103 protein-coding genes (1 of these 103 cut by a window edge) are annotated in these 111,417 nt (G+C 71.1%); 49 read left to right on the plus strand and 54 right to left on the minus strand.

The features are described 5' to 3' along the window. Nucleotides 1–110 precede the first annotated feature (110 nt). The 4 genes from ACIA73_RS30570 to ACIA73_RS30585 form a co-directional block, all read right to left on the minus strand. Complete coding sequence (locus tag ACIA73_RS30570; RefSeq protein ID WP_399442074.1) at nucleotides 111–1,235, minus strand: LLM class flavin-dependent oxidoreductase; 1,125 nt, start codon at nucleotides 1,233–1,235, stop codon at nucleotides 111–113. 126 nt (nucleotides 1,236–1,361) lie between these two features. Next, nucleotides 1,362–2,147 carry an SDR family NAD(P)-dependent oxidoreductase gene (locus ACIA73_RS30575; RefSeq protein ID WP_399442075.1) on the minus strand — a complete coding sequence of 262 codons (786 nt, stop codon included), beginning with the start codon at nucleotides 2,145–2,147 and terminating at the stop codon, nucleotides 1,362–1,364. A gap of 54 nt (nucleotides 2,148–2,201) precedes the next feature. Beyond that, nucleotides 2,202–3,149 carry a TIGR03619 family F420-dependent LLM class oxidoreductase gene (locus ACIA73_RS30580; RefSeq protein ID WP_399442076.1) on the minus strand — a complete coding sequence of 316 codons (948 nt, stop codon included), beginning with the start codon at nucleotides 3,147–3,149 and terminating at the stop codon, nucleotides 2,202–2,204. 95 nt (nucleotides 3,150–3,244) lie between these two features. Further along, nucleotides 3,245–3,559, minus strand: coding sequence for a YkvA family protein (locus ACIA73_RS30585; RefSeq protein ID WP_399442077.1), 315 nt, complete (start codon nucleotides 3,557–3,559; stop codon nucleotides 3,245–3,247). A 251-nt stretch (nucleotides 3,560–3,810) separates the two neighbouring features. On the opposite strand from ACIA73_RS30585, the gene ACIA73_RS30590 reads away from it, so the two are divergent. Continuing rightward, the gene (locus ACIA73_RS30590) at nucleotides 3,811–4,713 is read left to right on the plus strand and encodes an NAD(P)-dependent oxidoreductase (RefSeq protein ID WP_399442078.1); all 903 of its coding nucleotides are present in this window, start codon (nucleotides 3,811–3,813) and stop codon (nucleotides 4,711–4,713) included. A 41-nt stretch (nucleotides 4,714–4,754) separates the two neighbouring features. Here the strand turns inward: ACIA73_RS30590 and ACIA73_RS30595 are convergent, their stop codons facing one another. Both ACIA73_RS30595 and ACIA73_RS30600 read right to left on the minus strand, forming a co-directional pair. Next, nucleotides 4,755–5,312 carry a GNAT family N-acetyltransferase gene (locus tag ACIA73_RS30595; protein WP_399442079.1) on the minus strand — a complete coding sequence of 186 codons (558 nt, stop codon included), beginning with the start codon at nucleotides 5,310–5,312 and terminating at the stop codon, nucleotides 4,755–4,757. 51 nt (nucleotides 5,313–5,363) lie between these two features. Continuing rightward, nucleotides 5,364–6,203: a hypothetical protein gene (locus tag ACIA73_RS30600; RefSeq protein WP_399442080.1), complete on the minus strand. Its 840-nt coding sequence runs from the start codon at nucleotides 6,201–6,203 to the stop codon at nucleotides 5,364–5,366. A gap of 30 nt (nucleotides 6,204–6,233) precedes the next feature. On the opposite strand from ACIA73_RS30600, the gene ACIA73_RS30605 reads away from it, so the two are divergent. Next, nucleotides 6,234–6,407 carry a hypothetical protein gene (locus tag ACIA73_RS30605; RefSeq protein ID WP_399442081.1) on the plus strand — a complete coding sequence of 58 codons (174 nt, stop codon included), beginning with the start codon at nucleotides 6,234–6,236 and terminating at the stop codon, nucleotides 6,405–6,407. On the opposite strand, the gene ACIA73_RS30610 is transcribed toward ACIA73_RS30605, so the two are convergent. Further along, entirely contained in the window at nucleotides 6,395–6,904 is a 510-nt protein-coding gene (locus ACIA73_RS30610; RefSeq protein WP_399442082.1) for a DUF5959 family protein, read from the minus strand. The two genes, ACIA73_RS30605 and ACIA73_RS30610, sit on opposite strands and share 13 nt — an antisense overlap. 43 nt (nucleotides 6,905–6,947) lie before the next feature. Then, nucleotides 6,948–7,412 carry an ATP-binding protein gene (locus tag ACIA73_RS30615; RefSeq protein WP_399442083.1) on the minus strand — a complete coding sequence of 155 codons (465 nt, stop codon included), beginning with the start codon at nucleotides 7,410–7,412 and terminating at the stop codon, nucleotides 6,948–6,950. A 585-nt stretch (nucleotides 7,413–7,997) separates the two neighbouring features. Here ACIA73_RS30615 and ACIA73_RS30620 point away from each other — a divergent pair. The 5 genes from ACIA73_RS30620 (at nucleotide 7,998) to ACIA73_RS30640 (ending at nucleotide 12,673) form a co-directional block, all read left to right on the plus strand. Beyond that, a complete protein-coding gene (locus tag ACIA73_RS30620) occupies nucleotides 7,998–9,059 on the plus strand; it encodes a Tat pathway signal protein (protein ID WP_399442084.1) in 1,062 nt (353 codons plus the stop codon). Nucleotides 9,060–9,096: 37 nt separating this feature from the next. Next, nucleotides 9,097–9,573, plus strand: a complete 477-nt coding sequence (locus tag ACIA73_RS30625; protein WP_399442085.1) for an SAM-dependent methyltransferase — start codon at nucleotides 9,097–9,099, stop codon at nucleotides 9,571–9,573. A 263-nt stretch (nucleotides 9,574–9,836) separates the two neighbouring features. Next, nucleotides 9,837–10,589, plus strand: a complete 753-nt coding sequence (locus ACIA73_RS30630) for a DUF6879 family protein (protein ID WP_399442086.1) — start codon at nucleotides 9,837–9,839, stop codon at nucleotides 10,587–10,589. Between the two features lie 22 nt (nucleotides 10,590–10,611). After that, the gene (locus tag ACIA73_RS30635) at nucleotides 10,612–11,472 is read left to right on the plus strand and encodes a helix-turn-helix domain-containing protein (protein ID WP_399442087.1); all 861 of its coding nucleotides are present in this window, start codon (nucleotides 10,612–10,614) and stop codon (nucleotides 11,470–11,472) included. A gap of 217 nt (nucleotides 11,473–11,689) precedes the next feature. After that, entirely contained in the window at nucleotides 11,690–12,673 is a 984-nt protein-coding gene (locus ACIA73_RS30640; protein ID WP_399442088.1) for a hypothetical protein, read from the plus strand. 74 nt (nucleotides 12,674–12,747) lie between these two features. On the opposite strand, the gene ACIA73_RS30645 is transcribed toward ACIA73_RS30640, so the two are convergent. Next, nucleotides 12,748–13,980: an amidohydrolase family protein gene (locus ACIA73_RS30645; RefSeq protein ID WP_399442210.1), complete on the minus strand. Its 1,233-nt coding sequence runs from the start codon at nucleotides 13,978–13,980 to the stop codon at nucleotides 12,748–12,750. Between the two features lie 495 nt (nucleotides 13,981–14,475). On the opposite strand from ACIA73_RS30645, the gene ACIA73_RS30650 reads away from it, so the two are divergent. The 4 genes from ACIA73_RS30650 (at nucleotide 14,476) to ACIA73_RS30665 (ending at nucleotide 18,774) form a co-directional block, all read left to right on the plus strand. Then, nucleotides 14,476–17,403, plus strand: a complete 2,928-nt coding sequence (locus ACIA73_RS30650; protein WP_399442089.1) for a BTAD domain-containing putative transcriptional regulator — start codon at nucleotides 14,476–14,478, stop codon at nucleotides 17,401–17,403. Between the two features lie 330 nt (nucleotides 17,404–17,733). Then, nucleotides 17,734–17,904: a hypothetical protein gene (locus ACIA73_RS30655; RefSeq protein ID WP_399442090.1), complete on the plus strand. Its 171-nt coding sequence runs from the start codon at nucleotides 17,734–17,736 to the stop codon at nucleotides 17,902–17,904. A 179-nt stretch (nucleotides 17,905–18,083) separates the two neighbouring features. After that, nucleotides 18,084–18,449, plus strand: a complete 366-nt coding sequence (locus ACIA73_RS30660; protein WP_399442092.1) for a hypothetical protein — start codon at nucleotides 18,084–18,086, stop codon at nucleotides 18,447–18,449. Nucleotides 18,450–18,621: 172 nt separating this feature from the next. Then, the gene (locus tag ACIA73_RS30665) at nucleotides 18,622–18,774 is read left to right on the plus strand and encodes a hypothetical protein (protein WP_399442094.1); all 153 of its coding nucleotides are present in this window, start codon (nucleotides 18,622–18,624) and stop codon (nucleotides 18,772–18,774) included. A gap of 129 nt (nucleotides 18,775–18,903) precedes the next feature. Here the strand turns inward: ACIA73_RS30665 and ACIA73_RS30670 are convergent, their stop codons facing one another. Next, nucleotides 18,904–20,526, minus strand: coding sequence for a FadD3 family acyl-CoA ligase (locus tag ACIA73_RS30670; protein WP_399442095.1), 1,623 nt, complete (start codon nucleotides 20,524–20,526; stop codon nucleotides 18,904–18,906). A 186-nt stretch (nucleotides 20,527–20,712) separates the two neighbouring features. On the opposite strand from ACIA73_RS30670, the gene ACIA73_RS30675 reads away from it, so the two are divergent. The 5 genes from ACIA73_RS30675 (at nucleotide 20,713) to ACIA73_RS30695 (ending at nucleotide 24,763) form a co-directional block, all read left to right on the plus strand. Beyond that, on the plus strand, nucleotides 20,713–21,861 hold the full coding sequence (locus ACIA73_RS30675) for a lipid-transfer protein (RefSeq protein ID WP_399442096.1): 1,149 nt from the start codon (nucleotides 20,713–20,715) through the stop codon (nucleotides 21,859–21,861). Between the two features lie 6 nt (nucleotides 21,862–21,867). Beyond that, the gene (locus ACIA73_RS30680) at nucleotides 21,868–22,401 is read left to right on the plus strand and encodes a Zn-ribbon domain-containing OB-fold protein (RefSeq protein ID WP_399442097.1); all 534 of its coding nucleotides are present in this window, start codon (nucleotides 21,868–21,870) and stop codon (nucleotides 22,399–22,401) included. Next, on the plus strand, nucleotides 22,398–23,258 hold the full coding sequence (locus tag ACIA73_RS30685; RefSeq protein ID WP_399442098.1) for an enoyl-CoA hydratase/isomerase family protein: 861 nt from the start codon (nucleotides 22,398–22,400) through the stop codon (nucleotides 23,256–23,258). The genes ACIA73_RS30680 and ACIA73_RS30685 overlap by 4 nt, the downstream gene beginning before the upstream one ends. Nucleotides 23,259–23,391: 133 nt before the next feature. Then, nucleotides 23,392–24,387 (plus strand): DUF1648 domain-containing protein, encoded by a 996-nt coding sequence (locus ACIA73_RS30690; protein ID WP_399442100.1) that lies wholly within the window; start codon nucleotides 23,392–23,394, stop codon nucleotides 24,385–24,387. 4 nt (nucleotides 24,388–24,391) lie between these two features. Next, entirely contained in the window at nucleotides 24,392–24,763 is a 372-nt protein-coding gene (locus ACIA73_RS30695; protein WP_399442101.1) for a GntR family transcriptional regulator, read from the plus strand. A gap of 131 nt (nucleotides 24,764–24,894) precedes the next feature. On the opposite strand, the gene ACIA73_RS30700 is transcribed toward ACIA73_RS30695, so the two are convergent. The 3 genes from ACIA73_RS30700 to ACIA73_RS30710 form a co-directional block, all read right to left on the minus strand. Beyond that, nucleotides 24,895–25,488 (minus strand): hypothetical protein, encoded by a 594-nt coding sequence (locus tag ACIA73_RS30700; protein WP_399442102.1) that lies wholly within the window; start codon nucleotides 25,486–25,488, stop codon nucleotides 24,895–24,897. 869 nt (nucleotides 25,489–26,357) lie between these two features. Next, nucleotides 26,358–28,763, minus strand: coding sequence for a serine/threonine-protein kinase (locus ACIA73_RS30705; protein WP_399442103.1), 2,406 nt, complete (start codon nucleotides 28,761–28,763; stop codon nucleotides 26,358–26,360). Between the two features lie 194 nt (nucleotides 28,764–28,957). Then, nucleotides 28,958–29,761, minus strand: a complete 804-nt coding sequence (locus ACIA73_RS30710) for a VOC family protein (protein ID WP_399442104.1) — start codon at nucleotides 29,759–29,761, stop codon at nucleotides 28,958–28,960. 275 nt (nucleotides 29,762–30,036) lie between these two features. Between ACIA73_RS30710 and ACIA73_RS30715 the strand changes: the two genes are divergently transcribed. After that, complete coding sequence (locus ACIA73_RS30715) at nucleotides 30,037–30,684, plus strand: TetR family transcriptional regulator (protein ID WP_399442106.1); 648 nt, start codon at nucleotides 30,037–30,039, stop codon at nucleotides 30,682–30,684. 161 nt (nucleotides 30,685–30,845) lie between these two features. Here ACIA73_RS30715 and ACIA73_RS30720 read toward each other — a convergent pair whose 3' ends face one another. Continuing rightward, entirely contained in the window at nucleotides 30,846–31,337 is a 492-nt protein-coding gene (locus ACIA73_RS30720; RefSeq protein WP_399442108.1) for a nitroreductase/quinone reductase family protein, read from the minus strand. Further along, on the minus strand, nucleotides 31,334–32,497 hold the full coding sequence (locus ACIA73_RS30725; protein ID WP_399442109.1) for an acyl-CoA dehydrogenase: 1,164 nt from the start codon (nucleotides 32,495–32,497) through the stop codon (nucleotides 31,334–31,336). The genes ACIA73_RS30720 and ACIA73_RS30725 overlap by 4 nt, the downstream gene beginning before the upstream one ends. Nucleotides 32,498–32,617: 120 nt before the next feature. Here ACIA73_RS30725 and ACIA73_RS30730 point away from each other — a divergent pair, with 120 nt between their 5' ends. The 3 genes from ACIA73_RS30730 to ACIA73_RS30740 all read left to right on the plus strand — a co-directional run bounded on the left by ACIA73_RS30730 (nucleotide 32,618) and on the right by ACIA73_RS30740 (nucleotide 36,087). Next, complete coding sequence (locus ACIA73_RS30730; RefSeq protein ID WP_399442110.1) at nucleotides 32,618–33,817, plus strand: thiolase C-terminal domain-containing protein; 1,200 nt, start codon at nucleotides 32,618–32,620, stop codon at nucleotides 33,815–33,817. Between the two features lie 131 nt (nucleotides 33,818–33,948). Continuing rightward, a complete protein-coding gene (locus tag ACIA73_RS30735) occupies nucleotides 33,949–35,271 on the plus strand; it encodes an FAD-dependent monooxygenase (protein WP_399442112.1) in 1,323 nt (440 codons plus the stop codon). Between the two features lie 15 nt (nucleotides 35,272–35,286). Next, nucleotides 35,287–36,087 carry a pyridoxal 5'-phosphate synthase gene (locus tag ACIA73_RS30740; protein ID WP_399442113.1) on the plus strand — a complete coding sequence of 267 codons (801 nt, stop codon included), beginning with the start codon at nucleotides 35,287–35,289 and terminating at the stop codon, nucleotides 36,085–36,087. Here the strand turns inward: ACIA73_RS30740 and ACIA73_RS30745 are convergent. Together ACIA73_RS30745 and ACIA73_RS30750 are read right to left on the minus strand one after the other, a co-directional pair. Next, the gene (locus ACIA73_RS30745; protein WP_399442114.1) at nucleotides 36,049–37,329 is read right to left on the minus strand and encodes a sensor histidine kinase; all 1,281 of its coding nucleotides are present in this window, start codon (nucleotides 37,327–37,329) and stop codon (nucleotides 36,049–36,051) included. The two genes, ACIA73_RS30740 and ACIA73_RS30745, sit on opposite strands and share 39 nt — an antisense overlap. Next, nucleotides 37,326–38,072 (minus strand): response regulator transcription factor, encoded by a 747-nt coding sequence (locus ACIA73_RS30750; RefSeq protein WP_399442115.1) that lies wholly within the window; start codon nucleotides 38,070–38,072, stop codon nucleotides 37,326–37,328. The genes ACIA73_RS30745 and ACIA73_RS30750 overlap by 4 nt, the downstream gene beginning before the upstream one ends. 125 nt (nucleotides 38,073–38,197) lie before the next feature. Here ACIA73_RS30750 and ACIA73_RS30755 point away from each other — a divergent pair, with 125 nt between their 5' ends. From ACIA73_RS30755 to ACIA73_RS30770, 4 genes are read left to right on the plus strand one after another with little or no spacing between them, the layout of a single operon-like run. After that, a complete protein-coding gene (locus ACIA73_RS30755) occupies nucleotides 38,198–38,752 on the plus strand; it encodes a hypothetical protein (protein WP_399442116.1) in 555 nt (184 codons plus the stop codon). Further along, nucleotides 38,749–39,837, plus strand: a complete 1,089-nt coding sequence (locus tag ACIA73_RS30760) for a peptidoglycan-binding protein (protein WP_399442117.1) — start codon at nucleotides 38,749–38,751, stop codon at nucleotides 39,835–39,837. The genes ACIA73_RS30755 and ACIA73_RS30760 overlap by 4 nt, the downstream gene beginning before the upstream one ends. Beyond that, nucleotides 39,834–40,580 carry an ABC transporter ATP-binding protein gene (locus ACIA73_RS30765; RefSeq protein ID WP_399442118.1) on the plus strand — a complete coding sequence of 249 codons (747 nt, stop codon included), beginning with the start codon at nucleotides 39,834–39,836 and terminating at the stop codon, nucleotides 40,578–40,580. Before ACIA73_RS30760 ends, ACIA73_RS30765 begins: the two co-directional genes overlap by 4 nt. Beyond that, complete coding sequence (locus ACIA73_RS30770; protein ID WP_399442119.1) at nucleotides 40,577–41,788, plus strand: ABC transporter permease; 1,212 nt, start codon at nucleotides 40,577–40,579, stop codon at nucleotides 41,786–41,788. Before ACIA73_RS30765 ends, ACIA73_RS30770 begins: the two co-directional genes overlap by 4 nt. Before the next feature lie 157 nt (nucleotides 41,789–41,945). Here the strand turns inward: ACIA73_RS30770 and ACIA73_RS30775 are convergent, their stop codons facing one another. Continuing rightward, nucleotides 41,946–42,380: a Zn-ribbon domain-containing OB-fold protein gene (locus ACIA73_RS30775; protein ID WP_399442121.1), complete on the minus strand. Its 435-nt coding sequence runs from the start codon at nucleotides 42,378–42,380 to the stop codon at nucleotides 41,946–41,948. Nucleotides 42,381–42,405: 25 nt separating this feature from the next. Beyond that, nucleotides 42,406–42,855 carry a DoxX family membrane protein gene (locus ACIA73_RS30780; RefSeq protein WP_399442122.1) on the minus strand — a complete coding sequence of 150 codons (450 nt, stop codon included), beginning with the start codon at nucleotides 42,853–42,855 and terminating at the stop codon, nucleotides 42,406–42,408. Nucleotides 42,856–43,057: 202 nt separating this feature from the next. Here ACIA73_RS30780 and ACIA73_RS30785 point away from each other — a divergent pair, with 202 nt between their 5' ends. The 4 genes from ACIA73_RS30785 (at nucleotide 43,058) to ACIA73_RS30800 (ending at nucleotide 48,411) form a co-directional block, all read left to right on the plus strand. Continuing rightward, the gene (locus tag ACIA73_RS30785) at nucleotides 43,058–44,260 is read left to right on the plus strand and encodes a flavin-containing monooxygenase (RefSeq protein ID WP_399442123.1); all 1,203 of its coding nucleotides are present in this window, start codon (nucleotides 43,058–43,060) and stop codon (nucleotides 44,258–44,260) included. 243 nt (nucleotides 44,261–44,503) lie between these two features. Next, a complete protein-coding gene (locus ACIA73_RS30790; protein WP_399442124.1) occupies nucleotides 44,504–46,747 on the plus strand; it encodes an acetate--CoA ligase family protein in 2,244 nt (747 codons plus the stop codon). A gap of 64 nt (nucleotides 46,748–46,811) precedes the next feature. Further along, nucleotides 46,812–47,651, plus strand: a complete 840-nt coding sequence (locus tag ACIA73_RS30795; protein WP_399442125.1) for an enoyl-CoA hydratase/isomerase family protein — start codon at nucleotides 46,812–46,814, stop codon at nucleotides 47,649–47,651. A 127-nt stretch (nucleotides 47,652–47,778) separates the two neighbouring features. Beyond that, nucleotides 47,779–48,411, plus strand: a complete 633-nt coding sequence (locus tag ACIA73_RS30800) for a flavin reductase family protein (RefSeq protein ID WP_399442126.1) — start codon at nucleotides 47,779–47,781, stop codon at nucleotides 48,409–48,411. Between the two features lie 127 nt (nucleotides 48,412–48,538). Here ACIA73_RS30800 and ACIA73_RS30805 read toward each other — a convergent pair whose 3' ends face one another. Continuing rightward, a complete protein-coding gene (locus ACIA73_RS30805; RefSeq protein ID WP_399442127.1) occupies nucleotides 48,539–49,423 on the minus strand; it encodes a hypothetical protein in 885 nt (294 codons plus the stop codon). 42 nt (nucleotides 49,424–49,465) lie between these two features. Further along, entirely contained in the window at nucleotides 49,466–50,851 is a 1,386-nt protein-coding gene (locus ACIA73_RS30810; RefSeq protein WP_399442128.1) for an MFS transporter, read from the minus strand. A 71-nt stretch (nucleotides 50,852–50,922) separates the two neighbouring features. On the opposite strand from ACIA73_RS30810, the gene ACIA73_RS30815 reads away from it, so the two are divergent. Next, complete coding sequence (locus ACIA73_RS30815; RefSeq protein ID WP_399442129.1) at nucleotides 50,923–52,017, plus strand: GlxA family transcriptional regulator; 1,095 nt, start codon at nucleotides 50,923–50,925, stop codon at nucleotides 52,015–52,017. Here the strand turns inward: ACIA73_RS30815 and ACIA73_RS30820 are convergent. The 4 genes from ACIA73_RS30820 to ACIA73_RS30835 all read right to left on the minus strand — a co-directional run bounded on the left by ACIA73_RS30820 (nucleotide 51,904) and on the right by ACIA73_RS30835 (nucleotide 56,285). Next, nucleotides 51,904–53,193 (minus strand): MFS transporter, encoded by a 1,290-nt coding sequence (locus ACIA73_RS30820; protein WP_399442130.1) that lies wholly within the window; start codon nucleotides 53,191–53,193, stop codon nucleotides 51,904–51,906. The genes ACIA73_RS30815 and ACIA73_RS30820 overlap by 114 nt on opposite strands. Nucleotides 53,194–53,399: 206 nt before the next feature. After that, nucleotides 53,400–54,062, minus strand: coding sequence for a SnoaL-like polyketide cyclase (locus ACIA73_RS30825; RefSeq protein WP_399442132.1), 663 nt, complete (start codon nucleotides 54,060–54,062; stop codon nucleotides 53,400–53,402). Nucleotides 54,063–54,192: 130 nt separating this feature from the next. After that, nucleotides 54,193–55,242: a Zn-dependent alcohol dehydrogenase gene (locus ACIA73_RS30830; protein ID WP_399442133.1), complete on the minus strand. Its 1,050-nt coding sequence runs from the start codon at nucleotides 55,240–55,242 to the stop codon at nucleotides 54,193–54,195. Beyond that, nucleotides 55,239–56,285 carry an SDR family oxidoreductase gene (locus tag ACIA73_RS30835; protein WP_399442134.1) on the minus strand — a complete coding sequence of 349 codons (1,047 nt, stop codon included), beginning with the start codon at nucleotides 56,283–56,285 and terminating at the stop codon, nucleotides 55,239–55,241. Before ACIA73_RS30835 ends, ACIA73_RS30830 begins: the two co-directional genes overlap by 4 nt. A 101-nt stretch (nucleotides 56,286–56,386) precedes the next feature. Here ACIA73_RS30835 and ACIA73_RS30840 point away from each other — a divergent pair, with 101 nt between their 5' ends. Then, nucleotides 56,387–57,313, plus strand: a complete 927-nt coding sequence (locus ACIA73_RS30840; protein ID WP_399442135.1) for a cyclase family protein — start codon at nucleotides 56,387–56,389, stop codon at nucleotides 57,311–57,313. A gap of 209 nt (nucleotides 57,314–57,522) precedes the next feature. Here ACIA73_RS30840 and ACIA73_RS30845 read toward each other — a convergent pair whose 3' ends face one another. The 4 genes from ACIA73_RS30845 to ACIA73_RS30860 form a co-directional block, all read right to left on the minus strand. Beyond that, a complete protein-coding gene (locus ACIA73_RS30845) occupies nucleotides 57,523–58,068 on the minus strand; it encodes an ATP-binding protein (protein WP_399442136.1) in 546 nt (181 codons plus the stop codon). A gap of 475 nt (nucleotides 58,069–58,543) precedes the next feature. Continuing rightward, nucleotides 58,544–59,461: an acyl-CoA dehydrogenase family protein gene (locus ACIA73_RS30850; protein WP_399442137.1), complete on the minus strand. Its 918-nt coding sequence runs from the start codon at nucleotides 59,459–59,461 to the stop codon at nucleotides 58,544–58,546. A 10-nt stretch (nucleotides 59,462–59,471) separates the two neighbouring features. After that, complete coding sequence (locus ACIA73_RS30855; RefSeq protein WP_399442138.1) at nucleotides 59,472–60,620, minus strand: acyl-CoA dehydrogenase family protein; 1,149 nt, start codon at nucleotides 60,618–60,620, stop codon at nucleotides 59,472–59,474. Beyond that, nucleotides 60,620–61,858, minus strand: a complete 1,239-nt coding sequence (locus ACIA73_RS30860; protein ID WP_399442139.1) for an amidohydrolase family protein — start codon at nucleotides 61,856–61,858, stop codon at nucleotides 60,620–60,622. The genes ACIA73_RS30855 and ACIA73_RS30860 overlap by 1 nt, the downstream gene beginning before the upstream one ends. A 233-nt stretch (nucleotides 61,859–62,091) precedes the next feature. Between ACIA73_RS30860 and ACIA73_RS30865 the strand changes: the two genes are divergently transcribed. After that, the gene (locus ACIA73_RS30865) at nucleotides 62,092–63,618 is read left to right on the plus strand and encodes a class I adenylate-forming enzyme family protein (protein ID WP_399442211.1); all 1,527 of its coding nucleotides are present in this window, start codon (nucleotides 62,092–62,094) and stop codon (nucleotides 63,616–63,618) included. Nucleotides 63,619–63,683: 65 nt separating this feature from the next. Here ACIA73_RS30865 and ACIA73_RS30870 read toward each other — a convergent pair whose 3' ends face one another. Together ACIA73_RS30870 and ACIA73_RS30875 are read right to left on the minus strand one after the other, a co-directional pair. Beyond that, on the minus strand, nucleotides 63,684–64,214 hold the full coding sequence (locus tag ACIA73_RS30870; protein WP_399442140.1) for an EF-hand domain-containing protein: 531 nt from the start codon (nucleotides 64,212–64,214) through the stop codon (nucleotides 63,684–63,686). A 149-nt stretch (nucleotides 64,215–64,363) separates the two neighbouring features. Then, the gene (locus ACIA73_RS30875; protein ID WP_399442141.1) at nucleotides 64,364–64,738 is read right to left on the minus strand and encodes an STAS domain-containing protein; all 375 of its coding nucleotides are present in this window, start codon (nucleotides 64,736–64,738) and stop codon (nucleotides 64,364–64,366) included. Between the two features lie 309 nt (nucleotides 64,739–65,047). On the opposite strand from ACIA73_RS30875, the gene ACIA73_RS30880 reads away from it, so the two are divergent. Both ACIA73_RS30880 and ACIA73_RS30885 read left to right on the plus strand, forming a co-directional pair. After that, nucleotides 65,048–65,644: a sigma-70 family RNA polymerase sigma factor gene (locus tag ACIA73_RS30880; RefSeq protein ID WP_399442142.1), complete on the plus strand. Its 597-nt coding sequence runs from the start codon at nucleotides 65,048–65,050 to the stop codon at nucleotides 65,642–65,644. Continuing rightward, nucleotides 65,641–66,792, plus strand: coding sequence for a maleylpyruvate isomerase N-terminal domain-containing protein (locus tag ACIA73_RS30885; RefSeq protein ID WP_399442143.1), 1,152 nt, complete (start codon nucleotides 65,641–65,643; stop codon nucleotides 66,790–66,792). Before ACIA73_RS30880 ends, ACIA73_RS30885 begins: the two co-directional genes overlap by 4 nt. 16 nt (nucleotides 66,793–66,808) lie before the next feature. On the opposite strand, the gene purU is transcribed toward ACIA73_RS30885, so the two are convergent. From purU to ACIA73_RS30905, 4 genes are all read right to left on the minus strand, one after another. Then, nucleotides 66,809–67,720, minus strand: coding sequence for a formyltetrahydrofolate deformylase (gene purU / locus ACIA73_RS30890; RefSeq protein ID WP_399442144.1), 912 nt, complete (start codon nucleotides 67,718–67,720; stop codon nucleotides 66,809–66,811). A 29-nt stretch (nucleotides 67,721–67,749) separates the two neighbouring features. Continuing rightward, entirely contained in the window at nucleotides 67,750–68,196 is a 447-nt protein-coding gene (locus ACIA73_RS30895) for a hypothetical protein (protein ID WP_399442212.1), read from the minus strand. 163 nt (nucleotides 68,197–68,359) lie between these two features. Next, entirely contained in the window at nucleotides 68,360–70,051 is a 1,692-nt protein-coding gene (locus ACIA73_RS30900) for a hypothetical protein (RefSeq protein ID WP_399442145.1), read from the minus strand. Nucleotides 70,052–70,310: 259 nt separating this feature from the next. Next, nucleotides 70,311–71,699, minus strand: a complete 1,389-nt coding sequence (locus ACIA73_RS30905) for a transcriptional regulator (protein ID WP_399442146.1) — start codon at nucleotides 71,697–71,699, stop codon at nucleotides 70,311–70,313. A gap of 315 nt (nucleotides 71,700–72,014) precedes the next feature. Here ACIA73_RS30905 and ACIA73_RS30910 point away from each other — a divergent pair, with 315 nt between their 5' ends. From ACIA73_RS30910 to ACIA73_RS30920, 3 genes are all read left to right on the plus strand, one after another. After that, nucleotides 72,015–72,713: a bifunctional DNA primase/polymerase gene (locus tag ACIA73_RS30910; protein WP_399442213.1), complete on the plus strand. Its 699-nt coding sequence runs from the start codon at nucleotides 72,015–72,017 to the stop codon at nucleotides 72,711–72,713. 42 nt (nucleotides 72,714–72,755) lie between these two features. Then, the gene (locus tag ACIA73_RS30915; protein WP_399442147.1) at nucleotides 72,756–73,610 is read left to right on the plus strand and encodes an ABC transporter ATP-binding protein; all 855 of its coding nucleotides are present in this window, start codon (nucleotides 72,756–72,758) and stop codon (nucleotides 73,608–73,610) included. Between the two features lie 62 nt (nucleotides 73,611–73,672). Continuing rightward, entirely contained in the window at nucleotides 73,673–75,250 is a 1,578-nt protein-coding gene (locus ACIA73_RS30920) for a transporter (RefSeq protein WP_399442214.1), read from the plus strand. A 111-nt stretch (nucleotides 75,251–75,361) separates the two neighbouring features. Here ACIA73_RS30920 and ACIA73_RS30925 read toward each other — a convergent pair whose 3' ends face one another. Both ACIA73_RS30925 and ACIA73_RS30930 read right to left on the minus strand, forming a co-directional pair. After that, the gene (locus ACIA73_RS30925; RefSeq protein ID WP_399442149.1) at nucleotides 75,362–76,243 is read right to left on the minus strand and encodes an alpha/beta fold hydrolase; all 882 of its coding nucleotides are present in this window, start codon (nucleotides 76,241–76,243) and stop codon (nucleotides 75,362–75,364) included. A gap of 704 nt (nucleotides 76,244–76,947) precedes the next feature. After that, on the minus strand, nucleotides 76,948–77,640 hold the full coding sequence (locus ACIA73_RS30930) for a metal-dependent transcriptional regulator (protein ID WP_399442150.1): 693 nt from the start codon (nucleotides 77,638–77,640) through the stop codon (nucleotides 76,948–76,950). A 246-nt stretch (nucleotides 77,641–77,886) separates the two neighbouring features. Here ACIA73_RS30930 and ACIA73_RS30935 point away from each other — a divergent pair, with 246 nt between their 5' ends. Next, nucleotides 77,887–78,642 (plus strand): SIS domain-containing protein, encoded by a 756-nt coding sequence (locus tag ACIA73_RS30935; RefSeq protein WP_399442151.1) that lies wholly within the window; start codon nucleotides 77,887–77,889, stop codon nucleotides 78,640–78,642. Between the two features lie 36 nt (nucleotides 78,643–78,678). Here the strand turns inward: ACIA73_RS30935 and ACIA73_RS30940 are convergent, their stop codons facing one another. Both ACIA73_RS30940 and pdxH read right to left on the minus strand, forming a co-directional pair. Further along, a complete protein-coding gene (locus tag ACIA73_RS30940) occupies nucleotides 78,679–80,004 on the minus strand; it encodes a PAS domain-containing protein (RefSeq protein ID WP_399442152.1) in 1,326 nt (441 codons plus the stop codon). 442 nt (nucleotides 80,005–80,446) lie between these two features. Beyond that, nucleotides 80,447–81,082, minus strand: coding sequence for a pyridoxamine 5'-phosphate oxidase (gene pdxH / locus ACIA73_RS30945; RefSeq protein WP_399442215.1), 636 nt, complete (start codon nucleotides 81,080–81,082; stop codon nucleotides 80,447–80,449). Between the two features lie 305 nt (nucleotides 81,083–81,387). Between pdxH and ACIA73_RS30950 the strand changes: the two genes are divergently transcribed. Then, nucleotides 81,388–82,488 carry a citrate synthase 2 gene (locus ACIA73_RS30950; protein WP_399442153.1) on the plus strand — a complete coding sequence of 367 codons (1,101 nt, stop codon included), beginning with the start codon at nucleotides 81,388–81,390 and terminating at the stop codon, nucleotides 82,486–82,488. A gap of 56 nt (nucleotides 82,489–82,544) precedes the next feature. Here ACIA73_RS30950 and ACIA73_RS30955 read toward each other — a convergent pair whose 3' ends face one another. From ACIA73_RS30955 to ACIA73_RS31000, 10 genes are all read right to left on the minus strand, one after another. Continuing rightward, entirely contained in the window at nucleotides 82,545–83,144 is a 600-nt protein-coding gene (locus ACIA73_RS30955) for a hypothetical protein (RefSeq protein ID WP_399442154.1), read from the minus strand. Between the two features lie 50 nt (nucleotides 83,145–83,194). After that, nucleotides 83,195–83,779, minus strand: a complete 585-nt coding sequence (locus tag ACIA73_RS30960; RefSeq protein WP_399442155.1) for a TetR/AcrR family transcriptional regulator — start codon at nucleotides 83,777–83,779, stop codon at nucleotides 83,195–83,197. After that, nucleotides 83,767–84,510, minus strand: coding sequence for an enoyl-CoA hydratase family protein (locus ACIA73_RS30965; protein WP_399442156.1), 744 nt, complete (start codon nucleotides 84,508–84,510; stop codon nucleotides 83,767–83,769). The genes ACIA73_RS30960 and ACIA73_RS30965 overlap by 13 nt, the downstream gene beginning before the upstream one ends. Further along, a complete protein-coding gene (locus ACIA73_RS30970) occupies nucleotides 84,507–86,081 on the minus strand; it encodes a 4-coumarate--CoA ligase family protein (RefSeq protein ID WP_399442157.1) in 1,575 nt (524 codons plus the stop codon). The genes ACIA73_RS30965 and ACIA73_RS30970 overlap by 4 nt, the downstream gene beginning before the upstream one ends. Before the next feature lie 75 nt (nucleotides 86,082–86,156). Beyond that, nucleotides 86,157–87,320: an acyl-CoA dehydrogenase family protein gene (locus ACIA73_RS30975; RefSeq protein WP_399442158.1), complete on the minus strand. Its 1,164-nt coding sequence runs from the start codon at nucleotides 87,318–87,320 to the stop codon at nucleotides 86,157–86,159. After that, nucleotides 87,317–89,233 carry an acetyl/propionyl/methylcrotonyl-CoA carboxylase subunit alpha gene (locus ACIA73_RS30980; protein WP_399442216.1) on the minus strand — a complete coding sequence of 639 codons (1,917 nt, stop codon included), beginning with the start codon at nucleotides 89,231–89,233 and terminating at the stop codon, nucleotides 87,317–87,319. The genes ACIA73_RS30975 and ACIA73_RS30980 overlap by 4 nt, the downstream gene beginning before the upstream one ends. An 8-nt stretch (nucleotides 89,234–89,241) precedes the next feature. Further along, nucleotides 89,242–90,840, minus strand: a complete 1,599-nt coding sequence (locus tag ACIA73_RS30985) for an acyl-CoA carboxylase subunit beta (protein WP_399442159.1) — start codon at nucleotides 90,838–90,840, stop codon at nucleotides 89,242–89,244. Beyond that, nucleotides 90,837–92,567, minus strand: a complete 1,731-nt coding sequence (locus tag ACIA73_RS30990; RefSeq protein ID WP_399442160.1) for an acyclic terpene utilization AtuA family protein — start codon at nucleotides 92,565–92,567, stop codon at nucleotides 90,837–90,839. The genes ACIA73_RS30985 and ACIA73_RS30990 overlap by 4 nt, the downstream gene beginning before the upstream one ends. Beyond that, a complete protein-coding gene (locus tag ACIA73_RS30995; RefSeq protein ID WP_399442161.1) occupies nucleotides 92,564–93,412 on the minus strand; it encodes a TIGR03084 family metal-binding protein in 849 nt (282 codons plus the stop codon). The genes ACIA73_RS30990 and ACIA73_RS30995 overlap by 4 nt, the downstream gene beginning before the upstream one ends. A 111-nt stretch (nucleotides 93,413–93,523) precedes the next feature. Then, nucleotides 93,524–94,513: an EamA family transporter gene (locus ACIA73_RS31000; RefSeq protein WP_399442162.1), complete on the minus strand. Its 990-nt coding sequence runs from the start codon at nucleotides 94,511–94,513 to the stop codon at nucleotides 93,524–93,526. 83 nt (nucleotides 94,514–94,596) lie between these two features. On the opposite strand from ACIA73_RS31000, the gene ACIA73_RS31005 reads away from it, so the two are divergent. After that, nucleotides 94,597–95,064 (plus strand): DUF6247 family protein, encoded by a 468-nt coding sequence (locus ACIA73_RS31005; protein ID WP_399442164.1) that lies wholly within the window; start codon nucleotides 94,597–94,599, stop codon nucleotides 95,062–95,064. Between the two features lie 56 nt (nucleotides 95,065–95,120). Here the strand turns inward: ACIA73_RS31005 and ACIA73_RS31010 are convergent, their stop codons facing one another. Further along, nucleotides 95,121–95,828, minus strand: coding sequence for a M15 family metallopeptidase (locus tag ACIA73_RS31010; RefSeq protein WP_399442165.1), 708 nt, complete (start codon nucleotides 95,826–95,828; stop codon nucleotides 95,121–95,123). 116 nt (nucleotides 95,829–95,944) lie between these two features. Between ACIA73_RS31010 and ACIA73_RS31015 the strand changes: the two genes are divergently transcribed. Continuing rightward, nucleotides 95,945–96,379 (plus strand): VOC family protein, encoded by a 435-nt coding sequence (locus tag ACIA73_RS31015; protein ID WP_399442166.1) that lies wholly within the window; start codon nucleotides 95,945–95,947, stop codon nucleotides 96,377–96,379. A gap of 42 nt (nucleotides 96,380–96,421) precedes the next feature. On the opposite strand, the gene ACIA73_RS31020 is transcribed toward ACIA73_RS31015, so the two are convergent. Next, nucleotides 96,422–99,262: an FAD-binding and (Fe-S)-binding domain-containing protein gene (locus ACIA73_RS31020; RefSeq protein ID WP_399442167.1), complete on the minus strand. Its 2,841-nt coding sequence runs from the start codon at nucleotides 99,260–99,262 to the stop codon at nucleotides 96,422–96,424. A gap of 214 nt (nucleotides 99,263–99,476) precedes the next feature. Between ACIA73_RS31020 and ACIA73_RS31025 the strand changes: the two genes are divergently transcribed. The 7 genes from ACIA73_RS31025 (at nucleotide 99,477) to serC (ending at nucleotide 106,590) form a co-directional block, all read left to right on the plus strand. Next, complete coding sequence (locus ACIA73_RS31025; RefSeq protein WP_399442168.1) at nucleotides 99,477–101,228, plus strand: ATP-binding protein; 1,752 nt, start codon at nucleotides 99,477–99,479, stop codon at nucleotides 101,226–101,228. After that, entirely contained in the window at nucleotides 101,225–101,692 is a 468-nt protein-coding gene (locus ACIA73_RS31030) for a roadblock/LC7 domain-containing protein (RefSeq protein ID WP_399442169.1), read from the plus strand. Before ACIA73_RS31025 ends, ACIA73_RS31030 begins: the two co-directional genes overlap by 4 nt. After that, nucleotides 101,689–102,072, plus strand: coding sequence for a DUF742 domain-containing protein (locus ACIA73_RS31035; protein WP_399442170.1), 384 nt, complete (start codon nucleotides 101,689–101,691; stop codon nucleotides 102,070–102,072). The genes ACIA73_RS31030 and ACIA73_RS31035 overlap by 4 nt, the downstream gene beginning before the upstream one ends. A 31-nt stretch (nucleotides 102,073–102,103) precedes the next feature. After that, nucleotides 102,104–102,805 (plus strand): GTP-binding protein, encoded by a 702-nt coding sequence (locus ACIA73_RS31040; RefSeq protein WP_399442217.1) that lies wholly within the window; start codon nucleotides 102,104–102,106, stop codon nucleotides 102,803–102,805. Then, nucleotides 102,802–104,070 (plus strand): cytochrome P450, encoded by a 1,269-nt coding sequence (locus ACIA73_RS31045; protein WP_399442171.1) that lies wholly within the window; start codon nucleotides 102,802–102,804, stop codon nucleotides 104,068–104,070. The genes ACIA73_RS31040 and ACIA73_RS31045 overlap by 4 nt, the downstream gene beginning before the upstream one ends. Before the next feature lie 26 nt (nucleotides 104,071–104,096). Then, nucleotides 104,097–105,353, plus strand: a complete 1,257-nt coding sequence (locus ACIA73_RS31050; RefSeq protein ID WP_399442218.1) for a cytochrome P450 — start codon at nucleotides 104,097–104,099, stop codon at nucleotides 105,351–105,353. Between the two features lie 118 nt (nucleotides 105,354–105,471). After that, complete coding sequence (serC, locus tag ACIA73_RS31055) at nucleotides 105,472–106,590, plus strand: phosphoserine transaminase (protein ID WP_399442172.1); 1,119 nt, start codon at nucleotides 105,472–105,474, stop codon at nucleotides 106,588–106,590. Between the two features lie 148 nt (nucleotides 106,591–106,738). On the opposite strand, the gene ACIA73_RS31060 is transcribed toward serC, so the two are convergent. Together ACIA73_RS31060 and ACIA73_RS31065 are read right to left on the minus strand one after the other, a co-directional pair. After that, nucleotides 106,739–107,572: an ABC transporter permease gene (locus tag ACIA73_RS31060; protein ID WP_399442219.1), complete on the minus strand. Its 834-nt coding sequence runs from the start codon at nucleotides 107,570–107,572 to the stop codon at nucleotides 106,739–106,741. A gap of 89 nt (nucleotides 107,573–107,661) precedes the next feature. Beyond that, entirely contained in the window at nucleotides 107,662–108,654 is a 993-nt protein-coding gene (locus ACIA73_RS31065; RefSeq protein ID WP_399442173.1) for an ATP-binding cassette domain-containing protein, read from the minus strand. A 114-nt stretch (nucleotides 108,655–108,768) separates the two neighbouring features. Between ACIA73_RS31065 and ACIA73_RS31070 the strand changes: the two genes are divergently transcribed. Beyond that, complete coding sequence (locus tag ACIA73_RS31070; protein WP_399442174.1) at nucleotides 108,769–109,536, plus strand: TetR/AcrR family transcriptional regulator; 768 nt, start codon at nucleotides 108,769–108,771, stop codon at nucleotides 109,534–109,536. A gap of 203 nt (nucleotides 109,537–109,739) precedes the next feature. On the opposite strand, the gene ACIA73_RS31075 is transcribed toward ACIA73_RS31070, so the two are convergent. Continuing rightward, on the minus strand, nucleotides 109,740–110,741 hold the full coding sequence (locus ACIA73_RS31075) for a WD40 repeat domain-containing protein (RefSeq protein WP_399442176.1): 1,002 nt from the start codon (nucleotides 110,739–110,741) through the stop codon (nucleotides 109,740–109,742). A gap of 59 nt (nucleotides 110,742–110,800) precedes the next feature. On the opposite strand from ACIA73_RS31075, the gene ACIA73_RS31080 reads away from it, so the two are divergent. Further along, nucleotides 110,801–111,417: the 5' portion of a GDSL-type esterase/lipase family protein gene (locus ACIA73_RS31080; protein WP_399442177.1), read on the plus strand. 130 nt of this gene lie beyond the right edge of the window; the window shows 617 of its 747 coding nt (coding positions 1–617); it begins with the start codon at nucleotides 110,801–110,803; its stop codon lies beyond the right edge, outside the window.

Genomic DNA, 111,417 nt, shown 5'->3' on the forward strand with positions numbered 1-111,417 from the left:
GCGCGGCGGGTTGGCGGGCGGGGGGGGGGGGGGCCGGGCGCGCCCCGCGCCCCCCCCCCCCCCCCCCCCGCGCCCCCCCCCCCCCCCCCCCCCGCCCGGCCGCATCCGCCCTATTGGGCCTGCTGCCGCATCCTGGACGTCCGGTGGACCGGGTCCGTGTCGATCTTCGGGATCACGTGCTCGCCGATCAGCTTGATCGTGTTCATGGTGTCTTCCGGAGACACCCCGATCGGCAGCCCGAACGACAGCTGGTCCGCCCCCGCCTGCTCCCACCTCTTGCACTGGGTCAGTACCTCGTCGGGGTCACCGCAGATCATCAGCTCCTCAGCGATGAGCAGCTCGATGATCTCCTCGGTGTACTCGGGCAGCAGTTCCGGCCACTCCGGAATCCCCTCGGGACGCGGGAACGTGTCGTGGTAGCGGAACAGCAGCGACTGGAGGTAGTTGAGCCCTCCGCTCACCGCCACCTGCACCGCCTTCTCGTGCGTCTCCGCGCAGATCGCCGTCGACGTCACCATCACGTTGTCGTTGACGAACGCCCCCACCGGCTCCGCGTCCTTGACCGCCGTCTTGTACGACTCGACGACCCACTCCATGTCGGAGACCTTCTGGACGCTGAAGCCGAGCACCCCCAGCCCCTTCTTCCCGGCCATCGCGTACGAGGACGGCGACCCGGCCGCGTACCACATCGCCGGGTGCGCCTTGCCGTACGGCTTGGGCAGGATCTTCCTCGGCGGCAGCGACCAGTGCTTGCCCTGGAAGCCCTGGTACTCGTCCTGGAGCCACATCTTGGGGAACTCGGAGATCGTCTCCTCCCAGATCTCCTTGGTGTGGTTCATGTCGGTGATGCCCGGCATGAAGCCGAGGATCTCGTGCGAGCCGGCCCCGCGCCCGGACCCGAACTCGAAGCGTCCACGGCTGAGGTGGTCGAGCATCGCGACCTTCTCGGCGACCTTCACCGGGTGGTTCACCGGAGCCAGCGGGTTGAAGATGCCGGAGCCCAGGTGGATGCGGTCCGTGGCATGGGCGAGGTAGCCGAGGAAGACGTCGTTGGCGGAGAGGTGCGAGTACTCCTCCAGGAAGTGGTGCTCACTCGCCCAGGCGTACTTGAACCCGGACTTGTCCGCCTGGATCACGTACTCGGTCTCCTCGATCAGAGCCTTGTGCTCTGCCTCGGGGTCGACCTTGGCGCGCGCGGCGGGCACGTAACCCTGTACGAAGAGACCGAACTCCACGGAAGTTCACCGTCCTTGGGGTGTCGAGCGGGTGTCCCGCTCTGGAACTGACGCATCGTCAGATTCGGATAGGGCCGACTGTTCCACCGGCGGGGTACGCCGTCAATGCCTGGTGCTGATACACCGTCAGATGATGCTGACCCCGGCCAGCCAGCCGCCGTCGATCACGAACGGCTGCCCGGTGATGTAGGAGGAGTCGTCGCCGGTCAGGAAGAGGGCGAGCTTGGCGATCTCCTCGGGGGTGCCGATCCGCCCGAGCGGCACCAGCTTCTTGTAGAGCTCGGCGACGGCGGCCCGCGACTCCTCCGGGTCGGACGCCGGGTCGAGCGCCGCCGGGTTGGTCATCGGAGTGTCGACCGCCCCCGGGCACACGGCGTTCACCCGGATCCCCTTGGCCGCCAGCTCCATCGCGGCGACACGTGTCAGACCGAGGATGGCGTGCTTGGTGGCGGCGTAGGCGCCCACGTACGCCATCCCGGTCAGCGCGGTGTACGAGGCGGTGTTGACGATCGTGCCGCCACCCGCCGCCTCGATCTCGGGTGCGAGGGTACGGATTCCCAGGAACGCGCCCACCTGGTTGACCTGGATGATCTGCTGGAACTCCTCCAGCGGGGTGTTCACCAGCTCGTTGAACCGCAGGATCCCCGCGTTGTTGACCAGCCCGTCGATCTTCCCGAAGGCCTCCTTGGCGAGGGTCACGGCCGCCTGCCAGTCCGCCTCCTGGCTGACGTCGAGGTGGACGTAGCGCGCCACGTCCTCGCCCAGCTCCTTGGCCAGCGCCTCCCCCTGGCCGTCCAGCACATCCGCGATCACCACCTTCGCGCCCTCCGCCGCGAACAGCCGGGCCTCCTGCTCGCCCTGCCCGCGCGAGGCCCCGGTGATGACGACCACGCGTCCGTCCAGCTTGCCCATGTGGGTGCACTCCTCTACTGGTTGAGGTGCGGAACTACCGGTTGCGATGCCGCACTACTGGTTCAGGTGCGGGGCCACCTCGGCCGCGAACGCCGCCATCTGGTCGGTCAGTTCGCTGCGGCTGCGGCTGCGGAAGCGGACCTGGATCTGGTGGACGCCCATCTCGCCGTACGCGCGCAGCGACTCGGCCAGGACCTCCGGCTTCCCGGCGAGGGTGCGGTCCCCGACGTCCCAGGCCGCGTCGCCGACGTACAGGGACTCGACGATGGCACCGATCTCGATGGGCGCCTCTACGCCGGCCTCCTCCCGGAGCCGCTTCAGCTTCGCGATCTGTGCGGGCAGCCGGTCGCGCGGGTCTCCCTGCGGCAGCCAGCCGTCACCGCGCAGGGCCGCCCGTCGTACGGCGGCGTGGGACGACCCGCCGACCCAGATCGGCACCTGCTGCCGGGCCGGCCGGGGCCGCTGCCCGAGCTCGCCGAACGCGTACCGCTCCCCCGCGTGCGCCGGATACTCCTCGGGCCCCAGCGCCGCTCGCATCGCGTCGATCGACTCGTCGAGTACCGCGCCCCGCCCCGCGAAGTCCGCCCCCACCGCGTCGAACTCCGCCTCCACGTGCCCGGCCCCGACCCCGAGGATCAGCCGCCCGCCACTGAGGTGGTCCAGGGTCGCGTACTGCTTGGCCAGCGCGAGCGGGTGACGCAGCCCCAGCACGGCCACGTGGGTGAGGAGCTGGACCTTCTCCGTGGCGGCCGCGAGGTAGGCGAGGGTGGCCACCGGGTCGTACCAGACCGTGCCCATCGCCTTCGCGTACGCCCGCGGAATCGCCACGTGGTCGCAGCAGGCCACATACGCGAACCCCGCACGGTCGGCGGCCCTCGCCACCTCCACCAGGTCCTCGGCCCCGGCGTCCGCCTCCCACTCCTCGGCGTAGATCCTGCTCTGTGACTGGATCGGGAGCTGCATCCCGTACGACAGCCGCCCCTCGGGCAGTACTCGGACCATGACGACCCCTCGGCCGGACCAATCTGGGTAACCTGACGATTCGTCATACTCGTAGCTGACGGTCCGTCAGGCAAGGGGGTGCGCATGGCCGTTCGCTACTTCTCCAGTGTCGGAACCCTCTCCCGTCCGGGCCGCAGTCCGGCCTTCTGGGCCGCCGCCTGCAAGGAGTGCAGCGCGAGCAGCATGACGCCGATGTCGTCGAGGTAGACCGGGTCGGGGATCAGATCGATCGGGCTGACGGTGTAGATCAGCGCACCCCAGAAGAGGAACTTGTTCTCCATCGGGATCCCGGCGTCCGTCAGCAGCCGGCGCATCTTCACCATCCGCACCAGCACCACCACGGCCCCCACCAGGGTCGCCAGGGCCAGCAGCCCCACCACGACCAGCACGATCGTCGTTGTGTCACTCATGTGCGTCGCTCCCAGCGTCGGCGGTCATCACCACTCCCCCTCCGTGTACCCGAACGGAGCCGACGCTCCCGGTTCACACGCCGGGCAGCGGTGTGCGACCACTCACGCGAAGAATGACCGCGAGCACCCGCCCGACCACTCACTTCGAGGTAATCACCCACTATTTAGTGCGTACTTGAGGCCGCGCGGCTCGGATACGAAGGTGGAGTCAGCCCACTCGGGCACACCCCTCCTCCTCCTAAGGAACCTCCGTGAACACCCCCGTGAACACCTCCGTCAACACCAAGGCACCCGTCACCGTTCTCGGCCTCGGTCTGATGGGCTCCGCCCTCGCCGACGCACTCCTCACCGCCGGCCACCGGGTCACCGTCTGGAACCGCACCCCCACCAAGGCCGACGCGCTGGTGGCTCGCGGTGCGGTCCGCGCCGGCTCGGTCCGCGAGGCCCTGGAGGCAAGCCCCCTGACCCTCTCCTGCCTCCTCGACTACGACACCCAGCGCGCCGTCCTCGACCCCGCCGCCGGCGCCCTCCACGGACGTACTCTCGTCAGCCTCACCAACGGCTCCCCCGCCCAGGCCCGCGAGACCGAGACCTGGGCCCACGCGCTCGGCGCGTCCTATCTCGACGGCGGCATCATGGCGATTCCGTCGATGATCGCCGGGCCGGGGGCGTTCATCCTCTACAGCGGCGCGCGGGACCCGTTCGACGCGCACCGCGCCACCCTGGAGGTGCTGGCCGAGGCCAAGTACCTGGGGACGGACGTGGGCACGGCCGCCCTGTACGACCTGGCCCTGCTCAGCTCCATGGACATGATGTTCGCGGGGTTCTTCCACGCGGTGGCCATGGCCACCTCCCACAAGGGGACGACCGCCTCAGGCTTCACCGAGCTCCTGGTGGACTGGCTGACCAGCATGGTCCACTCGCTGCCCGCGATGGCCGCCGACATCGACTCCGACGACCCGCCCTCGTACGAGCAGACCCTCGAACTCGTCCTGGCCGCCGCCCGCAACATGGGCGACGCGTCGCGCGAGGCCGGGGTGCGGTCGGACTGGTTCGACCGCGAGGTGACCGAGCTGGAGGCCCGGATCGCGGCGGGCCACACGATGCACTCAGCACCGGAGTCGGTACGGCTGCTCAAAGTGGCGGGGAGCTGATCCGGGCGGCCACGCCACCTCACCCCACGCGCCGCCCCACCTCACCCCACGCGCCGTCCCACGTCACCCACGCGCCGGGCCAGCACCATCCCCGGCCAGCTCCCCTTCTGGAACGGCCCGGTGGCCGTGAACCCGCACCTCTCGTAGTACCTGACCAGCTCACCCCCACCTCCCGCCCAGCAGTCCACCCTCAGCAGATCCACTCCCGCCCGCCGGGTCTCTTCCACGGCGTGCGCCAACAGCACCGCACCGATTCCCAGCCCGGCCTGCTTCCGGTCGGTGATCAGCAGCCGGACGTAACGCTCGGGCTCGTCCACAGCAGGGATGCCGGTCATCGTGGGACTCGGACCACCGCTCAACACCATCGCGCCCACGGGAAGCCCGTCGACCTCCGCGATATGCGGCTCGCACTCCTCCATGTAGTGCCGGACCCGCTCGGCCCCACCCGCCTTACGCGAGTACGGCGTGGTCCCCCACTGCTCGGTGTTCCCCCGCGCGTTCATCCACTCCACCGCCCCGTCAAGCATGTCGAGTACGGCGGGGACGTCGCCCGGACGCCCGGGACGGATACGTACGCCGGAGGCTGTGCTGTCGCTCATGGCAGCAGCTTAGGCAGCCCCACCTGCACACGTACGACCCAGCCGGCCGACTCAGCGCCCTGCCTGCCCCGCCACCGACTCCGCCGCGTGACGCGCCTCGACCGCTGCGATCACCCGCTGAGCGGCCATCTTCCGGGCCTGCTTCACCCGCGCGTCCGCCACGAGCACCAGCAGGAACCAGAACCAGCCCCACACGCTGAAGGAGACCGCCCCGCTCATCGCCAGCGCCTTGTTGGTCGCGATCGCCAGCACGAGAGCCACCCCGTACGCCACGGGCCGGTACCGAGCGAGCAGCCGCAGCGGTGCGTTCCGGGCCCCGGACAGTTCCTCCAGCACGGCGGCCACCTCGGCGGCCCGCAGGTCCTCGGGGCGGGCGGTCTGCGCGGGGCCATCCGCCGAAGCGTCCCGCTTCACCGCCGACGCGATCTCCACTCTCAACGAGTCCCGGTCCGCCCTGTCGGCTCGGGCCTGCACTGCTCTGGCCTGGGTGTCTGCCCAGTACCCCCGGCCGGCCCACCCCATCGCCGCCTCCACCTGTGCCGCCTCGGGCGAGCCCGGCGGGGCGAGTTCCGCGATGCGTTCCTTGAGCGCCCCGGCCCGCTTGGCTCGCGCCGGGAACTCCCAGCCGTCCGACCGCAAGCACAGTTCCAGGTACGAGACGAGCAGCCCGAGCTCATCCGGCCACTGCCGCAGCCCCGCCTCGTAGACGGCCTCCGCCTCGACGTCGTGGTCGTCGTCCTCCTCGGCCGCATGCGCGAGCCCCAGCCAGCGAGTCAGCACCGGGTCGGGGCCCAGCTCCGCCATGCCCTCCTCGGCGACCGCCCTGACCTGGGCGTATCCACTCAGCCCGAAGAGTTCCTCGCAGCGCGCCGCGTATGTGTACACGTCCATGTTCCCCACCCCTTGATCAGTAGGAGAACAGTGGACGCACCCCTTCCGCCAGTCAACTGGTTCGTGGAGCGCGCATTCGCCTATCTGCACTGGTTCCGCCGCCTGCGGATCCGCTGGGAGATCCGCGACGACATCCACGAGGCCTTCCTCTCCCTGGGATGCGCACTCATCTGCTGGCGCCGACTGTCCGTTCAATCCCAGTAGCTACGAGAACGTGGCTTGGCCACTACCTCGTTCGGCCAGGTCAGACGGACTTGCCGGAACTGTTCGCGCAGCGCATCGATCCAGTCGTGTCCGGCATCCAGCCAGAGGCGAATTGAGATGGACTCGTTGCCATCCGTCACAGTGACGATGGGTACGGGTACGGAGAAACTCCGGTCCAGCTCGATCTGAATCCCGCAGCTGCTGGATGTCTTCCACTCGATGTCGCGGTAGGCAGCAAGTTCGTTTAGAGCCGTGGACCAGTTGTCCATGTCCTCCGGCGACAAGTGCAGCTCAATACACCCGTTGGCGAAGCTGCTGGTGACAGTGAGCTCGGCATCGAGGTAGTCGTTGTACGGCGTCGCCCCGGGACGCTGACGCCCCAACACTCGCAGCCTGACGCTACTTCCCAGCTCGGGGCTACCACTCGCCGTCAGACGCAACAGATCCACTGCGCCGTCGCCAACCATGAGTCCTCCCCCGTCGGTCACCGCCATCATGCACGAGCCACCAAAGCCCCCACATGACATTTCGCTAGGGGTTCTAAGTCTCGGAGGTGGTGAAGGTAGGCAGCCGGACGCGGACGGTCTTGCCGCAGTGCTCCCGCAGGAACCAGGTGACCTCGCCGCCGAGTGCGCGGATGACGTACAGCCCGCGCCCGCTTTCGGAGTCCTCGGCCGTGGGGGGCTCTGCGGCATGGGCCGGGAAGCGACGTACCGGGTCCGATACGTCGATCAGGAGCTCGCCACTGTCCAACACAGCCAGCCGCAGCCAGAGTTCATGCCCGTGCACTTTCGCGTGCCGCACCGCGTTGGCTGCCAACTCGGACGCGATCAGGGTGGCGTCCTGGGCGTCGCCGGGCCACTGCCAGAGAGTCAGGTTGCGCCGGACATGGATCCGCACCAGGCGGACCGCCCCTTCCACCATCGTGTAACCCATCCTCCATTCCAGGGCCACGGCCGACCCGTCCCGTTCGGTGTTCAGCGCATCACTGGTGACCTGGTTCATCGACCCTCCATGGGTGGCGCTTCAGCTACCTCAGAGGGTGAACGGACAAGGAGCCGGACGGGAATGCGGACAGGTCCGCCAGCCTGGTCAAAGTGGTCAAAGGCCAGCGGCGCACTCTTGTACTCACATCGGGTTGCGGGCTGCAATGAGCCCTCGCGGCATGGCAGTTCGTGGCTATCTTGAGTTGCCTCGGAGGGGGGTGGTACGCGGATCGCGAGACGTGCCCTTCACCGCCTTGAGCTACGGAGGCAGAGCACCATGCGTGAACGGAACGACAAGCTCGTGGCACTCCTCAATGAGGCGGGTTGGTCGCGTGCGCAGGCTGCGAGCGCGTTCAACCGGGTGTCACAGGAGACCAAGAGCTCCGGGCGGGGACGGATCGGCCGCTCGCACGTGAGCATGTGGGTCAGCGGGACGCAACCGTCCGGCTCGGCACCCGTCGTTCTGTGCCAGGCGCTCTCTCGTCGGCTGGGGCGTCACGTAACACTGGAGGAAGCCGGGTTCATCGTTTCGGCGGCACCGTGGGATTGTTCCTCCTGGGATGTTGACCCGCTGACCTCACTGGCCGAGCTGGGGAGTCGAGACTTGGACACTGATCGACGCTGTCTCCTCGCCGGAGGCGTCTACTCCCTTGCCGCGCTCGTCCTGCCCGGCGAGGGCTGGTGGCGTGAGATGACACTGCCCCCGGCGCTCGCGGGCGCACAGGCCCTGAGGGCGAAGCGAGTGGGGCGGCACGACGTCGATACGGTGCGCAGTCTGACGGCCGCGTTCTCCCGCATGGACCAGAGCAGAGGTGGCGGGCACGGACGCAGGGCGCTGGCCCAGTACCTGCACTCAGAGGTCAGTGTCTTCCTCCGGGGTCACCATCCCGACGAAAATGTACGGCGGGACATGTTCAGCGCAGCGGCCGAACTTGCCTATCTGTCCGGTTGGATGGCGTTCGACAACGCTGAACACGCGGTGGCACAAAAGTACTTCACGGTGGCGCTGAAGTTGGCTGCGCAGGCCGACAATCCCCCGCTGGCCGGCCACATTCTGCGGGCCATGGCGCATCAAGCGATCGACCTCGGCTTCTTCCCGCAAGGGCTGGAGCTGTCCAGTGCATCGGTCCGGGGGCAGCGGTACGCAGCGGCGACACCTCGCGAGAAGGCGCTGCTCGGCGTCGTACACGCACGAGGCCTGGCGGCGAACGGCCACAAGCGGGACGCGGCCAAGGCCTTGCTCCGGGCAGAGGGCGATCTGGCGGCGGCGAGCCCCGGCATCCAGGAGCCGCACCGCACCTTCTTCTTCTCCGAGGCCTCCCTGGCCCATGAGACAGCCTGCACTCTGCGTGACTTGGGCGACGGCTCGGGAGCGATCCAGCAGTTCCGCCGGAGTGTGCGCACCCGGGGCACAGAGTTCCGCCGCACCCACGCGGTCACCCTCGGGTACATGGGTGCGGTCCAGATCGCCGACGGCAGCGTCGAGGAGGCTTGTGCCACCTGGGGGCTGGTGCTCGACGCGATGGAGGACGGCATCTACTCGGGCCGAGCACGGCATGCGGTCGTAGACATGAAACGGCTCCTCTCGCCCTACCGCCACCGGGACATCCCCGTCGCCCGTCGTCTCAGGGCCAGGGCAACGGCCTATCTGGCGCACGTAGATTGACGAAGTCGCACGTTGGGTGAGCCCGAGAGGAACGAAGATGGTTGAGCCCCTGGAGATCGGTCGGATCGGCTACGTCGTCGGAGGTCGCGCCGCTCCCGGCGATGACTACTGGGGCGGTGCCACCGCACTCATCCGCCTCGACCCCGCCTATCCGGTGGAAGTCGTCCAGGGGCTCGAAGAGTTCTCGCACCTCGTCGTCACGTGGCACTTTCACCGGGCCTCGCCCGACGATGTCGCCCTGCACGCCCGCAGCCCCCGCAACAACCCCGCCTGGCCGCCCACCGGCACCTTCGTGCACCGCAACCACCGCCGCCCCAACCAGCTCGCCACCTCTTTCCCCCGCCTCCTCAAGGTCGACGGGCTCGACCTTCATGTCACCGACCTCGACGCGATCGACGGGACCCCGGTGCTCGACCTCGCGCCGTACTTCCCCGAGATGGGACCGAGGGGCGAGGTCCGGGTGCCGGCCTGGCCGGGCGAGATGCTCGCGAACTACTGGGCGCTGCCCGAGTAGAACGGCCGCCGGTGCCCGTCGCACCCGGAGTCCTCGCCCGTGGCGGTCTCTCCGGGGCCAGACGGCGAGGTCCATGTCACCGGCCCAGCCCAGCAGGGTGAGACCTTCGCGTAGCCGCTCTCGGGAGCAATATGCGCGCCCATGCTGCGTGATGGGCAAGTTATGCCGGGAGATCCTCATACGGGATCGGGAGTTGTCTGGCGGGAGGAACTCCTGCGCCGCGATCCTGGCATCCGCATCCCACCGTGGAGAGGAATACCGGCATGACGCGACGTCTGCGATTCAACGGCACCGGCAGCGGAGAGGGCGGCTGCCCGTCCGTCCATGAAGACCTCGACACCGGCGAGATCATCGTGCACGGCCCTCCGCTCAGCGAACCCGACGACGTCGCACAACTCCGGCACCTCGGCGAGGGTGAGGTCGCCGTCGTCGTACCGCGCGAAGTCCTGGTGGACTTCGGACCGAAGGAAGTGGTGCGTACGCCACGCATCATCGACCTCACCGCGTTCGGACGCCTCTTCGAGAACTTCGAGCACAGCGCCTGGCGGCTGGAGACCCGACGGCGGTATGCCTCCGACGAGGCGACCGAGGAGTACGAGGTGGTCAGCCGGGGCGAAACGCCTCGATGGGACCTCCAGTCCCCGTGGGCGCTCACGATGCGGGCGAAGGCCGACACCGGGGCCGCACTCGGCCGGGTACGGATCGTGGACACCCCGCCCACGCCGGGTCAGCGCTACCTGCTCGCCCATGCCGTGAAGAACGAGGCAATCGGAGAGGACGTCCACATCCTCTCCAGGGGCGAGGCGGAGCGCCAGCGGCTCCCTGCGGAAGACTTCTGGATCTTCGACTCCCGGCTGGTCGCCCTGCTGCGGTTCGACGAGGACGACAACCTCCTCGACGTGGAGCTCATCACCGAGCCCGCCGAGGTCAACCGATACGCCCAAGTCCGCGACGCGGCACAGCACTACGCTGTTCCGTTCAGGCAGTACACGGAGAGCGTTCTCGCGGCGGAGTAGGCAGGGTAGGCGGCGTGCACTGGTGAGTACCGACTTTCAGGACGCCCGCGCGGCGCTCGGAGCGCGGCTGCGGGAACTGCGTGACACCTGTCCCGGAGGCCGGCTCACCGGTGTCGGCCTCGCCGAGCGTCTGGGGTGGGCGCAGTCCAAGGTCAGCCGACTGGAAAACGGTCGGCAGACCGCCACGGCCGACGACCTGAGCCAGTGGGCCGCCGCGACCCGGCACCCGGAGGCCACGGCCGAACTGCATGCCCGGCTGCACGGGCTGGAGTCCCACATCCGCTCCTGGCGTCGCCAGCTCGCGGGCGGACACGCCGCCGTACAGGCAGCGCACAATGACGCACAGTCGCAGTCTTCCTTGCTGCACGCATGGGAATCGGCCTGGGTCGTAGGCATCCTGCAAACCCCCGACTACGCGCGGGCGATCCTCAGCGGCTTCGCCGAACTGCACCAGTCGCGTCGCGACATCGAGGACGCGGTACGGGCCCGGATGAAACGGCAGGAGCTCCTGTACGACGCACGAAGGCGGTACCGCATCCTGCTGGGGGAATCCGCCCTCCGTGCCCGTATTTGCCCACCGGCCACTCTCGGCGCCCAACTCGACCGCCTGACAGGGGTGGTGGGGCTGCCCAACGTAGAGCTTGGCATCGTGCCGCACGCCGCCCAGCTGAAGCTTCCCGCCGCCGGTGGCTTCTGGATGTACGACGACCGTCATGTCGTCGTGGAGACCTGGCACGCGGAACTGTGGATCGACGACGCCGTCGGCATCCGCACCTACCAGAAGGTGTGGGACACGCTCCGCGAGTCGGCGGTGTTCGGGAACGAGGCACATGCGGTGATCACTCGCGTGCGACACAGCCTGGACAACCTGGGCCAAGGCTGATCGGCGGCCCACCCACGAGCACCGATGCGTGGTTCACACATCTTCACCGTCGGGTGAATCTGGCCAAAGGGTGGCAGGTGGTGGGGAGTTGGGCCTATACGGTGACCGAGTCATCACTCTCCGCGTGCGGTATGCCGCGCAGAGCGGCCCCCGTCGGTGCAGCAAACACCGGGCGAGGGCCTCACCACCGAGGCCGAAACCCCAAGGAGCCCCAGCGATGTTTCTGCATGTTATCTCGCCCACTCGGGCGTTCACCAAGATGTCCAACGCGCTTATTCTGCGTACGGAGTTGGGCACGGCCGCGCGCCTCCTCATTGGGTATGTGGGTGGGCTGATGCCCGCCGAGGAGCAGGCTCCCCTGCATGTGCACGCCGAGAAGCTGGGGCTGAAGCCCGGGGAGTACAAGAAGGCGAAGAAGGAGCTCGTCCAGTACGGGTACGTCCGTGACTACCGCCAGCAGGGCGCCGGGGGGCTGTGGTTCACCGAGCAGCATGTGTCCAACGTGCAGCGCACCGAGGACGAGTTCACCGCCCTGCGCTGCGGCGATGGACTCTCTCCGGGTGTTCCGAATCCGACGGCCGGTGAACCGGGGGGCCGGTCCGTCGGCCGCTCTACCGGTACATACAAGACGGACAGCAAAACTACTCCCACCCGCCCACCCCAAGAGGCTGCGGCGAACACCCCTCAGAAGACCCCGAGTTCAGATCGTCACTTCGCGGTGGCCGAGCGGATCCTGCGGGACCTGCGGGTCGTGCGCAGCGACCTGTACATGAGCTTCCGCAACGTGCGCTACCTGGCGGGGGCGGTGGCCGAGCAGCTCAGGGAGGGTGTGCCCGCCTGGGAGGTCCACGCGGCGCTCACCCACGGGCTGCCGGACACGCCGATCCGGAACGCGGCCGGGTTCGTCACCCACCGGCTCGGAAAAAACCTCCCCGGCGCGGAAGCCCTGGCCGCGTCCGACGCAGCACGGGACAAGGAACAGGAGCAGGAGGCCCCAGCTACCGCGCCCCCACGCGGCATCGTCAAGTGCCGGGGCCTCGGCCGCCCCGGCGAGCACCACTTCCGGCCCGTCGGCGACGAGACGCACTGTGACCCGTGCCGCCGCGAGCATCCGGGCCTCGCCGCCCTCGCGGAAGAGGAACACGGCGGCGCCTGGGCGCCCCTGCCCACCGTGACGTACACCGGCGAACCACCGTACTGAGGTGGGGGCATGGACCGGGTGCCATGGGGTCGCTCCCGGGCCCGCCCACCGCGACGTAACGGCTGTCTACCCGGCTACTTGCCCGAGCCGGGCCCCGCCCACAGCCCCTCCGGGGTCAGGCCGAGGAGGTCGATGGCGTTGCCTCGCACGATCCGATCGACGACGTCCGGTGCCAGGTGTCCCATCTGGGACTCGCCGACCTCCTTGGACTTGGGCCAGGTGGAGTCGGAGTGGGGGTAGTCGGTCTCGTAGAGGACGTTGCCCACTCCGACCGCGTCCAGGTTCTTCAGGCCGAAGGCGTCGTCGAAGAAGCAGCCGAAGACGTGCTCGGTGAAGAGTTCGGACGGGGGGCGGTGGACCTTGTCGGCCACTCCGCCCCAGCCGCGGTTTTCTTCCCAGACGACGTCGGCGCGTTCCAGGATGTAGGGGATCCAGCCGATCTGGCCCTCGGCGTACATGATCTTCAGGTTGGGGAAGCGTTCGAACTTGCCGCTCATCAGCCAGTCGACCATCGAGAAGCAGCAGTTGGCGAAGGTGATGGTGGAGCCGACGGCGGGCGGAGCGTCGGCGGAGGTGGACGGCATCTTGGAGGAGGAGCCGATGTGCATGGCGATGACGGTGTCGGTTTCGTCGCAGGCGCGGAGGAAGGGGTCCCACTCGTCGGTGTGGATCGAGGGGAGACCGAGGTGCGGCGGGATCTCGGAGAAGGCGACGGCGCGGACGCCCCGGGCGGCGTTGCGGCGTACCTCCGCGGCGGCCAGCTCGGCGTCCCAGAGGGGGATGAGGGTGAGCGGGATGAGGCGGCCCTGGGCGAGCGGGCCGCACCACTCCTCGACCATCCAGTCGTTGTAGGCCTTCACGCCCAGCAGGCCCAGCTCGCGGTCGGGGGCCTCGGTGAAGGTCTGGCCGCAGAAGCGGGGGAAGGTGGGGAAGCACACGGCGGACTGGACGTGGTTGACGTCCATGTCGGCGAGGCGCTCGGGGACCGAGAAGGAGCCGGGGCGCATCTGCTCGTAGGTGATGACTTCGAGCTTTATCTCGTCGCGGGAGTAGCCGACGGAGGTGTCGAGGCGGGTGAGGGGGCGGTGCAGGTCCTCGTATATCCACCAGTCGCCGATCGGCCCGTCGTCGCCCTTTTCGCCCATGACCGGGGCGAACTTGCCGCCCAGGAAAGTCATTTCCTTGAGGGGGGCGCGGACGATGCGGGGGCCGACGTCCCTGTACTTGGCGGGGAGGCGGTCCTGCCAGACGTTCGGCGGCTCCACCGTGTGGTCGTCCACCGAGATGATCTTCGGGAAGTTGTCCATGAGCGTCATGTCTCCCTGTTCGCCGTCGACATTGGTCACCGATGAACGTCACGGTACCGGCGATCTGACGATCCGTCAGGTGGGTGTACCCGCAGTTTCTGCCCCCTTCCTTGAGGTTCCTCTGAGGTTTGCGTACTGACGTGTTCGACATGGACAGGGCAAACTGGGCTACCGCGATACGGGGCGGTACGGGAAGTAACGGCAGGGAACGGCAAGGGGAGTGCGATGGATGGCATACCGGGCGACGGCGGCACCGGAACACCTGTGGCCGGGGCCCGTTCCGTCACGCCTGGGGGAGGGGGCCGTTCCGTCACGCCTGGGGGAGGGGGCCGTTCCGTCACGCCTGGGGGCGGGGGCCGTGCCGTCACGCCTGGGGGCGGGGGCCGTGCCGTCACGCCTGGGGGCGGGGGCCGTGCCGTCACGCCTGGGGGCGGGGGCCGTGCCGTCACGCCTGGGGGCGGGGCTCATGCCGGAGCACCTGGGGCCGGGGACGGGGTGCCCGAGGGGGACGTGCTGGATCCGGCCGCCGGGGTCCGTTTCAGTCTGCTCGGGCCCGTGCGCGCCTGGCGCGGTGGTGAGAGCGCCGACGCCGGTTCGCCGCAGCAGCGCGCCCTGCTCGCCCTGCTGTTGCTGCGCGAGGGCCGCACCGCGACCGCCGCAGAGCTGATCGACGGCATCTGGGGCGAGGAGCCGCCGCCCCGCGCCCTGTCCGCATTGCGCACCTACGCCTCCAGGCTGCGCAAGGCACTCGGCCCCGAGGTGCTGGCCAGCGCGGCGGGCGGGTATGCGATCCGGCCTGCGTTCGGGGCGCTGGACCTGGCGGTGGCGCAGGAGTTGGCGGCGCAGGCGGAGAAGGCCCGTACGGCGGGCGAGCGCTGTGCGGCGCGCGAGGCGCTCAACAAGGCGCTCGGGCTGTGGGACGGCGAGGCGCTGGCGTCCGTACCCGGACCGCACGCGAAGTCGCAGCGGGTCCGGCTGGAGGAGTGGCGGCTCCAGCTCACCGAGACCCGGCTCGACCTGGACCTGGAGGTCGGCTGCCACGCGGAGGCGGTGTCGGAGCTGACCGCGCTCACCGCCGCCCACCCCCTCCGCGAGCGCCTGCGCGAGCTGCTCATGCTCGCCCTCTACCGCTGCGGGCGCCAGGCGGAAGCGCTCGCCGTGTACGCCGACACGCGCCGCCTCCTCGCGGACGAGCTCGGCGTCGACCCGCGCCCCGAGCTCTCCCGCCTCCAGCAGCGCATCCTGGAGGCCGACGAGGAGCTGGCCCAGCCGGTCGAGGCCCCGGCCTCGGCCGCCCCCACCGTCGTCCGGCCCGCCCAGCTCCCCGCCTCCGTACCGGACTTCACCGGCCGCGCCGCCTTCGTGCGCGAGTTGAGCGAGCAGCTCGCGCAGGCCGAGACCAGTGTGATGGCGGTGTCCGCGCTGGCCGGGATCGGCGGGGTGGGCAAGACGACGCTGGCGGTGCACGTGGCGCATGCGGCGCGGCCGCACTTCCCGGACGGGCAGTTGTACGTGGACCTGCAAGGGGCCGGGTCCCGCCCCGCCGAGCCGGAGACCGTCCTCGGCGCGTTTCTGCGGGCGCTGGGGACCTCGGACACCGCCATCCCCGACTCGCTCGACGAGCGCGCCGCCCTCTACCGCTCCACCCTGGACGGTCGCCGCGTCCTCGTGCTGTTGGACAACGCCCGCGACGCCTCGCAGGTCAGGCCGCTGCTCCCCGGCACACCGGGCTGCGCGGCGCTCGTCACCGCCCGGACCCGCATGGTCGACCTGGCGGGCGCGCACCTGGTCGACCTCGATGTGATGTCCCCCGAGGAGGCCCTCCAGCTCTTCACCCGGATCGTCGGCGAGGAACGGGTCGCCGCCGAACGCGAGGCCGCCCTCGACGTGGTCGGCGCGTGCGGCTTCCTGCCGCTGGCCATCCGCATCGCAGCAGCCCGGCTCGCGGCCCGTCGTACCTGGACGGTCTCGGTCCTCGCCGCCAAGCTCGCCGACTCGCGCCGCCGCCTGGACGAGCTCCAGGCCGGCGACCTCGCCGTCAAGGCCACCTTCGAGCTGGGCTACGGCCAGCTCGAACCCGCCCAGGCCCGCGCCTTCCGCCTGCTCGGCCTCGCCGACGGCCCCGACATCTCCCTCGCGGCAGCCGCCGCCGTACTGGACCTGCCCCTGTACGACGCGGAGGACCTGCTGGAGGCCCTCGTCGACACGTCCCTCCTCGAATCGGCCTCCCCGGGCCGCTACCGCTTCCACGATCTCGTACGGCTCTACGCGCGTGCGTGCGCGGAACGCGACGAGCAGCCGGCCGACGGACGGGAGGCGGCGCTGTCGCGCCTGCTGGACTTCTATCTGGCGACGGCGGCGGGGGTGTACGCGCTGGAGCGGCCGGGGGAGCGGGTGCTCGACCACTTCGCCGCCACCACGCGGCCCGGGCTTGTCTTCACCGCCCGGGAGGCGGCCCTGGACTGGCTGTTCACCGAGGCGAACGGGCTGCTGGCCTGTGCCGGGCAGTCGGCGGGTGCCGGGATGCTGCGGCGGTCCGCCGACCTGCTCATGGCCGCCGTCGACCTGGGAGAGACCGGGGCCAACTCGCTCCAGTTCGCGCAGGCCGCGACCGAGGTGAGTGAGGCGGCACGGCAGGCGCGGGACGCGCAGGCGGAGGGCCGGGCGCGCACCATGCTCACCCACGTGCACAGCGTGTCGGGCCAGTTCGCGGAGGCCGAGACCGAGGCGCGGCGCGCGCTGGAACTCGGCCTGGAGTCCGGCGACCCTGTCTCCTCGGGCCAGGCCCCGAACCAGCGGGGCATCATCGCCCTGTACGAGAACCGGCACGAGGACGCCGAGGCCCACCTCACTCAGGCACTCGCCGCGTTCCGCGCGGACGGCAACAAACCGGGCGAGGCGGCGGCGTTGTGCAACCTCTCCCGGGTGTTCCTGGCGACGCACCGCACAGCGGAGGCCGTCGAGCTGGCGCGGCAAGGCATCCGGATCTACGAGAAGGACGGCACCGGGCTGGCGCTGCGGCTCGCCAACGGGAAGTACGCGCTCGGGCTGGCGCTCACCAAGGCCGGCAGGGGTGCGGCGGCGGAGGGCGTCCTGCTGGAGGCACTGGAGACCTTCACGGAGAGCAGGCAACAACTCTGGCAGGGGATGACCCTGTTCCGGCTGGCCGAGACCCAGCTGGCAGCAGGAGCACCCGCTCAAGCGGCGGCCCAGGCCGAACAGGCGTTGTCGGTGCTGCACGGAATCGGCGGGGACTGGAGGCGCGCGAACGTGCTCGCGGTCCTCGGCCGGAGCCTGTCACTGCTGAGCCAGTCCGGGCGGGCCCATGCGTGCTGGCAGGAAGCGCTGGCCACGTACGAGAGGCTTGGCTCTCCGGAGGCCGACGAGGTGCGGGAGCTGCTGCGCAGGGTGCCGGTGGTCTGAGCGGGACACACGGCCCTGAACAGGGCTACCGGGCTGGGTCTCGGGCTGGGTGCGCGGACTGCGGGCCCGGGCTGAGGTCCCCGGCTGGGTGCGCGGACCGCGCGTTCCCCGGCTGCGTTCCCGGGCTGCGACCGGTCGTTCATCGTTCGTTTATCGCCGCAAGGCACTCTCGTACCTATCGATCCGTCGCGTCGGGGGGCAGACGGGTCGTTGCCCGGCCGCATCGCTCCGGCGATCGGCGCTGCAAGATCCGTCCGGCGATTCAACGGGGGAACCGCCGGGCGGACCGCGCCACCCAGTGGACCCGTCTCACTCAGGGAGTTGACCTTCATGGCCGACAAGAACACCGCCAAGCCGGAAGACGCGCACGCGACGAGCGAGCCCATCACCACCCAGGACGCGCACGCCACGAGCGAGCCCATCAAGCCCAAGGACGCGCACGCCACCTCGGGTCCGGCCAAGACCGAGGACGCGCACGCCACGTCGGAGCCGGCCAACTAAGACCTTTCTGCACGGGGATCGGCCGCGGCGGCGCGGAGGGGGAGCCGCCGCGGCCGACTGATTTCTCGGGCCGGTCGCGCTTCGGCGTCGTATCCGCAGGTCACATGGGTACGAAAGGGAGGCAACCCGTGCCCCCGTAGCGCCCTCCTCCCGTACGAGACCGCCTCGGAAGGACCGGAATGACCGCCCAGCGCCACCCTTCGCCCGCCTCGCAACCCCTGCTGCCCCGCCCGGACCGTACGACGGCCGCCCTGCGCTCGGCGGTGGCGCGCCTGATGCCCGCGAAGCTCCCCGAGATGGAGCACCAGACGGAAGAGGCCCTCTCCCTGGCGGCACGCACGGGCACCCTGGCGCCGCTCACCAGCTTCCTGGAGAGCTGGGCGGTGACGGTGGAGATAGCGCGCATACCGGCGGCAGCGGAACAGCTGCGGGCGGCGGAGTACAAAGTGCGCGCCGTACGGCCGGACGACCCCGCGTGGCGCACAGCGATGGACGAGATAGGCCAGCTGCACGCGACGGCCCGAGACGCCCTCGCCACCCGCTGACTTCCCGGGCGCAACTCCACGCCCGGCCCTCCTTACGGCCCAGCCGTCAGCAAAAGCGTTTCGGCCAACTCGTGTCACCCACGCCAACTTTCAGGGCAAACCCCCTTGCTTGCGCTCCCCCCTCATCACTAGGTTCACTCCCGTCCCACATCACCCAGCGCAAGGAATCACCATGACTCTGCCCAAGAAGATTCTCGTCGCCGCCGCCATGGTCCTCGCCGCCGGCGCCGCAGCCGCCTCTCCCGCGATGGCAGACGACCACATGTCGGTGGCCCCGCAGGACTCGCACGCCACTGTCAGCCCGGCGGGCACGCACGCCGGCTGACAATCGGACGTCACTCCCTGCGGCGGCGCCAACTCCGACCCGCCGCAGGTCCGTTCGTAGCGGCTGGGTTGCTACGCCGTCACGGCCTGCCGGATGGGCCGGGCTGATTGGCCGCCGCGACGGTGCCGCTCACCTCGGCACCCCCGCCCTCCCCCGCAGCTCTCCCTTCACCACTTTCCCGCTTGCGTTTCTCGGCAGGGTGGCCACGAATTCGACTTGCCTCGGGACCTTGTAGTTGGCCATTTCGCGGCGGGACCAGGCGATCACGTCGTCGGCGGAGAGGGTGGTGTCCGGGCGGCGCACGACGTAGGCCTTGCCGACCTCGCCGAGGCGGGGGTCGGGGATGCCGATGACGGCCACGTCCGCGATGGACGGGTGGAGGCCGAGGAGTTGCTCGATCTCGGCGGGGTAGGCGTTGAAGCCGCCGACGATGAACATGTCTTTGATGCGGTCGGTGATGCGGAGGTTGCCCGCTTCGTCCAGTACGCCGACGTCGCCGGTGTGCAGCCAGCCCTCGTCGGTGATCGCGGTGGCGGTGGCCGCGGGGTCCTCGTAGTAGCCCTGCATGACGTGGAAGCCGCGGACCAGGACCTCGCCGGGGGTGCCGGGCGGGGCCGGGGTGCCGTGGGCGGTCTCGACGCGCACCTCCGTGCCCGGGATGGCACGGCCGGAGGTGGAGGCGATGGTCGAGGGGTCGTCGCCGCGGCGGCACATGGAGACGATGCCGGACGCTTCGGAGAGGCCGTAGGCGGTGAGGACGGTGTCGATGTGCAGCTCGCTGCGGAGGCGTTCGACGAGTTGGAGGGGGACGACCGCGGCGCCGGTGACGACCAGGCGCAGGGCGGTGAGGTCGTGGGAATCGCGGGCGGGGTGGTCCAGCAGTGACTGGTGGAGGGTCGGGGGGCCGGGGAGGACCGAGATGCGTTCGGCGGCGATGTTGGCGAGGACGGTGTCCACGTTGAAGACCGGCTGGGGGATCATCGTGGCGCCGCGGGTGAGGCAGGCGATGATGCCGGCCTTGTAGCCGAAGGTGTGGAAGAACGGGTTGACGATGAGGTAGCGGTCGCCCGCGCGCAGGCCGGAGAGGTCGGCCCAGATGTCGTAGGCGCGGAGGGTCTGGGCGTGGGTGATCACCGCACCCTTGGGGCGGCCCGTGGTGCCCGAGGTGAAGATGAGGTCGGAGGGGTCGGAGGGGGATATCTCGGCGGCCCGGGCGCGGACCGCCCCGCTGCTCACCGATTCGCCGCCTGCGAGGAAGTCCTTCCAGGTCAGGAAGGTGTCCGGGGCGGCATCGTCGGCGAGGACGACCACGTCGGTGAGGTGCGGGAGGCCGGGGAGGGGTCCTTCGCCCGGTCCTTCCGCCGTCGCCCGGCGCAGGGAGGCGACGTAGGAGGTGCCGAGGAAGGTGCCGGTGACGAAGAGCAGTTTCGTACGGGAACGCTCCAGGACGTACGCCGCTTCGGCGCCCTTGAAGCGGGTGTTGAGAGGGACCAGCACCGCGCCCGCCGTGACCGCGCCCAGCGCCGAGACGATCCAGTCGAGGGTGTTGGGCGCCCAGATCGCGACCCGGTCGCCCCGCTCGACGCCACGCGCCAGACAGGCCGCCGCCGCGCGTTCGACGCGCTCGCCGAGTTCGGCGTAGGAGACACGGGTGCGGCCGTCGACGACCGCCTCGATGCCGCCGTACGCCGCCGCGGCCTGCTCGACCAGGTCCCAGATGGTGTTCCACTGCAACTGCCGCGCACTTCCCATCGCAAGCACTCCCTGTTCGAGATACCGCCCGGTTCGAGATACCCGCCCGGTTCGGGATACCACCTGGTTCGAGATGCCATTGGCCGTCATACCGGTAGCTGACTATCCGTCAGATTAGCTGTAGCCTGACGCGCTGTCAGCAGTCGGGACGATCAGTTGTGACGATCTCGGAGGTGGGCCCGGATCATGACAGGACTCAAGGACGCGACGGCGATAGCCGGTATTGGACAGACCGAGTTCGCCAAGCAACTCCCTCAGAGCGAGAAGGAGTTGGCGTGCCGGGCGATACTCGCGGCACTGGACGACGCGGGCATCGATCCGTCCGAGGTGGACGGCCTCGCCTCGTACACCATGGAGGAGACGGACGAGGTCGAGGTCGCGAAGGCCATCGGGGCCGGGGATCTGACCTTCTTCTCCAAGGTGGGCTTCGGGGGCGGCGGTTCGTGCGCCACGGTCTCGCATCTGGCGTCCGCGATAGCGACGGGGCAGGCGAGCGTAGGGGTCGCGTGGCGTTCGCGGAAACGCGGGAGCGGGCCAAGGCCCTGGCGCAATACCGCAGTTCAGCTGCCGACACCCGCTCAGTGGACCCGCCCCTTCGGCCTGTTGCGCCCGGCCGACGAGATCGGGATGCTGGCCCGCCGGTACATGCACGAGTACGGCGCCACCCGCGACCACCTCTTCAATGTCGCCCTCGCCTGCCGCAACCGGGCCAACCAGAACCCGGCCGCGATGATGTACGAGCGCCCGCTGACCCGGGACATGTATATGACCTCCCGCTGGATCAGCGAACCTCTCTGCCTCTTCGACAACTGCCTGGAGACGGACGGGGCGTTGGCGTGCGTCATCGTGAGTGCGGAGCGCGCCCGCGACTGCCGGCGGAAGCCGGTGTACGTCCACTCAGCCGCCCAGGGCCTCCCCGCCCAGCACCACGGAATGGTCAACTACTGGAACGACGACCCGCTCACCGGCCCCGCCTGGACCGCAGCCCGCCAGCTCTGGAAGCAGGCCGACTTCGGGCCCGAGGACGTGGACGTGGCGCAGATCTACGACGCCTTCACCCCGCTGATTCCCCTGTCGCTGGAGGGCTACGGCTTCTGCGGGCGCGGCGAGGGGGCCGCCTTCACCGAGGGCGGCGCCCTGGAGAGCGGCGGCCGGCTGCCGATCAACACCGGCGGCGGCGGCCTCAGCGAGGCGTACGTCCACGGCTTCAACCTCATCAACGAGGGTGTGAAGCAACTGCGCGGCACCAGCACCGCCCAGGTCCCGAACGCGGCCACCTGCCTGGTCACGGCGGGCGAGGGCGTCCCCACTTCCGCACTGCTGCTGAGGAGTTGAGAGACGATGAGCGTCACTGACGAGGTGGCCGGCGAGGCCGGCACCGAAGCCGCTGCCGAGGTCGCGGGCGAGGCCACCGCAGAGGTCGCGGGCGAGGTCGCGGGCGAAGGTTTGCTGGTTCCCGTCCCGGACCAGGACGGCGCCCCCTTCTGGGAGTACGCCGCGCGGGGCGAACTGCGCGTCCAGTCCTGCACCGACTGCGGCGAGCTCCGCTTCCCGCCCCGCCCCTGCTGCCCGCACTGCCACTCCTTCGCCGACGAGTGGCGGCTGATGACCGGCCGGGGAACCGTCTGGTCGTACGTCGTCCCCCACCCGCCACTCCTGCCCGCTTACGCCGCCCAGGCGCCGTACAACGCGGTGATCGTGGAACTGGCGGACGCCCCGCGCATCCGCCTGGTCGGCAATGTGGTGGCGTCGCCGGACGCGGCGCTGGACTCGGTCGACCCGGCGCGGCTGCGCATCGGGGCGAAGGTGCAGGTGGCCTTCACCCGGCTGCCGGACGGGACGAGCGTGCCGCGCTGGCTGCTGGAGCGGCCGTGAGTGCGGGGACGGGCGCGGGCGTGGGGCGGGACACAGGTGCGGGCAGTGTGCGCGTGGAGCGGGACAAGGAGAGCGGGGTCGCGGTCGTCACGCTGGACCGGCCCGCGAAGCTCAACGCCATCGACCTGGAGACGGCAGCCGAACTGGCACGGATCTGGCGGGAGTTCAGGTTCGACGACGGGGTGCGGGCGGTCGTACTGACCGGGGCGGGCGAGCGTGCCTTCTGCACCGGGATCGACCGCTCCGTCGACGTACCGCAACCGTCCTCGCCGTACTCCGTGGACGATCCGCTGCTCACCATCGGCCCCAAGGCGAACGACCTCTGGAAGCCGGTGGTCGCGGCGGTGCGCGGGATGGCGTGCGGTGGAGCGTTCTATCTGCTGGGCGAGGCGGAGTTCGTGGTGGCGGGCGAGGGGGCGACCTTCTTCGATCCGCACACGACGTACGGCATGGTCAGCGCCTACGAGACGGCACTGCTCGCGCAGCGGATGCCGTACGGGGAGATCGCCCGGATGGCGTTGCTCGGAACGGCCGAGCGGATGTCGGCGCGACGGGCGCACGAGGTCGGGCTTGTCTCCGAACTGACGCCTGATGGCGGGGAATTGGAGGCTGCTCTGCGTTCGGCGGAGGTGATGGCCGGGTTGCCGACGGAGGCGGTGCAGGGGACGGTGCGCGCGGTGTGGGCGACGAAGGAGGCGGCGATGGCGCAGGCGTTCGCGCGGGCGCCGCAGCTGATCGCGCTGGGGAATCTGGCGCCGGGGCGGCAGGCGGAGCTGTTCGGGGGGAGGGCGTCGGGGAGGGCGCCGGGGAGAGGTGAGGTGCAGGGCGAGCAGAGGCCCAACTTCCGTATCCGGTAGGGCAAAAGGGCCCTGGCCGCCCCTCAGAGCCTGTGTTTAAGCACCACCCCCCTCCATTGTTCGCATTGAATGCGAATAACTCTTCCACTTGCTCCAGTTGTTCTAGTAGCATGCGAACAACTGGAGGTTAGCCATGACCCTGCACATGAACCGGGGGCGTCTGCGTCTCCTCGCGCTGAGCGTCACACCGTTCGCCCTGGCCCTGCTCGTCCACCTCTCCGCCTTCCTGGCCGCCCGAAGTCAGCTGCCCGACCGGCTGGCCTCCCGGTTCGGTGTGTCGGGCGAGCCGGTCTCCTTTCTCTCCACGTCCACGGCGGTCCTCGCCGGCGTCGCGCTCTTCGTCCTGTGCGGCGCACTGGCCGCCACCCTCACCCTGAAGTCGGCGCGCCGGGGGGTGCGGGGAATGCTGGCCGGTATCTGGGGCACAGCCGCGTTCCTCGGCTATCTCCTCCCGGCGAGCACCCTCGCCCAGCGCGGGGTGGCCGACGGTTCCGATGCCCGCTTCCCGCTCTGGCACCTCGCCGCGGCCGTCGTACTCGCGCTGGCGTCCGCAGCCGTGGGACTACTGCTCGGGCGTACGGTGCCGGAGCCCCCGGATCCCGACGGCGGGGTGACCCGGGCCGGCCGGATCGACCTGGCGGAGGGGGAGGTCGCGAGCTGGTCGCGGCGGCTGGGCTCCGGCGTCTTCCTGCTGGTCGCCGTGGCCGTGCTCGCCGCCGGCGCGGTGAACGGCGCCCTGGGCATGTGGTCCGCGGGCGCACCGCTGCTCGCGGTCGGCCTCCTGGCCCTCCCGCTCGCTTCCACCCAGGTCATGGTGGACCGGCGTGGCCTCACCGTCGCCCCGGCACTGCTGCACCGCCCGGCCCTGCGCATCCCGCTCGGGTCGATCGAAGCGGTCGCGACCCGCGACATCAACCCCGTCGGTGACTACGGCGGCTGGGGCTACCGCATCCGGCACGGCCGCTCGGGCCTGATCGTGCGCTCCGGCGAGGCGATAGTGGTCCGCCGGGCGAACGGCCGGGAGTTCGCGGTCACCGTAAACGACTCGGCCACCGGCGCCGCCCTCCTCGCTACCCTGGTCGAACGTCGCGAAGCCCGCGCCGGCCGCGACACCCGAGAGAGCCGCTGACGCAATGCTGTTCACACTGGACACCGCCTCCACCGTGCCCCTCGGCGACCAGATCGCCTCCTCGGTACGCGGTGCGATCGCCGACGGCACGGTCGAACCGGGCGAACGGCTGCCCGCCGCCCGGACCCTCGCCGACTCCCTCGGCATCAACGTCCATACGGTGCTGCGCGGTTACCAGCGCCTGCGCGAGGAGGGACTGATCGAGCTGCGCCGGGGCCGGGGGGCCGTGGTGGTCGACGCCCCGGTGTCGCCCGGGCGGGCCCGGCTGCTGGAGCGGGTGGGTGAACTTGTCGCGGAGGCAAGGAAGCTGGGCATGCCGGAGGAGGACCTGCTGGCGCTGGTGCGGGCCAATCTGACCCAGGGGGCGCCCGGATAAGGGGCGCGGGTACGGCGAAGGGCCCCGACGCCCGCGCATCTCGCGCGGCGGTCGGGGCCCTTCGGCGTAGCGGCTCCCCCTGCCTCGTACAGGCCGGCGCCGCCTACTCGGTGATCAGGACGGCTCGGTGATCAGGAGCTGGAGCGCGTGATGTTCTTGACCTCGCAGCGGCCGGAGAGCGTCTCGCCCTGGCGCTGCACGTACGGGGTGGCGACGTCCGTGTACTGGCTCTGGCTGGGGGCGACGGCGACGATGCTGCCGAGGCGGGTGCCGACGGTGGAGCCGTTGTTGGTGAACTTCACCGTGAAGCGGTAGGTGTACGTCGAGGAGGAGCTGGAGTTCCTCGCGGTGACACGGGCCGTCAGGCCGCGCGCCGGGTCGTACTTGCAGTCCACGCTCAGGTCGCGGGCCCCGCTGTTGCTGCCCCCGCCGACGCCGGGCACGGAGCCGGTGGTGCCGGAGGAGCTGGAGCTGGTGCTGTCGGTGCCACCGCTGGTCGTGGTGGAGGTGAATCCGCCGCTGGTCGAGCTGTCGCTGCCGCCGCTGGTGGAGCTGTCGCTGCCACCGCTGGAGCTGGAGGAGCTGTCGCTGCCGCCGCTGGAACTGGAGCTGCTCGAACCACTGCTGGAACCGCCACAGCTACCGCCGTGCGAGCCACGGGCTCCGGTGAGTGCGACCACTGCGATACCGAAGACGGCCACTGCGCGGACATGGCGAAGCTTCATGCTTCCAACCCCCGTTGGTTTGACGCGATTTGGGACATTCTGGCAGGAATAAAGGTCCCATAAGGACGAGTACATGTCACCCTAGCAGCGCCCGCCCCAAGGGGTGACCCAAACCCCGGGCGTAGCACCGAAGCGCTGGGAGCCTCGACAAAACCCTTACGTGCGCGCCATGTACGGCGGCGGCAGCGGGCGCGGATACCGCGTCGCGGATCTCTTCGACGGGTTCACAGACGTCGGGGAGGAACCGTCCGGTTCCCCTCCGGAGGGTGCGGAACTGCGTCACTGTGCGACTACCACCACGCGAACGCGCCCCTCCAGGGGTCCGGGGCTGTGTCACTCTGCGGCTACCGCCGCGCGGACGCGCCCCCTCAGGGGCGCGGGGAACTGCGCGACAAGCCCCACGCACCTGCCACCTACCCACCCCCCTCGGAGGGCTCGCCACCCGGGGGCCTGGGGGCTTGCCCCCAGTTTCGGGAAGGGGCGGGGTGGGGTGGGGTGAAGCCCCGCGCAGCGGGCCTCCTCCCCGGGGAGCGTGACCGGGACCGGGGCGGGCCGGGACGGCAAGGGTGCGACTCCGTCGGGAGCCGCCCCCTTGCCCGCCCGTCCCGCCCCCGGGGGGCGGCCCCGCCGCCCAAGCGGGCTACCAGGAGCGGGAAGGGCAGGCGCCCCGCCGCCCAAGCGGGCTACCGGGAGTGAACCCAAGCGGGCTACCAGGAGTGAAGGGGAGGGCGGCGCCGCGGCCCAAGGGGGCGGAGGTATGGCAGGTCCGCCGCCCAAGAGGACGGAAGTATGGCGGTTCCGCCGCCCAAGAGGACGGAAGTATGGCGGTTCCGCCGCCCAAGGGGGCGGAGGGAGGGGGGTCCGGCGCGCTACCTTGTCGTGCGGCCCGTGGCCGTCCCCTTTACCGCGTCCAGGGCGTATACGCATCGGTCCTTGCTGCACGCGTAGACGATTCCCGCCTCCGCGACCGGCGACCCCGTGATCTCGCCGCCCGTCTTCAGCTTCCAGCGCAGCTGGCCCCCGGCCGCGTCGACCGTGTAGAGGCAGTGGTCGGCGGAACCGAAGTGGACCCGGCCGTCCGCGACCACCGGCGCACCGACGACCTCTCCCCCGGCCGCGAACCGCCACTTCGGAGTGCCCGTCACCGCGTCCAGCGTGTACAGCGCGCTGCCGCTGCCCACATGGACATGCCCGCCGGCCACCAGCACCGGCTCGATCGACTGCCGGGACTCCGTCGCGATCCGCCATCTGTCCTTGCCGGTCGACGCGTCCAGCGCGTACACCGTGCCGAGGTAGTCGGCGAGATAGACGCCGCCACCGGTGACCGCGGGCCCCGGCGCGAAGGCCGGTGCGGAGAGGAAGACCGCGGGCGCCTCGAAGTGCCAGCGCACGCGTCCCGACCCCTGGTCGACCGCGAGCACCCTCGTACCGGCGGAGATGTAGACGTAGCCGTCGTCCGCCGACGTCACCCGGACCGGCACTCCCCCGCAGGACGCCGCGTCCCCGATCGGGTACGACCAGCGCTCCCTGCCCGAGCGCGCGTCCAGTGCCCGCAACCGTGCGTCCTGCCAGACGTAGACCGTGTCCTCGTGGACGGCGGGTCCGGCCTCCAGGGTCTCGAAGTCGGTCTGGGCGCCGGTGAGTTCCCACAGCTTCTGTCCGTTGGACGCTTCCCACGCCTGTACGCCGCCGCCGCGCGTGCCGGTGACGACCGTGCCGCGGGCCGCCTTCAGCGAGTACACCCAGGCGTCGGTCTGCAACCGCCACCGCTCGGTACCGTCGGCCGCGTCGAGCGCGTACAGCGTCGGACCGTCCGAGGCGTGGATACGTCCGCCGGAGACCGCCATCGCCCAGGCCACGTCACGCGTCTTGAACTGGCGCCGACCGGAGGCCACATCCAGGGCGTGCACCTCGAACGAGGTCACATAGACGAGGTCACCCGCGACGGCGGGCGTCCCCCACACGTCGTTCGACATCCGGAACCGCCACGGCCGCCACCCGGAGGGCGCGGGCCCGTCCGGAACCGCGGCAGGGCCGGGACCGGGACCATGCGCAGGCGCCGGTACGCCGTTCAGTCCGCCCCCGACCCCGGCCGGCGGACGCACCCACCCGGTGGCCGGTGGACCCGCCGCCTCCGCGACGGCGGCCGCCGCGGCAGCCCCGAGCCCGTCGGCCACCCGGGGTCCGGGCCCGATCGGCACCTGGGCACCCGCGAGCCGTACCGGACCGTCCGCGTAGGAGGGCGGCGGCCCCGCCTGCCCGGTGCGCGGGTCCACACCCCACTCGCCCCCGCGCGGCGGCGGGTACGGCGGCGGGTTGTTCGGTCGCGGCGGCGGGGTGGGCTGGCGCCTGGGCGGCGTAACGGAAGCAGCCGGGACCCGGCCGCCGCCCCTGCGCAGCTCGATCATCGCGGTGGCCCGGTTGGGCAGCCAGGCGGAGGCGGTGCCGCTGTCGTCCTCGCCGGAGGAGAAGAGGTGCGGGGCGAGCTGGGCCTGGAGGTCGGCGGGGCTGGGGCGCAGGGCCGCTTCCATGCCCATGCAGGAGTCGATCAGCGGACGGAGTTCGTCCGGGAGTCCGTCCAGGTCGGGGCCCTCACGCAGCAGCATGAAGACGGTCTCGACGGGGTTCGCCCCGTGGAAGGGCGCGTGCCCGGTGGCCGCGAAGACCAGGGTGGAGCCCAGCGAGAAGATGTCGCTCGCACCGGTGACGCTGCGGGAGTCCCGCGCCTGCTCCGGGGACATGTAGGCGGGGGTGCCCACGGCGACGTTCGTCATGGTCAGGCGGGTGTTGGAGACGCCGGACGCGATACCGAAGTCGATCACGCGGGGGCCGTCCTCGACGACCAGGACGTTCGACGGCTTGAGGTCACGGTGGACCAGACCGGCGCCGTGGATGGACTGGAGCGCCTCGGCGATGCCGGCGGCCAGCCAGCGCACCGCGTTCGCGGGCATCGGCCCGCACTCGTTCACTATTTCTTCGAGCGAGGGGGCGGGTACGTACGCCGTCGCCAGCCAGGGCACCGCCGCACGCGGGTCGGCGTCGACCACGGCAGCCGTGTAGAAGCCGGAGACCGCGCGGGCCGCCTCCACCTCCCGGGTGAAACGCACCCGGAACAGCTGGTCCTCCGCGAGCTCGGTACGCACCGTCTTGATCGCCACCCGGCGCCCGGACGCGGACCGCGCCAGATAGACGAGCCCCATCCCACCGGCTCCGAGCCGTCCCAGGACCTCGAACGGGCCGATCCGCCGCGGATCGTGCTGCGTCAGCTGCTCCACTTGCCTGCCACCTCCCCGTGCACCAGGCCGCAACGCACAGCCCTGTGCAGCGTCTCATCCGCTGGGCACCCCCAGCGGTGCGCTCCCCTGATTCTTCCTGGCTCGGGGCGCGGTGGCTAACCCGGGGCCGAAATGGAATATTTCCCCCCTAATTGACACCTTTCGCTCGAATTACGGCTTCGGTTCTGTTGTTTTTACGGCTTCGGTTCTGCCAGCACGGCGAACACCGCGCCCTGGTTGTCCACCAGAACCGCCATCCGCCCGTAGGGGGTGTCGGAGGGCGGCTGGTTGATCCGCCCGCCGAGCCGCTTGGCCGTCGCGGCGCTCGCGTCGCAGTCGTCGACCAGGAAGTACGACAGGAAGTGCGCGGGCATCTCGGCCGGGACGCCCGCGGAGATGACTCCGCGTCCACCGATCGCGGTGTCGTCCCCGGGCTCCGTCCCGGCGGGCGACCAGACGCGGAAGTCCACTCCGCCGCCCTCGGGCAGCTCGTGGGTGGCGTACCCGAAGACCGCCTCGTAGAAGGCGTCGACGCGGTCCTTGTCCGCATCGCGCACGTACACCTCGGTCCAGCAGAACGCGCCCGGTACACCGCTCGCCCCGAAGCCGGGGTGCGCATCCGGCTGCCACACGCCGAACACCGCGCCGCCCGGGTCGGCGATCTGCGCCATGGTGCCGTACGGGCCGACAGCCATCGGGTCCATGACGCGCTGTCCGCCGGCCTCCTCGGCGCGGGCGACGAGGGCGGCGGCGTCCGGACTGGCGAGGTAGACGCCCCAGGCGGTGGGCATCCGGCCGTCCATCTTGGGGGCGAGGGCGGCGACGTTCTTACGGTCCTCGCCCTCGCCGGAGTACGCCTGCGTGTAGTAGCCGTACTCCTCGTCGGCGGGGTCGTCGAAGGTCCAGCCGAAGAGTTCTCCGTAGAAGCGCTTGCCCGCTTCGACATCGGGGAGCGCCGCGTCGATCCAGCAAGGTACGCCTTCTGCGAATGCGGTCATGGGCCGATCCTTCCCGCTCCGGGAGATCCCCGCTCGGAGATATCCACCGATGTTGTCCACAGGCTGTTGATAACACTATTGGGGGAGGGCTGTGGACAGCCCGTCACGTACCGCCATCCGATGGCGCATCCTGGTGGCATCCCTCCCGTCACCTGGGACGCACCACTCAGGCCCGCACACCGCTCACAACCGGCCGGACACGTCGCCAACTCTGGCCGGAAACCCATTTGCACTCGCCGAATCGCGCTCCGATCACCCCTCGGTAAGCTGACGGCATGACAGGACAAGTACGCACCGTCGACGGCCGCGTGGCCGGTCGACGCGGTCAGGCGACGCGGCAGAAGCTGCTCGACTGCCTCAGTGAAATGCTCGGCTCGTCCCCTTACCGGGACGTCAAAGTCATCGATGTGGCACGCAAGGCAGGGACTTCACCCGCGACCTTCTACCAGTACTTCCCCGATGTGGAGGGCGCCGTCCTCGAAATCGCGGAGGAAATGGCAAAGGAGGGCGCCGGGTTGACCACGCTGGTCGCTGGTCGCTCCTGGGTCGGCAAGGCCGGCTGGCAGACCGCCGAGGAACTCGTGGACGGCTTCCTCGACTTCTGGCGGAAGAACGACGCGATCCTGCGGGTCGTCGACCTCGGCGCGGCAGAGGGCGACAAGCGGTTCTACAAGATCCGCATGAAGATCCTGAACTCCGTCACCAACTCCCTTACGGATTCCATGAAGGAGCTCCAGGCGAAGGGCAAGGTCGACAAGGACATCAGTCCGGCGGCGATGGCCGGCTCCCTGGTCGCGATGCTCGCGGCCGTGGCCTCGCACCAGAAGGGCTTCACCACCTGGGGCGTCAAGCAGGCCGAACTGCGTCCGAACCTGGCGCAGTTGGTCCACCTCGGCATCACCGGCAAAAAGCCCACGAAGTAGGTACCAGCAGGTACCTGTACGCAAGTACAAACATGTGCATACAAGTGCACACAGGTGCCCGTACCGGACGAACCCCACCAAGTCCTGTCACCCGATGGCGGACCACGCATGTGGTCCGCCATCGGCGTCTCCGCGCCCGGCGTCCTGCGCCAGGTCCGGCGTCAGCGCCGTTCGATCCTGAACAGCCGGATCTCCCGCTCGATGCGCTGCTGATACGTCGCGTACGGCGGCCAGAAGTCCAGCGCCTGACGCCACACCTCCGCCCGCTCCTCCCCTGCGAGCAGCCGGGCCCTGACCGGGATGTCCTTCCCCTCCCAGTTGATGGAGGCCTCCGGGTGGGCCAGCAGATTGGCGGTCCAGGCGGGGTGGCCGGGGCGGCCGAAGTTGGACCCGATCAGGATCCAGGTCCCCTTCTCCCGCTCGGGCATGCAGGCCAGCGGCGTCACCCTGGGGCTGCCGCTCCGCGCACCGCGCGCGGTGAGGATCACCCCGGGCAGCATCCGGGCGCTGGGCAGCACCTTTCCCTTGGTGAGCCGGTGGACCGTGCGGTCCATGACGGGGATGACATGCGGAGCGATCTTCGCGAAGGTGCGCGTGGAGGACACCTTCCGGATCAGCCGCACACCGGCACTCGGCCGGGTCGTCGTACTCATCGGACAGCCTCCTTGTCGTGAGGGTCGTGGTGGTACGCCGGTGCTCCGGAGGCCGGTGCTCCTGGGGCCGGTACTCCGGAGGCTGACGCGCCGGAGACCGGCTCGCCCGCGGCCGGCGGTCCGAAGATGCCCGCCGCGTCCGCCGCCCTGTCGCGCAGCCGATGCACCGGGCCGAACAGCAGCTCGTCGCAGGCGGCCCGCCCGAACTGCAGCTGCGCCTCGCGCTCGCGGCCGTCGCCCGTCCCGCCGTGCAGCCGCACCGCCTCCCAGGCGGCCGCACGCAGCACCTCGATCCCCTGCGCGAGGGCCAGCGCACCGCCGCCCGCCGGGTCCGCGGCGGCGCAGCACACCGCCGAGCGGGCCGCCGTCACCTGGACGTACACCTCCGCCAGCCGCTGCTTCTCCGCCCAGGACGCGCCCTCGTCCCGCCCGCGCGGCAGGGCGATGGCTCCTTCCAGCACCCGTTCCGCGGCCCCGACCGCCTCCGCGGCGAGCAGGGTCGCGGCAGTGCGCCCGACCGAGACCAGCGCCTCTACGACGTCCGCCCCACTTCCCAGCAACTCCCCTTCCACATCCCTCAATTGAAGGGTCGCCTGCGGCCTGGCCCCGTCCGCCGAGGGCTGCCGCACCCGGGACAGTCCGGCCGCCCCCTCGGCCCGTACGACGAAGAGCAGCGTCCGGCTGCGGGCGAAGCCGCCGGTGTGCGCGGCGACCAGGAGCAGGTCCGCGGTGTGCCCGTCGAGCACCTGCTCGGCCTGCCCGTACAGCGCCCACCCCTTCTCGGCCTGCCGCGCCTGTACGCCGCCGGAGCGCCCGCCGCCGGACCAGTGGCCGCCCGCGTTGTCGCCGGTCAGCCCGAGCGCGAGGGACAGTGCGCCACCCGGCACGGCGAGCGTGGCACTGGTGTGACCTGCGGTGAGGCCCGGCAGCAGGGCGGTGCCCTGTGCGTCGGTGCCCAGCGCCCGGACCAGTGGCGCGGCGAGCACCGAGGTGGCGAGCAGTGGACTCGACAGCAGCGTCCGGCCCGCCTCCTCGCAGGCGCGGGCCAGGGTGCGGGCGGTGCGGTCGGTGAGCAGTTCGTGCAGGGTTCGGCGCAGGGCGTCCTGTTCGGCGGCGCCCCGTTGTGCATCGTCCTCTTCCGCGGTGAAGGCGGCATCCATCTCGTGTGCTCCTCCCCTGATCTGACGGGGCGTCATGCTAGGGCCGGATCATCTCAATGCACAGAGCCGCGCTGGTACTTGCCCCTTTTGGTGACTCCGATCTGATGTACCGTCAGATTTATGACTGCCTCCCTCTCCCCCTCCCCGCGCATTCCCCGCCAGGGCCGCAAGGTGGCCGTCGCGGGAATCGCCCTGTCCGACTGCGGCCGGGTGGACGACGTCACCCCGTACGCCCTGCACGCCCAGGCCGCCCGCCGGGCACTTGCCGACTCCGGGCTGGACCGGTCGGTGATCGACGGCTTCGCCTCTGCCGGGCTGGGCACGCTCGCCCCCATCGAGGTGGCCGAGTATCTGGGTCTCAAGCCGCACTGGGTGGACTCCACCTCGGTCGGCGGGGCCACCTGGGAGGTGCTGGCCGCGCATGCGGCGGACGCCATCGCCGCAGGTCACGCCAATGCGGTGCTGTTGGTGTACGGATCGACGGCGCGGGCGGACATCAAGGCGGGCCGCCGGACCTCCAACCTCTCCTTCGGGTCGCGCGGGCCGCTTCAGTTCGAGGTGCCGTACGGGCACACGCTGGTGGCGAAGTACGCGATGGCCGCGCGCCGGCACATGCACGAGTACGGGACGACGCTGGAGCAGCTCGCCCAGGTGGCGGTGCAGGCGCGGGCGAACGCGGCGACCAATCCGGACGCGATGTTCCGCACCCCGCTCACCGTGGACGACGTACTCGACGGGCCGATGATCGCCGACCCCTTCACCAAGCTGCACTGCTGCATCCGCAGCGACGGCGGGTGCGCGGTGCTGCTGGTCGCGGAGGACTACGTACCGGATACCGCGAAGGCGCCGGTGTGGGTGCTGGGGGCGGGGACTTCGGTGTCGCACACGACGATGTCGGAGTGGGCGGACTTCACGGTTTCCCCGGCGGCGGTGAGCGGCCAACTTGCTTACGCACAAGCGGGGTTGGCGCCGGGCGATGTGGACGTGGCGGAGATATACGACGCGTTCACCTACATGACGCTGGCGACGCTGGAGGACCTGGGGTTCTGCGCGAAGGGAGAGGGCGGGGCGTTCGTGGAGAAGGGACGGCTGCTGCGGGACGGGGAGCTGCCGGTGAACACGGACGGGGGTGGCCTCTCTGCGTGCCATCCGGGGATGCGGGGGCTGTTTCTGCTGGTGGAGGCGGTGCGGCAGTTGCGGGGCGAGGCGGGTGAGGGGCAGGTGCACAAGGCAGGCGGGCGACTGCCGGAGGTGGCGATCGCCTCGGGGACGGGCGGGTGGTTCTGCTCGGCGGGGACGGTACTGCTGGGAAGGGGATAGGTCCGGGACCCCTCCCGCACAAGAGAATCTATACAATCGTCATAGACAAACGTCATAGACGCCCGTACAGTCGAGCCATCGGCCGGCGCACAGAGCGCCGAGGTCGCCAACTCGCCCCGAGGGAGCCCGTCATGACGCACACCGCCCCCACCGCCCGGCAGACCAGCCCCGCCCGCACCGTCCTCATCTCGGGTGCCGGCATCGCGGGCCCCGCCCTCGCCCTGTGGCTGCACCGGTACGGCTTCGAGCCGACCGTCGTGGAGCGCGCCCCGAAGCTGCGCCCCGGCGGCTACAAGGTGGACCTGCGCGGCACGGCGATCGAGATCTGCAAGCGGATGGGGATCATGGACGCGGTCCGCGCCCGCTCCACCGACATGCAAACCGGGTCGTACGTCGACACCAACAACCGCACCGTCGGCGAGCTGCCCGCCGACATCTTCGGCGGCCGGTCCGGGGACGACGACGAGATCACGCGCGGCGATCTGGCCCGCATCCTGTACGAGCGCACCCGCGACGACGCCGAGTACCTCTTCGGTGACTCGATCGCCTCGCTCACCGAGGACGCGGACGGCGTGCTGGTCACCTTCGAGAACGCGGAGCCGCGCCGCTTCGACCTGGTGGTCGGCGCGGACGGGATGCACTCGCACACCCGCAGGCTGGTCTTCGGCGACGAGCGGCATTTCAAGCGCCACCTCGGGGCGTACATCTCGATCTTCACCGCGCCGAACGACCTGAAGCTGGACCGCCACGAGGCGTACCACGCACTGCCCGACAAGCTGGTGTGCGCCTACAGCTCGCGGGGCGAGACCACGGCGAAGAACATGTTCGTCTTCGCCTCGCCCGAGCTGACCTTCGACCACCGCGACACGGCGGCGCAGAAGGAGATCCTCGCCAACACCTTTGCGCAGGATCACAGTTGGGAGATCCCCAGGCTGCTGACGAACGCGGAGGCCGCCGACGACTTCTACTTCGACTCGATGGGTGTCATCGAGATGGACCGCTGGTCCAAGGGGCGTGTGGTGCTCCTGGGCGACGCGGCGCACTGCACCTCCCCGGCCTCCGGCCAGGGCACGGGTCTCGCGCTCCTCGGGGCGTACCACCTGGCCGGCGAACTCGCGGCGGCCAACGGCGACTTCGGACGGGCCTTCGCCGCCTACGAGGCCCACCTTCGGCCCGGTGTCGAGCACACCCAGAAGTTCGCCGAGGGGTTCGTCGGCGAGATGACGATGGACCGGAAGTGGAAGATCCAGCTGCGGCTGCTGATGGTGCGGACGCTGCCGAAGATGCCGTGGCGCAACCTGATCGCGAAGAAGATCACCGAGGATGTGCAGAAGATGGCGCACATCGTGCCGGTGAAGGAGTACGCGGAGGCTCGCGCGGGTGAGGCGGAGGCTCGCGCGGGTGAGGCGGAGGCTCGCGTGACCGAGGTTGTACGGTCCGGCAGCACGGTCTGACGGCACAATCGCGTCATGACTGCCGCATCCGACGCACCCAATGACTCCGCACCGGGCTCCAGGTCTGACGCCGGCCCCGGCCCCGGCCCCGGCCCCGGTCCCGCTTCCGGTGCCGCCACCGGACCCGCGCCCCGGCCCGCGTCCGCCGGGGAAGAATTCCGTACGCTGCTCCACTCACTGAGGGTCTGGGACGGCATCGCTCTCCCGGCCTTCGACGCGGAGTCGGCCCCCGACTCGCCCCTGCCGCTCTTCCGCGACTGGCTGCGGGAGGCTGCAGCGGCCGGTCAGGCCGAACCGCACACCATGAGCCTGGCCACCGCCGACACCGAGGGACGCCCCTCGGTCCGCACCGTCATGCTGCACGACGCCGACGAGACCGGCTGGCACTTCGGCACCCACAGCACCAGCCGCAAGGGCCGTGAACTGGCCGCCCGCCCGGACGCCGCACTCGGTTTCTACTGGCCGTCCCAGGGCCGCCAGATCCGGATCGAGGGCCAGGTCAGCTCCGGCACACCGCAGGAGAGCGCGGCCGATCTGCACGCCCGCTCGACGGGTGCACTGGCCGCAGCCCTCACCGGCCGGATGAGTGAAGTACTCGGCTCCCGGGCGGAGCTGGCAGCCGCGTCGGAGGCCTCCTGGCTGCGGGCGCAGGCCGAGCCGGACGCGATCGCCGCCACCTGGACGCTGTACGCGCTGGCCGCCACGGAGGTCGAGTTCTTCCAGGGCGACGCGCGGCGGCAGCACGTACGGCTGAGGTATCGCCGTACGGACACCGGCTCAGCCGGAACCTGGGTCCGCGAACTGCTGTGGCCGTGACCCGCCCGCGAACCCGGCGGTCCCCGGGGATCCCGGCAGCTCCGGGAACACCACCCTGATGGTCAGCCCACCGCCCGGGTTGGCCTCCCCCGTCGCCTCGGCGCCGTGGGCGCGGGCGATGGATGTGACGATCGAGAGACCGAGGCCCACTCCTTCCCCTGCCGTGTGGCGCCGTTCCTTGAGCCGGCGGAAGGGCTCGAAGAGCAACGGAACGTCCTCGGCGGGTACGACGGGTCCGGTGTTGGTGATCTCCAGGCAGCGATCGCCGGGCGAGGTGCTGATGCCGATGGTGCCGCCCCGGTAGTTGTAGCGGACGGCGTTGCCGAGCAGATTGCGCACCAGGTGCGTGAGCAGTACGGGGTCGCCCTCGACGGTCATCGGGTCGGCCGACGTCTTGACGGTGACGCCCTGTTCGCGTGCCGCGTCGCCGAATCCGGCCGCGACGACGGCCACGGTCTCGCCGAGCGGCACCGGCTCGTGGCGCTCCAGGCCGCCGCCGTCGCTGGCGGCGAGGAGCAGTAGCGATTCGATGAGCTGTTCGCTGTTGTCGGCGGCCTCGATGAGCTGGCGCCGGATCCACTGGACGCGTTCCGGTTCGGGGTCCGGATCGGCGAGACCGATCTCGGCCAGCGCCCGCTGGATCGCCAGCGGGGTGCGCAGCTCGTGCGCGGCGTTGGCGGCGAACCGCTGCTGCGCGGTGACCAGGTGCTCGATGCGTCCCAGCATCTGGTCGAAGGTGTCGGCGAGTTGCTTGAGTTCGCCGGGCGGGGCCTTGAGGTCGATGCGCTGGTGCAGGTTCTCGCCGGAGAGCTTGCGTGCGGTGGTCGTGATGACGCTGACCGGGCGCAGCACCCGCCCTGCCATCCACCAGGCCAGGAACACCGAGAGCGCGGCGAAGACGGCGAGCGCGATCCCCGAGACGGTGAGCAGCCGGTGGAGCGTCGTGTCCGTCGCCACCTGCACCGACTTGGTCACCGCGCGCTCGCCCGCCTCCGCCGGGGAGAGGAAGCCGTCGGGCAGATCGGCCCGTGGGTCGATCGTGGCGCCCTTGGCCATGGGGGCCACCGCGCCGCCGATGCGGGCATCGAGCCCGTCCCGTACGAACAGGTAGATGACCGCGACCAGTACGCAGCCGGCCAGCACCAGCAGTCCCCCGTAGAGGGTGGTGAGCCGGGCGCGCTCGCTGGTGAGGCGGACCCGGCGTACGCGGCGGACCTTGGACAGGACCGCGCGCGCGCTCACTGCTCGTCCTTCGGGGCGGGGGCCTGGGTTCCGGGCTCGTCCTTCGGGGCGGGGGCCTGGGTTCCGACGGGGGCCTGAGCCGCGTCTCCCGAGATGCGGTATCCGGCACCCGCCACCGTCTCCACGACCGGCGGTTCGCCCAGCTTGGCCCGCAGGCGGCTCAGCGCGACCCGTACCGGATTCGTGTCGTAGCCCGTGTGCTCGTCCCACACCTTCTCGATGAGGTCCTCGCTGCTCACGATCGAGCCGTCCGCCCGCATCAGCGTTTCCAGTACGGCGAACTCCTTGCGGGTCAGATTGAGGTGGTGCCCGTGCCGGCTGGCCCGGCGGCGCGAGATGTCCAGGATGATGCCGCCGCGTTCCAGGACCGGTGGCAGCGCGGGCTGCGCGCGGCGGCCCAGGGCCAGGACCCTGGCCAGGAGTTCGTCGTACGCGAAGGGCTTGGTGAGGTAGTCGTCGGCGCCCAGGCCGAGCCCCTCGACGCGGTCCCGTACGGTGCCGGACGCCGTGAGCATCAGTACGCGAGTGAGCAGGCGCAGCGCCACGGCACGCCGGCAGACCTCGTCGCCGTGCATGCCGGGCAGGTCCCGGTCGAGTACGAGCACGTCGTAGTCGCCGGTCTGGAGCTTGCGCAATCCGACGGCGCCGTCGTGGGCGACGTCCACCGTGATCGCGTCACGGCGCAATCCCTCGGCGATCATCTCGGCCAGGATCGCCTCGTCCTCCACCACCAGTACACGCATGTCCTCTGTCTACCCGACGGGAACATTTCGCCGCTGTGACACGGTCGGTAAGAGAAGCGACACGGCCCCTTCGACGACTCTTCCCCTCGTCCGCACGCAACGGCGTCCGTAAGGGAAGTACCACCATGAGGAATCACAAGCTGGCCGTGACCTTCGCGTCAGGCTTCGCCGGTCTGGCCCTGTTCGCCGCCGGATGCTCGGGGGGCTCGGCGGGCTCCGGCGGCTCGGACGGCTCCGGCGGCTCCGGCGGGGGCCAGGAGTCGTCCGCGTCGGCCGGTGGTTCGGGCGGGGGTGCCGACGACGGCTCCGCGTCGGCCGCCGACAAGGACCAGGCGCTGCGCAAGTGCCTGCGCGGCAAGGGCATCGACATCCCCGACCTCCCGCCGGGCACCGACCCGCGCTCGCAGACCCTCGGCCCGCCGGAGGGCACCGCGCCCGACAAGTGGAAGAAGGGCCTGGAGGACTGCGGGGCCTCACCCCAGGGCGGTGGTGGCGGTGACGCGTCCGCCGACCAGCAGGCGCTGGAACAGCGCATCAAGATCAACAAGTGTCTGCGCGGCAAGGGCTTCGACATGCCCGACCCCAAGCCCGCCAAGGGCGGCGCGGTCGAGGGGTTCGGTGTCCCCAAGGGCGCGGACCAGGAGAAGTTCATGAAGGCGCTGAACGAGTGCGTCGCATGAGGCGCCGCACCGTAGCCGTGTCCGTCGTCCTGGTCGCCGCCCTGGCCGGCGGTGGCTTCGCCGTCAGCGGTCTCGGTTCCGGCCTCGGTCTCGGTCTCGGCACGTCGCAGGCGAAGGAGAACCCGCAGGACCGGGCCGGTCTGCCGCCCGCCACCGCCCCCGTCGTCAAGGGCGACCTGAGCAACAGCACCGGCATCGACGGCACCCTCGGCTACTCCCAGCAGCGCAAGCTCAACGCGGGCGCGTCCGGCACCCTGACCTGGATCAGCTCGGGCGGCTCCAAGGCCGAGCGCGACGGCAGGCTGTACGCGGTCGACGGCCAGGACGTCCGGCTGATGTACGGCACCGAGCCGATGTACCGCGTACTGAAGACGGGCGCGCGGGGCAACGACGTACAGCAGCTGGAGGAGAACCTGCGTGCTCTCGGGTACGGGAGCGGGCTCTCCGTCGACGAGAAGTACAGCTCCGCCACCGCCGAGGCGGTCAAGCGGTGGCAGAAGGCGCACCGGCTGAAGCAGACCGGTCGGATCGGGCCGGAGCAGATCGCCTTCGCGTCGGGTCCGGTACGGATCCAGAGCGCCGACGCGGCGGTGGGCGACCGGACGGCGCCGGGGCAGCAGGTGCTGACGACGACCAGTTCCGACCGGGTCGTGCAGCTCCAGGCCAAGGTCTCCGAGGCGGCGCTCGCCAAGCCGGGCGGCAAGGTCGAGGTGGAGCTGCCGGACGGCACGATCGTCAAGGGCACGGTCACCTCGGTCGGCTCGGTGGCGAAGCCGGGCAGCGACCCGGCCGACAGGACGCCGAGGATCGGCATCGTCGTCACCTTCGACGATCCGGACAAGGTCAAGGGCTTCGACAAGTCCCCGGCCACGGTGAAGTTCGTCGGGGAGACGCGCAAGAACGTGCTCAGCGTCCCGGTCGGCGCACTGCTCGCGCTGGCGGACGGCTCCTTCGGGGTGCAGGTCGTCGAGGGCGGCAGGACGCGTGAGGTCAAGGTGAAGTTGGGCCTCTTCGCGCAGGGCCAGGTCGAGGTGACGGGCGCGGGGCTGAGCGCGGGCGTGAAGGTGGGGGTGCCGAAGGAATGAACGGCACCTCTTCCCATGCGCCCCAAGCCACTTCCCCCGTCGTCGAGCTGTCCGGCGTGACCAAGGAGTACCCGGGCGGCGTCACCGCCCTGCGCGGCGTGGACCTCACCATCGACGCGGGTGAGCTCCTCGCCATCGTCGGCCCCTCCGGCTCCGGGAAGTCCACCCTGCTGCACATCGTCGGCACCCTCGACCTGCCCACGGCAGGCCAGGTCACCCTCGCGGGCCACGACGTCGGGCGGCTCTCCGACCGCAAGCTCTCCGCGCTGCGCGCCCAGCACATCGGGTTCGTGTTCCAGGCGTTCCACCTGGTGCCCGGCATCAGCGCCCAGGACAACGTGGCCGAAGGGCTCCTCTACTCCGGGCTGCCGCGCGCCGAGCGCCACCGGCGGGCCGCCCGCGCGCTGGAGCGGGTCGGCCTGGGCGACCGTACGGGACACAAACCGCACGAACTGTCCGGCGGCCAGAAGCAGCGCGTCGCCATCGCCCGCGCGGTCGTCGGCGAACCCGACCTGCTGCTCGCGGACGAACCGACCGGAGCACTGGACTCCGCGTCCGGCGAGGCGGTCATGCGGCTGATCCACGACCTCAACCAGGAGGGCGCGACCATCGCCGTCATCACCCACGACACGGAGATCGCCGAGATGCTGCCGAGGCAGGTGCGGATCCGCGACGGGCAGGTCGTGCACGACAGCGCGGCGCGGGGCCCCCTCGGCACGCCGGTGCGGAGTGACGCCCGATGAGCGCGCAGCGGCACCGGCCCACGCTCAGGGCGGCCCGGCTGACCCCGCGCGACATCCTGCACACCGGGTCGGCCGGAATGCGCAGCCGGCCCATGCGGGTCGTACTGTCCGCCCTCGGGATCGCCCTCGGGATCGCCACGATGATCTCGGTGGTCGGCATCTCGGCGTCCAGCAAGGAGAAGCTCCTCCAGGAGCTCGACAAGCTGGGCACCAACATGCTGGTCGTCACCCCCGGCGAGGACCTGCTGACCGGGAAGAAGATCCCGCTGGCGAAGGACTCGGTCGGCAGGATCAGCAGGATCGACGGGGTCGAACACGTGGGTGGAACAGGCCTGTTGGAGCATGCGGTCCGCCGTTCGGAGAAGATCTCCGAGGACATCACCGGCGGCATCACGGTCCAGACCGCCACCGAGGACCTGCTGACCACCCTGCGCGGCAAGGTCCGCACCGGGACCTGGCTCAACCGGGCGACCGGCAGGTACCCGTCGGTCGTGCTGGGCGACGTGGCGGCGGAACGCCTCGGCATTTCGCAGCCGGGGCAGCGGGTGTACATCGACGGCCAGTACTTCACCGTCCTGGGCATCCTCGACGAACTCCCCCTGGTCCCCGAGATCGCGCGGTCGGCGCTGGTCGGGTGGGACGCCGGCAAGAGCCTGCTCGGCTTCGACGGCCACCCGACGACGATGTACGAACGCTCGGCGGACTCCCGCGTCGGCGCGGTCCACGACCTCATCGCGCGGACCGTCGACCCGCAGTCCCCGCGCAACGTCAATGTCACCGACCCGTCGGCCGGCCTCCAGGCGAAAGCGGCGACCGAGGGCGCGTTCAGCAACCTGCTGCTCGGGCTGGGCGGGGTGGCGCTGCTGGTGGGCGGGGTCGGAGTGGCCAACACCATGATCATCTCGGTGCTTGAGCGGCGGTACGAGATCGGCCTGCGCCGCTCGATCGGTGCGACCCGGGGCCAGATCCGGGGCCAGTTCGTCACCGAGTCGCTACTGCTGTCCGGTCTGGGCGGGGTGGCGGGCATCGTGCTCGGAGCGGCCGCGACGGGCGTGTACGCGGCGAGCAGCGGGCTGCCGTGGGTGGTGCCGCCGTGGGCGATCGGTGGCGGATTCGGCGCCACCCTGGTGATCGGCACGGTCGCGGGCCTCTATCCGGCGGTACGGGCGTCCCGGCTGTCACCGACGTTGGCGCTGCACGCGGCGTAGGGGGGTGGGGGTTGGCGGTACGCGGGGTAGCGGCATGCGGGGGTCCGGCATGCGGGGGTCCGGCGGCCCGGGGGAAGCAACTGCCGCCGCCGGGTCCGGACGTACGGGAGGCCGCTGCTGCCGGGCCCGCTCCCGGAAGCAGCGGCCCCGGAAGCCGCTACCCCCGGAGCCGGAACACCGGCACGGCGTACGCCTGTCCCGGGTCGCCGCCCTCGCCCTCCCGGAAGACCACCTCCAGCTCGACGCCCACCTTCAACTCACCTTCGGTGTCATGGCAGTTGACGACCTCTGTCATCATCCGGGGCCCCTCCGCGAGGTCGACGACGGCGGCGACGTACGGCACGCGCTCACCGAAGGGCGGCAGGTCGTTGCGGTGCACGACCGACCACGTATAGAGCACCGCGCGCCCGCTCGCCTGCTCCCAACTCACGTTCTCGCTCCAGCAGTACGGGCAGAACTCGCGCGGATAGTGGTGCGCGCGGGCGCAGGACGCGCAGCGGCGGATCAGTAGCCTTTCCTCGGCTGCGGCGTCCCAGTAGGGGCGGGTGAAGGTATCGACGTCGGGGACGGAGGCGTTCGGCGGAGTCGTCATCGGCGGAGTCCACCCGGCTGAGTCATCAGAAGAGTCCGATCGCGTGGTCGAGGGACCAGGTCTGCCAGGACATCGCGAAGAGGGCGACCAGCGAGATCAGCGCCATCATCGCGTTCTGCCCCTGCTCGGCCCAGTCGTGGATCATCAGGACGAGGTAGAGGAGGTTGAGGAGAAGGCCGGCGACGAGGGCGACCGGGGTGAGGAATCCGACGATCAGGCCCAGCCCGAGGGCGAGTTCGGCGTACACGACGAGGTACGCCATCGCCTTGGGCCGGGGCGCGACGATGCTCTGGAACCCCTTCCCCACCACGGGCCACTTGTGCTTGCCCGCCACATCGGCTGCCCACGCGATCCCGGTTCCGCGCTCGAACCAGCCCTTCTTGTCCTTGTGGCGCCAGCTCTCCAGCCACCACAACCCGAGTCCGATCCGCAGCACGGCCATCCACTCCGCGCCGCCGAGCCAGATGCTCTGCACAGGACGACCCCTTCCAGGTTCGCGTTTCTGACGGTACGTCAGTTCAACGGACGGCGCGACAGTACGCAAGAGGCCGGCGCCACGGATGGGCGGCCAAACGGCACCACTCTCTCCCCTTCCGCCACTCCGCGTGATCAATTCGTAACCGATTCCACCTTTGACCGAGACCCATCAAGCGAGCGCGCGGTTACGCTCACGACTCATGGCACCTCTCCCCGGCTCCGCCGATCCCGGCATCGCGACCACCAACGACCGTCCCGTGTACGTCATCGGGGCAGGTCCCGGCGGTCTGGCCGCAGCAGCGGCGCTGCGTGCGCGAGGCGTACGGGCGGTGGTCCTGGAGAAGTCCGACTCGGTCGGCGCCTCCTGGCGAGCCCACTACGAACGGCTGCACCTGCACACCACCCGCGCCCTCTCGGGCCTGCCGGGGCTGAAGATGCCGCGCTCCTTCGGGCGCTGGGTCTCCCGCGACAACGTGGTGCGCTACTTGGAGAAGTACGTCGCCTTCCACGAGCTGGAGATCGTCACAGGCGTCGAGGTGTCCCGGGTCGAACCGGCGGCGGACGGCGGCCCGGGCTGGACACTGCACGCCAGCGGCGGGCGGGTGCTGACCGGTTCGGCCGTGGTCGTCGCGACCGGCTACAACCACACCCCGCGCCTCCCGCGCTGGGCGGGCTCGGACGCCTACCCGGGCACCCTGCTGCACGCCGCCTCGTACCGGAACGCCAAGCCCTACGCGGGCCAGGACGTGCTGGTCGTGGGCGTCGGCAACACCGGCGCGGAGATCGCCGTCGACCTGATCGAGGGCGGCGCCTCCCGCGTCCGGCTCGCGGTGCGGACCGCGCCGTACATCCTGCGCCGCTCCACGGCCGGCTGGCCCTCCCAGCGCACCGGGATCCTGGTGCGCCGGCTGCCGGTGGGCCTGGTGGACCGGGCCGGTGACGTGGTCTGCCGCGTCTCGGTCCCCGACCTCTCCGCGCACGGCCTCCCCCGCCCCACCACCGGCCTCTACTCCCGTGTCAACGAGGGCGCCATCCCCGTCCAGGATGTCGGCCTGATCGCCGCCGTCCAGTCCGGAAAGGTCGAACCGGTCGCCGCCCTCGACTCCTTCGACGCCGAGTCCGGCGAGGCGATCCTCGCGGACGGCACCCGCCTCACGCCGGACACCGTCATCGCCGCCACCGGCTACCGCCGCGCACTGGAGGACCTGGTCGGCCACCTGGACATCCTGGACGCCCGCGGCCGCCCCACGGTGCACGGCCCGCACACCTCCCCCAAGGCCCCCGGCCTTCACTTCACCGGCTTCACCAACCCCATCTCCGGCATGCTCCGCGAACTCTCCCGGGACGCCGACCGCATCGCCCGATCCGTCTCCCGAAACCTCACCAAGCCCCCCACCCGCTAGCCCCAGCCCCGCCCCCCTCGCCCTCTCTGCACACTTCGACCCCCTCTGCGCGCCTCACCCACTCCTCCCACCTCGCCCGTCACCGCGCGCAGAACCACCCGCACCGGCCGAAACGGAACCGCTCGCACCACCCCGCGTGGAACCCGTCCGCACCGCACTGTTCCTGACGGACCGTCAATTCAGTAATCTGACAGAGCGTCAGAGAATTGACCGTCCGACCAAAGAGCAGGAGCGGGCTCAGCGATGCTTGGATCAACGCACGGCACCCTCACCTCCGGTCTCCGCCACCGCGTCGTGGCCTGTGGCGACGAATCCAGGTCGGCCGCCGTCCACGGCTCGACGCCACCTGCGACCCCTGCGGCCGACGACCGGGATGTCAGCGGCCGGCCGCTGCACGCCCCCGTCCCCGACCTGGACCGCTTCTTCCGCCCGGAGTCCGTCGCGGTGGTCGGTGCCTCCGATGCCGAGGGGCGCCCCAACACGGGTATCACCCGCCAGTTGCTCGCCTGGGCGGAGCGGGTGGGGGCCCGCCTGCACCCCGTCCACCCCACACGCGAGTCCGTTTTCGGTCTGCCCTGTGTGCCCTCCGTCTCCGCTCTTCCCGAGCAGGTCGATCTCGCCGTGCTGCTGGTCAAGGACCCCCTTCCGCTTGTCGATGAGCTCTCCGACGCCAAGGTGCGGTTCGCGGTGGCCTTCGCCTCCGGGTTCGCCGAGACAGGTGAGGAGGGTGCCGCCGCCCAGGCCCGCCTGGCGGCCGCCGTCTCGGCCACCGACTCCGGGCTGCGTCTCCTCGGTCCCAACACCAACCTCAACGCCTTCGAGCGCTTCCGCGAGGATCTCTCCGGTCCCGCCATCGCCCTGATCACCCAGTCCGGCCACCAGGGCCGCCCCGTCTTCTCCCTTCAGCAGATCGGTGTGCGGCTGTCGCACTGGGCCCCCACCGGCAACGAGGCGGACCTCGAAACCGCTGACTTCATCTCCTACTTCTCCTCCCTCCCCGAGGTCGGCGCGATCGCCGCCTACATCGAGGGCCTCAAGGACGGCCGTGCCTTCCTCCTCGCCGCCGACCGGGCCGCCCGCAACAAGGTCCCTGTCGTCGCCGTCAAGGTCGGCAGGACCGAGACCGGGGCCCGAACCGCCGCGTCACACACCGGGAAGCTGACCGGGGCGGACGACGTGGTGGACGCCGCGATGCGCCAGTTCGGGGTGATCCGGGTGGACGGTCTCGACGAACTCCAGGACACCGCAGCCCTGCTGGCCCGCGCCCGCGCCCCGCAGGCCGACGGTGTCGCCGTGTATTCGATCTCGGGCGGAACGGGCGCGCACTTCGCGGACCTGGCGACGGCCGCGGGCCTCGGACTGCCGACGCTGTCCGCCGCCAAGCAGGCGGAGCTGCACGAGTGGATACCGGAGTATCTGGGGGTCGCCAATCCCATCGACAACGGCGGTCACCCGGTCGGTGACTGGCGCGGCCGGAAGATCATCGACGCGATTCTGGCCGACCCGTCCGTCGGGGTCCTGATCTGTCCGATCACCGGCCCCTTCCCCCCGATGAGCGACAGGCTGGCCCAGGACCTGGCGGACGCCGCGGAGGCCACCGACAAGCTGATCTGTGTGGTCTGGGGCTCCCCCGTCGGCACCGAGGACGCCTACCGTCAGACCCTCCTGGGCTCCTCCCGGCTGGCCACCTTCCGCACCTTCGGCAACTGCATCACCGCCGTACGCGCCTACCTGGAGCACCACCGCTTCACGGCCGGCTACCGGTCGCCGTTCGACGAGGCGCCGCGCACGCCTTCCCCCTCGTTCCGCAAGGCGCAGGCACTGATGCGTCCGGGCCAGCAGCTCAGCGAGCACGCGGCGAAGCAGTTGCTCAGGGCGTACGGAATCCGGGTGCCGCGCGAGCAGTTGGTGACCAGCGCGGCGGCGGCGGTCCGCTCGGCGGCGCAGGTCGGCTACCCGGTGGTGATGAAGGCGTCGGGGCCGCAGCTCGGCCACAAGACCGAACTCGGCCTGGTAAAGGTCGGGTTGACCTCTGCCAGCCAGGTCAGGGACGCCTATCGCGAGCTGACCGACATCGCCGCGTACGAAGGCGTCGACCTGGACGGCATCCTGGTCTGCCAGATGATCGAGCGGGGCGTCGAGATGGTCGTCGGGGTGGGCCGGGACGCGCTCTTCGGGCCCACCGTCACCGTCGGTCTCGGCGGCGTACTGGTGGAGGTCCTCGGGGACGCGGCCGTGCGGGTCCCGCCGTTCGGTGAGAGCGATGCGCGCGCGATGCTCACGGAGCTGCGCGGGCATCCCCTCCTGGAGGGTGTCCGGGGGGCGCCCCCGGCGGACGTGGACGCGCTCGTCGAGGTCGTACTGCGGGTCCAGCGGATGGCCCTGGAACTCGGTGACGACCTCAGCGAGCTGGACATCAACCCACTGATGGTCCTGCCGCGCGGACAGGGTGCGGTGGCGCTGGACGCGCTCGCCGTCTGCCGCTGAATCCACAGATCCTGTCCGCCGCCTCACCAACGGGACCCACTGGGCCAACTGGAGCCGAACACCCATGACTTCCTCCCCGAACAATCCGTCACTCTCCGTGGATTCATTGATACTCCACGCCACTGACAACGGCGTCTCGTGGATCACCCTCAACCGCCCCGAAGCCATGAACGCCATTACCGCTGACCAGCGGGAACGGATTGTTTCGCTGCTTTCCGAGGCATCCGCGAACCCCGAGGTCCGGGCGGTCGTCCTGACCGCGACGGGCAAGGGATTCTGCGCGGGGGCCGATCTGCGGGGCGGCACCGGAAGCGGATCGTCCGCCCCTGCCAGGGACCGGGTGGCCGGGGATGTCGCCCGGATGATCAGGCTCGGTGCGCAGCGGCTGATCACCGCCGTTCTCGACTGCGAGAAGCCGGTGATCGCGGCGGTGAACGGAACGGCAGCCGGGATCGGCGCCCATCTCGCGCTCGCCTGTGACCTGGTCATCGCCGCCGAAGGGGCCAAGTTCATCGAGGTGTTCGTGCGGCGCGGGCTGGTGCCGGACGGGGGCGGGGCGTATCTCCTCCCCCGACTGATCGGGCCGCAGCGGGCGAAGGAGCTGATGTTCTTCGGTGACGCGCTGCCGGCCGTGGAGGCGGAGCGGCTGGGGCTGGTCAACCGGGTCGTACCGGCGGACGAGTTGGAGAAGACGGCCCGCGCCTGGGCGGAGCGGCTGGCAGCAGGGCCCACCCGGGCACTCGCCCTCACCAAGCAGCTTGTCAACGCCTCCCTCGACTCGGACCGCGCCACGGCGCTGACCGCCGAGGCGGTGGCGCAGGAGATCAACATGACGACCGCCGACGCGAATGAGGGCGTGACGAGCTTCGTGGAGCGGCGGACGCCTCGGTACCGGGGGCTGTAGCGGGGGCCGCAGCGGGCTTGCGGGTCCTGCGGGCGGGCCGGCTCCTTTGTCGATGGGGCTGCGTCTCTTTACCGGGGGCTTCCAGCTCTTCCCATCTGACGATGCGTCAGCTTCAATCGATGGTGTGATGGGACACGCTGGGATGGCGGCCACCGCCGTTCGATACCTGAGGTCCGTCGGCGCCGCTACGGTCGCCGAACCGGTCGAGCCGCTGCCCCGCCCCGACCTTCGGGCCGTGGGCACGGACGAGCGACTTCCACTTGATCCGGCCGAATTCCGGCGGGTGCTGGGGAACTTCGCGAGTGGCGTCACCGTTGTCACTTCACCGGGCACGTCAGGGCCGGACGGTGAGCCACCCGCCGGGTTCGCCTGTCAGTCCTTCGCGTCCTTGTCGCTGGATCCGCCACTGGTCGTCTTCATGGTGGCCCGTACGTCGACGACCTGGCCGCGTATCGCCCGCGCCGGGGTCTTCTGCGTCAATGTGCTGGGCGCGCAGCAGAGTGAGCTGTGTCTGGGGTTCGCGCGCAGTGGGGCGGACAAGTTCGCGGGGGTGGAGTACGAGGGGGCGCCTGTGACGGGGTCACCGAGGCTGGATGGGGTGGCGGCTTGGGTGGACTGCACGATTCAGACGGTGCACACCGGAGGGGATCACTTGATTGTGGTGGGGCGGGTGGAGGCGTTGGGGGCTGGGGCGGACGGGGTTTTGCCGTTGGTGTTCCACCGGGGGCTGTTTGGGGGGTTTGAGGGGTTTGGTGGGTGAGGTGAGGTAGGGGTGGTGCGGCAGGCGGCGGGACCGGGGCGGGCCGGGGTCGGTGGGGTTCGGCTCCGTGGGCGGCCCGACGCCCGAGGGGCGGGGCATAGCGGGGGATGCAGTCGTGGGCTGCTGGCTACCAGGTCTGTTCCAGTTTGATTTTGCCGCCGCCGAAGAGGACGACGTGGCCTTGGTCGTTGTATGTGGATTTGCGCCAGTTGGCGAAGGCCTGGATCTGGGCGGCGCAGTCGTCGTCCATGGGGCCGCAGTCGGAGGCGATGCGGGCTTCCATGATCCTGGAGGTTTCCGGGAGGCGGATCTTGACCATGCGGAGGCCTTCGGCGAGGGCGTCGTCGGTCTTGGACGGGGTCGACCGCAGATAGGTGGTGAACTCGGTCTTCATGCCGTACCAGCGGTGGGCGCCGACGGTCGGTACGCCGTTGACGCGGGGCGGGGTCGAGGACTGGTTTCCCCCGTGCTCCGGCCCCCAGCACTCACTCGGACCCTCCGGGTGGTCCGCGTCGCCCGCGCCGGGGTCGGACGTCAGGTCCTCGCCCGCACCCCCGACGTCCTCCGAGGTGAGGTCCTCCCCGGCGCCTCCCACGTCCTCGGACGTCAGGTCCTCCCCCGTGCCCGCACCTGCCGTGGGGTCCGAGGTCAGGTCCTCACCCGTACCACCGACGTCGTCCGAGGTGAGGTCCTCTCCCGAGCCCGCGCCCCCGGCGTCTTCCGACGTCAGGTCCTCTCCCGAGCCCCCCGTCGTCGCCGGGTTCGGGGTGCTGCCGTCGGGGCAGACGATGGGACTGCCTCCGCCCGAGCCGACGCTGCCTGCCTGCTCCGTGCCGCAGGCCGTCAGGGTGGTGCCGGTCAGGAAGGCGAGGAGTGCTGCGGCGGTGGCGGTGGTTCCGGCCGGGCGGCGGCGTTTGCGTCTGGACGCGGGCGTGGTTGTGGGCGCGGACGTGGACGTGGATGTGGACGCGATCACGGGCAGGTTCGTGGCTGCGCCCATGGCTTCACTCATGGCTGATTCCCCCCTGTTCCCCCTGGTCAGGGGACAGGGGAACTATCCTGCCAGGCTCGTCTTCGCCTTCTGCGGCTTTCGGATGATGAGGGCCAGCAGAGCGGCCACCGCGCACAGCGCGCCGGAGGCGTACCAGACCACGTCGTAGTCGCCGAAGAGGTCGCGGGCGACGCCGCCCAGGAAGGCGACGGCTCCCGCTCCCACCTGGTGCGAGGCCAGCACCCAGCCGAAGACGATGGCGCTGTCATCCCCGAAGTACTCGCGGCACAGCGCGATGGTCGGCGGGACGGTCGCCACCCAGTCGAGGCCGTAGAAGACGATGAAGAAGATCATCGGCGGGTGGACGGTGGGGGCCAGGAGCATCGGCAGGAAGAGGAGGGAGACGCCGCGCAGCGCGTAGTAGACGGCGAGCAGGCGGCGGGATTCGAAGCGGTCGGTGAGCCAGCCGGAGGCGATGGTGCCGATGATGTCGAAGACGCCGATGACCGCGAGGAGCCCGGCCGCCGCCTGGATGGGCATGTGGTGGTCGTGGGCGGCGGGGATGAAGTGGGTCTTGACCAGGCCGTTGGTGGAGGCGCCGCAGATCGCGAAGGTGCCGGCCAGCAGCCAGAACGGCCCGGTCTTCGCCGCCTTGAAGAGGACGGTGACGGCACGGCGGGCGGCGCCCGCGACCGGCGGTGGCTTCGGTACGAAGTTCTCCGCGCCGTACGGCGCCAGGCCCACGTCCGCCGGGTGGTCACGCAGCAGCAGCCATACGAAGGGGACGACGGCCAGCGCGGCGAGCGCGACCGTGATGGAGGCGGGCCGCCAGCCCTCGTTCACGACCAGCCAGGAGAGCAGCGGCAGGAAGACCAGCTGCCCGGAGGCACCGGCGGCGGTGAGGATGCCGGTGACCAGCCCCCGACGGGCCACGAACCACCGGTTGGTCACCGTGGCGGCGAAGGCCAGCGCCATCGAGCCGCTGCCCAGCCCCACCAACACGCCCCAGAACAGGATCAGTTGCCAGGCAGTGGTCATCACCACGGTCAGCGCCGAGCCGACGGCGATCACCGTCAGCGCGACCGCCACCACCTTCCGGATCCCGAAGCGGTCCATCAGCGCGGCGGCGAAGGGCGCGGTCAGCCCGTACAGCGCGAGGTTCACCGAGACCGCGATGCCGATGGTGCCGCGTGACCAGCCGAAGTCCTTCTCCAGCGGCTCGATCAGCAGCCCCGGCAGCGAGGCGAAGGCGGCGGCACCGATGATCGTCACAAAGGTGACCGCCGCGACGAACCACGCACGGTGAATACGAGGCCTGCGGGAGCGGTGAACGTGACCTGGTGCGCCCAGTTCCCGTTCCAGCACAGCCACTTCATCATCCACCGGCACATCCACCGGCACGGGAGCATCGGCCCGCAGGGGCCGTACGGGAGGGGTCGTCTGCGTCATACGCATCAGCATCCCGGCCACGATCTTCCCGAACGAGTGGCCCGAAGGCCAGCATTCGCTACGATCGGGCCATGCCCCCGCAAGAGCCCGCCCCCCAGCCCTCCACCCCCCGGCCCCCCGCTCCCCCGGCCACCACGCCTCCCTCCCACCCCCACCGCATAGCCGTCCTCGCCCTCCCCCACGTCATCCCCTTCGAGCTCGGCATCCCGCACCGCATCTTCGGCCGCACCTTCGCCGCCGACGGCACCCCTCTCTACGAGGTCACCACCTTCGGCACCTCGCCCGGCCGGCTCATCCCGACCCAGGCCGACTTCTCCCTGCACGTCGAGCACGGTCCGGAAGTCCTGGCCGGCACCGACACCCTGATCATCCCGGCCTCGTACGAGCCGGCCGGCCTCTTCGAGGGCGGCCGGCTCCCGCCCGAGATCGCCAAGATCTTCGAGTACCTACGCCCCGGCACCCGCCTGGCCTCCATCTGCACCGGCGGCTTCGTCCTCGCCGCGGCGGGCTACCTGGACGGCCGGCCCGCCACCACCCACTGGCACTGGGCGGAACAGTTCCAGCGGCTCTTCCCGTCGGTGCTGGTCGATCCCGAGGTGCTGTACGTGGACGACGGCGACGTCCTCACCTCGGCCGGCGTCGCCGCGGGCATCGACCTGTGCGTGCACATGGTGCGCCGGGACTTCGGGGCCGCCGTCGCCAATGACGTCGCCCGGCGCAGCGTGGTACCTCCGCACCGGGACGGCGGGCAGTCGCAGTACATCCAACGCCCGGTGCCGGAGCCCCAGTTGGCCACCACCACCGCGGGCCGCGCCTGGGCGCTGGGGCATCTCCACGAGCCGATCCAGCTCCGGGACATGGCCGAGCAGGAGTCGATGTCGGTACGGACCTTCACCCGGCGCTTCCGTGAGGAGGTCGGGATCAGCCCCGGTCAGTGGCTGACCCAGCAACGCGTCGAGCGGGCCCGCCACCTGCTGGAATCCAGCGACCTCTCCATCGACCAGGTCGCCCGCGACGCCGGCTTCGGTACGGCGCAGTCGATGCGCCAGCACCTACAGGCCGCACTCGGCGTCCCGCCCACGGTCTACCGCCGCACCTTCCGCACCCACCTCGCCGACCCCGACCCCAGAACCGGCACCGGCTCCGGCACCGGCACCACCCACTGACCCCGGCCCCGACGCCGAACCCGACCTCCGCCGCTCCCCCACCGCCGCCACCAAAGTCAGCAGCAGGCACAGCCCCGCCCCCGCCAGAATCGCCGTGGACGGCGCCGCCACGCTCTGAACAGCCCCCGCCAGCACCGCACTTGCCGCATACCCCGCCCCCACGGACGCGTACATCATCGAGTACCCGGCCGCGAAGGCACTCCGCGGCAGCGCGTTCCTCAGCGACAGCGCCCGCGCGATCTGGACGACGGACTGGAGCAGCCCGGCCACCACCAGCCCCGCCGCGATCCACCCGAGCACCGGCACCAGCGCGCTCGCCCCCACCACCAGCGCCACCGTCACCAGCATCACCAGGGACTGCCGCTCGGGGCTGCCGGGCCAGCTGCGCAGTCCGTAGACGTACGCCCCGACCGCCGCCGCCAGCGAGTATCCGGCCAGTACCGGGCCCGCCCAGCCGACCGCCACGCCCCGCTGTTCCAGCAGGGCGGGCAGCACCAGTTCCGCGAGCGCGAGCAGCGAGAGTCCGGCCGCGCCGGTGACGTACAGCGGCCATGCGGAGGCGAGGGTCCGCGCCATGGAGACGCCCTCGCGGTCCTTCTCGTCGGCCGGCCACCCGGCGGGCAGTCCCCACAGTGCGGCCACGGCGACGGCCATCAGACCGGCGGCGAGATACATCGGGACCACCGGGTCCACCCCGAGCGCGAGTCCGGTGGCGATCGCCGGAGAGGCAGCCCACACCGCGTAGTTGAGCATCGCGTCCGCGCTGAACGCCTGCGCCACCGCCGCCTCCTCGACCAGCGAGGTCAGCAGGGCACGCAGCCCGCCGGGCACCGCACCGGGGGCGGCCCCGGCCAGTGCGGCCAGCGCTCCCAGCACCACCGGATGCGCTTGGGCGCACACCCCCAGCCCGGCAAAGGAGAGCGCGCCCACCGCCAGCCCGACGGCGAGCGCGGGCCGCGCACGGTGGGCCTTCAGCCGGGGCCCGAGCAGGAAGGCGCCGAGCACCTCGCCGATCACATACACGGCGGCCAGCGCGGCACCCATGCTGTATCCGCCGGGCCGCTCCCGCACCAGCAGCACCACGGCGAGCGGTGCCGTGGCCACCGGAAGGCGGGCGGTGACGGACACCCCGGCCAGAACGAGGACGGGCCGGGTGGCGAGGGCGCGGTAGCTCATGGGCCGACACTAGGACCCACGGCCCGCGGCACCCCACCCCTTTTCCGCCCGGGATCCCACCCGCAGAACCCCGCCCGGAAATCCCGGCCCGCCCCTCACGGCCCTCCCGGCCGCCCATTGCGCGACCCCGCCACGCGCGCGGCGCCGATCAGCACGCGACACCGCCGGCCGATCAGCACGCGACACCGCTGCATGCACGCCCCCGCTCAGTGCGCGACCGGGCACCCGCCCGTCATCTGCCCCAGGAACGCGTTCGGGTCGTAGAAGTGCTCGACCTCCAGCAGCTTCAACTCGTCGCTCACCTTCGCGACGCTCATCCCGAACATCTCGATCTGCCGGCCGTTCGGCTGAAAGCCCTTGTACTCGCCCTCGAAGCTTCCCCAGTGCCGCCACTTGAAGGCGACGGTCGGCGGCGGCGACAGCACTTCCAGGACCTCCCAGTAGAAGCCCTGCGGGAAGGCGGTGTGGAAGACCTCGTGCGAGGACTCGAAGGTGTCGCCCTGTCCGTAGAACACGGAGTCGCCGATCAGGATGTTGTAGCTGCCGCGCTCGACGATCTCCGCGGAGCCGGCCCACGCACCGCCGTTGACCCGGGTACGGAACCGCTCGCTCACCATGGAGACCCAGGTGCTCGGGTCCGCCTTGTGAGAGACCTCCATCTCGAAGACCTGCACGATGCTCTCGACGATGGCCTCCAGCGAACCGGCCTGGTGCTGAGTGGTGCGCTGGTCCGGCATCACCGTGTGGGAGAGGTGGTAGCCGGGCACCTCGTCCCGCCACTCGTCCGGTGCGGCGGCCGCGATCACTGCCTCGCGGCCCTGGAGCCAGAGGGGTGCCGGGGCCGCGGGCGGATCTGTTTGAGTTGTCATGCCGCGCATACTTACCTAGTCAACCTTTGGCCACAAGTGCCGACATGACAATGAATTGCGATCAACTCCCGTACATACAAGGGGAGTTCATCACTCCGCCAGCGGCCAGCCGAGGTCCTTTCGCAGGCCCTCAGAAGGTCAGCACCCCCCGGGCGACCCGCCCGTGCTCCGCGTCGTCCGCAGCCTTGGCGAAGTCCTCGACCGGGTACGTCTCGGTCACCAGCTCATCCAGGAGCAGCCGCCCCTGCCGGTACAGCTCCGCGTACAGCGGGATGTCGCGCTGCGGCCGCGAGGACCCGTACCGGCACCCGAGGATCGACTTGTCCAGGAACATCGCTGCGGGCAGGAAGCTCGCCTCGTCCGTGGGCGCCGTCATCCCGAGCAGGATCGCCTGCCCGTGCCGGTCCAGGAGCTCAACAGCCTTTCGTACGAGGGCAGTTCGCCCTACGCACTCAAAGACGTGATCCGCCCCGGTCGGCAGCACATCGCGTACCTCGTCCACCGAAGGCAGGAAGTGCGTGGCCCCGAAGCGCCGGGCCGCCTCCTCCTTCGCCACATTGGTGTCGACGGCGACGATCACCGAGGCGCCCGCGATCCGCGCACCCTGGATGACGTTGAGCCCGATCCCGCCCGTCCCGATGACCACAACGGTCTCGCCCAGCCCCACCTTGGCCCGGTTGAGCACCGCCCCGACCCCGGTGAGGACTCCGCACCCCATGAGTGCGGCGGAGGCCATGGGGATGTCGGACGGGATCTTGACCGCCTGGACCGCCTTCACCAACGTACGCTCGGCGAAAGCCGAGTTGGAGGCGAACTGGTACAGCGGGACCCCGCCCCGGGAGAACGGCTGCCCCGGCATCCCGATCGCCTTCCGGCACATCGTCGGCCGCCCCCGGTCGCACTCGGCACAGGCACCGCACCCGGCCAGCGTGGAAAGCGCCACATGGTCCCCGGGCGCCACGTGCGTCACCCCGGCACCGACGGCCTCGACGACCCCCGCCCCTTCGTGCCCGAGCACCACCGGCACCGGGAACGGGATCGTCCCGTCCGTCACCGAGATGTCGCTGTGGCACAGCCCGGCCGCCCCGATCCCCACCAGGACCTCCCCCGGCGCCGGATCCCGTATCTCCAGGTCGTCGACCACCTCGACCTGTTTCCCGTCGAAAACGACACCCCTCATCGTGCTCCCCCTTCATCCGCCGCCACCTGGGCCGACACGCCTTCGCCCGACTCACTCCCGACCGGCACGGCCCCGACCGGCACACCCGTGGCCGGCACACCCGTGGCCGGCACGCCCCCGGCCGGACCCCCCGCGTTCGGCCGCTCCCCCTTGCCCGCCGCCTCCCGCATCGACTCCAGTTGCGCCAGCATCGGCATCGGGTCCGTCCCCACCGTCCCCGGCAGGAAGTCCGCCAGGCTCTCCGGCGTCCACGACCCGGACGCGGCGTACGCCGCCCGCAGCTCACGCGGCTGCGCCCACACCGCGATCTTCGGCCCGGCCACCGTGTACACCTGCCCGGTGATGCCCTCCGCCCGCGCCCGCTCGGAGAGCAGGTAGACCACCAGGGCCGCCACGTCCTCCGGCTCCCCGATCTCCTTCAGCTCCATCGGTACGTTCGCCGACATCCGGGTCCGCGCGACCGGTGCCACCGCGTTCGCCGTCACCCCGTACTTGTGCAGACCGAGCGCCGCACTGCGCACCAGCGAGATGATCCCGCCCTTGGCCGCGCTGTAGTTGGCCTGGGCGACGCTGCCCTGGTGGTTGCCGCTGGTGAAGCCGACCAGCGTGCCCGATCCCTGGCGGCGCATGACCGCGGACGCCGCCTTGAAGAGGGTGAAGGTGCCCTTGAGGTGGGTGGCGATGACCGGGTCCCACTCCTCCTCGGACATGTTGAAGAGCATCCGCTCGCGCAGGATTCCGGCCACACAGACGACGCCGTCGATCCGTCCGTACCCGGCGAGCGCGGTGTCCACCACCCGCTGCCCGCCCGCCATCGTGGAGATGTCGTCCGCGACCGCGATCGCGGTACCGCCGGCCGCCTCGATCTCCTTGACGACACCCGCCGCGACCTCACTGGTCGGCTCGGAGCCCTCCATCGAGACGCCGTAGTCGTTGACGACCACCCGGGCGCCCGCCTCCGCGCACGCCAGCGCCACCGCCCGCCCGATTCCGCGTCCTGCTCCGGTCACCGCTATGACCTTGCCGGCCAAGAAGTTCCCCATCACCACGCCTTCCCAAGGTTTCTGACGGACCGTTAGATTCGCAAGCATCTCGATGCTGAACCATTCCGATGCTCCGGCACAAGACCCAGGAGGCCCTTCACATGTCCCTGCCTGCCGAGTTCCACGACATCGCCAAGCGCGTCAACAACTGGGGCCGCTGGGGCGCCGAGGACGAGATCGGCACCCTCAACCTGATCACGGACGAGGCGGTACGGGCGGCTGCCGGGACGGTCCGCAGCGGGCGGCGGATACCGCTCGCCCTGCCGCTCCACCAGGACGGCGTACAGACCGGGATGATCCCCGGCCGGGTCAATCCGCTGCACTCCATGGTCCAGATCAACCAGGAGCTCTTCGGCCCCGGCACCGTCGCCACCAGCGACGACGCGGTGACCATGGGACTCCAGGCGGGCACCCACTGGGACGCCCTGACCCATGCCTCGCACTCGGGCCGGATCTACAACGGCCGCCCTGCCGACACCATCACCCCGCACACCCGGTCCGCCTTCAGCGGCATCGACAAGGCCAGGCACGTGGTGTCCCGTGGCGTCCTGCTGGATGTGGCCCGGGCGCGGGGCGTGGAACGGCTGGCCGGCGACCACGCCGTAACCCCCGAAGACCTCGACGCGGCCGAGGAGTTGGCGGGGCTGAAGGTCGGCGCCGGTGACATCGTGCTCGTACGGACCGGGCAGATCCAGGTCTACCTGGGGGGCGACAAGCACGGGTACGGATATCCGTCACCCGGGCTGTCGATCCGGACCCCGGAGTGGTTCCACGCGCGGGACGTGGCGGCGGTCGCCAACGACACGCTCACCTTCGAGATCTTCCCGCCCGAGATCGAGAACCTGTGGCTGCCGGTGCACGCACTGGATCTGGTGGAGATGGGGATGCTCCAGGGCCAGAACTGGAATCTGGAGGAGCTGTCCGAGGCGTGCGCGCAGGAGCGGCGGTACGGGTTCCTGCTGTCCGCGATGCCGGAGCCGTTCGTCGGCGGAACGGGGACGCCGGTCGCCCCGGTCGCGATCCTCTAGCCGACAGCGGTACGAGCCCGGGTGCCGTCACTGCGAGCGGAGTGGGCGGCGGTACGAGCGGGTGGTGGCCCCCGCCGAGCAGTGGCCACCACCCCAGTCCGACCCGCCCTCGCCAAGGCCGGCACCTCGGCGTCCCCTCGCGACGAATCGCTCACTCAAGGGTGGGAAGACGGCCACCAGCCGTCAACACCGACCCCGCGAACCGCCCGCTAAGCGATGTTTGTGACGGCGCACGACGGCTCGTAGGCACTCGATTCCGGGCGGTCCACGTGCGCCCCCACGGGCTGGGCGACCTGCCGGTCCACCTCGCACCAGATCCGTTTGCCGCTGCCCTCGGCCTGCCAGCCCCAGCGGTCGGCGAGTCCGTCGACCAGTTCCAGGCCGCGCCCATTGGTGTCGTCGCCCTCGGCGTGCCGGGGCCTGGGCGGGCAGGCGCTGACGTCCGCGACCTCCACCCGGACCGTGCCACCGCCGCCGGGCACGGGATGCGGGGGCTTGCCGCTCGCGCCCGTACCGGAATCCCGGCCGTCGGCCGCTTCCTCCTCGCACGGGAACAGCATCCGCAGCACGGCCGGACACCCGGTGTGCACCACGGCATTGGTCACCAGCTCGGAGATGAGCAGGACCAGCGTCTCAGCGAGCGGCTCGTCCGCCGCTATTCCGGACCCGGCCAACCTGGACCGCGCCCACCTACGGGCCCGGCCCACTTCCGCCGGGTCCGCCCCGACTTCCAGTTGCACCTGAAGCACCTGCACCGCTCACACCATCCGAACCGGCGGACACAACGCCTCGCGTCTCCACAGGGTCACGGAACGTGATTCCCTTGTGGGACAGCATGGTTGACGTACAGTCACCGCAACAAGCGCTTCAGGCATATTCCAGCGCGAAGGAGTACGCGTCCTGCATACTGTGCGACGCACGCTGCGGAGAGTCGAACGCGAGCGCTTGTGGCGCCTTGGTCCGACGCGAGGGTGGGTGGCCTCGACGCGCGTCGCCCGGCCGGGAGCCGCCATACAGACCGCACCGGGAATCCCGCGCTCCACCACCACTCGCATCTGAGGGAGCGTACCGGAGCCGGGAGCCGACTCCACCCCGTGACGACTCCCACGAAGGACACAACCCGGTATCGACACAGGGTGACTTCTTCTGCATGAAGAATGGTCCACTCTGCCGAATCTCCGTCCCGATCCGTCCGGTTGATCCCGATCACACCTGATCAGAGGGCCTGCCTCAGGCGTCGGCCAGCAGATTCTGCGCCAGTTCCTCCTCCAGTCGCCCCGTCGAGGGGCCCCTCGCGGCCCGCACCCATGCTCGCTTCAGGTGCAGATGTACGTCGTGCTCCCAGGTGAAGCCCATCCCGCCGCACACCTGGAGGCAGTCCCGGGCATTGGCCTCGGCCGCCTCGTCGGCCAGCAGCTTCGCCGCCGCGATCTCCACCGGGTCGGCGGTGACGGCTGCCGCGTAGACGGCGGTACGGGCCAGCTCGGATCGCACCAGCATCTGTGCGCACATGTGTTTTACGGCCTGGAACGCGCCGACCGGTTGCCCGAACTGCTTCCGTTCGTGCGCGTGTTGGACCGCCATCTGAAGTGTTCGGGCCGCACTGCCGGACTGTTCGGCCGCCGTGAGAAGAATCGATTCCGGGGAGGGGTCCACGGGCTCGCCCGGAACGATCCACAGCGGGGTGAGCGGGTCCACCGAGCTCGCGGGTCGCGCGACGCCCTCCAGCGCCGCCCGGTCCTGATCCCGTACGACATCGGACTGGGCCAGGTGGGAAATCAGCTCACCGGCCTGGGCGGTGACGACCACCTCACCCTCGGCGGCGCCCTTCACCGCACCCGCCGCGAGATGGGTGTCCACCAGCGGCCCGGTCAGCAGCGCCCGGCCCGCCTCCTCGAAGAGCAGCACCGCCTCGGGGAGGCCGAGGCCCACACCGCCCTCCTCCTCGGGAAGGCGGAGCGCGAAGAATCCGGCGTCGCCCAGGGCGCGCCACAGCTCACGGTCGAGGGTGTGCGGGTCGCGTGCACACGTATCGCCCTCGCGCCGGTCGAGAGGGGCGCGGAGTGCTTCCCGGGGGAAGCGCCGGACGAGCAGCCCCCGCAGCCCCTGCCGCAACGCGCGTTGATCGGCTGTCAGTTGGAAGTCCACGGGCTCCGGCTCACCGGCCCTTCGGGAGGCCGAGGATGCGCTCGGCGACGATGTTCCGCTGGATCTGGGAGGTGCCCGCGGCGATGGTGTAGGAGAGGGAGGAGAGGCGGTCGAGGTTCCAGCCGTGCGGGTCGTCGAGGTCGAGGGCACCGGCCGGACCGAGGACGTCGGCGGCCGTGCGGTAGAGCTGCTGGCGGGCGTGGGAGTAGCGGAGCTTGAAGACGGATCCGCCGACGCCGGGGACACCGCTTGCGGTCGCCTCGCTGACGTTCCACTGGGTGAGCCGCCACAGCACGGCGAACTCGGCGTTGAGGCGCCCGAGTTGCCGCCTGAGCACGGGATCGTCCCAGCGCCCGTTCTTCCTCGCCTCGCGCGCGAGCGCCCCGAGCGTCCGCCGGCAGGCGACCACCTCCCCCACGAACGCCGTGCCGCGCTCGAAGGAGAGAGTGACCATGGTGACCCGCCAGCCGTCGTTCTCCTCGCCGATCCGGTTGCCGACCGGGATCCGTACCTCGTCCAGGAACATCTCCGCGAACTCGGCCGACCCGGCGAGCGTCCGCAGCGGCCGTACCGTCACCCCCGGCGCGTCCATCGGCATCGCCAGCCAGCTGATGCCCTTGTGTTTGGGAGTGTCAGGAGTGATGGGTGTGGTGCGCACCAGCAGCTCGCACCAGTCCGCGACCTCCGCGTGCGAGGTCCAGATCTTCGAGCCGCTGACGACGTACGCGTCCCCGTCCCTGACCGCCTTCGTCCGGAGTGAGGCCAGGTCGGAGCCCGCGTCCGGCTCGCTGAACCCCTGGCACCACACCTCGTCGCCCCGCAGGATCGGTGGCAGCCAGCGCTCCCGCTGCGCGGCCGTCCCCTCGGCGGCGATGGTGGGGCCCGCGTGCAGCAGCCCGACGAAGTTGGCGCCGACGTACGGGGCCCCCGCCCGTTCCGTCTCCTCCAGGAAGATCAGGTGCTGGGTGGGGGTGGCCTCGCGCTGGAGGTCGGCGTACCCGGCGTCGTACAGCATCCGCTGCCATCCGGTGTCGTACGTCCGCCTGCCCGGCCAGTCGAGCGGGTCGGGCCGGGGCGGCAGCGTGGGCAGCACCCGCGCCAGCCAGCCCTTCAGCTCCGCCCGGAAGTCCTCCTCCTGGGGCGTGTACGTGAGGTCCATCAGCGCGGCCGCCGGTCCCGGTCCAGGTCGAGGCCGAGCATCCGGATCGCGTTGCCGCGCATCAGCTTGTAGATGGTCTCGTCGTCCAGCCCCTTCACATGGTCGAGGGCGACCTCCTTGGTGTGCGGGAAGGTCGAGTCCACGTGCGGGTAGTCGGTTTCGAAGGTCGCGTTGTCGCGGCCGACCACGTCCAGCGAGGCCACCCCGTGCTTGTCACGGAAGAAGCAGCAGAAGATCTGCCGGTAGTAGTACGTCGACGGGGGCTCCGGGATGAGGTCCTTCACGCCACCCCAGGCGCGGTGCTCCTCCCAGACGTCGTCCGCGCGTTCCAGGGCGTACGGGATCCAGCCCATCTGCCCTTCGCTGTACGCCAGCTTGAGCTGCGGGAACTTCACCAGCACCCCGCTGAAGAGGAAGTCCATCATCGACGCCATCGCGTTGTTGAAGGAGAGCGAGGCCTGGACGGCGGGAGGGGCGTCGGGCGACGCGGCGGGCATCTGGGAGCTGCTGCCGATGTGCATGTTGACGACCGTCCCGGTCTCCTCACAGACGGCGAAGAAGGGGTCCCAGTAACCGGAGTGAATGGAGGGAAGCCCAAGGTGGGTGGGGATCTCGGAGAAGGTGACCGCCCGCACCCCACGGGCCGCATTGCGGCGGATTTCGGCCACCGCGAGGTCGATGTCCCAGAGCGGGATGATGCACAGCGGAATCAGCCGGCCGCCGCTGTCGCCGCACCACTCCTCGACCATCCAGTCGTTGTAGGCCCGCACACAGGCCAGCGCGACCTCCTTGTCGCGCGCCTCCGCGAAGGTCTGCCCGCAGAAGCGGGGGAACGTCGGGAAGCACAGCGAGCCCTCGACATGGTTCAGGTCCATGTCCTTGAGCCGTTCGGCCGGATCCCAGCAGCCCTTGCGCATCTCCGCCCGGGTGATGCCTTCGAGGGTCATGTCGTCGCGGTCGAAGCCGACGGCGGCGATGTTCCGCTTGTACGGGAACTTCAGGTCCTCGTAGATCCACCAGTCGGTCGGCGGCCCTTCCGGATCCATCGTGATCACGTATTTGCCCGCGGTGTAGGCGAGTTCACCGATTCCGGCGGTGAGCGGCTGCGGGCCTCGGTCGCGGTACTTCGCGGGGAGCCAGGTGGAGAAGAGGTGCGGGGGCTCGATCACATGGTCGTCGACGCTGATGATGCGCGGCAGTTCGGCGTGGTCGTCGCTGCGGACTTCGGTGGGACCCATCCGGCATTCCCCTTCGCGTTATCTGATGACCCGTCAGAATTCAGGCTAGCGGTGCACCTCTGGACCGACAAGGCGCGGAGCCCTACGCTCACGGTCAGTTCTGACGAGCCGTCAGCTTCCGGGAGAGCGCAGTGAATTCATCGCACGCCGGTACGGAGTCCACGCAGTCCAGCCAGCCCACGGAGCCCACGCGGTCCGCCGAGAAAGCGGCCCGGGAACGGGCCGCACACGACCTGGGCACCTCACACACCCTCTGGGAACTGGTCGCCCGCCGGGCCGCCCTCACCCCCGACCGCCCCGTCCTCCTCCAGGGCGACCGTGTCCTCACCTTCGGCGAGCTGCACACCCGCGCCGAACGGGTGGCCGCCGGGCTGTACGGGCTGGGGGTGCGGGCCGGGAGCGTGGTCGCCTGGCAGCTGCCGACCCGCATCGAGACTGTGCTCCTCTCCCTGGCGCTCGCCCGCCTGGGCGCGGTGCAGTCCCCCGTCATCCCCTTCTACCGGGACCGCGAAGTGGGTTTCGCGCTACGGGAGTCGAAGGCGGACTACTTCGCGGTGCCGGGCGAGTGGCGGGGCTTCGACCATGCCTCGATGGCGCACCGCCTCTCCCTCGGACTACCGCGCCCGCTCCTCGTACTCAACGCGTACGAGGACCTCCCGGACGGCGACCCGGCGGTCCTGCCGCCGCCCCTCGCCGACGGCAGCTCCGTCCGCTGGATCTACTGGACCTCCGGCACCACCTCCGATCCGCGCGGCGTGCTGCACACAGACCGCTCGCTGATCGCGGCGGGCGGCTGCCTGGCGCACGCGCTGCGGCTGACGCCTGCGGACGTGGGCTCGATCGCCTTCCCCTACGCGCACATCGGCGGCCCCGACTACCTCATCATGCTGCTGCTGTACGGCTTCCCCGCCGTGCTCTTCGAGCACTTCGCGATGCCCGGAGCTTTGGCCGAATATCGTCGTCACGGTGTGACGGTGGCGGGGGGTTCGACGGCCTTCTACTCGATGTTCCTCGCCGAGCAGCGCAAGGATCCGTCCACCCCGGTGATTCCGACGCTGCGGCTGCTCGCGGGCGGGGGTGCGCCGAAGCCGCCGGAGGTGTACCACGCGGTGGTACGGGAGCTGGGGTGCCAGCTCACCCACGGGTACGGCATGACGGAGGTGCCCATGATCACGATGGGGGCGCCGGACGACACCGTCCCGAACCTCGCCACGACGGAGGGGCGCCCCCCGAAAGCCATGTCCGTCCGCATCACGGACGCGGAGGGCAAGCCGGTTCCGACCGGGGAGGACGGGGAGATACGACTCCGGGGCGAGGCGGTCTGCCAGGGCTACCTGGACCCGTCCGCGACGGCTGCCGCCTTCGACGGGGAGGGGTACCTGATCACCGGTGACCTTGGCCATCTGACGGCTTCCGGCCATCTGGTGCTGACCGGACGCCTCAAGGACGTGATCATCCGCAAGGGGGAGAACATCTCGGCCAAGGAGATCGAGGATCTCCTCCACACGCATCCGGGTGTCGCGGAGGCAGCGGTGATCGGCCTACCGGACGCGGAGCGTGGCGAACGGGTGTGCGCCGTACTCGAACTCCACCCGGGCACCTCCCCCTTGACCCTCCCCGAGGTCACCACCCACCTCCGCACCGCCGGCCTCGCCACGTACAAGCTGCCGGAGCAGGTCGAGGTGGTGGAGGCGATGCCCCGCAACGAAACCCTCCGCAAGATCCTGAAGTACCGGCTGCGGGAGCGTTTCGGGGGGTGAGTCGGCCTCACGGGATACGGAGGTGAGGGGCGCTGCGGGAGCGGGCGGGGCCGGCGCCCCCGCCCCTACCTCGCGTCCGGGCCGTCCACCGTGTAGTACGTCGCGAACGCCGTCATCGTCTCGTCCTCCGTGATGATCCCGTCCCCGTCGACATCCAGCGCCGCAGCCACCTGCTCGGCAACCTCCGGGTCCGCGCCCAGTACGCGGAGCAGGCGGGTCGCCGCCGCGAGGGTCACCCCTGGGCCGTCGCCGTCCGACCCCGCCGCGATTTCGATCGCCGAGTGCATGAACGGCCGGGCGATCTCGGCGAACCTCTTCGGGTTGTCGCGTAGCCGCTTGACCGCCCCGGTCACGAACTCGTCGCGGCTGACCCGCTGATCGCCGTCGACGTCCGCGATTCCGGCCATCCCCTGCCAGAACGCCTCGGCGCCGCTGTAGAGGGCCTGCCCCTTGTCGCAGCGGGCGGTGGTGTTGAACTCGGCAAGAATGGCGGCCGCCGCGGCACTGAAGTCCTCGCGGTCGATGTAGCCGTTGCCGTCCTGGTCGAAGGAGGCGAAACGGGCCGCTGTCTTGCGCTCGTACTCTGCGCTGTCCATGCAGGCGAGCGTACGTCGTGGGCGCGCCGACGATCCCGGTTATGCGGGGAAATCATCCGCGTGAGGGGCAGGTGGACATCAGAGGGACATCGGAGGGACACAAGTGGGGCTCCAGGAGCCACCGCAGCCGGCGGAAAGGGCCGCCCCCGTCAGGCCGACATCGCCTGCGCGGTGTCGTCCACCGCCGTCTCCACGTCAGGGAACACCTCGAAGAGCCGCCGCACCCCGAGCGCCGCCAGCACCCGGTTCACATGGCTGCCGTCCTCCGCGCCCTGCGCCGGCAGGATCAGCCGCAGGCTGCCCTGACAGGACCGCATCAGCCGCCGGGCCGCGATCAGCACCCCGACCCCGCTGGAGTCGCAGAACAGTACGTCGGAGAGGTCGAGTACGACCCGGTGGCGGCCGTCCGCGACGGCGTGGTGGACATGCTGGCGTACGGCCGGTGAGGTCACCAGGTCCAGTTCGCCGGAGATGTGCAGCACGGCCCAGCTGCCGTGCTCTGCCTCGTTCACCTTCAGCGTCACGCGTCGGACCTCTCAGCTAACCGGAAGTAGACCTTCCTCATCGCGGCTTCCCTACCGCGAACCCATGAAACACCGCCTGCCTGTGGCCACCGTACGCAGGAGGTACGTAATGACCGGATCACTACCATCCCGGACCGGGCCGGGGGCGCACTTGTCGCAAAGGGGCGTGCGCTGTCCGTCACCCGCACTACATTCGAAAGAGCAGGTGCTTTCGCGCGTGTGCGAGCGGCGCGCGTGGCGAGTGTGCGAGTGGCGCGCCTGCGCGGCGGAGCAGTGGCGGGGTTGTCGTGCTGGGGGGTTGGAAGCCGTATGCCGAAGGACGCACCACCTCGCTGGGACCGCAGGATGCAACAGCGGCTGGCGCGGGGGGAAGCGGCTGCGCTCGGCGAGCTGTACGACAGGTTCGCCTCGCTGGTGCACAGCCTCGCCCACCGGGTCCTGGACGACCAGGACGCGGCGGACCAGATCACCCGTGACGTCTTCGGGCACGTCTGGGAGAACCCGCACACGTACGACCCGAAGGAAGGCTCCATGCGGGCCTGGATCGCCAAGCTCACCAACCGCCGTGCCGTGCACCGGCTGCGTCAGTCGGAGGCGGCGGCGCTCGCCGAGGGCGAGGGCACCGCCGAGGAGTTGGAGCAGAAGGTGCACCGGGCGGCAGCCGTCGCGCGCGCCGACTACATCGTCACCTCGATGCCCACCCCACTGCGCGAAGCCCTGGAACTGGCGTACTTCCAGCGCCGCGACTACCGCCAGACCGCCCGCCAGCTGGGCGTCACCGAGGACGAGGCCCGCCGCCGCCTCCGCCTCGGTCTGCAACTCCTCTCCACGGCCAACGCCGCCAACCCCTCCTACCCGGCGAGCAGCGTCCCGGGGCCGAACGGCCAGTACGGAGGCGCGCGGTGAACACCGCCGACGAGCCGAACGGCACCCCCCACCCGCACGGCATCGACCCCGAGCGCCACCGCGTCCTGAAGTCCCTGCTCGGCGCCTGGGCCCTCTTCGCCTGCTCCGCCGAGGAGACCCAGGCCGTCGAGGACCACCTCACCGACTGCGCCCCCTGCGCGGACGAGGCGGTCCGGCTGCGCGACGCCGTCGGCCTGCTCCAGACCGAGCACGGCCTGGACCTCGACCCGCAGCTGCGCACCCGGGTCCTGGACACCTGCCTGGGCCGCCGCCCCGCCCGCATCCCGATGCCGGCCTGGGCCCAGCCGTACGACACGGAGACCGCCAGGCTCGACGCCCTGCTCTCCGACATCGACCCCGGTGAGTGGCACGCGCCGGTGCAGCTGCGCTGGTTCGAGGGCGAGCATCCGGTACGCCGCAAGGCGACCGTCGCCGCCGTCATCGGCCATCTGCTGACCGTCGACGCTCTGGTGGCCACCGCGCTCGGGCTCGACGACCCGGTGGCCGTGTCCGCCGAAGCGGCCGGCCCCACCGGCCGCACCGAGGCGTACTGGCAGGGCTCCCACCAGCCGCCCACCCGCGCGGTCCGCGCCCCGTGGCGCGAGCAGACCCACACCCTGCTGCGGACCGCGTCCTTCGCGGGCGGCGGCGCGGCGGAGCTGGAGGTGTCCTACGGGGCGTTCGCGCTCCCGCTCAAGGACGCCCTGCTGGAGCGGGCCTTCGAGTGCTGGGTGCACGCGGACGACATCGCGCAGGCCGTCGACTACCCGTACGAGCCTCCGACCGGCGCCCATCTGCACCAACTCATCGACCTGGCCGCCCGGTTGCTGCCCGGCACGCTCGCCGCCCGCCGCCGGGCCGGGCTCGCCCCGCCCGCCCAGGGCCTGGTCACCGCGGGCTCCCCCGGCCGGACCCTGCACCTGGAGGTGGAGGGCCCGGGTGGAGGCAACTGGTGGATCGCCCTGGACTCCCCCGCCGCCGTGGGCTCCCCCGACCACAAGGTGGCGCACATCGCGATGGACGGCGTCGAGTTCTGCCAGCTCGCGGCCGGGCACGTCTCGCCGCAGGAGGCGGCGGCGGGCCAGCTGGGCGACAAGGGGGCGGTACGGGACGTGCTGTTCGCGGCGGCTTCCCTGTCGCGGCTGTAGCCGCGCGTACGCGGAGCTACGCGAACACCACCGTGCGGTGCCCGTTCAACAGCACCCGGTGCTCGCTGTGCCACTTCACCGCGCGGGCGAGGGCCTGGCACTCCACGTCGCGGCCGACCGCCACCAGCTGCTCGGGGGTGACCTCGTGGCCGACCCGCTCGACCTCCTGCTCGATGATCGGCCCCTCGTCGAGGTCGGCCGTCACGTAGTGCGCGGTCGCGCCGATCAGCTTCACCCCTCGGGCGTGCGCCTGGTGGTACGGCTTGGCGCCCTTGAAGCTCGGGAGGAAGGAGTGGTGGATGTTGATGATGCGCCCGCTGAGCTGCTTGCAGAGGTTGTCGGACAGCACCTGCATATAGCGGGCAAGCACCACCAGTTCCACATTTTCCGCCGCCACCAGATCGAGCACCTGCTGCTCGGCGGCGGCCTTGGTGTCCTTCGTCACGGGGATGTGGTGGAAGGGAATGTCGTACGTCCCGACCAGCTCGCGGAAGTCGGTGTGGTTGGAGACCACGGCAGCGATCTCCACCGGCAGCGCGCCGATCCGCGAGCGGAACAGCAGGTCGTTCAGGCAGTGCCCGAACTTGCTGACCATCAGTACGATCCGCATCCGCTCCTCGGCCCGGTGGATCTGCCAGTCCATCCGGAACGAGTCACCGATCGCGGCGAAGCTGGCCCGCAGCCTTTCCAGCGAGGCGGGGCCCTCCACCGACGCCGGGGCCTCGGCCGAGAACGCGACCCGCATGAAGAACAGACCCGTGTCGTGGTCCCCGAACTGCCTGCTGTCCTCGATGTTGCAGCCGGTCATGAAGAGGAAGCTGGACACCGCGTGCACGATGCCCTGCTTGTCCGGGCAGGACAGCGTCAGGACGTAGTGGTCGGGGGCGGGAGCAGCGGCGGGTGCGGGCGTGGGGTCGTCGTTCGTCATGACCCCAGAGGATCGCACATCGGCCCAGTTCAGGAGGGACTGGTCAGAATGCGGATGTCTTCCAGGGAGCGCGGCCGGGTGTCCGGGTCGTCCCCGTCGCTCACGGCCATCCGCAGATGGGCCTCACGGGCCGCCCGCACCGCCTCCGGCCAGGCGTGATGAGCCAGGTACGCGGAGACGGGGGCGTCGGCCCCGACCTGGTGCATGATCCGCAGGACCCGGAGCACGGCGACGTCCACGAGGGCCGCCTCGCCCGAGTCCCGGAATATCGAGCCGACGTACTTCTCGGCGGACCAGTTGTCGAGCCAGGTGTCCTCGACCAGGCGGTACACGGCATCGGTGATGTCCCCGTACCCGTCGAGTCCGGGCACCCAGCACTCCTGCTGGAAGGCGGGATCGGAGAGCATGTGCAGCGCGGAACGCACCTGAGTGCGCCAGCGCCACCACGGCATGTCATTCAGCGGCATGCCGCCCATGGTGGGGGAGCGACGGGCGCGACGGGAAGGGTTCGGGGAAGCTTGCACGGTTTCCGACCGTACAGGCATACGAATCGGAGGCGGGCGGGCCCCCTGCTCGCCCCCGCCCCGCGCCACGGACTCGCCCCCGCCCCGTGCCACGGACTCGCCCCCCCGCCCCGTGCTACAGATCCGTCGGCTGGTGCTTGGTGAGGCTGTACTCCTCGGCGATCGCGTTCCAGGGACCGACGGCCGCCTTCTTGGCCTGGGACGCGTTGCCGCTCTCGCGGTCGCCCATGCGGCGCTCGTTGGTGGCCTTGGCCTTGCCCTTGGGGCAGAAGCGCTTCTTGTCGCCGGCCACCTTGTCGGCCCAGGACGCGTAGTGGTCGTCGGCGGCGGCGGACGCCTGCCACGCCTTGTTCAGGGAGGCGGTGAGCGACTCGTTGTCCTTGAGCTTGTCCACCTTGAGGCCCTGGAGGCGGCTGACCAGGTCGCGGCGCTGGCCCGCGGCGCCGCGCAGGTCGGTGGCGGCCTTGGACAGGTCCTCGCACTTGCCGATGGCGGCCACCGAGCTGATCACCGCGGATCGGCTGTTGTTGCTGTCCGCGAGGAGCTTGTCGAGCGCCGTGGCCTGCGCCTTCGCCGGGTCGGCGGCCTTGTCGGCGGGCGGCTCCGAGGGCAGGGAGCTGCCCGAGGCGACGGTCTTGGCGTCGTCCTTCTTGGGGTCGTCGTCGCTGGAGTTCATCAGCGCGCCGATACCGAGGCCGATCACCGAGCAGCCGATCACCACGGCGGCGATCATCGGCACCGTGCCGATCTTGCGGCGGCCCGGTTCGGGGCCGCCGCCCTGGCCGTAACCGGACTGCTGGTGGTAGCGGGCCTCCTCCTGCTCCGCCTCCTGCTGGCGGGGCGGCAGGAAACGCGGCATCTGCTGCGTGGAGGACGCCGGCTCGCTCTGCGGCGGGGTGCTCGTCCGGAAGAGACTGTCGAACTCGGCGGGCGGCTGCCGCTCACCGGGCTCCCCCGGCCGCGACGGAGTCTCCGCCCGCGGCGCGTACGCCGCGTCCACGGGCACCGGCGGCAGGTACTGGGTGGCGTCCGCGTCCGACCCCGCGGGCGGCTGAAGCGCCTGCCCGCCGAGGAACTGGGTCCCGTCGACCGGGAGTACGGGAGCGGGGGCGACCGGGTTCTCCGGCGGCAGCGCCCCCGGCCCCTGCACCACCGGCGCCATGAACTGGGTGGCCTCCGCGTCACCGCCGGGGGCGGCGGGCAGGTCCCACGAGGGCTGCCCGCCCTGCGGCTGCGGAGGACCGAACTGGCCACTGGGCGCGGACGGCATCGGGGGCGACTGGAGCGCCTGCGGCTGAGGTATCGGCTGCGGTATCGACTGCTCGGGCTGCGGCGCCTGCTGGTAGCCCGCCTGCGAACGGCCCGGCTGGTACTGGTCCGCCTGATGCTGACCGGCCTGCGAGTGGCCCGCGACGCCTCGGCCGCCCGTCTGCGGCGACTGCATCGCCTGCGGAGTTCCGTACTGCTGCTGTGTCCCGTACTGCTGCTGAGTTCCGTACTGCTGCTGAGTTCCGTACCCCTGCTGAGCCCCGTATCCCTGCGGAGTCCTGTACCCCTGCTGCGACCCGTAGCCCTGCTCCCCCAGCCCCTCCCGCGGCGAGCCCTGCCGGCTCGTCAGATCAGCCTGTGCGGGCGGCTGTTGGGCCTGTGGGCCCCACGGGGTGTCCCAGCTCTGGCCCTGCGGTGGGGTCACCTGGCCGGTGGCCTGGCCCGGGGCGGCCGGCCACGGGGGCTGCTGCGCAGGGAGTTCCTGGGAGTGGTGCGGCTGCGCCGGGGGCAGTCCCGCGCCCTCGTGTGCGGGGCGCACAGCGGGATGCTGCGGCTCATCACCCTGTTCGCTCTGCGTCAACGGGGGGCTCCTGCCATCGGACCTAGGGGGTCCTCGCCACAACAGCGAGGGACGGAATCACCGGTTCACGCTACCGGGTGAGTCCGCCCCTTTGCCACGTGCCCATGATCGCTGGTCAGCGACACCCCGTCCGACCTCGGACGCTGTAACACATAGCAGTACGTTGACGCTGTAGAGGGGCCGTGGTTGACGGAACGGCGACTGCACGGCCCTCCCACTACGCCGCCCGCACCTCCATCCGCGCCCCGAACTCCCTTACCGACGGCTCGTCCCGGTACGGCTCCAGGCGCTGCTGGAAGTCCTCCAGGTACTCCGCGCCCCGGTGCGACCGCAGCGTCCCCAGCAGCTCGACCGCACGCGCCCCGGTGTGGCACGCCTGCTCCACCTCCCGCTGCTGCACCTGCGCCGAAGCCAGCAGCACGAGGCCGATGGCGCGCCGCCGCACCTTGCTCTCGGGGTGGCCGTCGACACTCTCCCCGGCCCGTCGCGCCGCCGCGTCCGCCTGCCCCAGGTCCCGGTGGCAGTGCGCCAACTCATCGGCCAGATACGCCTGGTCGAAGTGTGCGATCCACGCCGGGTCGTCCCCCGAGTCACCCGCCTCGTACGCCCGCTCCATCGCCGACTGCGCCCTGGCCGCCACCACCCCGCAGGTCCGCTCGTCACCCATCAGCGCGTGCCCGCGCGCCTCCGCCGCGTAGAACATCGCTTCCGTACGCGGTGTCACCCGCCCCCGCGCCCCTTCCTGCGCCGCGCGCGCCAACTGCGCGATCTCCCGCGGATTCCCGAGCTGCGCCGCCAGATGACTCATCGACGCGGCCAGCACATATCCGCCGTACCCCCGGTCGCCCGCGGCCTGGGCGAGCCGCAGCGCCTGGATGTAATAGCGCTGGGCGAGCCCTGGTTGGCCCGTGTCCACCGCCATGTATCCGGCCAGCTCCGTCAACCTGGCCACCGCCGCGAAGAGTTCACGCCCGACGGACTCCCGGTACGAGCCGGACAGCAGCCCGGACACCACACTGTTCAAGTAGTGCACGACGATCGGCCGCACATGCCCGCTGCCAAAGGTGTGGTCCAGCGTCGTCAGAGCTTCCGTGGTCGCCCGTACCGCGGCCACGTCACTCATCCCGACCCTCGACCCGGCCGTCCGCGCCACCTGGTGGTCGGCGCCGGTGATCAGCCAGTCCCTGCTCGGCTCGACGAGCGCGGACGACGCCACCGACGAACCGGACAGGAAGTCCCGCCGGCCCACGTCGCTGCGCCACAGCTCGCAGACCTGCTCGATGGCCCCCAGCACGGTGGGCGAGAACTGCAGCCCGATTCCGGAGGCCAGGTTCTTGCCGTTGGCCATCCCGATCTCGTCGATGGTGACGGTACGGCCCAGCTTGCGGCCCAGGGCCTCGGCGATGATCCCCGGTGCGCGGCCCCTGGGCTGCTGGCCGCGCAGCCACCGGGCGACCGAGGTCTTGTCGTAACGGAGATCGAGTCCGTGCTCGGCGCCGCACATATTGACCCTGCGGGCCAGCCCGGCGTTGGAACAGCCGGCTTCCTGGATGAGCGCCTGGAGACGTTCGTTCGGCTGTCGGGCGATGAGCGGCCGGGCTGCCATGTGTACCCCCTGGTGCGGGCGCTGATGAACTCCACCGGAATCCCAGCGGACTCGTGCGGAGATCACTGCCCTGCGGATATGCAAAGAATGCGGGTCATACGCAGAGATGCTGGTACATGCCTGAAGTAGTGGCGGTACGTCATGCAAGTCGGAGATATTCGCCGTTACTTCCGCGCTTCCACTTTTGTGGCTTCCCGCTGTCCGCACCCGGGGCACCTGCGCGCCCCCGCCCGTGCACCCATGCGCCCCGTATGCAGGATCGATGCGCCAGCTCCCGGCCTGCCGCGCCCGTAACCGGAGTTGGTGGGCGCAGTTGTGTTGTTCGTGGAAGAGACCATCGCAGTCACGGACGTTACGGACGCAGCCCAGATCCCCAAGCAGCGCGGCGATCAACTGCTCGACAGCGCCGTGAGGTACGCGGAAGAACGGCACTGGGACGTGGTCCCCGGGACCTGGCTGGAGGCGGAGGAAGGGATCGAGCGCTGCTCGTGCGGCGACGTGACGTGCGCGGCTCCCGGTGCTCACCCGGCGAAGGACGACTGGGCGACGCAGGCGACGGGCAGTGCGGTGGCAGCGCGCAGGCTCTGGCAGAAGAACCCGCGGGCGTCGATCCTGCTGCCCACCGGACGCACCTTCGACGCCATCGACGTCCCCGAGACGGCCGGATTCCTGGCGCTGGCCCGGATGGAGCGCATGGAGCTGACCCTCGGCCCCGTCACCAGCACCCCCGACCGCCGGCTGCTCTTCTTCGTCCTCCCCGGTGCGGGCGCCAAGATTCCCGACCTGGTAAGGAAGTTGGGCTGGGCCCCCAGCACCCTGGACCTCGTCTCGCGCGGCGAGGGCGACTACGTCGCGGCCCCGCCGACCCGCATGGGCGGCATGGGCGCCGTCCAGTGGGCCCGCCGCCCCACCCCCGCCAACCGCTGGCTCCCGGACGCGGAAGAACTGATCAATCCCCTGGCCTACGCCTGCGGCCGTGAAGCAGCTGCTGCGCGGGGGCGTACGCGCGCCTAGTGTGGTGCCCGTATTCACGGGGACCACGAAAGGCAGTGCGCCATGCCTGACCAGGCATTCGACGAGGCGGGCGGAGCGCGTACGGCGCCGCCCGCCGCGGTACGTGTACAGGGCTTGTGGAAGCGGTTCGGCGAGCAGGTGGCCGTGGCCGGAATTGATCTGGAACTGCCCGCCGGGAAGTTCATCGGCCTGGTCGGGCCGAACGGCGCGGGAAAGACCACCACCCTGTCGATGGTGACCGGGCTGCTGCGCCCGGACCACGGCACGGTGGAGATCGGCGGCCACGACGTTTGGCGCGACCCGGTGCAGGTCAAGTCACGTATTGGCGTACTGCCGGAGGGACTTCGACTGTTCGAGCGACTGTCCGGGCGTGAACTCCTCGCCTACAGCGGACGGTTGCGCGGTCTGCCCGGCGACGAGGTCGACAAGAGGGCGACGCAGCTTCTCGACGTCCTGGATCTGGCCGGATCGCAGCACAAGCTGGTGGTCGACTACTCGACCGGTATGCGCAAGAAGATCGGGCTCGCGGCAGCCCTTCTCCACAACCCTCAGGTGCTGTTCCTCGACGAACCGTTCGAGGGCGTGGACCCGGTGTCCGCCCAGACCATCCGGGGTGTCCTGGAGCGGTACACCGCCTCCGGTGCGACGGTGATCTTCTCCAGCCATGTGATGGAGCTGGTCGAGTCGCTGTGCGACTGGGTGGCCGTGATGGCCGCCGGCCGGATCCGCGCCCAGGGGACGCTCGCCGAGGTGCGGGGCGACGCGCCGAGCCTGCAGAGCGCGTTCCTGGAGCTGGTCGGGGCGAACGGGCGCAACGCCGGGGAGAGCCTGGACTGGCTGGGCGGCGGGGCCGCGCACGGCACCGGTGCCGGGAGCGAGTCCGGGGTCCCGCGATGAGTGCGGTGGTGACCGGGTCCCGTGGGAGCACCGCTCCCCCGGACGCCGTCTCGACGGGGCTGATGCCTCTTTTCGTACGCCTCAAGCTCGCCCTGCTGAAGAACGGGCTGCGGCAGTCGTCCGGGCGCAAGGCCGCCTTCATCACCACCGCGGTACTGGTGGTGTTCTTCTCCGCGCTCCTGCTGTTCGGGCTGATCATGCTGCGCGGGGTGACGGCGGCGCCTACGGTGGCGCTGCTGCTGACGCTGATCCTCGCGTTCGGCTGGACCTTCATGCCGTTGTTCTTCCCGAGCGGCGACGAGACCCTGGATGCCTCGCGGCTGGTGATGCTGCCGTTGCGGCCGAGGCCACTGGTGTGGGCGCTGCTGGCGGCGTCCCTGGTGGGCATAGGGCCGCTGTTCACGGTGTGCCTGGTGGTCGGCTGCGTGATCGTCGTGGCGTACGGGGCTGCCGGGGCCGCGCTGGCGGTGCTGGCGGCACCGCTGACCGTGCTGACGTGCGTGGCGCTGGCCCGTACCGTCGCGACGGCCAACGTACGGCTGCTGACCAGCCGGCGCGGCCGTGACCTGGCGGTCCTCAGTGGCCTGATCATCGCCGTCGGTATCCAGGTCGTGAACTTCGGCTGGCAGCGGCTGGCGCAGTCCGGCGGCGGGCTGGAAGTGCTGGACCCGGTGGCGAACGTGGTGCAGTGGGTGCCGCCGGCCTCGGCGATCGGCGCCGTGCATGCGGTGAGCGAGGGGGCGTACGGGCGCGGAGCCCTCCAACTGCTGCTCACGGTCGTCCTCCTCGCGGCCCTGCTGTGGTCGTGGGAACGCGGCCTGGTCAAGCTGATGACCGCACCCGACGGCTCGACGATCCAGGCGGCGTCGGGCCCCACCCGCAAGGAGTCCAGGACGGGGCTGCTGTCGCGCCTCCTGCCGGACGGCCGGACGGCGGCCACCGCGCAGCGGGTGCTGCGCTACATCTGGCGCGACCCGAAGACCAAGGGCGCCTGGGTCACCTCCCTCGCCATCGGTCTGATCGTGCCGGTCTTCAACGCGCTCCAGGGGACCGGGTCGGTCTACCTCGCGTGCATGGCGACCGGGATGCTCGGCATGCTGACCTTCAACCAGTTCGGCTCGGACACCTCCGCCTTCTGGATGGTCGCCACGACGATCTCGACGCCCCGGGACGCCTTCGAGGAACTGCGGGCCAGGATGCTCGCGCTGCTCGCCCTCACCATTCCGTACACCCTCCTGGTGACCGTGGTGACGGCCGCCGTCGTTGGCGACTGGACCTCGCTGCCCGAGGTGCTGGGCATAGCGATGGCCCTGCTGGGGGCCCTGCTGGGCGCGGGCATGGTCGCCTCGGCGAAGTTCCCGTACTCCGTCCCGCAGGACAGCGCCCACAAGAACGTGGCCCCCGGCCAGGGCTCGCTCGCCTGGATGTCCCTCCTCGCGGGCCTGGCGGTCTCGGTGGTGAGCTGCGCGCCACTGGTCGTCCTGACGGTGTGGCTGCACGTGTCCGACGGTCCGCTGTGGATCCTGCTGCCGGTCGGTGTCGCCTACGGGGCGCTGGCGGGCTGGGCCGGGCTGAAGGTCGCGGCGCCCCGGGTGGCCCGGAGGCTGCCGGAGATCCTGGAGGCGGTCAGCAAGGGGTGACGGCGGGCGGGGATCCGGGGCGGGGGGGTACGGGGCGAGGGGGGGGTACGGGGCGAGGACGTACCCCGTACCCCCCGCGGCCCATGCCTCCGCGGCCCAGGCCTCCGCGTCCTATGCCTCCGACGGGCTGAAGTCGGCGGTTTCCTCCAGGAAGGGTTCGATGGCCCCGCGCCAGCCCTCGGGCTGGTCGTAGTGGACGAGGTGGCCGGCGTCCTGGACCTCCGCGTAGCGGCCCCGGGGAAGGACGCGGACCATTTCCTGGGCTTCGGCGCGGCCGAGTTCGCCGTCGAGGCCGCGGACCACGAGGGTGGGGCACTGGACCTGGGAGAGCTCGTCCCAGTGGGCGTCGTAGACCCAGGTCGCGCGGGAGAGAAGCATCTGGCGGCGGGAGAAGACGGGGCGCCAGCCGTCGGCGCGTTCGGCCATGACCTCGGCGAAGAACTCGCCGCGGGCGGGGCTGGGGCGCTCCACCCAGGGGTCGTCCTCGCCGAACCACTTGCGTACGTCCGCGAGGGTGGCGAAGGGGACCGGCCAGGCCCGGAACCAGTCGTCCCACTCGCGCTGCGAGGCGCCGCCCAGGGCGGAGGCCCGCATGTCGCAGACGACCAGGGAGCGGACCAGGTCGGGGCGCTTGGCGGCGAGCTGCCAGGCCGTGAGGGCGCCCATGGAGTGGCCGATCAGGGTGACCGGGCCGAGGCCGAGCTGCTCCACGGCCGCCTCCGCGTCGGCGACGTACGCGTCACGGGTGAAGGGGCCGTCCGAGGGCTTCTCGCTGCGGCCGTGGCCGCGTTGGTCGAGGGCGACGGCGCGGTGTCGTTCGGAGAGCCAGCGGGCGGTGGCCGCCCAGTGCGAGGAGCGGCCCATCAGGCCGTGCAGCAGTAAGACTCCGGGGCGCCGCTCCGGCTCGGCGCCGGCCTCCTTGGGCGGGTCGGCGAACTCCCAGGCGGCAAGGCGTACGCCGTCGGCTCCGGTCACGTCGATGCGCCGCACCATAGGGCCTGGCCCCCTTCTGCTTCCGGTCTTCTTCCGGTTCTGTCCCGATCCGGGCGGTTCCGGGTGGCTGTCGCTGCCCGTCATGCCGGTGGCTTGCCACACCAAGTTATCGAACTCGTATTCGAAATGACGTGGTCGGCGCGCAAGACCCCTCTTTCGAGTGACAGAGCTCAAGGATTGGCTCGCGCTGCCGAGGGGAGATCTTCTGCGGGAGGCGGGCCGCTCGGGGAAGACGGTCCGCGGGGGTCGACCTCGGGAGCTCGGGGCTCCAGGTCGACGCAGGGGAGGACAGGCCCCGGCGCCTCAGGGCGCCGGGGCCCTCCTTGTGCGGTGCCCGGTGGCCCGGCGCTCGGCGGCGCGGTGCTCGGTAGCGCGGTGCTCGGTGCGGGACCTGGAGTCGCGCCCGGTGCGGTGCCTGCGGTGCGTACGACGGGTTGTGCATCCCCGCCTCCTCCCCGGCCGTGCGTGGGCCCGGCCGGTGGCCCTCACTCTCACGTCGTGTGCCCCGGTTCATGTGGTGCAGACACAGCGTGGCATGCGATCTGGTTGGGCGCTGGCGTTCTGGGGGGAAAGGGGGGCAACTCCGTTGATTTTTGGGGCTGTTGACCTTGGGGGGCGGGGGGCCGCCCCCTGCCCGCCCGTTCCGCCCCCGGGGGGCGGCCCCGCCGCCCAAGGGGGCTACGGGGTGAGGGCGGGGCCGGGGGTCAGCGCTTGGCGACGAAGACGTGGGAGGCGGTTTCCTGGTCCAGTTCGGCGGCTTCGCCGCTGCTGCCGACGAGGACGCCGCCGGGGGATTCGGTGACGCTGACCACGGAACCGGGCTGTACGCCCGCGCGGCGCAGGGTGTACATCAGCTGCGCGTCGGTCTGGATGGGCTCGCCGATGCGGCGGACGACGACCGTCTTGCCCTCCGCGCCCGGGGAGAGGTCGCTGAGGCTGACCATGCTGTCGTCGAGGAAGGACTCCGCCTCGGACTTCTCGCCCAGCTCTTCGAGACCGGGGATGGGGTTGCCGTAGGGGGACTCGGTGGGGTGGCGGAGGAGTTCGAGGACGCGGCGTTCGACGGCCTCGCTCATCACGTGCTCCCAGCGGCACGCCTCCGCGTGCACCTGCTCCCACTCCAGGCCGATCACGTCGACGAGCAGGCACTCGGCGAGGCGGTGCTTGCGCATCACCCGGGTGGCCAGCTTGCGGCCCTCCTCGGTGAACTCCAGGTGGCGGTCGCCCGCCACCGTCACCAGACCGTCGCGCTCCATGCGCGCCACCGTCTGGCTGACCGTCGGGCCGCTCTGGTCCAGGCGCTCGGCGATGCGGGCGCGCATGGGGACGACGCCCTCCTCTTCGAGTTCGAGGATGGTGCGGAGATACATCTCCGTGGTGTCGATCAGTCCGGACATGTGTGCCCCTCGATGCTGTGACAGAAAATCGTCGTGCGCGCCGGCTCGTCATGCGTGGGCACCCGGCGGTCGTCCGCCCGGCACCCCGGCCCGGACTCAATTCTGACGCATCGCACTGACAACCGTGCCGCGCCGGGGCTACACCGTATTGACAGGCCACTGGTCCAGACCGCAACGTGATCCGCGGCACGGACGCCACCACCGTTCCACAACCCCTTCCGTACCCCGGGAAAGGCCCTTTCTGCGATGAGCGAGAACAAGCTGGCCGGTCAGTTCTTCGACGCCGCTATCGGTCTGTTGCACCGGGTGCGGGACGAGGAGGCGGAGAACATCGCGGCAGCGGGCACGGCGATGGCGGACACCGTGGAGGCGGGCGGGCGGCTCTTCGCGTTCGGCGCGGGGCACTCCTCGCTGGCCGCACAGGACGTGGTGTACCGGGCCGGTGGTCTGGCCCTGATGAACCTGCTCGCCGTGCCCGGGGTCGTCGGCGTCGACGTCATGCCGGCCACGCTGGGGTCGGCGCTGGAGCGGGTGGACGGGCTGGCGGGCGCGGTGCTGGACAGCAGCCCCGCCAAGCCCGGTGACGTGCTGGTGGTGATCTCGCTGTCCGGGCGCAACGCACTGCCGGTGGAGATGGCGATGAACGCGCGGGCGCTGGGGCTGAAGGTGATTGGTGTGACGTCGGTGGCGTACGCCGAGGGCACCCGGTCGCGGCACAAGTCCGGGAGCTTCCTGAAGGACCACTGCGACATCGTGCTGGACAGCAAGATCGCGGTCGGGGATGCGGAGCTGGGGGCGGAGGGAGTGGGCGCGCCGTTCGCACCGGCGTCCACGGTGGTCACCTCCGCGCTGATGCAGGCGGTCGTCGCCGCGGCGGTCGGGGAGCTGGCGGCCCGGGGGATCGAGCCGCCGATGCTGCGGTCGGGGAACGTGGACGGCGGGCACGAGTGGAACGGGCGGCTGATGGTGGAGTACGGGGACAGGATCTTCTACCGGCACTGAGGGGGTGGGGTGCCTCCGGGGGCAGGGCCGGTGCCCTCAGCCCTCCCTCCCGAGCACCTGGCCCAGATCCACCGCCCCCGCCACCCGCACCGCGATGCTCTCCGCGTAGACCGCGTCCGGGCGCTCGAAGGCGGGCCGGCTCGCGCCACGGAGAAAGGTGACCGCGCCCAGGCTCCGCCCCCGGCTGCGCATCACCACGCAGAGGGCGTGCACGGCCCCCGGCGGCCAGTGCCGTTCCGCCGCCCAGGACTTGGCGTCGGCGCGGGCACCCGCACTGGCCCGGACCGCCCCGGTGCGTTCGAGGGACTGGAGTACCGGGTGCCCGTCCCCGTAACAGACCGGAATGCCCGCCGCCGCATTGTCCGAGGTGCAGGGCCCCGGCTCCCCGGCGGGCGTCGCGGCCACCCGTACCAGCCGCTCCCCCACCAGCACGTCGATCAGCGCGTGGTCCGCGAACCCGGCGAGGCCGAAGTCGAGGTGGGCGGTCGCCGCCTCCATCGGGTCCTCGCACTCGGCCGCCGCACGGGCCGCCCGGTGCAGCTGGTTGCTGCGGAAGCGCAGCCGGGCCGCGTCCTGCTCGGCGGTCTTCGCCTCGGTGATGTCCTGGAAGATCCAGCCGACGCCCAGCGGAACGGGTTCCTCCGCGAGCGGGGACGCCAGTTTCAGGAAGCCGCTGCGCCAGCACCGCCGCCGCTCCCCCTCGGGCGTCCGCAGGGTCACCCACAGGTCGACGGGGGCGGGCGGGGAGCCCTCGGCGAGTACGTGCTGAAGGGCACCCTCCAGTTCGTCCACGCCCTGGACGACCGTCTCACCGAGCGGCCGCCCGAGCAGCGCCGTACGCCCGCCCCCCAGCGCCCGCGCCGCGTGCACGTTGACCACCGTCGGCCGCAGGTCCACGTCCAGCAGCACCACGCCCCACGACGCGTCCTCGAAGAGGACCTCGCTGAGCGCGATGGCCCGCTCCAGGTCGATCTGCGCGTGGACCTCGCCGAAGGCGCTGTAGACCCCGGCCGGTGTGCCGTCCGCGCCCGTCACCGCCGCCGACTGCATCCGCACCAGGACCCGGCTGCCGTCCTTGCGCAGCAGCGCGAACTCGTGGACCTGCCGCCCGCCCCCGTGCATCGCGGCCATCAGCCGCCCCTGCACCTCGTCGGCGTCCGCGCTGCGCACCGCCCAGCCCGCGAACCCGCGCCGCCCGACCGCGTCCCCGGCACTCCAGCCCAGGATCCGCTCGGCCTCGCGGTTCCAGTGGGTGACGGTGCCGTCCGCGTCCAGCGCGCAGAGGGCCGCGTCCATCCCGTCGAGGAGGGCGGCGAGCAGTTCCGCTCCCGCCACGCTGCTCCGAGAAGTACTCACCGGCACCCCCGCAGGTGTTCGTCCGCGCGGCTGTTCACCTTTGCCGCACGTCCGATCATTCAACTCGAACGTGACGCAGCGCACACCCGGTTCGCGAAAACGCGGGTCGGGAAGTCACCCCGGAGCCCGCTCGGAACCCGTCCCGAACTCGTCCCGTTAATTCGGTTGAAGCGCTCCGGCAACGCTCCTAGTGTGTGGTCCACGCTGAAAGGAGGTGATTCGGAAAAATGATTTCTTTCCGGACTCGTGAGGTGGCTGCGGGCTAGTTGCCCGTACGTCGCACTCAGTGCGGTACCGGCGCAGCCGGTCCAATCCCAAGCAGTCACCGCCCCGCGGGCTCGCCGGTAAGTCCGGCCGGCCTCCTCCTCGGAGGGGACCAGAGCCCGCGGGGTTCTGCGTTTCCCGGAGAGACACAGGCTCTCTCCGACCGGGGTTCAGACACGGGCTCTCAGGGATTGAGCCGCTCCACCGCCCAGGCCCCGCCGCTCCCGTCGCCTCCTGCGACGTACCGCAGCCGGTCGTGCAGCCTGTTCTCGTGCCCCTGCCAGAACTCCACCGTCTCGGGCCTGACCCGGAAGCCGCCCCAGTGCGGCGGCACCGGCACCTTCTCCCCCTCCGGGTAGCGCTCCTCCAACTTGCCGTAGGCAGAGGTCAGTTCGCCCCGTGATCCGATCACCTGCGACTGCTCGCTCGCCCATGCCCCGAGCTGCGAGCCGTGCGGGCGGGTGCGGAAGTACGCGGCGGTCTCCGCGCGCGAGATCCGCTCGGCGGTGCCGGTGACGGCCACCTGGCGGGCGATCTGGTGCCAGGGGAAGAGCAGCGAGAGGTACGGGTTGGCCGCCAGCTCCTCACCCTTGCGCGAGCGGTAGTTGGTGAAGAAGACGAAGCCCTCGGCGTCGTACGCCTTGAGCAGGACGGTCCGGGAGCTGGGGCGGCCCTCGGGGGTGGCGGTGGAGACGACCATCGCGTTCGGCTCGTGCAGTCCGCCGTCGACGGCCTGCCCAAACCAGCGGGCGAACTGGTCCATGGGCGTCGCCGCGAGGGAGTCCTCGGTGAAGGGCTCCGTGCGGTACTGCTCGCGCATGACCGCGGGGTCGGGCGTCACGGACGGATCGGGCGTGGGGAGAGAGTTCGGCACGGGGCCATCCTGCCCCAGCGGGTGCGGACCCAGTTTGCCCGCCCTCAACTCCGGTTAATCCTCGGGGGAGTGAGGAGGGGAGTGTGCCTGTTCTCACGCTTCCCCGCATCGGTGGAACCCGCCAAAATCCCCGGTGGGGAGCCTGTCGCTTCTCTACAGCGGGAGTATCGTTCCTGCCTCCGCCGCTCGCCGCACACACCATGCGTACGGCACCGCACGCGCCTTGCGTACTGAACTTGAGGAGCCGCCTGATGTCCGACTTCGTACCCGGACTCGAAGGAGTCGTCGCGTTCGAAACGGAGATCGCCGAACCGGACAAGGAGGGCGGCGCCCTTCGCTACCGGGGTGTCGACATCGAGGACCTGGTGGGTCACGTCTCCTTCGGGAACGTGTGGGGTCTGCTGGTCGACGGGGCGTTCAACCCCGGTCTGCCGCCCGCCGAGCCGTTCCCGATCCCGGTGCACTCCGGCGACATCCGGGTCGACGTGCAGTCGGCGCTGGCGATGCTCGCCCCCGTCTGGGGCCTGAAACCGCTGCTGGACATCGACGAGGCGACCGCCCGCGACAACCTGGCGCGGGCCGCCGTGATGGCGCTGTCGTACGTCGCCCAGTCGGCGCGCGGGCAGGGCCTGGCGATGGTTCCGCAGAGCGAGATCGACAAGGCCGACTCGGTCGTCGAGCGCTTCATGATCCGCTGGCGCGGCGAGCCGGACCCCAAGCACGTCAAGGCGGTCGACGCCTACTGGACCTCGGCCGCCGAGCACGGCATGAACGCCTCCACCTTCACCGCCCGCGTCATCGCCTCCACCGGCGCGGACGTGGCCGCCGCCCTGTCCGGCGCGGTCGGCGCCATGTCGGGCCCGCTGCACGGCGGCGCCCCCTCCCGCGTGCTGGGCATGATCGAGGAGATCGAGCGCACCGGCGACGCCCGCGCCTACGTCCGGCAGGCCCTGGACAAGGGCGAGCGCCTGATGGGCTTCGGCCACCGCGTGTACCGCGCCGAGGACCCCCGGGCGCGCGTCCTGCGACGTACCGCCAAGGAACTCGCCGCCCCGCGCTTCGAGGTCGCCGAGGCCCTGGAGAAGGCGGCCCTGGAGGAGCTGCACGCGCGCCGCCCGGACCGGGTGCTGGCCACCAACGTGGAGTTCTGGGCGGCCATCGTGCTGGACTTCGCGGAGGTCCCGGCGCACATGTTCACCTCCATGTTCACCTGTGCCCGTACGGCGGGCTGGTCGGCCCACATCCTGGAGCAGAAGCGCACCGGACGCCTGGTGCGGCCGTCCGCGCGGTACGTGGGCCCCGGCACCCGCAACCCCCGCGAGGTCTCCGGCTTCGAGGACATCGCGGGCTGATCACCCGGCGCGGCAGTGAAACGAGGGGCGGCCTCCTGGAGGCCGCCCCTCGGGCGCTACAGCTTCCCGGAGATCAGCACCACCCGGTGCCCCAGCTCCCGCCCCACACGCTCCACGAACGCGTCCGAGAGCTGCGGCCAGTTCCAGAAGTCGAGGGCCAGCGCCCCCATGGCGAAGTCACTCGCCCACGTCCACTCGTCGACCGGCGAGGGCACCGCGCAGGACGGGCAGGCGACCTCCCCGCTGCCGCCCTCCTGCCACGCCTCCAGGGCCTGACCGAACGGCTCCCACAGCTCCTGGTCGGCCTCGAAGGACTCCGGGTAGTCGATGAAGGTGGTGCGCTCGCCGCAGCGCGGGCACTTCGCGTACTCGGCCTCCGACTCGCCCTGCCCCTCCAGGAAGGTCTCCCGGCCGACCAGCGGGACCACCCCGCCGGAGAACTCCCACTCCTCGTCGGCGTGCAGGGCGTTCACCCAGTTCGGGCCCCGCCCGTGCCCGTGGTCGCCCGGCCCTTCCGCACCCGTGTAGACGAGGGAGTCCTTGGCGGCGGCGATGATGCCGTCCTCGATCAGCTTCGAGATCAGCCGTGCCGCGAGCTCCGGCGCCTCCTCGGCCCTCGCCTCGGTGTCGACGATCGTCTGGAAGTAGTCACCCATGAACATCTCCCCTGTACGCGCTCAAGTACGTGCTCACGCTCGCGTGCCGCTCAGGACTCCTTCAACGCCCCTTCGAGCAGCGACGCCCACTGCGCCACCACCCTGTCACGCCGCACCCCGTCGTCGGTGAGCAGATTCGCCAGACCCAGCCCCCGGGCCATGTCCAGGAACCCCTGGACCATCTCCCGCACTCCGGGCTTCGACTCGTCCGCGCGCAGCAGCTCCACGGCTATCCGATGGGTCTCGCGTCCCACCCGGGCCTCCAACTCGGTCACCCGGGCGTGCAGTTGGTCCTCGTTCGAGGCGGCCACCCACAGCTGCAGCGCCGCCCGGAACAGCGGCCCGGTGTACAGCTGCACGATCGCCCCGGTCACCGCCCCCACCGTGTTCCCGGGCAGCGCCCGCAGCGCCACCGACCGCTCCTCCGCCACGTACTCGACCGCCGCCGTGAACAGGTCCTCCCGGGTCGGGAAGTGATGCTGCGCGGCCCCCCGCGAGACGCCCGCCTTCTCCGCGACCACGGACACCGTGGATCCCGCCCACCCCCGTTCGGCGAGGCAGGCCACGGCGGCCTCCAGCAAACGCTGCCGGGTGGCCCGGCTGCGGTCCTGCTTGGGGGCGGTCACAGTTGCCATGCGGGGTCCCGTCGTTCGAGGTGCGCCGTCACTCCCTCGCGCGCCTCGGCGGACGCGAACAGCGCTGCCGAGCGTTGTACCAGGTCCTCGGCGTTCCGGTCGAAGTGGTTCCGCATATCGGCCGTCAGGAGCCGCTTGGACTCCGCGAGCCCCTGCGGGGACGCCCTGCGCAGTGCTTCCAGTACGGGGTCGAGTACCGCGTCCACCTCCGGCGCCGCCTCCGTCAGTAGTCCGATCTCCTGGGCCCGCGCCCCGCCGAACACCTCCCCGGTGAGGAAGTAGCGGGACGCGGCGCGCGGATCGAGGCGGGGCAGCAGCGGGATCGAGATGACGGCGGGCGCCACCCCTATCCGTACCTCCGAGAACGCGAAGTCCGACCCGAGGGTGGCGAACGCCAGGTCGCACACCCCTAGCAGCCCGAGCCCGCCGGCCCGGGCGTGCCCCTCGACCCGCCCGATCACCGGCTTGGGCAGCTCCGCGATCTGCCGCAGCAGCTCCACGAAGGCGTACGGGCTGGCCGGCGTCCTCAGGTCGGCCCCCGCGCTGAAGGTGTTGCCGGTGTGGGAGAGGACGACGGCCCGGACCGCCGGGTCCTTCCCGCACCGTTCCAGCGACAGGCTCAACTCCCGTACCAGGGAGGCCGAGAGCGCGTTGCGGTTGGCCGGTGAGTCCAGGGTGAGGGTGGTGATCCCCCGGTCGTGGGTGGTGGGGGCGAGTGCCTGCCGAGTCATTGACGTTCCCTCTCTCGCAGCTCGCGCCGCAGGATCTTGCCGGAGGCCGCCCGGGGCACCGCGTCGGTGAACTCGACGCGGCGGACCTTCTTGTACGGCGCCACGCGTTCGGCGACGTAACCCAGGACGTCCTCCTCGCTCAACTCCGGTGCGTGCGGCTGCCGTACGACGTATGCCTTGGGGACTTCGTTTCCGTCCGCGTCGTATACCCCGATCACGGCCGCATCCGCGACGGCGGGGTGGGTGAGGAGCAGCGCTTCGAGTTCGGCGGGGGCCACCTGGTACCCCTTGTACTTGATCAGTTCCTTGACCCGGTCGACCACGTACAGCCAGCCGTCGGCGTCCACCCGTCCGATGTCGCCGGTGTGCACCCACCCGTCCGCGTCGATCATCGCGTCGGTCTCGGCGGGCCTGCCCAGGTAGCCCTTCATCCGCTGCGGCCCCCGGATCACGATCTCGCCGGGCTCGTCGACGCCGAGATCCCTGCCGGGCTCGGTGAGGGAGAGGATGCGCATCTCGGTGCTGGGCAGCAGTTTGCCGACGGCACCGGGGGCGGGGCGCTGCTCGGAGAGCGGGACGACATGGGTGCCGGGCGAGAGTTCGGTCATGCCGTACGCCTGGAGGAGCGGGCGCAGCCCGAGGCGGGTCGCACAGGCCTCGGCGAGCTGGGCGTCCAGCGGGGCGGCGGCGCTCAGGATGTATTCGAGGGAGGACAGGTCGTACTTGTCCACGACCGGATGCTTGGCCAGGGCCAGCACGATCGGCGGGGCGACGTACAGGCCGGTGATCCGCTGTTCCTGGATGGTGGTCAGGAACTGGTCGAGATCGAAGCGGGGCAGCACGACGACGGTCGCGCCGTGCGAGAGCGGCTCGTTGATCAGAGCCATCAGCCCATAGATGTGGAAGAAGGGCAGCACCGCAAGTATCCGGTCACCCGGCTTCGCCGGAATGAAGGGTTCCAGCTGGGCCATGTTGGTGGCGATGGAGCGGTGGGTGAGCATCACGCCCTTGGGTTCGCCGGTGGTGCCGGAGGAGTAGGGGAGGGCGGCGATGTCCTCGGTGGGGTCGATGGTGACGGTGGGCTCGGGGGCTGTCGACCCGGCCAGTTCGAGGATGGAGCGGTGTGCCTCGGCGGAGTCGCAGACGAGTATCTCCGCGATGCCGCCCACCAGTTGGGCGGCTCGGCGGGCGGTGTCCAGGAGGGGTGAGACGGTGACGATCCAGCGCGCCGAGGAGTCGCGGAGCTGCTTGGCGAACTCCTCGGCGGTGGACAGCGGGTGCACGGTGGTGACGGTCGCCCCGGCGCGGGTGGCGGCGAAGAAGACGGCCGGCCAGGCGATGGTGTTGGGGCTGTGCAGGGCCAGTACGTCGCCCTTGCGCAACCCGGACTCGGCGAGGGCGGCCGCGATCCGGCGGTGGTAGGTGTCGAGCTGGGCGTAGCTGAGGGTGGTGCCGTTGATCCCGTCCACCAGGGCGGGGGTGTCCCCGTACTGGGCGGCGTGTCCGAGGACTGCCTCGTGAATGGGCTGTACTACGTCCTGCACATCGGCGTACTCGCTGTGGAACACCATGGCGGATCACGTCCCCTTCGACGCGGTGGAGCGGCGGGCCTGCCGCTCTGGGTGGGAGCAGCAGGATGCGTGCTGCTAGTACGACTTGGGGAGACCCAGGGACTGGTGGGATACGAAGTTCAGGATCATCTCCCGGCTGACGGGGGCGATCCGGGCGACCCGGGACGCCACGATCAGCGAGGCCAGTCCGTACTCCCGGGTGAGTCCGTTGCCCCCCAGGGTGTGGACCGCCTGGTCGACCGTCTTCACACAGGCCTCGGCAGCCGCGTACTTCGCCATGTTGGCGGCCTCCCCGGCGCCCATGTCGTCGCCCGCGTCGTACAGGACGGCTGCCTTGCGCATCATCAGCCGGGCCAGCTCCAGCTCGATGTGCGCCTGCGCGAGGGGGTGCGCGATGGCCTGGTGGGCTCCGACGGGCGTCTTCCAGACGGTACGTTCCTTGGCGTACCCGACCGCCCGGCCGAGCGCGTAGCGCCCCATGCCGATGGCGAACGCGGCGGTCATGATGCGCTCCGGATTGAGCCCGGCGAACAGCTGGAGCAGCCCGGCGTCCTCGTCCCCGACGAGCGCGTCGGCGGGCAGCTTCACCTCGTCGATGACGAGCTCGAACTGCTTCTCCGGCGCCTGGAGTTCCATGTCGATCCGGTGGCGCTGGAAGCCGGGGGCGTCGCGCTCGACGATGAACAGGCAGGGCTTGAGCCTGCCGGTGCGGGAGTCCTCGGTGCGGCCGACGATCAGGGTGGCGTCGGCGATGTCGACGCCGGATATGAAGACCTTGCGCCCGTTGAGCACCCACCCTTCCTCGGTCCTGCGGGCGGTGGTCGTGATCCGGTGGGAGTTGGAACCGGCGTCGGGCTCGGTGATCCCGAACGCCATGGTGCGGCTGCCGTCGGCCAGCCCCGGCAGCCACGTGGCCTTCTGTGCCTCGGTCCCGAAGCGGGCGATGACGGTTCCGCAGATGGCCGGCGAGACGACCATCATCAGCAGCGGACACCCGGCCGCCCCCAACTCCTCCAGCACGATGGCCAGTTCGGTGATGCCGCCGCCTCCGCCGCCGTACTCCTCGGGCAGGTTCACTCCGAGGTAGCCGAGCTTGGCGGCCTCGGCCCACAGGGCGTCGGGGTGGGCGTCGTCGTGGACGATCCGGGTGAAGTAGTCGCGCCCGTAGCGCTTGCCGAGGGCGGCGACGGCGGCGCGCAGCGCCTGGTGCTCCTCGGTTTCGATGACGGCGTTGCTCATGCTGATTCGTCCTCCGGTGCGTCGGGGTCCGTCGGCACTCCGGTGACGACGGCGAGCAGGGCACCGACCTCGACCTGGCGGCCGGGTGCGGCGTGGAGCGCGGTGAGCGTGCCGGAGGCGGGAGCGGAGATCTTGTGCTCCATCTTCATCGCCTCCAGCCAGAGAAGGGGCTGACCTGCGGTGACCTCGACCCCTTCGGCGAGCCCTTCGGCGACCCGTACGACCGTCCCCGGCATGGGGGCGAGCAGGGAGCCGGGGACGGTGCGGGCGGCGGGGTCGGGGAAGCGGGGGGTGGGGGTGAGGGTGTGGGCACCGGCCGGCGTATCGACGTACACCTGACCGTCGTGCACGGCGATGTCGAACTGCCGCTGCACCCCGTCGAGTTCGAGGACCACGCGGGACGGGGTGACCGAGACGACACGGTCCACGCCGTCCGCCGTGTAGCCGTCGCGGGTGCGGTGGTAGTGCACCTCGTGCGCGCCGTAGGTCTTGGTCTGGGGCTGCGAGCGGACATTGCGCCAGCCTCCGCCGAAGCGGCTGGAGCGGCCGGCCGCGTCCGCCAACGCCACTGCCACCGCTGCGAGTTGTCCGCCCGGGGGCGGACCGGTGAGCTCGCCCAGATTTCGGTCGTAGAAGCCGGTGTCCAGCTCGGCCGCCAGGAAGTCGGGGTGCCGGAGCGAGGAGACGAGCAGGTCCCGGTTGGTGAGGGGTCCGTGGATCCGGGCGCGGGTGAGCGCCTGGGCGAGGGCCCGGACGGCTTCGCGGCGGGTCGGCGCGTGCGCGATAACCTTGGCGAGCATGGGGTCGTAGTGGACGCCGATGGTGTCGCCGCCGACGTACCCGGTGTCGAGCCGCACTCCGGGCGGGAGTTCGAGGGTGTGGAGCGGCCCGGTCTGGGGCTGCCATCCGGCGGCCGGGTCCTCGGCGTAGAGGCGGGCCTCGACGGCGTGTCCGGTGGCGGCGGGGGGTTCGGCGGGGAGGGGTTCTCCCTCGGCGATACGCAGCTGGAGGGCGACCAGGTCGATACCGAACACGGCCTCGGTGACGGGGTGTTCGACCTGGAGGCGGGTGTTCATCTCCAGGAAGTACGCCCGGCCGCCGGCATCCACCAGGAACTCGACCGTGCCCGCGCCCCGGTAGCCGACGGCGCGGGCGGCGGCGGTGGCGGACTCGTGGAGGGTGGCGCGCAGTGCGTCGGAGAGGCCAGGAGCCGGGGCCTCCTCGATGACCTTCTGGTGGCGGCGCTGGAGGGAGCAGTCGCGGGTGCCGAGCGCCCAGACGGTGCCGTGCGCGTCGGCGAGGATCTGCACCTCGACATGGCGTCCGCGCTCGACATACGGCTCGGCGAAGACCTCCCCGTCACCGAACGCGGACCGGGCCTCGGCGGTGGCGGCCGTCAACTCGTCGGGCAGATCGGCCAGTTCGCGAACGACACGCATTCCCCGGCCGCCCCCTCCCGCCGCCGCCTTGAGCAGCAGCGGCAGGTCGGCGGTGGTCGCGTTCGCCGGGTCCACGGGTGCGAGCAGCGGGACGCCCGCCTTGGCCATCAGGTCCTTGGCGCGGGTCTTGGACGCCATCGCCTCGATGGCGGCCGGGGGCGGGCCGACCCAGGTCAGTCCGGCGTCCTGGACGGCCCGCGCGAAGTCCGCGTTCTCGGACAGGAACCCGTACCCCGGGTGCACGGCGTCCGCCCCGGCCGCGAGAGCCGCCTTCACGAGCAGCTCGCCCCGGAGGTAGGTGTCGGCGGGGGACGCGCCGGGGAGACGTACCGCCACGTCTGCGGTCCGGGTGTGCAGCGCGTCGGCGTCCGGGTCGGAGTGGACGGCGACGGTGGCGATGCCCAGCTCCGTACACGTACGGAAGACACGGCAGGCGATCTCGCCACGGTTGGCGACCAGCAGGGAGGTAATCATCAGCTCACTCACATCCGGAAGACGCCGAAGCCGCCGCGCACGCCCCGCACCTCGGCGGTGTGGACGGCGGACAGGCACAGGCCGAGGACGGTGCGGGTGTCGCGCGGGTCGATGACCCCGTCGTCGTACAGCCGCCCGGACAGGAACGTCGGCAGTGACTCCGACTCGATCTGCTGCTCCACCATGGCGCGCAGCCCGGCGTCCGCCTCGTCGTCGTACGGCTGCCCCTTCGCCGCCGCCGACGCGCGCGCGACGATCGACAGGACCCCCGCCAGCTGCTGCGGGCCCATCACCGCCGACTTGGAGCTGGGCCAGGCGAAGAGGAAGCGCGGGTCGTACGCCCGGCCGCACATCCCGTAGTGCCCGGCGCCGTACGAGGACCCCATCAGCACCGAGAGATGCGGCACCTTGGAGTTCGACACCGCGTTGATCATCATCGCGCCGTGCTTGATGATGCCGCCCTGCTCGTACTCCTTGCCGACCATGTAGCCGGTGGTGTTGTGCAGGAAGACCAGCGGGATGTCGCGCTGGTTGGCGAGCTGGATGAACTGGGCGGCCTTCTGCGACTCGGCGCTGAACAGGACGCCCTGGGCGTTGGCGAGGATGCCGACCGGGTAGCCGTGCAGCCGCGCCCAGCCGGTGACCAGGCTCGGCCCGTACAGCGGCTTGAACTCGTCGAAGTCGGAGCCGTCGACGATCCTCGCGATGACCTCGCGCGGGTCGAAGGGGATCTTGAGGTCGCCGGGGACGATCCCGGCCAGCTCCTCGGGGTCGTACTTGGGCTCCTCGGCGACCGGCGGATCGGCGTGCGCCTTGCGCCAGTTGAGGCGGGCGACGATACGCCGGGCCTGCCGCAGCGCGTCCAGCTCGTCGACCGCGTAGTAGTCGGCCAGCCCCGAGACGCGGGCGTGCATCTCCGCGCCGCCCAGCGACTCGTCGTCGCTCTCCTCACCGGTGGCCATCTTCACCAGTGGCGGCCCGCCGAGGAACACCTTCGACCGCTCCTTGATCATCACGGTGTGATCCGACATCCCGGGCACGTACGCCCCGCCTGCCGTGGAGTTGCCGAAGACGACGGCGACGGTGGGGATGCCGGCGGCGGACAGCCGGGTGAGGTCGCGGAAGAGGGCGCCGCCCGGGATGAAGATCTCCTTCTGGGAGGGGAGGTCGGCGCCGCCGGACTCGACCAGGCTGAGGGCGGGGAGGCGGTTCTCGTACGCGATCTGGTTGGCGCGCAGTGCCTTCTTCAGGGTCCAGGGGTTGGAGGCGCCGCCGCGCACGGTCGGGTCGTTCGCGGTGATCAGGCATTCGACGCCCTCGACCACCCCGATCCCGGTGACCATGGACGCCCCGACCGGGTAGTCGCTCCCCCAGGCCGCGAGCGGTGACAGTTCGAGGAAGGGGGTGTCCGGGTCGACGAGCAGCTCGACCCGCTCCCTCGCGAGGAGCTTTCCGCGCCCCCGGTGCCTGGCGACGTACTTCTCGCCGCCGCCCGCGAGGGCCTTGGCGTGTTCCGCCGCGAGGGCGTCCAGCTTGTCGAGCATGGCGGTGCGGTGGGCGGCGTACTCGGGGCCCGTCGTATCGAGCGCCGAGGCGAGCACGGTCACAGAAGTACCTCCGGTATGTCGAGGTGCCGGGAGCGCAGCCACTCCCCGACGGCCTTCGCCTGCGGGTCGAACCTGGCCTGGGCTCCGACGCCTTCGCCGAGCAGGCCTTCGAGGGTGAAGTTGAGGGCACGGAGCTGAGGGAGGACGGTACGGGTGACGGTCAGCCCGGCTGCTTCCGGCAGGAGTTGCTTGAGCCGGGAGACGGTCAGCTCGTGGGCCAGCCAGCGCCATGCCTCGTCCGTCCGCACCCACAGCCCGACGTTCGCGTTGCCGCCCTTGTCACCGCTGCGGGCTCCGGCGACGAGGCCCAGGGGAGCGCGGCGGGTGGGCTGCCCGGATTCCTGGTGCAGGGGTTCGGGGAGCGGTGGTTCCGGTACGTCGGTGAGGTCCTGCGTCCTGGCCGGCCCCGGGACCGGCACTTGTGTCCCGTCGGGGAGGACCGCCGTGTGGGCGGCGGCGAGGGCGTCGATGGTGTGCGCCTCGAAGATCCCGTACGGGGCTCCCTTGCCGGGTGGGGCCGTCACATGGAATCCGGGGTAGCTGGCGAGCGCGAGTTCCACGGCGGCGCTGCTCACGGCCCGCCCGACCGCCTCCTGATCGGAGTCCCGAACCACCAGCCGCAGCACGGCACTTGAGGTCTCCTGGGTGTCCGCGTCGGCCCGGTCCGTCCTGGCCAGCTCCCACCGCACCTCCGCCGGCCGCTTCCCCGCCGCCGTGAACGCGTCCTCCATCTGCGCCCGAACCAGCGCCGCCTTCTCCTCCACATCCAGCCCGGTCAGCACGAACACCACCTCGTTGCGCCACCCCCCGAACCGCGTCACCCCCACCTTCAGCGTCGGCGGCGGCGCCTCCCCGCGCACCCCGCTGATCCGCACCCGGTCCGGCCCGTCCTGCTCCAGCCGTACGGTGTCCAGCCGGGCGGTGGTGTCCGGCCCCGCGTAGCGCGCGCCGCCGGTCTCGTACAGGAGCTGCGCGGTGACGGTCCCGGTGTCGACGACGCCGCCCGTGCCCGGGTGCTTGGTGATGACGCTCGACCCGTCCTCCCGTATCTCCGCGAGCGGGAAGCCGGGGCGGCGGATGTCGTGCGCCCCGAAGAAGGAGTAGTTCCCGCCGGTCGCCTGCGCCCCGCACTCCAGGACGTGCCCTGCGACGACGGCACCGGCCAGCCGGTCGTACTCCTGTGGCCCCCACCCGAACCAGTGCGCGGCCGGCCCGGTGACCAGGGCGGCATCGGTCACCCGCCCCGTGACGACGATGTCCGCGCCCGCGTCGAGGCAGGCGGTGATCCCCGCGCCCCCCAGATAGGCGTTGGCCGTCAGATCCCCGTACGACTCCTCACGCGACCAGCGCCACGTCTTCATCAGGTCGTCCCCGTGGACGTACCCGACCTTGGCCGGAACCCCGAGCTTGACCGCCAGCTCACCGACCGCGTCGGCCAGTCCACCCGGATTGAGCCCGCCCGCGTTGACCACCACCCGGACGCCCTTGTCGTGCGCGAGCCCGAGCCCCTCCTCCAGTTGCTTGAGGAAGGTCCGCGCGTATCCCCGCGCCGGGTCCTTCATCCGCTCGCGGCCCAGGATGAGCATGGTCAGCTCGGCGAGGTAGTCACCGGTGAGGAAGTCGAGTTCACCGCCGGTGAGCATCTCGCGGACGGCGTCGAACCGGTCACCGTAGAAGCCGGAGGCGTTCCCGATACGGAGGGGTGGACGACCGGCAGCGGCGCTCACTGACCGGCCCCGCCGGGCCGGTCGGCGCCCCCGGGCCGGCCGCCCACCTCGGGCTGACCGGCTCCCGTGGGTGCGCGCCCCTCCCCGGGCGGCCCCGCGAAGGCCTGCGCGATGTCCAGCCAGCGGTCCGCGTCCGCGCCCTCGGCCCGCAGCGCCAGGTCATCACGGTGGGCGCGCTGGGTCACCAGCAGACAGAAGTCGAGCGCGGGCCCGCTCACCCGCTGCGCCGCGTCCGTTGGACCGTACGCCCACAACTCCCCATCGGGAGAGGTGAGTTCGACCCTGACATCCTCCCCGGGCACCTCCAGCCCCCGTACCAGATACGCATAGGGCCTCGCCCGTACGCCGATCCGCACCACCTGTCGCAGCCGCCCGGTCGGCACCCGCCGTACCCCCAGCGCGTCGGCCACGTCCTGCCCGTGCGCCCAGGTCTCCATCAGCCGTGCGGTGGCCATCGACGCCACACTCATCGGCGGCCCGTACCAGGGGATCCGCGTCCCGGCCGGAGCCGCCCGCAGCACCTCCCACAGCCGGTCCCGCCCGTCCCGCCACTTCGCCAGCAGCTCCCGGGGCGACAGGGCGGCCCCCGCCTCCGCCTTCACATCGACGAATCCGAACGGATCCCCCTCCGCCCGTTTCAGCTCCTCCCCGAAGGCCGCCGGATCCGTCGCGGCCAGCAGGGCGACGGCGTCGGTCCACGCCAGATGGGCAATCTGATGGGCGACCGTCCAGCGCGGCGCGGGCGTCGGCAGCCGCCACTGGGCGTCCGCCAACTCCCCCACCAGCAGGTCTACTTCGCCACTCTCCTCGCGCAAGTCACCAAGCACGGAATCGAGTTCGGACACGTGGCGCTCCTATCGGGGCGTGGATGCGTGTCCCGGAGCATGGCAGCCCCACGAGAAACAAGCAAGCGTGCTTGAATTACTCGCGGGGCTGCCACTGAGTCCTGGTGGGTGTTACGCGGACGGCACCTTCCGCCGCGCCTGGCTCCGTACCGCCCCCACACTCGCCCCGATGACCAGCGCGATCGCCACCGCGTCCACCACCGACAGCGCCTGCTGCAACACCAGGAACCCGGCCCCGGCCGCGATCGCCGGCTCCAGACTCATCAGCACGGCGAAGGTCGGCGCGGGCATCCGCCGCAGCGCCACCAGCTCCAGCGTGTACGGGAGCACCGACGACAGCACCGCCACCGCCGCGCCAAGACCGATCGTCACCGGGTCGAACATCCGCGTCCCCGCACTGACCAGCCCGATCGGCAGGCTCAGCAGTGCCGCCACCCCGAGCGCCAGGGCCAGCCCGTCCGCCTGCGGGAACCTCCGCCCGGTCCGCGCGCTGAAGATGATGTACGCCGCCCAGCAGGCTCCCGCGGACAGCGCGAACGCGGCCCCCAGCAGATCCAGCCCTCCGAATCCGGCCGCCCCGAGCAGCCCCACCCCCGACAGCGCCAGCGCCGCCCACAGCGCGTTGATCCACTGCCGGGTGGCGAACACGGACAGGGCCAGCGGCCCGAGCACTTCGAGCGTCACCGCCGCCCCCAGCGGAATCCGCTCGGCCGCCTGGTAGAACAGCCCGTTCATCCCCGCCATGGCCACACCGAAGACCAGGATCGTCCCCCAGTCCGCCCGCGTGTACCCGCGCACCTTCGGCCTGCAGATCACCAGCATCACCAGCGCCGCCACGGCCAGCCGCAACGCGACCACCCCCGCCGCCCCGGTCCTGGGCATGATCAGCACGGCCAGCGCCCCGCCGAACTGCACGGACAGCCCACCCGCCACCACCATGGCGACCGGCCCGAGCCCGGCCTTCCCGCCACGCTCCCTCTTCCCCGCCTCACCTGCGGCAACAACGGCGGCCTCGGCATCCACGGTGGGCCCCCCGGGGACCTGAACCTCGTTCACTACGCTGCACCTCTTGTCCAATGGGCTGTACCTCCATGGTGGCATGCCACCGCGTCCGGCCCGGCCTGTTTTCCCCCGCACCCCGAAACCCGCAACTAAGCTGCCGCAGCACCCCGAGGAGGCACCCGTTGGACGCCCTGCACGACTCCCCGTACGACACCCCGCGTGAGCTGCTCCCCCGCCCCGAGCGCACCGTGACAGCGCTGCGGGACGCTCTGGCCGCTCTGGCCCCCTCCCGGGTGGCCGAAATGGACCGGGAGAGGGACGGGGCGCTCTCGACCGCGATGCGGCAGGGTTCCCTCGACCCGGTCCAGGCGTTTCTGCTGCGCTGGGCGGTGATGATCGAGATCGAGCGCTTCCCGGAACTCGCAGGGCGCTTCCATCACGCGGAGCGCCTCGCGCAGAGCTCCGAGGACCCGGCCACGTCCCGCCGTCATCTTCGCGAGTCGGGTGACATCCTCCGCACCGCCTACCGGGAGCTGGGCGCGCAGGACGCGGAGCAGACGTCGCCGGTCCTGCGCGAGTGGAACGGGTACGACCTCACCGCCACCGAACAGGCCGATCTGGACGCCGAGCTGAACCACCACCTGGGCTGAGCCGCCGGCCCGGGCCGAGCCGCTACGCGGTTCGAAGCACCGCTCAGCACCTGTGTCTACGCCTCCGGGCCGACCTCCTCCGGGCCGACCTCCTCCGGGCCGACCTCCTTCGGCCCGACCTCCTTCGGGCCGTAGAGGGCCGCGGCTTCTCCCGTCGCCAGCGCCCAGTACCGGTCCCCGAACGACCAGTGCCACCACTCCGTCGGATAGTTCACCAGCCCCGCTCCCGTCAGAGCCGCGCCCAGTACTCCCCGATTGACGCGTGCCGCCTCACTGATGTTGGCGGCGCCGGTGAAACACGCGCCCTCGCTCTCCTCCGGGTCGGCGTTCATCCGTGTGCCCAGGTCCAGCTCGTGACCCTCGGTGTCGGCCAGGGTGAGGTCGACGGCCGCGCCGGCGCTGTGCGGGGCGATGGCGGGCGGGGAGACGTAGCGGCTCGCCGCCGAGTGGAGCTGTGCGGCGGGCCAGTCGGGGTGGAGTGCGCGCAGCTGCTCCTGGTACTCCTCGAAGTAGTGCCGCTGGAGCGCGGGCGGCCGGTAACCCTCGACGAACAGCAGCCGCAGCCCCTGCGGGAGCATCGCCTGCGCCTTGAGCAGCCGCTCCAGCAGTCCCTCCCGTACCTGCGCGAACACATCCGCCGGGTCCTGCTCACGCAGGTCGACCAGCAGGGATCCACAGGACCGGACATCCACCAACCGCTCACCGCACTCCGCGACGGGCACGGCGGCGACCTTCGGGTCCGACATCAGAACGATCTCACTCATGTCTTGATCATCGGCCCGTCACGCCGACTCCCACAACAACAGCCACCACCACAGCCGCGCCCGCGCGGAAGCTCGGCACCGGCTCGGCTGTCAGAGGCGGCGCATACGGTCACGCCATGGCAACCCGGATTGATCTGACGCTCGACTGTGCGGACGCCCCACTCCTCGCCGCCTTCTGGAAGACGGCGCTGGGATACGTCGACGAGCCGCCGCCCGCCCCCTTCAGGACGCGGAAGGAGTGGCACGCGCAGTTCGATCTGCCGGAGGGCGACTCGGTGGACGACGCGGCGTGGCTCTGTGATCCCGACGGGGTGGGGCCCCGGCTGACCATCCTCAGCGTGCCGGAGCCGAAGGTGGCGAAGAACCGGCTGCACATGGATGTGCGGGTGCCGGGGCACGGCAGCCCCGAGGAGCGGTGGGCGCGGATCCGGGCGGAGTCCGCGCGGCTGGTGGCGGCGGGCGGGAGGGTCCAGGAGGTGTTCGAGGGACATCACGTGGTGATGGCCGATCCGGAGGGGAACGAGTTCTGCGTGGCGGCGGGCGCGGCGTGAGGTGCGGTGCGGTGAGGTGCGGCGGGGGGCCGGCGCTCCGGGCTACAGGGCGTCCGCCAGGAGTTCCGCCAGGTGGCGGGCGGGGGTGGCGTTGGTGAGGTGGGCGAGTTGGGTGCGGCAGGAGTAGCCGTCGGCCAGGAGGGCGCCGTGGGAGGGGAGTTCGCGGACGGCGGGGAGGAGTTGGTCTTCGGCGCAGGCGACCGAGACGTCGTAGTGGCCGGCTTCGAAGCCGAAGTTGCCGGCGAGGCCGCAGCAGCCGCCGGAGAGGGTGCCGGTGAGGCCGGCCCTGGACATCAGGCGGCGTTCGGCGTCGTCGCCGAGGACGGCGTGCTGGTGGCAGTGGGTCTGGCCGGCGATGGGGCGGTCGATGCGGGGCGGGGTCCAGTCCGGGGCGAGGGCTTCGAGGGTTTGGGCGAAGGTGTGGACGCGGGAGGCGAGTTGGGCGGCCCGGGGGTCGTCGGGGAGGAGTTCGGGGAGGTCGGTCCTGAGGGCGGCGGCGCAGCTGGGTTCGAGGACGAGGAGAGGGGGGAGGGGGGCGTCGGGGTGCAGAGGATCCTCGGGGTGGAGGGGTTGCAGGGCTTCGACGGTCCGGCGCATCACCTTGCGGGCGCGGTCGAGTTGGCCGGTGGAGACGTAGGTCAGGCCGCAGCAGAGGTGGCGGCGTGGGAGGCGTACGCGCAGGCCCGCGGCTTCCAGGACGCGCACGGCGGCGATACCCACCGAGGGGGAGAGGTGGTTGGTGAAGGTGTCGGGCCAGAGGAGGACGGTGGGGGCTGAGGAGGGGGTGGGGGGACCGGGGCGGGTGCGTGCCCAGTGGCGGAAGGTGTGCGGGGCGAGGGGCGGGATGTCGCGTTCCGGGGCGATGCCCGCGAGGCGTTTGGCGAGGGAGGAGAGGGGGGTGAGGGAGGCCGCGGCGTTGGCCGGGCGGGCGAGGGGGGCGGCGAGGCGGAGCCATTCGGGGAGGCGGCCCAGGGCGTAGTGGGAGGCGGGGCGGATGCGGCCCTTGTAGTGGTGGTGGAGGAATTCGGCCTTGTAGGTGGCCATGTCGACGCCGACCGGGCAGTCGGTGCGGCAGCCCTTGCAGGAGAGGCAGAGGTCGAGGGCGTCGTGGACCTCGGGTGAGCGCCAGCCGTCGGTGATGAGTTCACCGGCGAGCATTTCGTGGAGGAGGCGGGCGCGGCCCCGGGTGGAGTGGGTCTCGGAGCCGGTGGCGCGGTAGGAGGGGCACATGACGGAGGTGGCGGAGGGGGATGGGGTACGGCATTTGGCGACGCCAACGCAGCGGCGTACGGCGGCCGAGAAGTCGCCGCCGTCGTGCGGGTAGGCGAAGGCGACGTCGCGGGTGGGGGTGAGGACCTCGAAGCGGAGGTTGGCGTCGAGGGGGGCGGGACGGGTGAGCATTCCCGGGTTCATGCCGGAGTGGGGGTCCCAGACGTCCTTGAAGTCGGCGAAGAGGGAGACCAGTTCGGGGCCGTACATCTTGGGGAGGAGTTCGGCGCGGGCCTGGCCGTCGCCGTGTTCGCCGGAGAGGGAGCCGCCGTGGGCGGCGACCAGGTCGGCGAGGTCTTCGGAGAAGTGGCGGAAGGCGGCGATGCCCGGCCCGGTGAGGAGGTCGAAGTCGATGCGGACGTGAATGCAGCCGTCGCCGAAGTGGCCGTAGGGGGTGCCGCGCAGGTGGTGGGTGGCGAGGAGGGCACGGAAGTCGCGGAGGTAGGGGCCGAGGCGGGTGGGCGGGACCGCGCAGTCCTCCCAGCCGGGCCAGGCCTCGGAGCCGTCCGGCATGCGGGTGGCGGTGCCGCTGGCGTCCTCGCGGATGCGCCAGAGGGCGCGTTGGCCGGCCGGGTCGGTGACGACCGAGCCGGAGAGGGGGTCGGCGGTACGGACGATCCTCTCGGCGTGCGCGCGGGCCTCGGCCGGGGTGCTCCCGCCCGTCTCGACGAAGAGCCAGGCCTCCCCCCGGGGCAGCAACCGCCGTTCGCGGTCCGGGACCAGGTCGGCGGCCATGCCTTCGACGGTGAGCGGGCCGTACGGGAGGATGCCGGGCGCCGCCTCCGCCGCCGCGCCCTCGTCGGCGTACCCCAGGACGGCGAGCGCACGTGCGGGCGGGGACTCGACGAGGGAGACGACGGCCTCGGTCACCACGCCCAGCGTGCCCTCGCTGCCGCAGAAGGCGCGGGCGAGGTCGACGCCGTTCTCGGGGAGGAGGGCGTCGAGCGCGTAGCCCGAGATACGGCGCGGGAGTTCGGGGAAGCCGGTGCGCAGGAGGGCGAGGTTCGACTCGACCAGAGGGCGGAGGCCGCTGCGCAGGGACTTGGGGGCGGCGTCCCAGCCGCCGCGTGAGAGGTGCAGTTCCTCGCCGCCGTACGTCCGGACGGTCAGTGCGCGGACCTGGTCGGCGGTGGTGCCCCAGGCGACCGAGTGCGAGCCGCAGGAGTTGTTGCCGATCATCCCGCCGAGGGTGCAGCGGCTGTGGGTGGACGGGTCGGGGCCGAAGGTCAGGCCGTACGGGGCGGCGGCCGAGCGGAGGTCGTCGCAGAGGGTGCCGGGGCGGACCAGCGCGGTGCGGGCGACCGGGTCCAGGTCGACGATCTCGCGGAGGTGGCGGGTGGTGTCCAGGACCACGCCGGTGCCGGTGGCCTGACCGGCGATGGAGGTGCCGCCGCCGCGCGGGACGACGGGGACGCCGTGGTCGCGGCAGACCGCCAGGGCGGCGGCGATGTCGTCCGCGTCCCGTGGGGCCACCACCCCCAGGGGGACCCGGCGGTAGTTGGAGGCGTCCATCGTCATCAGTGCGCGGGACGCGGCGTCGAAGGACACCTCTCCGCGCACGGCCGCCCTCAGGTCGGATGCCAACTCGGTCGTCTCGCGCCGTTGTTCAGCCATGCCTCCAGCATGCATGGTGCGGTAAATCGGTCATTGTCGGACGATTTGTCGCCTCAATTATGTGAAGGGCTGTCAGGGATACGAACAGGAACTTTCCCAACTGATCATCAACTCTCTTATAGTGGGCACGCTTTACGGCGGACTTTCCGCTTCCGTTCGATCCGTTTCCCCGTTGGGTTCCTTGCTCCTCTCCCCCATCAGAGGCCTGCTCTCCATGTCCACGCGTCGAGCGTCCACACTCGCCCTGTCGATCTCGGCGGCCCTCAGCGGCCTGCTGCTTCTGTGGGCGGTGCTGGCGGCGCCACCGGAAGTACGCGTTCCGCTTGCCTGGGGCGGTGGGGCGGCCGCCGTGCTGCTGACCGCCGCCGTCACGGTCGCCGCACATACCTTCGGGCGGCTGCGGGCGGCGCGCGAGCGGATCACCCGGATCGAGGAGGACGCCCGCCGCTTCGCCGGGGAGTCGGTGCCGGACCTGGTCGGACGGCTGCGCGCCGGGGACTCGGTGGACACCGCGCTGGCCGAGACCACGCGTGCGCTGGGCGAGTTGGACGACGCCCCCGCCCGCGAGCTGCTGACCATCCTGGCCACCGAGGTGGGCCGGGGCGAGTCCGCCCGCGCCGCCGCGATGGCCGCGTGCGCCAACGCCGCCGGACGCATGCAGGCACTGTCCACGAGCATGCTGGCCGACCTCCGCGAGATGGAGCACCGGCACACCGACGAGGACGTACTGGGCGACCTGCTGCACCTGGACCACCGGACCGCGCAGGCCGGGCGGCTGGCGGACAGTATCGCCATCCTGACCGGGGCCCGTTCCGGTCGCAGGTGGGCGAAGCCGATCGTGATGGAGTCCGTGCTGCGCGGCGCGATGGGCCGGATCAACGGCTATCAGCGGGTCCGGCTGCACTCCACCAGCGAGGTGGCCGTCGCCGGTCACGCGGCGGAGGGCGTCATGCACGCCCTGGCCGAACTCCTCGACAACGCGGCCAACTTCTCGCCGCCCACGGCCGAGGTGCATGTGTACGTCGAGGAGGTCCCGGCCGGTCTCATCATCACCGTCGAGGACAGCGGCCTGGTGATGAGCGGGGTGCAGCTGCGGCGTGCGGAGCGGGCGGTGGCCGCCGATGTGCCGCTCGACCTGACCAGCCTGTCCGGCACCCGGCTCGGCCTCGCGGTGGTCGGCTGCCTCGCCCGCAAGCACCAGCTGAAGGTGTCCTTCCGGCCGTCCGCGCGGGGCGGTACGGGCGCGTTGATGCTGCTGCCGCAGGAGTTGCTGACGCAGCCGGAGAACGCACCGGCCCCGGAACCCGCCCGGGGATCCGCGCCCGCCCAACTCCCGGCACCGGTACGGGAGTCCGCCGCGACCCGGCTCCCGGCGCGCGACCGGGAGTCCGCCCCCGAGCACGGTCTCGCGGACCCCGCCGAGCCCTCGGCCGGACGCCCCGGCAGGCCCGCCGCCGAACTCCCGGTGCCCAGCCCGGCCCAGGCCGCCGACCGCACCGCCGGCACTCCCCCCGAGTCCTCCTCCGACACCACCGGCAGCATCCCCCGCTTCGGCGAGAGCGGTCTGCCGCAGCGCCGCCGGGGCCGCACCCTGGCCGCCGCACACCCGCAGGGTCCCGACGCCCCGGCCAGGCCCGCGTCGAAGCCCGCCGACCGCCGGGGCTCGACCGCACGCTTCAGCGCGTTCCGCCAGGCCGTACAGGGCCAGGCCGTACCGGGCGAGGGAGCGCAGGGTCCGGGCGGCCCGGGCGACGTCACCCCGCAGGGCCGGGACGGCCTGAGCGACGTCACCCCGCAGGGTCAGGGCCACCGGGGCGACGCAACCCCGCGAGCCGCCGCCCCGCAGGCAACCCCGTACGCGATCCCGCAGGCCGCCCCGCCCGCCACGCACCCCCATGACCAGGGCCGGGGCCCGACCGACCCCACCGCCACCCCGCCGCACCCGGAAGGCAACCAGAACCGATGACCGCCACCACCGACGAGAAGCTCAACTGGCTGCTGGAGAGCCTCCTTGAGCGGACCCCCGGCGCCCGGCACGCCCTCGTGCTGTCCCGCGACGGGCTCAAGCTGTGCCGTACCCCCGAGCTGTCCGTCGACCAGGCCGACCAGCTGGCCGCGATCGCCGCCGGGATCCAGAGCCTGACGCACGGGGCGTCCGTCGAGTTCGGGGACGGGAGCGGTGGGGTGCGGCAGGCGATGGCCGAGTTCTACGGCGGCATCCTGTTCATCGTGGAGGCGGGTGCGGGGGCGCACCTCGCGGTCGTCGCCGCCGAGGACTCCGACGTCGGCCTGATCGGCCACAACATGAGCGAGCTCATCGAGCAGCTCGGCGACTACCTCAGCGCGGAGCCCCGCACCGGCGCCCCGGATGTCCGCACCCACGATGTCCGTACCCCCAGTGAGAGCGCCGACAGCACCACTTCCGCATGAGTACGCCGGGCCGCCAGACACGCCCGCCCCGCCCAGGACGCGACGACTCCCCCGACCGGCTCTACACCGTCACGGGGGGCCGCAGCCGCGCCCACTCCGATGCGTTCGACCTGGTCACCCTGGTCGTCGCGGAGTGCGAACCGGCACCGGGCATGCAGTCCGAGCACGCGGCGATCCTGCGGATGTGCGACTACCCGGTCGCTGTCGTGGAGATCGCCGCCGAACTCGACCTGCCCGTCGGCATCACCCGCATCCTCCTCGCCGACCTGCTCGACACCGGCCGGATCAGTGCCCGGCACCCGCGCCGGGCACCCGAGTCCGCCGAACTCCCCGAACCCGAACTCCTGGAGCAGGTGCTCGTTGGCCTCCGAAATCTCTGACGCGAAGCCCGCCGACGCGACGGCCGCCGCTGTGCGGTCCTCCGACGCCGGTAAGGGCGACAGGTCCCACCTGTCCCGCACCGCCGACAACGGTCTCAAGATCGTCGTCGTCGGTGGCTTCGGCGTCGGCAAGACGACCCTGGTCCGTTCCGTCAGCGAGATCCGTCCCCTGAACACCGAGGAGACGATGACCCGCGCCGGGGAGACGGTCGACGACCTCGACGGGGTCAGCGGCAAGTCCTCGACGACGGTCGCCTTCGACTTCGGGCGGATATCGATCAACGACCGTACGGTGCTGTACCTGTTCGGTGCCCCGGGGCAGGAGCGGTTCTGGTTCCTGTGGGACCGGCTGTTCTCCGGGACGCTCGGTGCGGTGGTGCTGGTGGACACCCGGCGGCTCGCGGACTCCTGGTACGCGATCGACCGCCTGGAACACCACGGCACCCCGTTCGTGGTGGCCCGCAACGACTTCGGCGGGCCGCAGCACACCGACGCCCAGGTCCGCGAGGCGCTGGACCTGCCCGACCACATCCCGATGATCACCTGTGACGCCAGGGACCGCGCCTCGGCCAAGAACGTGCTGATCACCCTCGTCGCGCACCTGCACTCCCTGTCGACCACGGCCCGCGCACGACCGGCCGGAGGCCGGGCCCCGGACCCCGCTGGGGCCCCGGGTCCCGCTCAGGTCCCGGCCCCCCAGGCCCCCGTACCCACAGAGAGCGCAGCCCTATGACGACCACACCGCCCCCCGGCTGCCCCGCCCACGCCACCGCCGGGGCACGGGTCCCGCTCTCCGGCCCCCGCTTCCAGACCGACCCGGTCGCCCTCTACCGGGAGCTGCGCCGCGAGCACGGCCCGGTGGTGCCGGTCACCCTCCCCGGCGACCTCCCGGCCTGGCTGGTCACCGGCTACCGCGAGCTGCACCAGGTCACCTCCGACCCGGTGCTCTTCTCCCGCGACTCCGAGCTGTGGAACCAGTGGGGGAACGTTCCCGCCGACTGGCCGCTGCTCCCGATGATCGGCCGCCGCCAGCCGTCGATCCTCTACACCGTCGGCGAGCGCCACACCCGCCGCGCCGCGCTGATCAGCGACGCCCTGGAGGGGGTCGACCCCTTCGAACTGAAGCGGTACGCCGAGCAGTTCGCGGACGGCCTCGTCGACTCGTTCTGCACCAAGGGCGAGACCGACATCATCAGCCGTTACGCGATGCTGCTGCCCGTTCGCGTACTGGCGAAGATCTACGGCATTCCCGACGCGCAGGGCCCGGACCTGGTCACCGCGCTCAACGACATGATCGACGGCCGGGAGAACGCCCTCGCGGGCCAGCAGCACGTCGGCCAGACCATCGGTGCCCTGATCGCCGCCAAGCAGGCGGTGCCCGGCCAGGACGTGGCGTCCCGGATGCTGGCCGGTGGCGCCGGGCCCGACGGCTTCAGCCCCATGGAAATCATGCAGGACCTGATGGTGATGATGGCGGCGGGCCACCAGCCGACCGCCGACTGGATCGGCAACACGCTGCGGCTGATGCTCACCGACGACCGCTTCACCGCCTCGCTCTCCGGCGGCCGGCACAGCGTCGCCGAGGCCATGAACGAGGTCCTCTGGGAAGACACCCCCACCCAGAACGTGGCGGGCCGCTGGGTGTCCCGCGACACCCGTCTCGGTGGCCGCGCGCTCGCCGCCGGCGACCTGGTCCTGCTCGGCCTGGCCGCCGCCAACGGCGACCCCCAGGTCCGTACCGACGCCTCCGTGCTGACCGGCGGCAACAACGCGTTCCTCTCCTTCGGCCACGGCGAGCACCGCTGCCCGTTCCCCGCGCAGGAGACCGCCGAGGTCATCGCCCGTACGGCTGTGGAAGTCCTGCTGGACCGGCTGCCCGACATCGACCTGGCGGTTCCCGCCGAGTCCCTCACCCGTCGCCCGTCCCCCTGGCTGCGCGGACTGACCGCGCTGCCGGTGACGTTCACGCCCACTCCCGCCCTTGGAGGCACCGTATGACCGAGACGACCGCCACCCCCGGTGCGATGACCTGCCCCGTGACGGGAGCCGGCGGCCCGGCATCGGCCGAGCCGATAGCCCTCGACCCGTTCGTGACGGACCTCATCGGCGAGGGCGCCCGGCTGCGCGAGGCCGGGCCGCTCGCCCGGGTCGTCCTCCCCGGCGGGGTGGCCTGCTACGCGGTCACCCACCACACCGAGGCCCGCGCGCTGCTCACCGACTCCCGTCTGGTGAAGGACATCGAGCAGTGGAGCACCTGGCAGCGCGGCGAGATCGCCATGGACTGGCCGCTGATCGGTCTGGTCAACCCGGGCCGCTCCATGCTCACCGTGGACGGCCCCGAGCACCGCAGGCTGCGTCTCCTGGTCGCGCAGGCGCTGACCGTCCGCCGGGTGGAGCACCTGCGCCCGAGCCTCGAAGCCATCACCGGCGCCCTGCTGGACGAGCTCGCCGCGCACGCCCCCGGTGAGGCCGTCGACCTGAAGGCCCTGTTCGCGGCGCCCCTCCCGATGAAGGTCGTCACCGCGCTCCTCGGTGTCGAGAAGGTCGTCAGCCCGCGTCTGACCGCCGTCTTCGACCGGTTCTTCTCCAGCGAGACCGAGCCCGGCGAGATGCCGCGTGTCCTCGCCGAGATCGACGAGATCTTCAACGAGGTCATCGACGAGAAGCGCGCCAACCCGGCCGACGACCTCACCACCGCCCTGCTCCAGGCGTCCGAGGCGGGCGACAAGCTCACCGAGGAGGAACTCCTCAACACCATCAAGGTGATGGTGATCGCCGGTCACGAGACCACCATCAGCCTGATCCTCCAGGCGGTCATCGGCCTGGAGACCCACCCCGACCAGCGCGCCAAGGTACTGGCCGGCGAGGTCCCGTGGGAGAACGTCATCGAGGAGACGCTGCGCTGGTCGACCCCCACCTCGCACGTCCTGCTGCGGTACGCCGCCGAGGACATCCCGGTCGGTGACCAGATCCTCCCCAAGGGCGAGGCCCTGGTCGTCTCCTTCGGCGCGATCGGCCGCGACGAGAAGGTGCACGGCGAGAGCGCCGAGGACTTCGACATCACCCGCGAGAGCGTCAAGCACATCAGCTTCGGCTACGGCCCGCACGTCTGCCCGGGTGCCGCCCTCTCCCGCCTGGAGGCCGCCATCGCCCTGCCGGCGCTGTACGCCCGCTTCCCCGAGCTCACCCTCGCGGTCGACGCCTCCGAGCTGCGCAACAAGCCGGTCGTCACCCAGAACGACCTCGTCGAGGTCCCGGTCCACCTGAGCAAGCAGGCCTGAGCTGCGGGTCTCTCACAGGACCGCTGGTAGGAAAACACAGCACGAGCCGGGGTGCCGGTCGTCTCATCCGCCGGACGGATGTAACGACCGGCCCCCACGAGCGACTACGCTCCGGCTCGTGGCTGAGATCCAGATTCCCGCTGACATCAAGCCCGCCGACGGCCGTTTCGGCGCGGGCCCCTCCAAGGTACGGACGGAGGCGCTCGACGCGCTTGCCGCCACCGGCAGTTCACTGCTGGGTACGTCCCACCGCCAGGCTCCGGTAAAGAACCTGGTCGGCTCGGTACGGGACGGTATCCGCGACCTCTTCTCCCTCCCCGACGGCTACGAGGTCATCCTCGGCAACGGTGGCTCGACGGCCTTCTGGGACGTCGCCACCCACGGCCTGATCGAGGAGAAGTCGCAGCACCTCACCTTCGGCGAGTTCTCCTCCAAGTTCGCCAAGGCGGCCAAGCAGGCCCCCTGGCTGGCCGACCCCACCGTGATCGCCTCGGACCCGGGCACTCACCCGGACCCGGTCGCGGAGGCAGGCGTCGACGTGTACGCCTACACCCACAACGAGACCTCGACCGGTGTCGCCGCCCCGATCAAGCGCGTCACCGGCGGCGACCCGGGCTCCCTCGTCCTGGTGGACGCGACCTCCGGCGCCGGCGGCCTCCCCGTCGACATCACCGAGACGGACGTCTACTACTTCGCCCCGCAGAAGTCCTTCGCGGCGGACGGCGGCCTGTGGCTGGCGGCCTTCTCCCCGGCGGCCCTGGAGCGCGCGGCCCGCGTCCACGCGTCCGGCCGGCACGTCCCGGAGTTCTTCTCGCTCCCCACCGCGATCGACAACTCGCTCAAGAACCAGACGTACAACACCCCCGCTCTCTCCACCCTCTTCCTGCTCGACGAGCAGCTGAACTGGCTGAACAAGCAGGGCGGCCTCGACTGGGCGGTCAAGCGCACCGGAGCCTCCTCCTCCGCCCTCTACTCGTGGGCCGAGACCTCCAAGCACGCGACGCCGTTCGTCTCCGACCCCGCGAAGCGCTCGCAGGTCATCGGCACGATCGACTTCGCGGACGGCATCGACGCGGCGGCCATCGCCAAGGTGCTGCGCGCCAACGGGATCGTCGACACCGAGCCGTACCGCAAGCTGGGCCGCAACCAGCTGCGCGTGGCGATGTTCCCGGCGGTCGACCCGGCGGACGTGCAGGCGCTGACCGCCTGCATCGACTACGTCATCGACCAGCTGTAAGGATTTCTGGCGGTACGCCGACGGAGGGCCCCGGCGCACGAGAGTGCACCGGGGCCCTTTCGCGCGCGGGCTCCTCCTCGCGCGCGGGCTCCTCCTCGCGCGCGGGCTCCTCCTCGCGCGCGGCCGCCTGTCTCTGTCGCGCGGGCTCCTACCGGCTCAGCCGCTGGAACCTCCGTACCGCCAGCGGCAGCACCACCACGGTCAGGGCCACCGGCCACACCACCGCCATCAGCAGCGCGTTCTCCTCGACCCAGCTCCCGCCGCTGGCAACGGGGTTGCCGAACAGCTCCCGGGTCGCCGTGACCGTGGACGACACCGGGTTCCATGCCGCGACCGCTCCCAGCCAGTCCGGCATCAGCGACGGTGCGACGAAGATCGACGAGATCATCGTCAGCGGGAACGCCACCGCGTACATCCCGCCCGCCGCCTCCGGCGAAGGCACCAGCAGCCCGAGCCACACCCCCACCCAGATCAGGCTGAACCGCAGCAGCAACAGCAGCGCGAAGGCAGCCAGGGTCGCGGCCGTCCCCCCGTCGGCCCGCCAGCCGATCGCGAGCGCCGTCGCCGCCAGGATCGCCAGCTCGGCGCAGGCGATGACCAGATCAGCGATCCCACGCCCCGAGGCCACCGCCGAGGGCGCCATCGGCATCGAACGGAAGCGGTCGATGACGCCCTTCGACGCGTCGTTGACCATCGCCGTCGTGGTGTTCATGAACCCGAAGGCCATCGTCGAGGCGAACATGCCGGGCATCAGGAACTCCCGGTAGTCGCCGCCGCCCGGCACCGCCATCGCCTGGCCGAAGACGAATCCGTAGAGGAGCACGGAGACGATCGGGAAGCCCAGCTGGAAGAAGATCAGGACGGGCTGGCGGGTGTAGTGGGTGAGGCTGCGCCGGGCGACGTTCCAGGCGTCGGCGAAGGCCCAGCCCAGGCGGCCGAGGCCGGTGGGGGCATCCGGGACGGTCAGTTCCACGGCACTCATGTCACTCATCTCCAGGGCACTCACTTTCACCGAACTCGTGCGCCCCGCGGGGCTCTCGCGGTCCACGGCGCTCATGCGGTCCACGGCGCTCATGCGGCGACCTCCTCCTGCTGCTTGTCCGTGCGGTGTCCGGTCAGGCGCATGAACACGTCGTCGAGGCTGGGCCTGCGCAGGCCGATGTCCTCCACCGCGATGCCCTGGTCCTGGAGGGTCCGCGCCACCTCGGTCAGCGCGGCCACCCGGTCACTGACGGCCGCGTGCACCCTGCGTCCCTCCTCCTCGCACTCCGGCTCGACCTCGGCCACCCGGGCGACCACCTTCAGCACGGCGGGAAGGTCGTCGGCGTGCCGCGCCACCACTTCGACGCGGTCCCCGCCGACCCGGCCCTTCAGCCCGTCGGGGGTGTCGTCGGCGATGGCGCGGCCCCGGTCGATGACGGTGATACGGGAGGCCAGCCTGTCGGCCTCCTCCAGGTACTGGGTGGTGAGCAGCACGGTCGTACCGCGTGCCACCAAGTCCCGCACAGCGTCCCAGACTTCGCCCCGGCCGCGCGGGTCGAGCCCGGTCGTCGGCTCGTCCAGGAACAGGATGTCCGGGGCGAGGATCATCGAGGCGGCCAGGTCGAGGCGGCGGCGCATACCGCCGCTGTACCCGCCGGCGCCCGACCCGGCGGCCTCGGTGAGGTCGAACTGCTCCAGGAGTTCGTCGGCCCGCGCCCGGGCCCGCTTCCCGCCCAAGTGGAAGAGCCGGCCGAACATCTCCAGGTTCTGGCGGCCCGTCAGTACCTCGTCCAGTGCGGCGTACTGACCGGCCAGGCCGATCCGCGCGCGCACCCGGCGCGGCTCCTTGGCGACGTCGAGCCCGGCGACCTCGGCCCGCCCGCCGTCCAGTTTCACCAGCGTGGTCAGCATGCGCACCGCGGTGGTCTTTCCGGCCCCGTTGGGCCCGAGCAGGCCGTGCACGGTGCCGCGCCGCACCTCCATGTCGAAGCCGTCCAGTGCGCGCTTCTCGCCGTACACCTTGCGGAGTCCTTCCGCGCGGACGGCGAGGTCGTCGCCGAAAGTCCTGGCGCCAACGGTCATGGCATACCCCTTCCCCTCGAACTGGGTACACCGTACCCTGAATCGAGTACAGCGTACCCAGTTTTGCGCCGACGGATTCCCGACGCGCAGCAGGAAGCGAAATAAGGTGAGGTCATGACAGACACGACGGGTGCGGGCGCCACTCGCGCCGCAGCCCTGCGCCCCAGCCTCGATCTCCTCTGGGGCACCGGCGAACGCCCCGCCCGGGGCCCCAAGCGCGGCCTCTCGCTGGATGCGATCGTCGACGAGGCGGTCCGGATCGCCGACGCGGAGGGGCTGGACACCCTCTCCATGCGCCGGCTCGCGAGCGAACTCGGCACCGGCACGATGTCGCTCTACCGGTACGTCCCCGGCAAGACCGAGCTCCTCGACCTGATGCTGGACCGGGTCCAGGGCGAGGGCACGGCCCACCACAACCCCGCCGAGGCCGACGGCTGGCGCGAGGCCGTCTCCCGTATCGCCCACGGCCACCTCGAACTCCACCGGCGCCACCCGTGGCTCCTCAAGGTCAACCAGACCCGGGCACTGCTGGGCCCCAAGACCCTGCACAGCCTGGAGGCCTCCCTCACCGGCATGCGCGACATGACGGGCTTCTCCGACCCCGAACTACTGTCGGTGATCATCGCCGTCCAGAGCTTCGCCTCGGGAGTCGTCCGCATGGAGATCGAGGCCACGGAGGCGGCGGAGGAGACCGGCCTCGACCACGACACCTTCTGGAAGGGCCAGCAGCCCTACCTGGAAAAGGCCATGCTCAGCGGCGAGTACCCCGTAATGGCCGCCCTCTCCGAGGAAACCTTCGGCCCCTTCGACCACTTCACCTTCGGCCTCGACCGCCTGCTCGACGGCTTCGCCCACCTCCTCAAAACCCGCCAAGCGGAATAACGCCCCCCGGCCCGCTTGGACGACGGAGCCGCCCCCTCGCTATGCCCCGCCCGCTTGGGCGGCGGGGCCGCCCCCCGGGGGCGGAACGGGCGGGCAAGGGGGCGGCCCCCGACGGAGTCACACCCACCCCACCCCGGCCCGCCCCGACCCCGGCGATCCCCCCGCCTTCACTCACCGGCCTGGGCACCCCCGCCCGCAGCGCCTCACCCCCGCCCACCCCTCCTCCTGCCCCGGAGCCCCAGCCAGACCACCAGCACCGCACCCCCCACCACCAGCGCCACCACACCACCCCCCACAGGTCCGCGGCCCTCGCCCCCCTTCCCCTCGGTGCCCGAACTCGGTGTACCAGCAGGTGAGTTGGCCGCCCCGTCCGACTCCTCGCCCGCGCCCTCCACCGCCAGCGCGAACACCTCGCTCTGCTCCCCCTCCGCCCCGAACAGCATCGTCTTCCCGTCCAGTGTGAAGGTCACCGACTCCGCCTGACCCCGGTAGCCGACGCTGAGCCCCTTCCCCTCCCCCAGCCCTCGGCCGCCGCCCTTCCAGGCGTACTCCTCCGCCCCGAGGTACGACCGCAGGACGAGCTTCCTGCCGTCCGGGGAGAACGCCCCGTCCGTCACCCACGGCACATCGGCCACCTTCCGGAAGACGTTCGTCCGGCCAGTGGCCAGCCGCTCGGGACCCTCGTAGAGGCCCGCACCGTCCTCCTCCTTGCTCGCGATGTACGTCCGGCCGGTCCTGGGATGCACCATCAGCGCCTCCGCGTTGCGCGCCCCGTCCGCGTACTTCACGTCGTACTGCGCCGCGTCCACGGTCTGGTCCTTGAGCACCTTCGGCTCGGGGAAGCGGTAGATCCACACGTGGTCCCACGTCCCGCCGAGGTTGTCGCCGATGTCCCCGACGTACACCGCCCCGTCCGGCCCGACCGAGATCGCCTCCATGTCACGCGGCTTGCCGACCCCGCGCATGGTGATCCGCGCGACGGTCTCCCCGCTCTTCCCGTCGACGGCGTAGACGTAGGGGCCGTCCTGGTCGTTGTGCGTCCAGTACACGCCGGGGTGCGCCCGGCTGGCCGCGAGCCCGCTCGACTCCGTGATCCGGGAATCCTTGATCGTGAACCCCCCGTCGTCGGCGAGGGCCACCGCCGGGGACACGAGGGCCGACCCAAGAGCTGCGGCCGCGACTACACACGTACGAGAAAAGCGCATGCGGCCCAGTGTTCAGCATCACGATGCAGCGCCCGCGCTCCATCCCCGAAGATGATCGGATGCACAGCTTCCTCTTCGTCGGTGACTCCATGACCATCGGCTGTCCCGGCGACTACACCTGGCGCTACCGCATGTGGCAGCACCTGGAAGCGACGATGCCCGGCGAGTACGAGATCGTCGGCCCTCGCACCGCCCTGTACGACCCGGCCACCGCCGCGCCCGCCTCGCACGCGTACGCGGCAGAGGACTTCCCGGCACCGGCCCGCCGCCACCTCGCCGGATGGGGCGAGGGCTGGCTTCACATGGCCCCGGCGATCCGCTCCACCCTCCGGGAGACCGGCGCCAACACCCTCCTCGTCTCCCTCGGCCTGATCGACCTCGGCTTCTACACCAACGCCGAGCAGACCGCGGCCAACCTCGACCTCTTCCTCGACGAGGCCCGCGCCGCCGATGCCCGCATCGCGATCGTCATCCACCCGGTGATCCCCAACATCCGCGCCGCACGCGACGCCCCCTTCGCCGAGCAGTGCACCCGTTTCAACGAGCTGCTCGCCAAGACGGTCGCCGAACGCGACGAACCCCGCTCGCCGCTCCTGCTCGCGACGCCCCACCCGACGTACGACCTGCGCACCGACACCTACGACGGCACCCACCCCGGCCCCACCGGCGAGCACAA

The sequence above is a fragment of the Streptomyces sp. NPDC051561 genome, from assembly GCF_044454195.1.
Classification (GTDB): domain Bacteria; phylum Actinomycetota; class Actinomycetes; order Streptomycetales; family Streptomycetaceae; genus Streptomyces.

Bases quoted from the DNA above. Each gene is read 5' to 3' on its own strand.
- ACIA73_RS30810 (WP_399442128.1), bottom strand. From the start codon at position 50,851: ATGACGCAGACGACCCCTCCCGTACGGCCCCTGCGGGCCGATGCTCCC.
- ACIA73_RS31065 (WP_399442173.1), bottom strand. From the start codon at position 108,654: ATGACCGTTGGCGCCAGGACTTTCGGCGACGACCTCGCCGTCCGCGCG.
- ACIA73_RS30970 (WP_399442157.1), bottom strand. From the start codon at position 86,081: ATGGTGTTCCACAGCGAGTACGCCGATGTGCAGGACGTAGTACAGCCC.
- ACIA73_RS30665 (WP_399442094.1), top strand. From the start codon at position 18,622: ATGACTCTGCCCAAGAAGATTCTCGTCGCCGCCGCCATGGTCCTCGCC.
- ACIA73_RS30595 (WP_399442079.1), bottom strand. From the start codon at position 5,312: ATGAGCGACAGCACAGCCTCCGGCGTACGTATCCGTCCCGGGCGTCCG.
- ACIA73_RS30640 (WP_399442088.1), top strand. From the start codon at position 11,690: ATGTTTCTGCATGTTATCTCGCCCACTCGGGCGTTCACCAAGATGTCC.
- ACIA73_RS31045 (WP_399442171.1), top strand. From the start codon at position 102,802: ATGACGACCACACCGCCCCCCGGCTGCCCCGCCCACGCCACCGCCGGG.
- ACIA73_RS30870 (WP_399442140.1), bottom strand. From the start codon at position 64,214: ATGGACAGCGCAGAGTACGAGCGCAAGACAGCGGCCCGTTTCGCCTCC.
- ACIA73_RS31050 (WP_399442218.1), top strand. From the start codon at position 104,097: ATGACCTGCCCCGTGACGGGAGCCGGCGGCCCGGCATCGGCCGAGCCG.
- ACIA73_RS30670 (WP_399442095.1), bottom strand. From the start codon at position 20,526: ATGGGAAGTGCGCGGCAGTTGCAGTGGAACACCATCTGGGACCTGGTC.
- ACIA73_RS30600 (WP_399442080.1), bottom strand. From the start codon at position 6,203: ATGGACGTGTACACATACGCGGCGCGCTGCGAGGAACTCTTCGGGCTG.
- ACIA73_RS30750 (WP_399442115.1), bottom strand. From the start codon at position 38,072: ATGCGTGTACTGGTGGTGGAGGACGAGGCGATCCTGGCCGAGATGATC.
- ACIA73_RS30660 (WP_399442092.1), top strand. From the start codon at position 18,084: ATGACCGCCCAGCGCCACCCTTCGCCCGCCTCGCAACCCCTGCTGCCC.
- ACIA73_RS31020 (WP_399442167.1), bottom strand. From the start codon at position 99,262: ATGGCTGAACAACGGCGCGAGACGACCGAGTTGGCATCCGACCTGAGG.
- purU (WP_399442144.1), bottom strand. From the start codon at position 67,720: ATGACGAACGACGACCCCACGCCCGCACCCGCCGCTGCTCCCGCCCCC.
- ACIA73_RS30925 (WP_399442149.1), bottom strand. From the start codon at position 76,243: ATGGTGCGGCGCATCGACGTGACCGGAGCCGACGGCGTACGCCTTGCC.
- ACIA73_RS30700 (WP_399442102.1), bottom strand. From the start codon at position 25,488: ATGAAGCTTCGCCATGTCCGCGCAGTGGCCGTCTTCGGTATCGCAGTG.
- ACIA73_RS30905 (WP_399442146.1), bottom strand. From the start codon at position 71,699: ATGGCAGCCCGGCCGCTCATCGCCCGACAGCCGAACGAACGTCTCCAG.
- ACIA73_RS31025 (WP_399442168.1), top strand. From the start codon at position 99,477: ATGTCCACGCGTCGAGCGTCCACACTCGCCCTGTCGATCTCGGCGGCC.
- ACIA73_RS30915 (WP_399442147.1), top strand. From the start codon at position 72,756: ATGCCTGACCAGGCATTCGACGAGGCGGGCGGAGCGCGTACGGCGCCG.
- ACIA73_RS31060 (WP_399442219.1), bottom strand. From the start codon at position 107,572: ATGAGTGCCGTGGAACTGACCGTCCCGGATGCCCCCACCGGCCTCGGC.
- ACIA73_RS30645 (WP_399442210.1), bottom strand. From the start codon at position 13,980: ATGGACAACTTCCCGAAGATCATCTCGGTGGACGACCACACGGTGGAG.
- ACIA73_RS30690 (WP_399442100.1), top strand. From the start codon at position 23,392: ATGACCCTGCACATGAACCGGGGGCGTCTGCGTCTCCTCGCGCTGAGC.
- ACIA73_RS30980 (WP_399442216.1), bottom strand. From the start codon at position 89,233: ATGATTACCTCCCTGCTGGTCGCCAACCGTGGCGAGATCGCCTGCCGT.
- ACIA73_RS31035 (WP_399442170.1), top strand. From the start codon at position 101,689: ATGAGTACGCCGGGCCGCCAGACACGCCCGCCCCGCCCAGGACGCGAC.
- ACIA73_RS30575 (WP_399442075.1), bottom strand. From the start codon at position 2,147: ATGGGCAAGCTGGACGGACGCGTGGTCGTCATCACCGGGGCCTCGCGC.
- ACIA73_RS30950 (WP_399442153.1), top strand. From the start codon at position 81,388: ATGTCCGACTTCGTACCCGGACTCGAAGGAGTCGTCGCGTTCGAAACG.
- ACIA73_RS30735 (WP_399442112.1), top strand. From the start codon at position 33,949: ATGACGCACACCGCCCCCACCGCCCGGCAGACCAGCCCCGCCCGCACC.
- pdxH (WP_399442215.1), bottom strand. From the start codon at position 81,082: ATGCGCGAGCAGTACCGCACGGAGCCCTTCACCGAGGACTCCCTCGCG.
- ACIA73_RS31075 (WP_399442176.1), bottom strand. From the start codon at position 110,741: ATGCGCTTTTCTCGTACGTGTGTAGTCGCGGCCGCAGCTCTTGGGTCG.
- ACIA73_RS30795 (WP_399442125.1), top strand. From the start codon at position 46,812: ATGACTTCCTCCCCGAACAATCCGTCACTCTCCGTGGATTCATTGATA.
- ACIA73_RS31030 (WP_399442169.1), top strand. From the start codon at position 101,225: ATGACCGCCACCACCGACGAGAAGCTCAACTGGCTGCTGGAGAGCCTC.
- ACIA73_RS30715 (WP_399442106.1), top strand. From the start codon at position 30,037: ATGACAGGACAAGTACGCACCGTCGACGGCCGCGTGGCCGGTCGACGC.
- ACIA73_RS30815 (WP_399442129.1), top strand. From the start codon at position 50,923: ATGCCCCCGCAAGAGCCCGCCCCCCAGCCCTCCACCCCCCGGCCCCCC.
- ACIA73_RS30965 (WP_399442156.1), bottom strand. From the start codon at position 84,510: ATGACTCGGCAGGCACTCGCCCCCACCACCCACGACCGGGGGATCACC.
- ACIA73_RS31070 (WP_399442174.1), top strand. From the start codon at position 108,769: ATGACAGACACGACGGGTGCGGGCGCCACTCGCGCCGCAGCCCTGCGC.
- ACIA73_RS30610 (WP_399442082.1), bottom strand. From the start codon at position 6,904: ATGATGGCGGTGACCGACGGGGGAGGACTCATGGTTGGCGACGGCGCA.
- ACIA73_RS30720 (WP_399442108.1), bottom strand. From the start codon at position 31,337: ATGAGTACGACGACCCGGCCGAGTGCCGGTGTGCGGCTGATCCGGAAG.
- ACIA73_RS30655 (WP_399442090.1), top strand. From the start codon at position 17,734: ATGGCCGACAAGAACACCGCCAAGCCGGAAGACGCGCACGCGACGAGC.
- ACIA73_RS30615 (WP_399442083.1), bottom strand. From the start codon at position 7,412: ATGAACCAGGTCACCAGTGATGCGCTGAACACCGAACGGGACGGGTCG.
- ACIA73_RS30755 (WP_399442116.1), top strand. From the start codon at position 38,198: ATGAGGAATCACAAGCTGGCCGTGACCTTCGCGTCAGGCTTCGCCGGT.
- ACIA73_RS30855 (WP_399442138.1), bottom strand. From the start codon at position 60,620: ATGGACCTCACGTACACGCCCCAGGAGGAGGACTTCCGGGCGGAGCTG.
- ACIA73_RS30585 (WP_399442077.1), bottom strand. From the start codon at position 3,559: ATGAGTGACACAACGACGATCGTGCTGGTCGTGGTGGGGCTGCTGGCC.
- ACIA73_RS31010 (WP_399442165.1), bottom strand. From the start codon at position 95,828: ATGAGTGAGATCGTTCTGATGTCGGACCCGAAGGTCGCCGCCGTGCCC.
- ACIA73_RS30770 (WP_399442119.1), top strand. From the start codon at position 40,577: ATGAGCGCGCAGCGGCACCGGCCCACGCTCAGGGCGGCCCGGCTGACC.
- ACIA73_RS30675 (WP_399442096.1), top strand. From the start codon at position 20,713: ATGACAGGACTCAAGGACGCGACGGCGATAGCCGGTATTGGACAGACC.
- ACIA73_RS30820 (WP_399442130.1), bottom strand. From the start codon at position 53,193: ATGAGCTACCGCGCCCTCGCCACCCGGCCCGTCCTCGTTCTGGCCGGG.
- ACIA73_RS30960 (WP_399442155.1), bottom strand. From the start codon at position 83,779: ATGGCAACTGTGACCGCCCCCAAGCAGGACCGCAGCCGGGCCACCCGG.
- ACIA73_RS30860 (WP_399442139.1), bottom strand. From the start codon at position 61,858: ATGGGTCCCACCGAAGTCCGCAGCGACGACCACGCCGAACTGCCGCGC.
- ACIA73_RS30835 (WP_399442134.1), bottom strand. From the start codon at position 56,285: ATGGGGAACTTCTTGGCCGGCAAGGTCATAGCGGTGACCGGAGCAGGA.
- ACIA73_RS30630 (WP_399442086.1), top strand. From the start codon at position 9,837: ATGACGCGACGTCTGCGATTCAACGGCACCGGCAGCGGAGAGGGCGGC.
- ACIA73_RS30840 (WP_399442135.1), top strand. From the start codon at position 56,387: ATGTCCCTGCCTGCCGAGTTCCACGACATCGCCAAGCGCGTCAACAAC.
- ACIA73_RS30680 (WP_399442097.1), top strand. From the start codon at position 21,868: ATGAGCGTCACTGACGAGGTGGCCGGCGAGGCCGGCACCGAAGCCGCT.
- ACIA73_RS30790 (WP_399442124.1), top strand. From the start codon at position 44,504: ATGCTTGGATCAACGCACGGCACCCTCACCTCCGGTCTCCGCCACCGC.
- ACIA73_RS30895 (WP_399442212.1), bottom strand. From the start codon at position 68,196: ATGGGCGGCATGCCGCTGAATGACATGCCGTGGTGGCGCTGGCGCACT.
- ACIA73_RS30710 (WP_399442104.1), bottom strand. From the start codon at position 29,761: ATGACCGCATTCGCAGAAGGCGTACCTTGCTGGATCGACGCGGCGCTC.
- ACIA73_RS30880 (WP_399442142.1), top strand. From the start codon at position 65,048: ATGCCGAAGGACGCACCACCTCGCTGGGACCGCAGGATGCAACAGCGG.
- ACIA73_RS30740 (WP_399442113.1), top strand. From the start codon at position 35,287: ATGACTGCCGCATCCGACGCACCCAATGACTCCGCACCGGGCTCCAGG.
- ACIA73_RS30805 (WP_399442127.1), bottom strand. From the start codon at position 49,423: ATGAGTGAAGCCATGGGCGCAGCCACGAACCTGCCCGTGATCGCGTCC.
- ACIA73_RS30695 (WP_399442101.1), top strand. From the start codon at position 24,392: ATGCTGTTCACACTGGACACCGCCTCCACCGTGCCCCTCGGCGACCAG.
- ACIA73_RS30955 (WP_399442154.1), bottom strand. From the start codon at position 83,144: ATGGGTGACTACTTCCAGACGATCGTCGACACCGAGGCGAGGGCCGAG.
- ACIA73_RS30825 (WP_399442132.1), bottom strand. From the start codon at position 54,062: ATGACAACTCAAACAGATCCGCCCGCGGCCCCGGCACCCCTCTGGCTC.
- ACIA73_RS30920 (WP_399442214.1), top strand. From the start codon at position 73,673: ATGCCTCTTTTCGTACGCCTCAAGCTCGCCCTGCTGAAGAACGGGCTG.
- ACIA73_RS30785 (WP_399442123.1), top strand. From the start codon at position 43,058: ATGGCACCTCTCCCCGGCTCCGCCGATCCCGGCATCGCGACCACCAAC.
- ACIA73_RS30830 (WP_399442133.1), bottom strand. From the start codon at position 55,242: ATGAGGGGTGTCGTTTTCGACGGGAAACAGGTCGAGGTGGTCGACGAC.
- ACIA73_RS31015 (WP_399442166.1), top strand. From the start codon at position 95,945: ATGGCAACCCGGATTGATCTGACGCTCGACTGTGCGGACGCCCCACTC.
- ACIA73_RS30800 (WP_399442126.1), top strand. From the start codon at position 47,779: ATGGGACACGCTGGGATGGCGGCCACCGCCGTTCGATACCTGAGGTCC.
- ACIA73_RS31000 (WP_399442162.1), bottom strand. From the start codon at position 94,513: ATGCCACCATGGAGGTACAGCCCATTGGACAAGAGGTGCAGCGTAGTG.
- ACIA73_RS30975 (WP_399442158.1), bottom strand. From the start codon at position 87,320: ATGAGCAACGCCGTCATCGAAACCGAGGAGCACCAGGCGCTGCGCGCC.
- ACIA73_RS30935 (WP_399442151.1), top strand. From the start codon at position 77,887: ATGAGCGAGAACAAGCTGGCCGGTCAGTTCTTCGACGCCGCTATCGGT.
- ACIA73_RS30765 (WP_399442118.1), top strand. From the start codon at position 39,834: ATGAACGGCACCTCTTCCCATGCGCCCCAAGCCACTTCCCCCGTCGTC.
- ACIA73_RS30725 (WP_399442109.1), bottom strand. From the start codon at position 32,497: ATGGATGCCGCCTTCACCGCGGAAGAGGACGATGCACAACGGGGCGCC.
- ACIA73_RS30775 (WP_399442121.1), bottom strand. From the start codon at position 42,380: ATGACGACTCCGCCGAACGCCTCCGTCCCCGACGTCGATACCTTCACC.
- ACIA73_RS30625 (WP_399442085.1), top strand. From the start codon at position 9,097: ATGGTTGAGCCCCTGGAGATCGGTCGGATCGGCTACGTCGTCGGAGGT.
- ACIA73_RS30580 (WP_399442076.1), bottom strand. From the start codon at position 3,149: ATGGTCCGAGTACTGCCCGAGGGGCGGCTGTCGTACGGGATGCAGCTC.
- ACIA73_RS30760 (WP_399442117.1), top strand. From the start codon at position 38,749: ATGAGGCGCCGCACCGTAGCCGTGTCCGTCGTCCTGGTCGCCGCCCTG.
- ACIA73_RS30730 (WP_399442110.1), top strand. From the start codon at position 32,618: ATGACTGCCTCCCTCTCCCCCTCCCCGCGCATTCCCCGCCAGGGCCGC.
- ACIA73_RS30930 (WP_399442150.1), bottom strand. From the start codon at position 77,640: ATGTCCGGACTGATCGACACCACGGAGATGTATCTCCGCACCATCCTC.